Annotated in this window: 101 protein-coding genes and 6 pseudogenes (1 of these 107 running past the window's edge); 59 read left to right on the plus strand and 48 right to left on the minus strand. The window is 69.0% G+C overall.

Going from position 1 to position 115,343, the window contains the following annotated elements:
- Nucleotides 1–69: 69 nt before the first annotated feature.
- The 3 genes and pseudogenes from F1734_RS25220 to F1734_RS26615 form a co-directional block, all read right to left on the minus strand.
- The gene (locus F1734_RS25220) at nt 70–477 is read right to left on the minus strand and encodes an LGFP repeat-containing protein (RefSeq protein WP_420803918.1); all 408 of its coding nucleotides are present in this window, start codon (nt 475–477) and stop codon (nt 70–72) included.
- Nucleotides 423–590 (minus strand): annotated as a pseudogene (locus tag F1734_RS26610) (LGFP repeat-containing protein); the annotation flags it as partial. The pseudogene F1734_RS26610 and the gene F1734_RS25220, both read right to left, overlap by 55 nt.
- Nucleotides 587–799: an LGFP repeat-containing protein gene (locus F1734_RS26615; RefSeq protein WP_203012031.1), complete on the minus strand. Its 213-nt coding sequence runs from the start codon at nt 797–799 to the stop codon at nt 587–589. The pseudogene F1734_RS26610 and the gene F1734_RS26615, both read right to left, overlap by 4 nt.
- On the opposite strand from F1734_RS26615, the gene F1734_RS25230 reads away from it, so the two are divergent.
- Nucleotides 794–1,318 (plus strand): hypothetical protein, encoded by a 525-nt coding sequence (locus F1734_RS25230; RefSeq protein WP_203012044.1) that lies wholly within the window; start codon nt 794–796, stop codon nt 1,316–1,318. The two genes, F1734_RS26615 and F1734_RS25230, sit on opposite strands and share 6 nt — an antisense overlap.
- Before the next feature lie 528 nt (nt 1,319–1,846).
- A complete protein-coding gene (locus F1734_RS25235; RefSeq protein ID WP_238424202.1) occupies nt 1,847–2,485 on the plus strand; it encodes a ScbR family autoregulator-binding transcription factor in 639 nt (212 codons plus the stop codon).
- Between the two features lie 723 nt (nt 2,486–3,208).
- Here the strand turns inward: F1734_RS25235 and F1734_RS25240 are convergent.
- Nucleotides 3,209–3,838: a DUF6338 family protein gene (locus tag F1734_RS25240; protein ID WP_059175190.1), complete on the minus strand. Its 630-nt coding sequence runs from the start codon at nt 3,836–3,838 to the stop codon at nt 3,209–3,211.
- Between the two features lie 543 nt (nt 3,839–4,381).
- Between F1734_RS25240 and F1734_RS25245 the strand changes: the two genes are divergently transcribed.
- Nucleotides 4,382–5,602 (plus strand): hypothetical protein, encoded by a 1,221-nt coding sequence (locus F1734_RS25245; RefSeq protein ID WP_059175191.1) that lies wholly within the window; start codon nt 4,382–4,384, stop codon nt 5,600–5,602.
- Nucleotides 5,603–6,400: 798 nt separating this feature from the next.
- Here F1734_RS25245 and F1734_RS25250 read toward each other — a convergent pair.
- From F1734_RS25250 to F1734_RS25270, 5 genes are all read right to left on the minus strand, one after another.
- Nucleotides 6,401–6,607: a hypothetical protein gene (locus F1734_RS25250; RefSeq protein WP_059175192.1), complete on the minus strand. Its 207-nt coding sequence runs from the start codon at nt 6,605–6,607 to the stop codon at nt 6,401–6,403.
- A gap of 115 nt (nt 6,608–6,722) precedes the next feature.
- Nucleotides 6,723–6,971: a hypothetical protein gene (locus F1734_RS25255; protein ID WP_203012043.1), complete on the minus strand. Its 249-nt coding sequence runs from the start codon at nt 6,969–6,971 to the stop codon at nt 6,723–6,725.
- An 86-nt stretch (nt 6,972–7,057) separates the two neighbouring features.
- Complete coding sequence (locus F1734_RS25260; RefSeq protein ID WP_203012028.1) at nt 7,058–16,129, minus strand: helicase-related protein; 9,072 nt, start codon at nt 16,127–16,129, stop codon at nt 7,058–7,060.
- A gap of 161 nt (nt 16,130–16,290) precedes the next feature.
- Entirely contained in the window at nt 16,291–16,923 is a 633-nt protein-coding gene (locus F1734_RS25265) for a hypothetical protein (protein WP_059175195.1), read from the minus strand.
- Nucleotides 16,924–17,106: 183 nt separating this feature from the next.
- The gene (locus F1734_RS25270) at nt 17,107–17,295 is read right to left on the minus strand and encodes a hypothetical protein (protein WP_037202561.1); all 189 of its coding nucleotides are present in this window, start codon (nt 17,293–17,295) and stop codon (nt 17,107–17,109) included.
- A 194-nt stretch (nt 17,296–17,489) separates the two neighbouring features.
- Between F1734_RS25270 and F1734_RS25275 the strand changes: the two genes are divergently transcribed.
- Both F1734_RS25275 and F1734_RS25280 read left to right on the plus strand, forming a co-directional pair.
- Nucleotides 17,490–17,681, plus strand: a complete 192-nt coding sequence (locus F1734_RS25275) for a hypothetical protein (RefSeq protein ID WP_010596690.1) — start codon at nt 17,490–17,492, stop codon at nt 17,679–17,681.
- 36 nt (nt 17,682–17,717) lie between these two features.
- Nucleotides 17,718–18,341: a Fic family protein gene (locus F1734_RS25280; protein ID WP_059175194.1), complete on the plus strand. Its 624-nt coding sequence runs from the start codon at nt 17,718–17,720 to the stop codon at nt 18,339–18,341.
- Nucleotides 18,342–19,404: 1,063 nt separating this feature from the next.
- On the opposite strand, the gene F1734_RS25285 is transcribed toward F1734_RS25280, so the two are convergent.
- Complete coding sequence (locus tag F1734_RS25285; RefSeq protein WP_029547290.1) at nt 19,405–20,088, minus strand: TetR/AcrR family transcriptional regulator; 684 nt, start codon at nt 20,086–20,088, stop codon at nt 19,405–19,407.
- A 98-nt stretch (nt 20,089–20,186) separates the two neighbouring features.
- Here F1734_RS25285 and F1734_RS25290 point away from each other — a divergent pair, with 98 nt between their 5' ends.
- The 9 genes and pseudogenes from F1734_RS25290 to F1734_RS25330 all read left to right on the plus strand — a co-directional run bounded on the left by F1734_RS25290 (nt 20,187) and on the right by F1734_RS25330 (nt 29,854).
- Complete coding sequence (locus F1734_RS25290; RefSeq protein WP_029547289.1) at nt 20,187–21,014, plus strand: CoA transferase; 828 nt, start codon at nt 20,187–20,189, stop codon at nt 21,012–21,014.
- 32 nt (nt 21,015–21,046) lie between these two features.
- Entirely contained in the window at nt 21,047–22,216 is a 1,170-nt protein-coding gene (locus F1734_RS25295; RefSeq protein ID WP_037202597.1) for a thiolase family protein, read from the plus strand.
- 11 nt (nt 22,217–22,227) lie between these two features.
- Nucleotides 22,228–23,895, plus strand: coding sequence for a long-chain-fatty-acid--CoA ligase (locus F1734_RS25300; RefSeq protein WP_029547287.1), 1,668 nt, complete (start codon nt 22,228–22,230; stop codon nt 23,893–23,895).
- Complete coding sequence (locus tag F1734_RS25305; protein ID WP_029547286.1) at nt 23,892–24,674, plus strand: enoyl-CoA hydratase/isomerase family protein; 783 nt, start codon at nt 23,892–23,894, stop codon at nt 24,672–24,674. Before F1734_RS25300 ends, F1734_RS25305 begins: the two co-directional genes overlap by 4 nt.
- Before the next feature lie 8 nt (nt 24,675–24,682).
- Entirely contained in the window at nt 24,683–25,843 is a 1,161-nt protein-coding gene (locus tag F1734_RS25310) for an acyl-CoA dehydrogenase family protein (RefSeq protein WP_029547285.1), read from the plus strand.
- Between the two features lie 33 nt (nt 25,844–25,876).
- Entirely contained in the window at nt 25,877–27,397 is a 1,521-nt protein-coding gene (locus F1734_RS25315; RefSeq protein WP_203012030.1) for a class I adenylate-forming enzyme family protein, read from the plus strand.
- A complete protein-coding gene (locus F1734_RS25320; protein ID WP_029547283.1) occupies nt 27,394–27,873 on the plus strand; it encodes a MaoC/PaaZ C-terminal domain-containing protein in 480 nt (159 codons plus the stop codon). The genes F1734_RS25315 and F1734_RS25320 overlap by 4 nt, the downstream gene beginning before the upstream one ends.
- 29 nt (nt 27,874–27,902) lie before the next feature.
- Nucleotides 27,903–29,057 (plus strand): acetyl-CoA C-acetyltransferase, encoded by a 1,155-nt coding sequence (locus F1734_RS25325; protein WP_006937359.1) that lies wholly within the window; start codon nt 27,903–27,905, stop codon nt 29,055–29,057.
- Between the two features lie 39 nt (nt 29,058–29,096).
- Nucleotides 29,097–29,854 (plus strand): annotated as a pseudogene (locus F1734_RS25330) (3-hydroxyacyl-CoA dehydrogenase).
- 283 nt (nt 29,855–30,137) lie between these two features.
- Here F1734_RS25330 and F1734_RS25335 read toward each other — a convergent pair.
- From F1734_RS25335 to F1734_RS25345, 3 genes are all read right to left on the minus strand, one after another.
- A complete protein-coding gene (locus tag F1734_RS25335) occupies nt 30,138–33,029 on the minus strand; it encodes an NACHT domain-containing protein (protein ID WP_155621965.1) in 2,892 nt (963 codons plus the stop codon).
- 205 nt (nt 33,030–33,234) lie between these two features.
- Nucleotides 33,235–34,248, minus strand: a complete 1,014-nt coding sequence (locus F1734_RS25340) for a hypothetical protein (RefSeq protein WP_029547281.1) — start codon at nt 34,246–34,248, stop codon at nt 33,235–33,237.
- Between the two features lie 3 nt (nt 34,249–34,251).
- Nucleotides 34,252–35,418 carry a site-specific integrase gene (locus F1734_RS25345; RefSeq protein ID WP_029547280.1) on the minus strand — a complete coding sequence of 389 codons (1,167 nt, stop codon included), beginning with the start codon at nt 35,416–35,418 and terminating at the stop codon, nt 34,252–34,254.
- Between the two features lie 1,051 nt (nt 35,419–36,469).
- On the opposite strand from F1734_RS25345, the gene F1734_RS25350 reads away from it, so the two are divergent.
- The 9 genes from F1734_RS25350 (at nt 36,470) to F1734_RS25390 (ending at nt 44,259) form a co-directional block, all read left to right on the plus strand.
- Entirely contained in the window at nt 36,470–37,045 is a 576-nt protein-coding gene (locus F1734_RS25350) for a TlpA disulfide reductase family protein (protein WP_003939272.1), read from the plus strand.
- Between the two features lie 2 nt (nt 37,046–37,047).
- Entirely contained in the window at nt 37,048–37,860 is an 813-nt protein-coding gene (locus tag F1734_RS25355) for a cytochrome c biogenesis CcdA family protein (RefSeq protein ID WP_029540263.1), read from the plus strand.
- The gene (gene resB / locus F1734_RS25360; protein WP_029547276.1) at nt 37,857–39,482 is read left to right on the plus strand and encodes a cytochrome c biogenesis protein ResB; all 1,626 of its coding nucleotides are present in this window, start codon (nt 37,857–37,859) and stop codon (nt 39,480–39,482) included. The genes F1734_RS25355 and resB overlap by 4 nt, the downstream gene beginning before the upstream one ends.
- Before the next feature lie 4 nt (nt 39,483–39,486).
- The gene (gene ccsB, locus F1734_RS25365; protein ID WP_003939275.1) at nt 39,487–40,446 is read left to right on the plus strand and encodes a c-type cytochrome biogenesis protein CcsB; all 960 of its coding nucleotides are present in this window, start codon (nt 39,487–39,489) and stop codon (nt 40,444–40,446) included.
- A gap of 474 nt (nt 40,447–40,920) precedes the next feature.
- Nucleotides 40,921–41,259: a carbon-nitrogen hydrolase family protein gene (locus F1734_RS25370; RefSeq protein ID WP_010596784.1), complete on the plus strand. Its 339-nt coding sequence runs from the start codon at nt 40,921–40,923 to the stop codon at nt 41,257–41,259.
- 275 nt (nt 41,260–41,534) lie between these two features.
- Complete coding sequence (locus F1734_RS25375) at nt 41,535–42,224, plus strand: M23 family metallopeptidase (protein WP_230304633.1); 690 nt, start codon at nt 41,535–41,537, stop codon at nt 42,222–42,224.
- A 270-nt stretch (nt 42,225–42,494) separates the two neighbouring features.
- The gene (locus F1734_RS25380; protein WP_072636214.1) at nt 42,495–43,199 is read left to right on the plus strand and encodes a DUF3105 domain-containing protein; all 705 of its coding nucleotides are present in this window, start codon (nt 42,495–42,497) and stop codon (nt 43,197–43,199) included.
- Nucleotides 43,199–43,930 (plus strand): DUF305 domain-containing protein, encoded by a 732-nt coding sequence (locus F1734_RS25385; protein WP_010596787.1) that lies wholly within the window; start codon nt 43,199–43,201, stop codon nt 43,928–43,930. Before F1734_RS25380 ends, F1734_RS25385 begins: the two co-directional genes overlap by 1 nt.
- A gap of 80 nt (nt 43,931–44,010) precedes the next feature.
- Entirely contained in the window at nt 44,011–44,259 is a 249-nt protein-coding gene (locus tag F1734_RS25390; RefSeq protein WP_037202587.1) for a DUF4229 domain-containing protein, read from the plus strand.
- Between the two features lie 20 nt (nt 44,260–44,279).
- On the opposite strand, the pseudogene F1734_RS25395 reads toward F1734_RS25390, so the two are convergent.
- The 3 genes and pseudogenes from F1734_RS25395 to F1734_RS25405 form a co-directional block, all read right to left on the minus strand.
- Nucleotides 44,280–45,516, minus strand: a pseudogene (locus tag F1734_RS25395) (Nramp family divalent metal transporter).
- Between the two features lie 92 nt (nt 45,517–45,608).
- Complete coding sequence (locus F1734_RS25400; RefSeq protein WP_010596789.1) at nt 45,609–46,532, minus strand: cytochrome c oxidase assembly protein; 924 nt, start codon at nt 46,530–46,532, stop codon at nt 45,609–45,611.
- A 44-nt stretch (nt 46,533–46,576) separates the two neighbouring features.
- Nucleotides 46,577–47,149, minus strand: coding sequence for a copper resistance CopC family protein (locus F1734_RS25405; RefSeq protein WP_230304632.1), 573 nt, complete (start codon nt 47,147–47,149; stop codon nt 46,577–46,579).
- Between the two features lie 174 nt (nt 47,150–47,323).
- Here F1734_RS25405 and F1734_RS25410 point away from each other — a divergent pair, with 174 nt between their 5' ends.
- Nucleotides 47,324–47,983: a DsbA family protein gene (locus F1734_RS25410; protein WP_010596791.1), complete on the plus strand. Its 660-nt coding sequence runs from the start codon at nt 47,324–47,326 to the stop codon at nt 47,981–47,983.
- A complete protein-coding gene (locus F1734_RS25415; protein WP_029540267.1) occupies nt 47,980–48,618 on the plus strand; it encodes a vitamin K epoxide reductase family protein in 639 nt (212 codons plus the stop codon). The genes F1734_RS25410 and F1734_RS25415 overlap by 4 nt, the downstream gene beginning before the upstream one ends.
- Before the next feature lie 70 nt (nt 48,619–48,688).
- Here F1734_RS25415 and F1734_RS25420 read toward each other — a convergent pair whose 3' ends face one another.
- From F1734_RS25420 to F1734_RS25450, 7 genes are all read right to left on the minus strand, one after another.
- Nucleotides 48,689–49,315: an Rv2732c family membrane protein gene (locus tag F1734_RS25420; protein ID WP_010596793.1), complete on the minus strand. Its 627-nt coding sequence runs from the start codon at nt 49,313–49,315 to the stop codon at nt 48,689–48,691.
- Nucleotides 49,316–49,364: 49 nt separating this feature from the next.
- Complete coding sequence (locus tag F1734_RS25425) at nt 49,365–49,898, minus strand: hypothetical protein (RefSeq protein ID WP_010596794.1); 534 nt, start codon at nt 49,896–49,898, stop codon at nt 49,365–49,367.
- 28 nt (nt 49,899–49,926) lie between these two features.
- On the minus strand, nt 49,927–51,693 hold the full coding sequence (gene ctaD, locus F1734_RS25430; RefSeq protein WP_010596795.1) for an aa3-type cytochrome oxidase subunit I: 1,767 nt from the start codon (nt 51,691–51,693) through the stop codon (nt 49,927–49,929).
- A 110-nt stretch (nt 51,694–51,803) separates the two neighbouring features.
- The gene (locus F1734_RS25435; protein ID WP_010596796.1) at nt 51,804–52,751 is read right to left on the minus strand and encodes a M56 family metallopeptidase; all 948 of its coding nucleotides are present in this window, start codon (nt 52,749–52,751) and stop codon (nt 51,804–51,806) included.
- Nucleotides 52,748–53,101 (minus strand): BlaI/MecI/CopY family transcriptional regulator, encoded by a 354-nt coding sequence (locus F1734_RS25440; RefSeq protein WP_203012033.1) that lies wholly within the window; start codon nt 53,099–53,101, stop codon nt 52,748–52,750. The genes F1734_RS25435 and F1734_RS25440 overlap by 4 nt, the downstream gene beginning before the upstream one ends.
- Before the next feature lie 45 nt (nt 53,102–53,146).
- The gene (locus F1734_RS25445; protein ID WP_010596798.1) at nt 53,147–54,073 is read right to left on the minus strand and encodes a M23 family metallopeptidase; all 927 of its coding nucleotides are present in this window, start codon (nt 54,071–54,073) and stop codon (nt 53,147–53,149) included.
- Between the two features lie 134 nt (nt 54,074–54,207).
- Nucleotides 54,208–56,199: a bifunctional copper resistance protein CopD/cytochrome c oxidase assembly protein gene (locus F1734_RS25450; RefSeq protein ID WP_010596799.1), complete on the minus strand. Its 1,992-nt coding sequence runs from the start codon at nt 56,197–56,199 to the stop codon at nt 54,208–54,210.
- Between the two features lie 209 nt (nt 56,200–56,408).
- Between F1734_RS25450 and F1734_RS25455 the strand changes: the two genes are divergently transcribed.
- Complete coding sequence (locus F1734_RS25455; RefSeq protein ID WP_029547273.1) at nt 56,409–57,338, plus strand: cation diffusion facilitator family transporter; 930 nt, start codon at nt 56,409–56,411, stop codon at nt 57,336–57,338.
- A gap of 493 nt (nt 57,339–57,831) precedes the next feature.
- Here the strand turns inward: F1734_RS25455 and F1734_RS25460 are convergent, their stop codons facing one another.
- The 6 genes and pseudogenes from F1734_RS25460 to F1734_RS25485 all read right to left on the minus strand — a co-directional run bounded on the left by F1734_RS25460 (nt 57,832) and on the right by F1734_RS25485 (nt 62,767).
- On the minus strand, nt 57,832–58,278 hold the full coding sequence (locus F1734_RS25460; protein ID WP_003939293.1) for a Rieske (2Fe-2S) protein: 447 nt from the start codon (nt 58,276–58,278) through the stop codon (nt 57,832–57,834).
- Between the two features lie 46 nt (nt 58,279–58,324).
- Entirely contained in the window at nt 58,325–59,590 is a 1,266-nt protein-coding gene (locus tag F1734_RS25465) for a ZIP family metal transporter (protein ID WP_029547300.1), read from the minus strand.
- Nucleotides 59,587–60,651, minus strand: coding sequence for a multicopper oxidase domain-containing protein (locus tag F1734_RS25470; protein WP_037202585.1), 1,065 nt, complete (start codon nt 60,649–60,651; stop codon nt 59,587–59,589). Before F1734_RS25470 ends, F1734_RS25465 begins: the two co-directional genes overlap by 4 nt.
- Nucleotides 60,652–60,990: 339 nt before the next feature.
- Nucleotides 60,991–62,191, minus strand: a pseudogene (locus tag F1734_RS25475) (multicopper oxidase family protein).
- A gap of 15 nt (nt 62,192–62,206) precedes the next feature.
- Nucleotides 62,207–62,488 carry an SHOCT domain-containing protein gene (locus F1734_RS25480; RefSeq protein ID WP_029547272.1) on the minus strand — a complete coding sequence of 94 codons (282 nt, stop codon included), beginning with the start codon at nt 62,486–62,488 and terminating at the stop codon, nt 62,207–62,209.
- 111 nt (nt 62,489–62,599) lie between these two features.
- Nucleotides 62,600–62,767, minus strand: a complete 168-nt coding sequence (locus tag F1734_RS25485) for a hypothetical protein (RefSeq protein ID WP_203012046.1) — start codon at nt 62,765–62,767, stop codon at nt 62,600–62,602.
- 208 nt (nt 62,768–62,975) lie between these two features.
- Here F1734_RS25485 and F1734_RS25490 point away from each other — a divergent pair, with 208 nt between their 5' ends.
- Nucleotides 62,976–63,305, plus strand: coding sequence for a cupin domain-containing protein (locus tag F1734_RS25490; protein ID WP_010596926.1), 330 nt, complete (start codon nt 62,976–62,978; stop codon nt 63,303–63,305).
- 44 nt (nt 63,306–63,349) lie between these two features.
- Here F1734_RS25490 and F1734_RS26620 read toward each other — a convergent pair.
- Nucleotides 63,350–63,526 (minus strand): annotated as a pseudogene (locus tag F1734_RS26620) (DUF3703 domain-containing protein); the annotation flags it as partial.
- Nucleotides 63,527–63,742: 216 nt separating this feature from the next.
- Between F1734_RS26620 and F1734_RS25500 the strand changes: the two are divergent.
- The 6 genes from F1734_RS25500 (at nt 63,743) to F1734_RS25525 (ending at nt 67,938) form a co-directional block, all read left to right on the plus strand.
- Complete coding sequence (locus F1734_RS25500; protein WP_029540281.1) at nt 63,743–64,126, plus strand: ArsR/SmtB family transcription factor; 384 nt, start codon at nt 63,743–63,745, stop codon at nt 64,124–64,126.
- Nucleotides 64,123–66,075, plus strand: coding sequence for a heavy metal translocating P-type ATPase (locus F1734_RS25505; RefSeq protein ID WP_010596927.1), 1,953 nt, complete (start codon nt 64,123–64,125; stop codon nt 66,073–66,075). The genes F1734_RS25500 and F1734_RS25505 overlap by 4 nt, the downstream gene beginning before the upstream one ends.
- Nucleotides 66,072–66,587 carry a signal peptidase II gene (lspA, locus tag F1734_RS25510; protein WP_010596928.1) on the plus strand — a complete coding sequence of 172 codons (516 nt, stop codon included), beginning with the start codon at nt 66,072–66,074 and terminating at the stop codon, nt 66,585–66,587. The genes F1734_RS25505 and lspA overlap by 4 nt, the downstream gene beginning before the upstream one ends.
- Nucleotides 66,584–66,931, plus strand: a complete 348-nt coding sequence (locus tag F1734_RS25515; protein ID WP_010596929.1) for a DUF3703 domain-containing protein — start codon at nt 66,584–66,586, stop codon at nt 66,929–66,931. Before lspA ends, F1734_RS25515 begins: the two co-directional genes overlap by 4 nt.
- A 46-nt stretch (nt 66,932–66,977) precedes the next feature.
- Nucleotides 66,978–67,145: a hypothetical protein gene (locus F1734_RS25520; protein WP_231386049.1), complete on the plus strand. Its 168-nt coding sequence runs from the start codon at nt 66,978–66,980 to the stop codon at nt 67,143–67,145.
- Nucleotides 67,146–67,407: 262 nt separating this feature from the next.
- On the plus strand, nt 67,408–67,938 hold the full coding sequence (locus tag F1734_RS25525; protein WP_010596932.1) for a DinB family protein: 531 nt from the start codon (nt 67,408–67,410) through the stop codon (nt 67,936–67,938).
- Between the two features lie 9 nt (nt 67,939–67,947).
- Here the strand turns inward: F1734_RS25525 and merB are convergent, their stop codons facing one another.
- The 3 genes from merB to F1734_RS25540 all read right to left on the minus strand — a co-directional run bounded on the left by merB (nt 67,948) and on the right by F1734_RS25540 (nt 69,289).
- A complete protein-coding gene (merB, locus tag F1734_RS25530; RefSeq protein WP_072636219.1) occupies nt 67,948–68,289 on the minus strand; it encodes an organomercurial lyase in 342 nt (113 codons plus the stop codon).
- Entirely contained in the window at nt 68,253–68,462 is a 210-nt protein-coding gene (locus F1734_RS25535; protein ID WP_010596933.1) for a hypothetical protein, read from the minus strand. The genes merB and F1734_RS25535 overlap by 37 nt, the downstream gene beginning before the upstream one ends.
- Nucleotides 68,463–68,953: 491 nt before the next feature.
- The gene (locus F1734_RS25540) at nt 68,954–69,289 is read right to left on the minus strand and encodes a hypothetical protein (RefSeq protein WP_010596934.1); all 336 of its coding nucleotides are present in this window, start codon (nt 69,287–69,289) and stop codon (nt 68,954–68,956) included.
- A 557-nt stretch (nt 69,290–69,846) separates the two neighbouring features.
- Here F1734_RS25540 and F1734_RS25545 point away from each other — a divergent pair.
- The gene (locus F1734_RS25545; RefSeq protein WP_010596935.1) at nt 69,847–70,332 is read left to right on the plus strand and encodes a hypothetical protein; all 486 of its coding nucleotides are present in this window, start codon (nt 69,847–69,849) and stop codon (nt 70,330–70,332) included.
- Nucleotides 70,333–70,678: 346 nt separating this feature from the next.
- Here the strand turns inward: F1734_RS25545 and F1734_RS25550 are convergent, their stop codons facing one another.
- The 3 genes from F1734_RS25550 to F1734_RS25560 form a co-directional block, all read right to left on the minus strand.
- Nucleotides 70,679–71,539 carry a coiled-coil domain-containing protein gene (locus F1734_RS25550; protein ID WP_029547270.1) on the minus strand — a complete coding sequence of 287 codons (861 nt, stop codon included), beginning with the start codon at nt 71,537–71,539 and terminating at the stop codon, nt 70,679–70,681.
- A gap of 443 nt (nt 71,540–71,982) precedes the next feature.
- Complete coding sequence (locus F1734_RS25555) at nt 71,983–72,294, minus strand: hypothetical protein (RefSeq protein WP_029547269.1); 312 nt, start codon at nt 72,292–72,294, stop codon at nt 71,983–71,985.
- 141 nt (nt 72,295–72,435) lie between these two features.
- Nucleotides 72,436–72,957: a hypothetical protein gene (locus tag F1734_RS25560; protein WP_029547268.1), complete on the minus strand. Its 522-nt coding sequence runs from the start codon at nt 72,955–72,957 to the stop codon at nt 72,436–72,438.
- Nucleotides 72,958–73,402: 445 nt separating this feature from the next.
- Here F1734_RS25560 and F1734_RS25565 point away from each other — a divergent pair, with 445 nt between their 5' ends.
- From F1734_RS25565 to F1734_RS25575, 3 genes are all read left to right on the plus strand, one after another.
- Nucleotides 73,403–74,035: an HNH endonuclease gene (locus F1734_RS25565; RefSeq protein WP_010596907.1), complete on the plus strand. Its 633-nt coding sequence runs from the start codon at nt 73,403–73,405 to the stop codon at nt 74,033–74,035.
- Between the two features lie 70 nt (nt 74,036–74,105).
- The gene (locus tag F1734_RS25570) at nt 74,106–74,897 is read left to right on the plus strand and encodes a MerR family transcriptional regulator (RefSeq protein ID WP_010596908.1); all 792 of its coding nucleotides are present in this window, start codon (nt 74,106–74,108) and stop codon (nt 74,895–74,897) included.
- A gap of 357 nt (nt 74,898–75,254) precedes the next feature.
- Complete coding sequence (locus F1734_RS25575) at nt 75,255–76,244, plus strand: arsenic resistance protein (RefSeq protein ID WP_010596909.1); 990 nt, start codon at nt 75,255–75,257, stop codon at nt 76,242–76,244.
- Nucleotides 76,245–77,364: 1,120 nt separating this feature from the next.
- Here F1734_RS25575 and F1734_RS25580 read toward each other — a convergent pair.
- A complete protein-coding gene (locus F1734_RS25580) occupies nt 77,365–77,547 on the minus strand; it encodes a hypothetical protein (protein ID WP_029547267.1) in 183 nt (60 codons plus the stop codon).
- Between the two features lie 480 nt (nt 77,548–78,027).
- Here F1734_RS25580 and F1734_RS25585 point away from each other — a divergent pair, with 480 nt between their 5' ends.
- Entirely contained in the window at nt 78,028–78,387 is a 360-nt protein-coding gene (locus F1734_RS25585) for a hypothetical protein (RefSeq protein WP_029547266.1), read from the plus strand.
- Between the two features lie 898 nt (nt 78,388–79,285).
- On the opposite strand, the gene F1734_RS25590 is transcribed toward F1734_RS25585, so the two are convergent.
- The 5 genes and pseudogenes from F1734_RS25590 to F1734_RS25610 form a co-directional block, all read right to left on the minus strand.
- Nucleotides 79,286–80,356 (minus strand): DUF2637 domain-containing protein, encoded by a 1,071-nt coding sequence (locus tag F1734_RS25590; RefSeq protein ID WP_231386048.1) that lies wholly within the window; start codon nt 80,354–80,356, stop codon nt 79,286–79,288.
- A 436-nt stretch (nt 80,357–80,792) separates the two neighbouring features.
- Nucleotides 80,793–81,575, minus strand: a complete 783-nt coding sequence (locus F1734_RS25595) for a ParA family protein (protein WP_029547263.1) — start codon at nt 81,573–81,575, stop codon at nt 80,793–80,795.
- Nucleotides 81,576–82,506: 931 nt separating this feature from the next.
- Nucleotides 82,507–83,172 (minus strand): annotated as a pseudogene (locus F1734_RS25600) (dihydrofolate reductase family protein).
- Between the two features lie 376 nt (nt 83,173–83,548).
- Nucleotides 83,549–85,348, minus strand: a complete 1,800-nt coding sequence (locus F1734_RS25605; protein ID WP_029547262.1) for a hypothetical protein — start codon at nt 85,346–85,348, stop codon at nt 83,549–83,551.
- 285 nt (nt 85,349–85,633) lie between these two features.
- A complete protein-coding gene (locus F1734_RS25610) occupies nt 85,634–85,837 on the minus strand; it encodes a hypothetical protein (RefSeq protein WP_029547261.1) in 204 nt (67 codons plus the stop codon).
- A gap of 262 nt (nt 85,838–86,099) precedes the next feature.
- Here F1734_RS25610 and F1734_RS25615 point away from each other — a divergent pair, with 262 nt between their 5' ends.
- The 3 genes from F1734_RS25615 to F1734_RS25625 are packed head-to-tail and all read left to right on the plus strand — an operon-like array spanning nt 86,100 to nt 89,096.
- Complete coding sequence (locus F1734_RS25615) at nt 86,100–86,606, plus strand: hypothetical protein (protein WP_029547260.1); 507 nt, start codon at nt 86,100–86,102, stop codon at nt 86,604–86,606.
- Nucleotides 86,603–87,730 carry a DUF6545 domain-containing protein gene (locus tag F1734_RS25620; protein WP_029547259.1) on the plus strand — a complete coding sequence of 376 codons (1,128 nt, stop codon included), beginning with the start codon at nt 86,603–86,605 and terminating at the stop codon, nt 87,728–87,730. Before F1734_RS25615 ends, F1734_RS25620 begins: the two co-directional genes overlap by 4 nt.
- A gap of 19 nt (nt 87,731–87,749) precedes the next feature.
- Nucleotides 87,750–89,096 carry a cytochrome P450 gene (locus F1734_RS25625; protein ID WP_029547258.1) on the plus strand — a complete coding sequence of 449 codons (1,347 nt, stop codon included), beginning with the start codon at nt 87,750–87,752 and terminating at the stop codon, nt 89,094–89,096.
- Here F1734_RS25625 and F1734_RS25630 read toward each other — a convergent pair.
- Both F1734_RS25630 and F1734_RS25635 read right to left on the minus strand, forming a co-directional pair.
- A complete protein-coding gene (locus tag F1734_RS25630; RefSeq protein ID WP_029547257.1) occupies nt 89,083–89,502 on the minus strand; it encodes a hypothetical protein in 420 nt (139 codons plus the stop codon). The genes F1734_RS25625 and F1734_RS25630 overlap by 14 nt on opposite strands.
- Nucleotides 89,499–89,891 carry a hypothetical protein gene (locus F1734_RS25635; RefSeq protein ID WP_051359288.1) on the minus strand — a complete coding sequence of 131 codons (393 nt, stop codon included), beginning with the start codon at nt 89,889–89,891 and terminating at the stop codon, nt 89,499–89,501. The genes F1734_RS25630 and F1734_RS25635 overlap by 4 nt, the downstream gene beginning before the upstream one ends.
- 677 nt (nt 89,892–90,568) lie before the next feature.
- Here F1734_RS25635 and F1734_RS25640 point away from each other — a divergent pair.
- The 17 genes from F1734_RS25640 (at nt 90,569) to F1734_RS25720 (ending at nt 107,951) form a co-directional block, all read left to right on the plus strand.
- On the plus strand, nt 90,569–92,218 hold the full coding sequence (locus F1734_RS25640) for a cutinase family protein (protein ID WP_203011985.1): 1,650 nt from the start codon (nt 90,569–90,571) through the stop codon (nt 92,216–92,218).
- A 39-nt stretch (nt 92,219–92,257) separates the two neighbouring features.
- Nucleotides 92,258–93,382, plus strand: a complete 1,125-nt coding sequence (locus F1734_RS25645; RefSeq protein WP_203011987.1) for an insoluble domain protein — start codon at nt 92,258–92,260, stop codon at nt 93,380–93,382.
- Between the two features lie 103 nt (nt 93,383–93,485).
- Nucleotides 93,486–94,544 (plus strand): DUF8176 domain-containing protein, encoded by a 1,059-nt coding sequence (locus F1734_RS25650; protein WP_203011989.1) that lies wholly within the window; start codon nt 93,486–93,488, stop codon nt 94,542–94,544.
- Nucleotides 94,541–95,314, plus strand: a complete 774-nt coding sequence (locus F1734_RS25655; protein ID WP_203011992.1) for a hypothetical protein — start codon at nt 94,541–94,543, stop codon at nt 95,312–95,314. The genes F1734_RS25650 and F1734_RS25655 overlap by 4 nt, the downstream gene beginning before the upstream one ends.
- Complete coding sequence (locus F1734_RS25660) at nt 95,311–95,883, plus strand: DUF6668 family protein (protein WP_059175096.1); 573 nt, start codon at nt 95,311–95,313, stop codon at nt 95,881–95,883. The genes F1734_RS25655 and F1734_RS25660 overlap by 4 nt, the downstream gene beginning before the upstream one ends.
- 28 nt (nt 95,884–95,911) lie before the next feature.
- Nucleotides 95,912–96,205, plus strand: coding sequence for a hypothetical protein (locus F1734_RS25665; protein WP_059175100.1), 294 nt, complete (start codon nt 95,912–95,914; stop codon nt 96,203–96,205).
- Between the two features lie 14 nt (nt 96,206–96,219).
- Complete coding sequence (locus tag F1734_RS25670) at nt 96,220–96,609, plus strand: hypothetical protein (RefSeq protein WP_203011994.1); 390 nt, start codon at nt 96,220–96,222, stop codon at nt 96,607–96,609.
- Nucleotides 96,606–97,214 (plus strand): DUF8175 domain-containg protein, encoded by a 609-nt coding sequence (locus F1734_RS25675; protein ID WP_476655337.1) that lies wholly within the window; start codon nt 96,606–96,608, stop codon nt 97,212–97,214. Before F1734_RS25670 ends, F1734_RS25675 begins: the two co-directional genes overlap by 4 nt.
- The gene (locus F1734_RS25680; RefSeq protein ID WP_203011996.1) at nt 97,211–98,053 is read left to right on the plus strand and encodes a DUF8175 domain-containg protein; all 843 of its coding nucleotides are present in this window, start codon (nt 97,211–97,213) and stop codon (nt 98,051–98,053) included. Before F1734_RS25675 ends, F1734_RS25680 begins: the two co-directional genes overlap by 4 nt.
- Nucleotides 98,044–99,621, plus strand: coding sequence for a hypothetical protein (locus F1734_RS25685; protein WP_203012037.1), 1,578 nt, complete (start codon nt 98,044–98,046; stop codon nt 99,619–99,621). The genes F1734_RS25680 and F1734_RS25685 overlap by 10 nt, the downstream gene beginning before the upstream one ends.
- Nucleotides 99,618–101,123, plus strand: coding sequence for an SCO6880 family protein (locus F1734_RS25690; RefSeq protein WP_203011998.1), 1,506 nt, complete (start codon nt 99,618–99,620; stop codon nt 101,121–101,123). The genes F1734_RS25685 and F1734_RS25690 overlap by 4 nt, the downstream gene beginning before the upstream one ends.
- A gap of 19 nt (nt 101,124–101,142) precedes the next feature.
- Entirely contained in the window at nt 101,143–102,903 is a 1,761-nt protein-coding gene (locus tag F1734_RS25695; RefSeq protein WP_203011999.1) for an ATP-binding protein, read from the plus strand.
- Nucleotides 102,900–103,214 (plus strand): hypothetical protein, encoded by a 315-nt coding sequence (locus tag F1734_RS25700; RefSeq protein WP_203012009.1) that lies wholly within the window; start codon nt 102,900–102,902, stop codon nt 103,212–103,214. Before F1734_RS25695 ends, F1734_RS25700 begins: the two co-directional genes overlap by 4 nt.
- The gene (locus tag F1734_RS25705; RefSeq protein WP_203012010.1) at nt 103,211–104,842 is read left to right on the plus strand and encodes a VldE C-terminal domain-containing protein; all 1,632 of its coding nucleotides are present in this window, start codon (nt 103,211–103,213) and stop codon (nt 104,840–104,842) included. Before F1734_RS25700 ends, F1734_RS25705 begins: the two co-directional genes overlap by 4 nt.
- A gap of 14 nt (nt 104,843–104,856) precedes the next feature.
- A complete protein-coding gene (locus F1734_RS25710; protein WP_203012012.1) occupies nt 104,857–105,405 on the plus strand; it encodes a hypothetical protein in 549 nt (182 codons plus the stop codon).
- Between the two features lie 12 nt (nt 105,406–105,417).
- Nucleotides 105,418–107,412: a type IV secretory system conjugative DNA transfer family protein gene (locus F1734_RS25715; RefSeq protein ID WP_203012014.1), complete on the plus strand. Its 1,995-nt coding sequence runs from the start codon at nt 105,418–105,420 to the stop codon at nt 107,410–107,412.
- 2 nt (nt 107,413–107,414) lie between these two features.
- Nucleotides 107,415–107,951 (plus strand): DUF4913 domain-containing protein, encoded by a 537-nt coding sequence (locus F1734_RS25720; RefSeq protein ID WP_029547239.1) that lies wholly within the window; start codon nt 107,415–107,417, stop codon nt 107,949–107,951.
- Nucleotides 107,952–108,041: 90 nt separating this feature from the next.
- On the opposite strand, the gene F1734_RS25725 is transcribed toward F1734_RS25720, so the two are convergent.
- The 4 genes from F1734_RS25725 to mobF form a co-directional block, all read right to left on the minus strand.
- Nucleotides 108,042–108,830, minus strand: a complete 789-nt coding sequence (locus F1734_RS25725; RefSeq protein WP_029547238.1) for a DUF6036 family nucleotidyltransferase — start codon at nt 108,828–108,830, stop codon at nt 108,042–108,044.
- Complete coding sequence (locus tag F1734_RS25730; RefSeq protein ID WP_029547237.1) at nt 108,827–109,177, minus strand: hypothetical protein; 351 nt, start codon at nt 109,175–109,177, stop codon at nt 108,827–108,829. Before F1734_RS25730 ends, F1734_RS25725 begins: the two co-directional genes overlap by 4 nt.
- Nucleotides 109,178–109,510: 333 nt before the next feature.
- Complete coding sequence (locus tag F1734_RS25735; RefSeq protein ID WP_203012016.1) at nt 109,511–110,629, minus strand: hypothetical protein; 1,119 nt, start codon at nt 110,627–110,629, stop codon at nt 109,511–109,513.
- A gap of 48 nt (nt 110,630–110,677) precedes the next feature.
- Nucleotides 110,678–114,955 (minus strand): MobF family relaxase, encoded by a 4,278-nt coding sequence (gene mobF, locus F1734_RS25740; RefSeq protein WP_203012021.1) that lies wholly within the window; start codon nt 114,953–114,955, stop codon nt 110,678–110,680.
- Nucleotides 114,956–115,206: 251 nt separating this feature from the next.
- On the opposite strand from mobF, the gene F1734_RS25745 reads away from it, so the two are divergent.
- Nucleotides 115,207–115,343: the start of a hypothetical protein gene (locus tag F1734_RS25745; protein WP_203012023.1), read on the plus strand. It continues 436 nt past the right edge of the window; only the first 137 of its 573 coding nucleotides appear in the window; it begins with the start codon at nt 115,207–115,209; its stop codon lies off the right edge, out of view.

The raw sequence follows: 115,343 nt of genomic DNA on the forward strand, positions 1-115,343 counted from the left end.
TTTCAAATCGTTGCCGTACGAAGTTCCCCTCGGTTGCGCCAATGATGTCAGGACCTGCGATGGGATAACCTAGTTGACCGGCTTCGTAACTGAGAACAGCCCACGCTCCGAGGATTTCCAGCGGTACAAACCACGTCCCAAGGAGGGGTGAGAGTAGATTGATCCCTTGTTCTCAAAAGCCACGTAGTGGCCGATACCGTCAGGTGCTACTTGTTCGTCGGTCTTCGGATATCCCAGTTCACCGTCTTCTCTTCCACGTGCGGCCCATTCATCGCGTACTCCGAGATAAAGGACGCGAGCTCCTGTCTGGCCGGACCAGGTGATGGTGCCGTTGAGGAAGTTGTTGTAGCGGCCGTTGTACTTGTTGACGACGATCTCGTCGCTGCTGGGTAGCCGAGGGGGCCGGTTTCGGCGCCGAGGGCGTGGTATTTGTCGCGGATGGCGCCACCGATGGCGCCGAGGGAGACCGGGCTCCAGTAGATGGAGCCGCCTTGGAAGTCCTGGCGCCGGCCGTTCTGCAGCACGATCTCGTCGGTGATGGGATAGCCGAGGAAGCCGGCTTCCCAGTTGTGCTGGCCCCACTTCATCATGAAGTGGTTGACCACGGGGTGCGCCCGGCGTTGGGGTGCCAGTAGATCGGTCCGTTGGCGAAGGTTTGGCGGCGTCCGACCTGGTCGGGGTTGACCAGTTCGTTGCTGGTGGGCCAGAGCAGGAAGCTGTTCGGTCCGCCGAGGGAGTCGTACTTGACGCGGATCTCCCCGCAGACGACGTACTGCCACGCGGGAAGTAGACCATGCAGTCCGTGGGAGCGGCGGCGGCGACGGCGTTGGTGGTGGTGCTGCTGCGGGCGTTGCGGGACCGGGAGGCCGCGAGGAGTTTCGCCTCGGCGATCTCGGCCTTGTCGGCATCTTCCTTGGTGAAGCCTTCGGGGAGTTCTTGGCGGTCCGAGCGCATCTTGCCGGGCATGATCGTGGAATTGGGGTTCTGTGTCGGTGTCCACTCCACCCAGGGTTCCTTCTTGCCCGGCGCCGTCTCCGGTCTCGCCGGCGCCGGTCTCGCCGGCGCCGGTGTCGTCGGCTCGGCGCTCGGAGGAGCCGGGGTCTCGGTGACCGGCGGCACCGGCAGCCGCGTCGTCATCGGTACCGACGAGGCCGACGGCGCCTCGGTCATCTCAGTGGTGTCCGGTGTCGACTGTTCGGGCGCCGGTGCCTCGGCCGAAGACGTGGTGATGCCGGCGCTCGGTGGTGGCGTCGAGGTGATGATCGGGCGGTGGGCGTGGCCGTGGGCTGGGCCAGCACGGTGGAGCTGCCGTGGGTGATCAACAATGTGGTCGCGGCGGCGAGCACGCAGCGACTCACCCACCGGCGGTGGGACGTGCCCAGGGCACGGCGACGGAGCGATTCCATTCGAGACTTACCGTCTTTCGCAGGAACAAGGACCAGCGGTGGCGCCATCGCTGCCTGAAACCTAACCGCTTTCCCACCAACCACACCCGTATCCGGTAACACTTCCATCACGGAAACCATCCGTCCGGTATCTTCATGGAAGGTCGGTCGATTCCGGCATTTCGGTACTACACCCGAAGGGCTGCCCGTCCCGCGGCGGCGGTCTGGTGGTGCGCAGGGAAGTGCTCTGCTTCCGGAAGAAGTGCGGGATGAGTGTGACGAGGATGTCCGGTGCGGTGCGGCGGCTCGGCGCCGGGGTGGTCGGGCCAGGCCCCCGGGGTCTCGGCGGCGAGGGCGCAAGGTGCGCTGCCTCGGTGCCCGTAGGCTGTCCGGGCGGTCGTTCCCGGGACCGATACCGATTCGGAGGGGACGGCAATGTAAGGCGAGCGGGAAGGAGGGTGGTGGGGACCACGCAGCACCGGGGCCGGGTCACCCGGTTCCACTTCGTCACCGTCGGCCGAGTTGTTCGCCGCCGCCGGGTATCACGGGTCAGCACCGGCGAGATCGTCGCCGCGGCCGGCTCGAACAAGGGCGCGCTGTACTACCACTTCCGCTCCAAGGATGACCTCGTCGCGGCGATCATCGACGAACAGCACCGCCGCTCGATCGCCCTCGTCCAACGCGTCACCGCCACCGACACCGCGGCGCTCGAGCAGATCGTCATGCTCAGCCACGCCCTCGGCGAGCAACTACAGGAGAGCGTGCTGGTGCGGGCCGGGCTGCGCCTGTCCACCGAACTCACCGACCGCACCTCCGCCCACCCGTACCGGGACTGGATCGGTGCCTGCCGGGTGCTGCTCGACCGCGCCGCCGACGACGGCGATCTGCGCGCCGGTCTGGACCTGGATGCGGTGGCCCGGTTCGTGATCGGGGCGTTCACCGGCCTCCAACAGCTGTCCGGGCTGCTCACCGACCGCTCCGACCTGTCCCGGCGGATCGACGAGCTGTGGGCGCTGGTGCTGCCGACCCTGGTCGCCGACCCCGGCCGGCGCGAGGCGGTGCGCCGCGCCCGCTGGACACCCCCGGTCCCCGTCGCCTGACCGGGGTCCACCCCACCGGGACCGCCCCGCCCGTCCCCTCGGGGACGCGCTCCGCCGACCGCCGCGGCCGTAGGTCTCATCGGCGGACACCGCAGGCACCGTCTCGGTGAGCGACACAATCACCCCGGCCCACGACCGGGCGGCCCGGACCGGCGGCCGGTGACCTCGGCAACGTCGAACGCGGGAAGGGGACGAGGGGTGTAGCGGCCACGAGCACGAAGATTGCCGGTGCCGGAACCCTACCGTCTCGGAACGGCCTAAGGGACGGGTCCGGGATCAGTGCTTCTTCGGTGGCTGAACACCGCCGCCGCCCGAGGGTGGGGCCGGTCTCGGGCGCGGCGGGGGCGGGTGGGGCACCCGCCCGGTGGCCGGTCGGATGCCACCCTTCTTCTCGGTGTCCCGCGGATCGAGCGCCCCGTGCTGCGGCCGGGGGCGGGCCCTACCGGTGGGGTCACTCATCGTCGCCCTCGGTCCTGTGGGCCCGGAGGTTGCCGACCCCGCCGCCCCCGCGGGGGTTCCACCGGTGTGCGGGCCGGCTTGACGATCACCCGTTCTCCGGGCACGTACCCCCGGCTCGGGGGGCAGCCAGCCCTCGGCTTCTTGCGTGTCTGTGCAGTGGTCACGACCGGTAGTCCTCCTCACGCCCGTCTTCTTCGAGTATCCCTGCCGCCTGCGCCTCGCGCTCGTGCTGCGCAGGTGAAGCAGAGGCAGGACCCGGCGGGGTCAGTCCGCCAGGAACTGGACGAGCTGGACGTCGTCGCACCGGACCCACACCCCGACCGTGCCGTTGCCGACCACCGGCGCCTCGAACGTCCCGTCGTCCGCCATCTGCCACGCCTCCTGCAGGTACACCTCCCGCGGCTCGGGATAACTGGTCAGAAACGAGTCCGCCCCGGCGTACCCACCCACCCAGGCCCCGTCCTTGGTCAAGATCCGCACGAACCCCGGGCCGGACCGGCTGGAGGCGAAATCCCAGGCCGTCGGGGTCGGGTCGTACACCCGGAACCGCTCGGACCACGACATGCTCGGGTAGGCGCGCCAGGTCGTCCAGGCGTGCACCGCCACCGCCAGCGTCGCCGGCAGCACCACGACCAGGACGAACGCCACCCAGGCTGCGCTGCGGGGGTGCTCGAGCGAGGAGGCGGGCCGAGAGAGCGCGTCGGTGAGCGTCGACCCCAGCACCCCGAGCAAGGCCAACGCCCTCGACCACGCCAGCGCCCGCACCACCCGCACGCCCAGCTCACGATCGTCCGGTGTCGGCCCCCGCAGGCGAGCCCGCAGACCCTGATACAGAAATCCCGGCACCACCGCCAGCAGCACCGTGACGGCCTGCTGCCATCCACTGACCAGCACCAGAACCTCTCCTTCCCCGCACCGGCCGAGCCCGGATCCTCCGGACCGGCCACACCGCACCCCGGGACCGGGTCGGGCCGCTCAGGATCTTCGCAGAACTTACCGGCGCCGGTCGTCGCCCGCACCGGGTCGCACCGGAGAGCGGGTTCGCCGTCGCCGGCCACGCCCGCCGCGAAGCCGACACCGCGCGCCCGCCCGGGGGTGTCGCGGGGGTCCCACCGGGTTCTCGCCGACGAACGGGTGGGCGGCCGTGGCCCCTGTCCGGCGCGTCGAGGGACCCCGCGGCGGACGGACGCCCCGATCCGGTCCGGAGCGAGGGCCGCCGCCGTTCGACGTCGACCCGTGCGGCCACGGAACCCACGACATCGACGCTCCGCCACAGTCGGCCCACGCTCCGCATCCCCGCGGAGGACGGTCACCGCTCGGGACACCGGCGAGGCCACCGCCGCTGTGGCGGAGAAGCTCGGCGTCTGCCTTCGGTCGTGACCTGGGAGACTCACCTTTTCGACCGGACGCGAGGGAGGGAGAACGAGGGTGACCCGGATGGACGAGACCCAACATCGACTGGTGGCATGGACCGAGGGCCAGGAGTCCGAGCGGCTCGCCGCCCAGATCCTGGCCGATCAGGGATTTCAGGACATCGACCCGTCGCACCCCTACGGTGGCCGGGACGGTGGCCGCGACATCGTGTGCAGCCGCGACGGCAACCCCTGGATCGGGGCGGTGTATTTTCCCCGGGGACAGAGGTCGCTCACCGAGATCACGGCCAAACTGACCGACGACCTGGCGGCGGCACGCAAGCACAGCCCGTACGGACTGGCGTTCGTCACCAACCAGGAGTTGAAGCTGGCCGAACGCCGCGAGCTCAGGAAGCTGGCCGACGACATCGAGATCGACATCTTCCACATGGAACGAGTCGCTTTCGTCCTGAATCAACCGCACATGCACCGGGTGCGCAAGCAGTACCTCGACATCGACGCAGGCCCCGTCCCTCTCGACATTCACCTCTCCATCGACGGTGCGGCGCACTACTTCACGGACAGCCATGTACTCCGGGACCACCTCATCGACACGGAGGCTCGAGGCATCCGCGAACGCGCAGCGAACAACCGCAACCTCTCGTCAGCCGAGCGCGCTCAGCTGAACATGCTCGCCCGAACGATGGGTCGCGGAGAAGTCGGCGCCCCGCGGACCGAGGAGCAAACCGAGGCGGAGGTGACCGAACTGCGTCGGCGAGTGGAACACAACTGGCCGCGCAGCGAGCAGTGGCTCGGAGCACGCGGCTGGGACGGTCTTCGGTTCACCGTCACCAACAACGCCGAGTCGTTCCTCACGCGAGTGGAGTTGGTCATTACTTTCCACGGCGTGCAGGGGTTCGAGAAGGACTATCTACCCGACCGAGTCGAGCTCTTCCCATGCCTCCTCGACCCGGACCGGGAGCCCACCGACTGGCATGCAGCGTCGGCGTTCGTTCCTCGGCTCGCCCATCGGCAGGTGCAGTGGGACAATGACGACGGCGATCTGCGGGTGATAATCACGCTCGAGGAGTTGCGGCCGAAACCTGCCGTGTGGCGAAGCGAGCCCGACGAAGTGATCGTGATGGTGCCGCCCACCGAGACCCCCATCGACGTCACCTGGTTCGCCACCGCTCACGGGCACGGCACCGCATTCCTCGGCGATCCGATCGCGCTGCCTGTCGTCGCGGCATCGTTCCGGGACGCACTGAGTCGGACGCTTGACGGCGCAGACGTCGCCGACTCGTGAGAGGGTGCTACTCCGCGACGGGCGGTCGATGCCAACACCCTCACCGACTCGTCCCTCGCCGGCGACGGCGAGGATGTACCAACCCGGCAGAGACCAACGAAGGGAACGAGCGCCAGACGGTATCCTCGAGCTTGTCCGCCCTCGTGGACGAGCGGCTATCGGGGATCCGCGGCCGTGAGGTCTCCAGCGGACTCGCGATCAAAGGCGAGCCGGCGGGGTGGCCGCGACCGTAGAGCACGTCATCGGTAGGGCCTTTCGCGCGGGCACGATCGGGCGGCGGTCCGTCCTGTGGGGCGGTCGCCGAACAGCACGGTCGCTACCATGAGGTATGGAGCGCTACGTTCGATCGGAGCCAATTCCTGATACGGGGATCGTTGAAGGGCCGAGGGCTCGATCGCGAGTTAGATGGCTGATCCGAAAGCTGAGCCTTCGCCACCTCATGGATGATCAAAGGCCCAGTGGATACTCGAGCATCGCGCCACGGCGGCCGGACGGCACGCGTGGACCGATCTTTCCCTTCAACTCGAGCGGTGGCGGTGCCGGCCCGGGTGGCGCCTAGATCGGCGCTTGGGGTTTGTCCGGGTCTGGCTTGGCCGAGATGCGGATCATGTGAGCAAGCGACCGTAGTTCCTCGAGCGATCGGATGCCGTCCGGGGCGCTGCCGTCTCCGGGCGGCCACCCACCGCGATAGCAGGCGTGGAAGCTACGGACGCCGGCTTCATCCATCGCATCACCGAGATCTTGGGCTGCGGCGATCGTAGTGGCCGGCACGTCGGTGGAGCCGTTCGGCAGTGCATATCAGCGGTGGCTGAGGTATTCGAACCAGCCGAGGAGCCAGCCGCGTTCGTACTCGGTGGCCGCGTCGTCGTCGAGCTGTTCACCCGGCGGCATCGCGAACCACACGGCGCCCTGCTCGGCGTCCTCGGCGGTGACGTCACCGGCGTGTTCGCGGCCCAAGGCTGCCCGGTAGCCGGCGGCGTGGCCGCGGTCGTAGGCAGTAGTCACCGTGGGGTCCTTTCCGGTGGCGGACGAATACGGTCGGTCCGGGACGGATGCGGTGCGCTACGGGTGGTTCCGGCGCGGCCTACCGCGCTGCGCGGCCCGCTCCCCCGCCCCGCGGCTACAGCTCGAACAAGCAGAACTGGTCGGCGCGGGCCCGGGCCTCGGTATCGGCTTCGTAGCGGCGGGCCATGGCCCGGGCGACGGTTTCGTCGCAGCCGAGTCTCTTCGAATGTCTTGTGTTCCCCGGATCAGATCGACCAACAATTCCTTGTCGCCGTCGCTCATCTGGCGACCCTTCGATCGCCATGATCAGTTCCATCGCGGCAATATTTGAGCGGGCTTCGGCTTCGGTGATGTGTGGTTCCACGGTCGCCTTCCGGTGGGTGTGCGGCGGAGGGGGCGGGACCGGGATCGGTCCCGCCCCATCTGTGGTGTCGAGTGCGACGGCGGTGGTCAGACGGCGCGTCCGTCGTCGTAGCCGCCCTCGTATCCGGTCTCGTACTGCCGCATCGGGTGGGTGTACTGCGGGTGCTCCGGTGCGGTGCTGCGTGGATCGATGGGGCGCAGCGGGCGTATGTCGCTGGCTGCCGTCAGTCCCTTCTCTAGCGTCTCGTCGAGCACGAAGGTGTCCTCGGTGGCGGTCACCGCGTCGGTCGGTGCCACCACGGCATCGACCGGCTCGATCACCGCCTCGGTCGGCTCGATGACAGCATCGACTTCCTCGGGGACACCCAGGGGCGTCACGTCGTCAACCACGGTTCCCTGTTCGGTAACCGTGGTGGTTTCGGTGCTGGTGACCGCTGTGGCGTCGCGGCGGGTGAGGCTGGCCTGGTGGATCGCCTCGCGGCCGATGTTCTGCTCGGCGGACTTCTCGACGGTCCGTGCGGCGATACCGAATGCCTCGCTGCGGGTGTTCGCGGCGTCGCGTTCGACGCGGCCGTTGCCGTCCCAGGCTTCGAGGTGCCATTGCCGGTCGTCCCAGTACACCCGTGCCCCGGGTCGGCCGGCGTCGGAGTCGAAGCCGTACTGCCAGAGCGCTTCGGTCTCGTCGAGAGCCACCCACGGGTCGGCCTTGCGACCCGCTTCGCGCTGCTCGGCGCCGTCGAGCCATTCCTGCCGGGCGGCGGCCATGCGGGCCGGCACCGAGGCGATGAGGTCGGCCTTGCTCATGCCGCGGTGTTCGGCCCACGCATCGGTGGGGTTCAGATCGAGGGTCCACTGCGGGTACTGCCCGTCCGCGGCCCGGCGCTCGCGGTCTTCGCGGGCTCGACGTAGTGCCTCGGGGGAGTTCTCGCGGGCGTTGACCTCGAGCCGCAGCTCTTCGGCCCGCAGTTTCGCGGCCTCGAGTTCGGCTGTCTCGGTGAACTCGAGTTCCGGTTCGGCCTCGGCGTCGGCGAGCCGGCCCCGGTTGTGCTCGATCCGCGCTTCGATGACCGGCACCTGCCGGGTGGCCTTCTCGGCGAGATTGCGGAGGGTGGTCAGCATCCCCTGCGCCCCACTGGCTTTCTCGACCGCGTTGAGGAACCGATCGCGGTCGTACCAGGCGATCTCCTCGCCGACACAGACGTAGAACTGGCCCAGAACCTGGGTGTAGCCGAGTTTCAGCGGCACGCCGCCTATGGCCCCGAAGACCACCTCGTCGTTGCTGCGGGTCACCTCGTCCTTGAGCCGGATCAACGATCCTCGCAGCGCGTCGGCCAGATCGGCGGTTTCCGAGTCGGGGATCGCTGTGTGGGGGAAGTGCCAGATCTTCGTGGCGCGGTCGTCGATGCTGTTCCAGGCGGCGAGCTTGTCGACCATCGCCCGGACGTCGGGCAGCCGGGTCTCGTCGGTGGAAATGGACTTGCTCAAGGCCCGGATCGCGGCGCTGCGGGCGGCATTGGCGTTGAGGACGGCGTCGCGGCGAGCTTCGAGTTCGGCGACCTTCTGGTCGGCCTCGACCTGCGCGACGAAGACCGGATCGCCGGTGGCGGCGGCCTTGCTCTGCGCCCACGAGACCGTCAGGTCGCCGCCGAGGTCTTCCATCGTGGGCGGCACGTCGGCCTTGCGGATCATGGCGACGAAGTTCGATTTGCGGGCCACGTACTGGTACATCATCGCGTCGAAGGAGCGGCGGGCGACCATGTTGACCACGCGGACGCTCTCGTGGACGTTGCCCTGGCGGATGATGCGGCCGAGGCGTTGTTCCATGTCGGCGGCGGTCCACGCCGGGTCGAGGTTGATCATCTGTTTGAGCGCCCGCTGGACGTTCAGGCCGGTGCCGCCCTTCTTGGTGGAGGTGAGCAGCACCCGGATTCGTCCGTCGGTGCACGCTTCGACCAGCCTCGCTTTGGCTTTGGGGCCCTCGTAGTCGTGCATGAACGCGATTTCGTCGGGTTTCATGCCCCGAGCGGCCAGGGCGTCGCGCAGCTCGGTGTAGAGATTGCGGGCCCGGGGGCCGGCGCCGGCCTTGGGGGTGCCGCGGTCGCAGAACACCAGCTGGAACACCCCGGTCATCTCGGGGCCGTACTTGTCGGCGGGGATGTGCAGGTCGGCGTGGTCGGTGTGGACCTGCCAGATCAGCTCGGCGGCGTGTTCGATGCGGCTGTGCTCCGGCTCGGGAGGGGCGAGGTTCGCCAGCGAGGGGTGCATGGTGAGGTTGCGCCCGTCGGTGGCGATCTTGAGGCTGTTGTCCAGGTCCATCCGATCGCCCTGGATCATGCCCATGCGCACATCCAGGTCGGCCATCGCGTCGACGGCGTCGGGGCCCATGTCGAACTCGACGATCTGCGGGGTGCCGCCGTCGAGGGTGGGCAGGCGCACCGGGATCTGATCGGCGGTCACCACGTCGCGGAACTGGTCGAACATCGCCACCAGCTGGGGGACGTTGGCGTATTCGGCCATGCGGGTGCGCATCTGGATGCGGGTGGCGGTGGCGTTCATCTCCGCCACCGACACCGGCTTGGCGAAGGTGCCCGCCCAGTTGTCGATGCGCCCGAGACCGGCCTCGTGCAGCAGGTCCGGGCGCAGGTACTTGGTCATCACCCAGATCTCCGACAGCGAGTTGGTGATCGGGGTGCCGGTGGCGAACGCGATCGCCTTGGCCGGGGCGTGCGGCATGCCCTGCTCGACGCCCCGGGCGCGGGCCTGCTCGCGCAGGTACTTGGCTTTCATCTCCAGGTCGGTGGCGCGCTGGGAGCCGGTCGGCACCGACAGGTCGGCGCTGTTGGACGGGCGGGTGAGGTTCTTGTAGTCGTGGGCCTCGTCGATGAACAAAAAGTCGGCCCCGGACTGTTCGAAGGTCAGCCCGTCGTCGGTGGCCTTGGCGTCGATGATCTTCTCGATGCGTCCTTCGGCGGCCTTGATCGCGTTCTCGATCTGCTTGACCGTGAACTCCGCTCCTTGGGTGTTGGCGGCGTCGAGGGCCTGCCGTAGTTCGGCGAGTTCGCTTTCGAGGTAGTCGATCTGCGCTTCGCGGCGCATGGCGATCTTGCCGAACACCGACTGCGGCACGATCACCAGATCCCAGTCGCCGACGGCGCTCTGCCCGACGAAGCGTTGCCGGTCATCGCGCCCGTCGAGTTCGGCGGCGACGAGGATGTTGGCGTTCGGGTAGGCGTCGCGGGCCTCGACCGCCCACTGCCCGAGCAGGTGATTGGGCACCACGATCCAGGGCTGGCGGACCTGTCCGAGGCGTTTGGCTTCTATGCACGAGGCGGTGATCGTCAGGGTCTTGCCGGCTCCGACCACGTGGTCGAGCAGGATCGTCTCGTCGTGCAGGAACCGCTGCACCGCTGCGGCCTGGTAGTCGTAGGGCGTGTATTTCGGGTTCAGGCCGGGGAAGGTCTTGCTGCGTCCGTCGTGGACCGGTTTGACGAACGAGTTGTAGCGCTCGTTGAAGATGCGGGCCAGGCGCAGATAGCGGTCGCCGTCCTCCCACAGCCACTTCTCGAACCGCTCCTGCAAGGCCGCGGCCGAGGCTTGCGCCTGCTCGGTGAGCTTGACGTGGAACCGCGGCTTGGGGGAGCGGTCGAGCTCGTCGGCGGTCTTGGTGACCTGGATCGGTTTGTTGTTGGCGAGCAGCTCGAACATCTTCACCCCGGGCAGCCGGCCGGTGCCGTACTTGTCGGGATAGCCGCTGGAGAACTCGTGGCGGCTTTTCTGGTCGGTGGAGATCTCCCAGCTGCCGCTGATCGCGTCGTGCTCGACGGTGAGCCGGTCCGGGCGCAGCCCGAACTCCTGGATCAGGAACGCGCGGTAGTCCTCGATCGGCACCCAGGTCGCGCCGATGCGCACCCCGATGTCGGCGGGGTCCACATCCGCCGGCACCACCGATTCGAGGGCCTGCACCAGCGGGGCGTAGCGGGGATCGGTGGCCGCTTTGACCCGGGCGAGGGTGAGTTTGTCGCGGACCTGCCCGGACAGCGCGACGGTGGCGAGTTCCCACTGGTCGTCGGCGTGCAGGGACGGAAAGATCCGACCCTGGGCCTGGTCGAGGGTGTCCTCGACGGACAGGTTCAGCAGCTCGGCGACCCGGTGCGGGGCGATGTGTCCGAGTTCGTCGAAGCAGATCGTCAACGCCTCGTCGAGGTCGGCGGCGCCGGTGGCCTTGTCCTTGAACGGGGTGGTGTCCTCGGTGAAGATCGCCGTCTTGGTCGCCACCGCCTCGGTGCCGTCGAAGCGCGACTGGAAGTTCTCGATCGCCAGCACCATGCCCAGGCGCGGATCGCGAGCGATCGCGCCCTGCAGATGCGCGGAATGCCGCCGCGGCTGCGGCTGCTCGGCCGCCTTCTCGCGCAGCTCCTCGAGTACCTCGTCGGGAATCGACCCGGTGTACGGTCCGGCCTGCGTCGGGTCGAGACCGTCGGCAATAGCCTCGTCGCGGCCGGTCTTGAGCCGCCACTCGGTGATCGCCTTGTCCAGGCGAGCGGCGATCTTCTCGTCCGACAGCGGGGTCGGGTCGGTGAGCTTGAACCGGTTCAGCGGCCCCCACCTGCGCACGTAACCGTCGTAGAGCGAGTTCAGCCGGCCCCGGATCACGTCACGGTCGGCGACGGTATGCGTGCGGGAGCGGCTGGCCTCGGACAGCTCCATCACCGTCTCACCGAGAGCGATGAGCACCTTCCACTGCCGCGCCAGGTCCTTGCCGCGGCAGCCGGCCTCGGCCCAGCCGCGGCCGAGGGTGAACTGCTCGAAGCGATTCTCGGTCTCGTGGAATCGCATCGCACCGGGCAGCACCTCGTTCGAGTCGAGACCTGTTCCGGTGCGCAGCCCCGGCGTGGTGAACGCTTCGACCCCCGCCGGATCGGGGGCCGGGGCGGTGAACCCGAGACCGCGGGCGACGGCCCGGTCGATGAGCGGATCGAGCTGGGTGCGCAGCTGCTCGGACAGGGCGGCGCCGGTGTGCGCGGTGACCCGCAGCGAGCCCCCGGCATACATGCCGCCCCCGACGGTGAGGGTGCCCAGCACCCGCTCCGGGTACTTCGCGAAGTAGGGGTTGATCCAGGTCCGCGTGGTCTCGCCGGTCTTGGCGTCGATCGCGGCGACCTGCACGGCGGGCTGTGCCCATTCGAGGGTGTCCTCGGTGGGGGTGGCTCCGTCTTCGCGGCGGCGGAAGATGAGCACGTCGGTGACCACGTCGGTGCCGGCCTGCCGGTCGAACGCGCCGGTGGGCAGACGCACCGCACCGATCAGATCACCTGTCGCGGTGATCGCGGCGCGTTGTTCGGGGCGTTTGGCGTCCGAGGTGAACATGCTGGTCACCACGGCGACGTAGCCCCCGGGGGCGGTCAGGGCGAGGGATTTGGCGATGAAGTGGTTGTGGATCGCCAACCCGCCCGGGTTGTGGATCGGATCGACGGGCGCGAACTTGCCGAACGGGACGTTGCCGATCGCCCCGGTGAAGGTGCCGGCGGGGGCGAAGTTGCGTTCGAAGCCGTGGTTGCGGATCTGCTGGGAGGGATACAGGTAGTGCGCGATCTTCGCGCTGATCGGCTCGATCTCGACGCCGACCATGCGCACCGTCTCCGGGGCGGTGCCGACGAAATGACCGGCCCCGCAGCCGGGTTCGAGCAGCAGCGCCCCGTCTGGCAGTCCGGCGCGCTGCACGGCCCGCCACAGTTCGGCGACGATCGCCGGGTCGGTGTAGTGCGCATTCAGGGTGGTCGCACGGGCCTGCGCGAAGCCCTTGTCCCCGAGCAGATCGAGCAGTTCGGTGTGCTCGTCGCCCCACTGCGCGAGGATCTTCGGGCGGTTGTCGAAGACTTCCGGGATCGCTCCCCAGCCGGACCACTGCGCCAGCACCGCCTGCTCGTCGGCGGTGGCCGGTCGCTGCTGCTCGTCGAGCCGGCGCACCAGACGCAGCGCGGCGATGTTCGCCCGTGCCCGGGCCTTCGCCCCGGACGGGACCAGCACCTCGGTACCGAGAGTGAAGTCCCGCGCCTCGACGGTCGGCGGGGCAGGACGCACCACCGGGGCCGCGGTGTCGGTGTCCGGGTGCGCCTGAACACCACCGGTCTGCGGGGCGGGTTCGCCGGTCTCGGCGACAGCCCCCGGCCGCTCGACCGCCGCCGCGGCGGTGGTCTCGCGGTGCGGCTGCTCAACCGTGGTCTGCGACTCGGCGGAAGCATCGGCGGCGGCGTACTGGGCGGCGGTGGCCGGGGAGAGGTAGACGTATCCGCCGGATTCCTTCCGGGCCTTGACCAGACCACCGCCCCGCCACAGAGGGCTGGTCAACGGCTCGCCGTACTCGGTGTTAGGAACGACCAACTCGTCCGCGGCCGCAACCGGTTCGGTCTGCGCCGGCACTGAGGCCGGCTCGGCGGCAGCCTCCGGCTCCGGTGCCGTCTCAGGTTCCGGTTCGGGCGCGGGCGTCGGTGTGGCGGTCGGCCCGATGTGGCCGACCATCAGACGATCGGTGAGCACCCACGAGGGCGCGGCACCGTCGATGCCGGCCGGGGGAGGGGCCGACGGCTCGGCGAGAGCCGATTCGACCTCGTCGAAGATCACCGCGCCTGTGTCATCGACCGCAGGCGCTAAGACTCGGGGGGACGGCGGCGGGGCCTCCTCACTGACCTGCGGTTGCTCGGTCTCCGTGGTCGGTTCGTCGTGGGTGTCCACCTCGGCTTCAGCCTCGGTGTCGGTGGCGAGTTCGGCCTCGGCCTCGGTGGTGCGCTCGGGGTCGAGCTGTTCGGCCTGGGGGGCGGCGGCGAGGACGGCGCGGGCATCGGCGATCGCGTCCCGCATCGTCAGCTCGGGACGGGGCTGACGATCGACGTAGGTGATGTGCTCGCTGCTGTTCGGTGCCCACCCGGATCGGATCGTGACGTGCCGGCCGTCGGGATCCCCGACGACCACATCTCCCGCCCCGGCGAAGGTCAGGTCGGTGGGGGTGAGGCTGTAGAGGTCCTCGCCTGCTGCCCGAATCTCGCGCAGAACCTTCGGGTCCACGTCGTGACCGAGGGTCCACTCCAGGTCGACCTCGAGGGATTCGAGCAGGTCGACCTCGGCCGGGACATCGCTGCGCAGCTGCTCGATGATCCCGCGGCGCACGTCCTCGAGGAGCGAGTGGGCGGCAACGAAGGTGCCGGACTCGTTGTACTTCCATAGCAGATCCGACCGGGCCGCAGCGTGGTAGAACTCGTTGTTCCGGGTGTAGGCGATCGCCCCGGTCAGCACGGTGGCGCGGGCCTGGGCGTAGGGCCGGTAGATGCGTTCGATCCACTCCGGGATCGGCTTGGTGCGTGCGTCGAGCAGCGCACCGATCGCCACCCGCGGATTGTGGCCGGCGGTGGTGGACGTGCTGTCGCCGTCGAGGGTGTATGCCCAGCCGTGAATCGAGTAGTGCTGCACCCTGGATTCCACGTAGTCCCGCAAGCGGAGCTGCCGGAATTCGCCGGTCGCGACGAACCCGGCGGACACATCCGATGCCTCGGGTTGCGGCAGGTTCGGGATGACGTTTCCGCGCAGCTCGGCAGCCAGACGCCCGGTGGGAATGCCGACGGTGGCGGCAATCAGATCGGGGCGTTCCTCGGCCATGACCGCGAACGCGGTCTCGATGCCGAACTCGATCAGATCGGTGCGGGTCCACATCGGCAGTCCGGCCCACGACCCGACCAGCGGGTCACGGCGCAGCTGCATGGTCATCCACGCCGTCCACTCCCCGGCGGTGTCCCGGTCCCAGGTCAGTTCGGGTCCGTGGATGCGGTCCCATTCGGCGTAGGCCCGCTCGTACAGCTCGGCTGGCAGGGGGTGGTGCTCGAGCAGCACCTTCGCTGCGGCCTGCCGCAGCGGTGAGCCGGCGCGGGCGGCTTCGGCGATCAGGGACTTGGCCTCGTCACGGGCGACGGCCGGCAGGTAGTCCGGGCGCCGGCCCTCAACCTTGGCGATGAGCCGGGGATCGACGGCGACCTCGGCGATCAGAGCGTGGCGTTCTGCGGCGGTGGCCTCGCGGCGTCCCTGCTCGACACCGGCGAACCACTGGGCGCGGATCTCGTCGCGGGCCTTGCGGCCGCGCACCGCCTCGAGCGCGGCGGCGACCTGCGGATCGGTGTCCGGCTGCGGCAGGGTCAGCGGGTCTTCCCGGTCGTAGGCGGCGCGACCCCGCGCCCACCACTGCTCGACCTCGACCGTGGCGGCCCGGTCGATGCCGTCCTGCACCGCCTCGACGTGCTCGCTGCGCTGCTCGGCGGTAGCGAGCTCGGCCCGCTCCTGCGCGTCGAGGACGTGCTGGGTGGTGTCGAGGAAGTCCTCGGCGGCCGCGCGGTCCTCGCGGGCACGGGCGTCGACGATCGCGTCGGTGACCTCGGCGGTGACCGGATGCTGCACCGGCTCGCCGGTGCGGGCCTGCCAGTACGCCTCGGCGGCGCGGTGACCGAGTTCGCCCCAGCGTTTCGGATCGGCCAGGATCGCCCGGCACACCACGAACATCTCGTCCGTGAGTGACTGGCGATCGGTCATCAGGTCGGCCAGCGCGACCTGAGTTTTGACCTTGAAATGCCCGTCGGCCCAGGAGAAGAACTGCGCCGCAGTGTTGACCTCGGGGTTCGCGGCGGCATCGGCCTCGGCGTCCGGCTCGGCGAGGGTCTCGAGCAAACGACGTTCGACCTCGGCCACCGGATCGATCACCCGCTGCGGTGTCTCGGCCTGGTGCAGCTCGGGTGCCGGGGCAGTGTCCGGTGCGGCCGGCTCGGTCGGTGTCGCGGCCGGGAGGAGCATCGGTCCTGCGGGCCGGTCGGTGAACTGTGCCTGCGGGAGGTTGCCGGCCAGCAGTGAGGCGATCAGGTCGTGGGCCCGACCCTTGGTGATGCCCTCGTCGACGACGAACGGCACGTCCGTCTCGCGGGCAATGCGTTCGAGGGCCCGCAGCTGGCGCCGGGTGGCGGGGTGTTCACGCCAGGCCGGTTGCGCGGAAGCGACTTCACGCACCACCTTCCTGGGGACGCCCTCCGGGTCGATCCCCAGAGCGTGCAGCTCACTGCGTAGCTGGTTCTCCCGGCCACGCAGCTCCCGCCATTGCCCACGGAGACGTTCGAGGTGCTCGGTCAACGCAGCGACTCGCTGACCGTTGATGTCGATGCCACGGCCCAGTCCGCGTTCCTGCGCGGTCGCCAGAGCCTTTCTGGCCTCGGCCAGACGATCAACGAGCTTCTCGCCCTGTTTACGCAGGCCAAACAGTTCGTCGCGGACCTGCGACCACTGTGCCTGGATCAGAACGGCAGATCCGGGTCCTGCGGCGGGTTGCGCCGCATCTCGTCCTCGATCAGCTCCGCCAGCTCGTCCGCCAGCGGATCGCGGGAGATCATCGGCACCGGCTGGTTGTCCTCGATCCGCTGTGCGATGAGCGCCTCCGCCAGCGACAGGAACCATCCCGGCTTCGACACCCACACCCGTTCCACGACTCGACCCGCGGTCGGGTTCGGCCGAACGTTCCGCGTCCGCCACCGATTGGGATCCTGCGCTGTCCGGGCTGCCTCCCTGCGTTCCTCGATCCGCTGATCGAGCCCCCCTTCGAACTCCTCCTGCGCTGCCCGAATCTCCGGCGTCACCTGCGGATACAGCTCGCCCTCCAGCACCATCTCCCGCGCTGCCCGCCACGCTGTTTTCTTGGCGCGGATCGCGTCCTGGTACGTCGCGTCCGGGGCCGGCGGGGTCGCCTGCTCGAACTGCTCGGCCGCGTCCTCGGTCATCTGTTGCAGGCGCAGCGCCTCCCGGTCGATCTGCTCCTGCTCGGTCGCCGGGTCGATCCCCAGCCACTCGACCAGAATCCGCCTGGTCTCGGCCGCGATCGTCAGGTCGATTCCCTCGACCTGCGCCCTGAATTCCTCGCTCTGCGGTGCCACTGTGTCCTCCCTGATCCTCGGTTCCGAACGTGTCCTGGTTGGCGTTCTCGTCCGCCACGCGACCTCCTCGACTGCGCCCGACCCTGGGCGGAGTTCCCCCCGATTCCGGGAACGTTTCAAGATCGACTCTAGCCGATCACTGTGCTCGAAATGCGTCCTGAACTGCGATTACCCGCCGTTCCACTACCCGGTCCGCGATGCCCGGGGAGCGGCCGCAGCGACCGCCACCACGACGATCAGCGGAAGAATCAGAAGCCCTCCGACGCCGGCCACCACCGCCCGAACCGGGCGGCCGTAACGGCGATACGACCGGTGCGCGCAGAAGAGCGCGGCCAGGATTCCGAGCACATTGAAGATGAGCAGCACAACCATTCGATCCCCCTACCCCAGTGGGCGTGACAGGCACACCCGCCGTCTCGTCCAGCTGTGCCTACACCACGGCGCCGACAGCGCCGCGGTCCGCATACGTCCGCAGGCCGGCAGAGCCCGTCTCGATTGCTCGCTGTCGCCATCGGCTGCCATCATGGGGAGGCAAGGGACCGGATCGAGACGGAAGGGAGCACGCCGTGACCACACACGACGTTCGGGCCCTGGTCGCACGCTGGCGTGCGCTGCCCACCGAGGAGAAGGTCTATCGGCGGCGCGCCGCCGTGGTCGATCACGTGATCCACAGCATGGCAATGGAAGGCGAGCCCGTCTCCGACCGATGGATCGAGCAGGCACGGCACCGCCAGCGCGCCATGCTGGGCTCGCACTGATCGTGCACGCACGGACCCGCGCAGCAGCAGCGACCGGTGGGTGAGCCGCCGGAGCCGGTCGATACCGGCAGCACCCGCCAATTCGAGACGCTGTTCGGTACGAAGACCTACCACGAGGTCGCCGATCTGATCGCCGAGCCGCTACGCCGGCTGCTCGACGAGGTGGCCTCCGGTCACTTCGCCGACGAGGCAATGGACGTGAATCTGCTCCGCGAGTTCCATCGCCGGATCCTGATCGACGTGATGCCCGACATCGCCGGCAGGTGGCGCAGGAAGCCGGTCCGGGTAGGAGGCCACTATCCGCCGGAACACATCCATGTAGACCGGGAGATGCGGGAGCTGTTCCACAGCTTCGCCGGCCGACTCGACTACTGCGCCGGCGACGTCGAGCTTCAACTCGAAGCCCTCGCCTACCTGGAGGCTCAGGCACTGCACGTGCATCCGTTCGAGGATTTCAACGGTAGAGCGGTGAGGGTGATGGTCGCCGAAGCCATGCGGCGGCTGGACTTTCCCGTCCTCGAACTCAGCGTCGAACGCGACACCGCCCAACATGCCCGGTATGTGACGGCACTGCGGGAATGGGATCAGCACAGGTCGTTGGCCCTGCTGTGCGAATTCTGGCGGGACGTTCGTTTCGCATCGCTGGACGATCAGGACTGAGGCCCCTGCCTGCGACGCAGCGTCGAGCCGGGGGAGTAGCGAGTACGAACGCGGCTGTGCTGCGGGTTGGGCCGAGGACCTCGACCACAAGCAGAACAAGCGCCTACCGAGTGCGCAGACCCGACGCGGTGGTGCCGAACTAAAGGCTCGGCCCATCGCGACGCAAGGTTGCATGCGTAGCGTGCATGCAATGCACGCATGTTTCCGGCAGCGTGCGTCGATCCATTCCGTCGGGGACACCGCCACCCTCCCGGTGCGTGGATGATCCGGTTCCATCAGCGGAAGCGCCGACGGGACTCCGGGCACGGAGGACGACAAGAGCCGGCCCGCACTGCGCAACCCCCTGCACGGCGCAGTCCGAACCGGCCGCCCTGCAGTGTCGCACGCTCGGTCGAGATCGGCGAGATCGAACTGAGAAACCCCGCCGGAGAGAGTTTGGGGGGCAACTCAGGCGGGGTTTCGGTCACCGTGCAGGGGGATGACGGTGACACGAAAACTCTACCGAAAGGACACCGACGCCGTGAGGTTTCCTGCCCGTACCCGCCCACGGCTGGGTAGCACCGGGAGTCGAACCATCACGCCCGCGCGACGCTGCAAGCGCGTGCCGCCGGCCCTCGAGTCCGTGCCCGGGGCCGCGATCAAGGGGGGGCCATTTCCGCCCCGCCGATTCGGCGCCGGGTACTGACGTGCGCGGCGGTGTCGATCAGGGCGCTGCGAGGAGAAGTACCGCCGACGAGCTCCGGCCGACCATGATGGATAAGCACGATTATCCATGATTCATGTTGCGGTGCACCAGGACTGGACTGAACGGCAGGCTGCGAGATGCCCTGGCGCCGACGACGCCCGTCGCGCGGGAACACGAGTTCAGACTCATCCAGGACCGAGACCGTCCCAGTCGGTCGATCCAGCCGCGTCGGCGGCAGCGAACAGCGCCCGGGACGCGCCGACGCCGTGGACTTGACCGCGCCGGTGCGCCCGCCCCGCGCCTCGTTCCCGCGAGACAACGCCGATATCTACGAAAACTACTGTGGCACAAGCTGTCACGAAAAGCCGATAATTGTGATTATGTCAACTCCTTATTGTGCAGCTGACCGGCGCGATCGTCGGATACCGCCATCGCGGCGCGCGTGTCAAGGTTCGAGGTTACCTTCCGCACGGTGACTGCGAGGGACGGCTTGCCCTGGTCCGATGTGCGCAGCGGGGTCAGGTGCTCCCACATGGCGTCGACCATCGGCTGCAGGAACAGCCGACCTACCTGGCGGATCATCGTTTCGACGATCTGGGTGGCTTCGTGGCGGTCGGTCGAGGCGAGGCCGGCCTCGCGCAACGCCACCACCTCGCGCCGGGTGAGATCGGTGAGTTTTTCCAGGAGCGTGTTGCGGGTGTCGCCGGGTTCGAGCAGGGCGCGGCGCATGTAGTTGACGACCTCGGGATGCGCGTCGAGCATGCGCGCCACCGCGACGTCGCGGGCGGTGGCGATCTGTTGGGGTGTGCCCTGGTTCGGGGCGTGCGCGATGGCGTGGGCGAAGTGGTCGACGACGTGGTCTTCGACGGCGGCACGGATGCCGTCCTTGGTGCCGAAGTGGTGCACGAGCAGACCGACGGTCACCCCCGCAGCGGACGCGATCGCACGCATCGAGGTGCCGTCCTCGCCCTTGGTGCCGAACAAATCGAGGGCGGCGTTGCGGATGCGGGCCTTGGCGGTCAGATCGTTCGTACTCATCCGCGGGTCGTGTCCTGGCTCCATCCGATTCCTCATTTCTCAGCAGCATAGCGACGTAGCTCTTCCTATACAGTCATCCCGTCTGCTATACATTCGTATAGTACCTGATGGGAAGGTTCCCCATGACCCGCATTCTCGACGGCATCGATGTCGTCACCCTCGCCCCCAACCTGCCCGGCCCGCTCGCAGCCCATCGCCTCCACCGACTCGGCGCCCGCGTGACCAAGGTCGAGTCGCCGGCCGGTGACCCACTCGCCGGCGTCGCCCCCCACTGGTATGCAGAACTGGTTGCCGGCCAAGACATCGTGGTGCTGGATCTGAAGGATTCCGACTCCCGCGTCCGCCTGGACGGCATGCTCGACTCCGCGGACCTGCTCGTCACCGCGATGCGTCCCTCCGCTGCGCAGCGCCTCGGTCTGGGTCAGGTGACCGCGACTTTTCCTCGCCTCGGCCATGTCGAAATCGTCGGCTACGACGGCGAATTGGAGGAAATCGCCGGACACGACCTGAACTACCAGGCCGCGTACGGTACCCTCACTCCCCCGTCGATGCCCACCGTTCCGGTCGCCGACCTGCTCGGCGCCGAACGCGCCGTGTCTGCTGCCGTGCTCCTTCTTCTCGAACGCACCGCTACCGGACGCGGCGGGCGCCGTCGGGTCGTCCTCGACCACGCGGCGTCCGATGCGGGTGCCGCGGTCCGGCACGGACTCATGGGCACCGGTGCCCCGCTCGGCGGCGCCCTGCCGTCCTACCGGATCTACCGGGCAGCCGACGGCTATGTGGCGCTGGGTGCACTCGAGCCCCATTTCGCCACCCGCCTCGCCGAAGTCCTCGGCGACGAGTTGACCCACGAGGGTCTCGAACGGTTCTTCGGCACGCACACCGTCGACGACTGCGAACGGCTCGCAGTCAAAGCCGACATTCCCCTCACGCGCATCGCCGCCGCGTGACCAACCCCCACCTGCAGGAGGAAACCACTACCATGCGCGAAGCAGTGATCGTCGGCGCGGTGCGCACCCCCGTCGGCAAACGAGGCGGAGTCCTCAGTGCGTGGCACCCGGCCGACCTGCTCGGCCACACGCTGCGGCATCTGGTCGAGCGCACCGGCATCGACCCGATGCTGATCGACGACGTCATCGCCGGCTGCGTGCTCCAGCACGACCAGCAGTCCTCCAACATCGCCCGCCACGCCGTGCTGTCGGCCGGGCTGCCCGAATCGGTGCCCGCGGTCACCGTCGACCGCCAGTGCGGCTCGGGTCAGCAGGCGGTGAGTTTCGCCGCCCAGGGCATCATGGCCGGCACCTACGATCTGGCCGTCGCGTGCGGTGTCGAATCGATGTCGCAGGTGTCCATGCCGTCCGCGTTCCGGCCGGGAGCCCCGCTCGGCCCGCAGTACGGCCCCCTCGAACTCGCCCGCTACGACGGCGGTCTGATGGCGCAGGGCCCGTCGTCGGAGCTGATGAACGCACGGTTCGAGCTCACCCGCGCCGCACTCGACGAGTACAGCATCCGCAGCCACGAACGCGCCCTCGCCGCCACCCGCGCCGGCCGATTCCGCGAGCAGCTGGTGCCGATCACCGCCGATCCGCACAACCCTGCGGGCGAGGCGATCACGGCGGACGAGGGGATCCGCGACCATCTCGACCCGGTGAAGATCGCGTCGCTGAAGACGGTGTTCGCCGCCGACGGGCGCACCACGGCGGCGAACTCGTCCCAGCTCAGCGACGGCGCCGCGGCGCTGCTGATCGCCGACCGCACATTCGCCGAAGCCCACGGCCTGATTCCCCGCGCCCGCTTCCGCGCACTGACCGTGGCCGCCGCCGACCCGATCATCCAGTTCACCGCCGTCCTCGACGCCACGCACAAGGCACTGAAGCGTTCCGGGCTCAGTGCCGAGGCCATCGACCGGTTCGAGGTCAACGAGGCCTTCGCCGGCGTGCCGCTGATGTTCGCACAGGAGTTCGGGGTGCCCGAGGACAAACTCAACGTCAACGGCGGCTCGGTCGCGATCGGCCACCCGCTCGGCTCCACCGGCGCCCGGATGCTCACCGACCTGCTGTGCGAACTCGAACGCTCCGAGAGCCGGGTGGGTCTGCAGACCATCTGCGAAGCGCATGGCACCGCCAACACCACCATCATCGAACGCATCTGAGAGGCACCGTCATGGCACAGGAGATCGTGAAGGGTCTGCCGTCCACCCACGGCGATCACTACCAGCTCAACACCACCACCGTGATCCGGCACTCCGCCCGCACGTACCCGGAACAGGAGATCGTCTACCGTACCGCCGACGGTGGCTGGGACCGTTACACCTACGCCGACGCCTACACCCGGATCATCCGCAGCGCCAACGCGCTGCGCTCGCTCGGGGTCGGTCCGGCCGACGTGGTCGGCATCTTGGACTGGAACAGCAAGCGGCATTTCGAGCTGTATTGGGCCATCCCCGGCCTCGCCGCGGTGATGCTGCAGATGAATCTGCGTCTGGCCCCGGAGGATCTCGGCTACGTCACCGGTCACAGCGAGGCGTCGGTGGTGCTGGTCGACGAGTCGCTGCTGCCGGTCGCCGAGGCCCTCGCCCCGTATACCCCGGGTGTGGAGACGTGGGTGGTGATGACCGACAAGCCGATGTCGGAGATCGACACCTCCCTGCCCGGGGTCGTCCATTGGGAAGATCTCCTCGAGGCCGCCGCCCCGGAGATCGACTGGCCCGTGATCGACGAGACCTCCACCTACAGCGCGTGTTACACCACCGGCACCACCGGACGCCCGAAGGGCATCTACTACTCGCACCGCGGCATCTGTCTGCACACCCTGTCCCAGGCCGCGAACCTCGGGATGCGCAGCGACGACGCGGTCATGCTCATCACCCCGATGTTCCACGGACAGAGCTGGGGTCTGCCGCAGTCCGCCGCCTACAGCGCCGCGAAGATCGTGCTGCCCGGCCGCTACGTCGCCGAGGACACCTCCGTGCTGGTCGATGCGATGATCGCCGAACAGGTCACCGTCGCCAACGGTGCACCGGCGATCTTCCAGCCCATGCTCGACTACATCACCACCCTCGATCACGCGCCCGACTTCCGGCGCACCCGCCTGCTCTCCGGGGCGACCGAACCGGCACTGTCGTTGATGCGCGGTTTCTACGAGCGCACCGGCGCCGACGTCATCCACGCCTACGGCGCCACCGAGACCACCCCATTGGTGACGGTCAACGGCGCGCTCAAGCCGTCGCTGCGCGGCAAGATCTCCGACGAGCAGAAGTGGGACCTCAAACGCTCCCAGGGCCTGCCGATCAACGGCATCGACATCCGCATCGTCGATGGCGAGGGCCACGATCTGCCACACGACGGCACGAGCCAGGGCGAGGTGCTGCTGCGGGGTCCGTGGATCATCGAGCGCTACCACAAGCTCGACGACGACGCCGACAGATTCCTCGACGGCTACTGGCGCAGCGGCGACGTCGGCCGCATCGACGCCCACGGCTATCTCAAGCTCACCGACCGACTCAAAGACGTCGTCAAGAGCGGCGGCGAATGGATCTCCTCGATCGACATGGAAAACGCCCTCGTCGGCCACCCGAAGATCAAGGAAGCCGCCGTCATCGGGGTCGCCCACCCGAAATGGCAGGAACGCCCCGTCGCCCTGGTGGTGACGGTCGACGGCGACGAACTCGACCTCACCGACATCCACAGCGTGCTCGACGGCACATTCGCCAAATGGCAACTCCCCGACACCGTGCTCTACGTCGACGCCCTGCCGCGTACCAGCGTCGGCAAGCTCGACAAGAAAAGCCTGCGCGCCCAGCACGCCGACCTCTACACGGAGACCCGATGACCACGACAGTCCTGCAGACCACTCGGCAAGGTGCGGTGGCGGTCCTCGCCCTGCACCGCCCCGCCGCAAAGAACAGCCTCGACGCCGAACTGCTCGCCGCGCTGACCACCGAACTCGCCGACATGAAGAACGACGACACCGTGCGGGCGGTGGTGCTCACCGGCGCCGACGGCGTGTTCTGCGCCGGCGCCGACATCACCGCCTTCGACGCGCTGCGTGAGCAATCGTTGCTCGGTGAGCGCACCGCATCGGGCGGCGACATCTGGGCCGACCTCGGCACCTACCGCAAGCCCGTCCTCGCCGCCGTGGAGGGCGTCGCGCTCGGCGGCGGCTGCGAACTGGCGCTGGCCTGCGACATCGTCATCGCCGGCACGTCCGCGAAATTCGGGGTACCCGAGGTCAAACTCGGCGTCATCCCCGGCGGCGGCGGCACCCAACGACTGATCCACGCCGTCGGCAAGTCCAAAGCCATGGCGATGCTGCTGACCGGCGACGCCATCTCCGCACAGACGGCATACGACGCCGGCATCGTCGCCGAGCTCGTCCCCGACGGCGAGGCCCTCCCCCAGGCGCTGACGATCGCCGAACGCATCGCGAAGAACTCACCCCTGGCGGTGGCCCTGGCCAAGGACGCGGCCGTGCGCGTGTACGAGACGACGCTGTCGCAGGGACTCGAGCACGAAAAACGCAACTTCGACCTCGCGCTGCGCTCCGCGGACAGCCGTGAAGGCCAAGCCGCCTTCCTCGCCAAGCGCGCCCCCGCATTCACCGGAAAGTAGAGACGATCATGAGCGAGTTGTTCCCCGACTACCGCTCCCCCTGGGAGAGCGACGATCAGGCGCTGCTGCGCAAGCACGCCGCCGCATTCTTCCGCAAGGAAGCCACCCCGCACCAGGAACGCTGGGCCCAGCAGCATCACGTGGACCGCGAATTCTGGACCAAGGCGGGCGATGCCGGACTACTGTGCCTGGGCCTGCCCGAGGAGTACGGCGGTGGCGGCGGCAACTTCGGCCACGAAGCTGTCGTCCAGCAGGAACTCGCGCTCGCGCACGACACCGCGTTCGGCTTCAACGTGCACTCGACGATCGTCGCGCACTACATCGCCGCCTACGCCACCGACGAGCAGAAAAAGCGCTGGATCCCCAAGATGGCCAGCGGCGAGATGGTCATCGGGGTCGCCATGACCGAACCCGGCACCGGCTCGGACCTGCAGGCCGTGCGCACCACCGCGATCCGCGACGGCGACCACTACGTTGTCAACGGCTCGAAAACATTCATCTCCAACGCCACCCACTGCGACCTGCTGGTCATCGTCGCCAAGACCGACCCGTCGGCCGGCGCCACCGGCATCTCCCTGTTCGTCGCCGAAACCCGAGGACTCGACGGGTTCGAGCGTGGCCGGGTGCTGCACAAGATCGGCCAGCACGGGCAGGACACCCGCGAGTTGTCGTTCACCGACATGCGGGTGCCGGTAGAGAACCTGCTCGGCGGAGTCGAAGGCCGCGGCTTCTACCAGCTCATGGAGCAGCTCCCCCGCGAACGCCTGATCCTGGGGATCGCCGGGGTGGCGATGGCCGAAGCCGCGGTGATCGAGACCGTCAAGTACGCCAAGGAGCGCCGGGCGTTCGGCAAGCCGATCCTGGACTTCCAGAACACCCAGTTCGTGCTCGCCGAATGCAAGACCGAGGTGCTGGCGGGCAAGGCATTGATGGACCACTGCATCGCGCGATATCTCGACGGCACCCTCGACGCCGCGACCGCGTCGATGGCGAAACTGTGGGGCACCGACAAGCAGGTCGAGATCATCGACCGCTGCCTGCAGATCTTCGGGGGTTACGGCTACATGATGGAATACCCCATCGCCCAGATGTATGCGGCGGCGCGCGTGCAGAAGATCTACGGCGGCACCAACGAGATCATGAAAGTGCTCATCAGCCGCTCCCTGTAATCCCCGCCCCACTTGCTTCGAGGAAAACACACCATGGCAACACTTGCCGGGCAGCTCGCACTCAACGCCCGACGGCATCCCGACCGCATCGCGCTCGTCTTCGGCGACCGAGAACGCACCTACCGGGAACTCGACGCCGACATCGACCGGTACGCCCACGCACTGCTGTCGTTGCAGATCGCCAAGGGCGATCGCGTCGCCGTGCTCTCACCGAACTCCGATCGGTTCCTCCTGGCGCTGTATGCCGCCTACCGGGTGGGCGCGATCGCGGTGCCCCTCAATCCCCGCGTCACAACCCGCGAACTGCACTACCTGCTCACCGACTCCGGCGCCTCGGTGCTGCTGTTCGGCGGCGACACCGCCGGGGCGGTACGCGGGCTGGCCCAGATGGACGATCCGTCGAGCACCCGGATCCTCTCGCTCGACGGAACATCGGGCTTCGAGAACTTCGACCGGATCGCAGCGACCATGCCGGCCGACCCGCCCACGGTCGAGGTGGCCGAGGACGACGACTGCATGATCATCTACACCTCCGGCACCACCGGTGCGCCGAAAGGTGCGCTGTTCGACCACCACCGGATGCTGTGGGTGGGCCACTCCATGAGCGCCCTGGGGATGAATTCGTTCGACCGCAACCTCCACGTCGCACCGATGTACCACTGCGCCGAACTCGTCCTGTTCGTCCTCGCCGGGTTCTCGATGGGCACCACCCACGTCGTCCTGCCGGCCTTCGACCCCGCCGCCGTCGCCGACACGCTGGAGAAACATCGCATCACCGTGTTCCTCGGGGTGCCGACGATGTACCAGATGATGCTCACCCTGCCCGATCTCACCACCCGCGACCTGTCGGCGTGGCGCCTCGGATTCTTCGGTGCCGCACCGATGCCGCCCAGCGCCGCCGCGAAGCTGGTCACGACACTGCCGCACGTCGGCTTCTTCCAACTGTGCGGACAAACCGAAGGCGGCCCTACCGGCATCTACTCCACCCCCGAGGAGGTCAAAGCCCGTCCGGATGCGACCGGCCGCTGGGCAATCACCAACGCCGAAGTGCGACTGGTCGACTCGGACGGCAACGACGTCGGCATCGGCGAGACCGGGGAGATGATCGTGCGCGGCGAGACGCTCATGAAGGGCTACTGGAACAACCCCGAAGCCACCGCCGCAACCCTCCGGGACGGCTGGCTGCACAGCGGCGACCTGGCGGTGCGCGACGCAGACGGCTACATCACCATCGTCGACCGGCTCAAAGACATGATCATCACCGGTGGCCGCAACGTGTACTCCGTCGAAGTGGAAAACGCGCTCGCCGCCCATCCCGACGTACGCGACGTCGCGATCGTCAGTCGCCCCGACGAGACGTTCGGCGAGACGATCGTTGCCGTGGTCACCCCTGCGGAAGGACGCACGGTGACGCTCGACGACCTCCGCACGTTCGCCGCCGAGTACGTCTCCGACTACAAGCTCCCCCGCGACCTCGTCCTCCGGGAAATTCCGCGGAATCCGTCGGGCAAGATCCTCAAACACATCCTGCGCGAGCAAGTGCGCGCATCGTGAAGCCCGACATCGCTGCTCGCGCATCGGCCCTCGTGTACGGGGAAGATCTCGAGGTGGGCCGGACGTATCGGCTGGGGGCACACACGATCACCGAAGACGAGCTGATCGACTTCGCCTCCACCTGGGATCCCCAACGCTTCCATGTCGACAAGGACGCCGCCGAAGCCGGTGCCTACGGCGGGCTGATCGCCAGTGGCCTGCACACCCTGTCCGTGTACCAGAAACTCGTCGTCGACACCGTCTTCTCCGACTGGCACGTCATCGCCGGCCGCTCCCTGCGCGAAGTCCGGTTCCTGCGCCCGGTGCGACCCGGGGACACCCTCACCGGCACCGTGCACATCCGCAACGTCGTCCTCGACGAGGTCCGGAACCGCGCTCTCACCACCCTCGAGGCCGAACTGACCGGCCACCACGGTCGGCCGGTGCTGACGGCGACCGTCGACGCCTACATCCACACCCGGTCGCACACCCGCTGACCCACCACTCTTTCGCGAGGAGAAATTCGATGCTCGAGGCGTACATCGTCGACGCCGTGCGAACCCCGGTCGGAAAGCGGGGCGGCGGTTTCGCCGCCACCCACCCGGTCGACCTCGCTGCCCACGTCATCTCCACCCTCGTTCGGCGCCACGACCTCGACCCCGCCGGAATCGACGACGTCATCTTCGGCTGTCTCGACAACATCGGTGCACAGGCCGGCGACATCGCCCGCACCGCCGCCCTCGCGGCGGGCCTGCCCGAGACCGTGCCCGGGGTGACACTCGATCGACAATGCGGCTCGTCCCAACAGGCAGTGCACTTCGCCGCCCAAGCCGTGATGAGCGGCACCGCCGATCTGATCGTCGCCGGCGGGGTGCAAAAAATGAGCCAGTTCCCACTCCTGTCCGCCGTCGACGCCGGCAAGGCCTACGGGTCCCCCGACCTGTACTCCGGCGCGACAACCTGGCACGCCCGATACGGCGACGCGGAGATCTCCCAGTTCCGCGGCGCCGAGCTGATCGCCGAACAGTGGCACATCGCCCGCGACGCCATGGAGGAATTCGCCCTCCAAAGCCACCGGCGGGCGCTGCATGCCATCGCTGCAGGCCGATTCGATGCCGAAATCACCCCGTTCGCCGGAGTGACGATCGACGAGGGACCACGCCCCGACACCACCGTAGAGAAGATGGCGACGCTGCGCCCCCTCACTCCCGGGGGCAGGCTCACCGCCGCTGTGGCGAGCCAGATCTCCGACGCAGCATCGGCAATGCTCATCGCCTCCTCCGATGCCGTCCGCCGATACGGCCTCACCCCACGCGCACGCATCCACCACATGACCGTCCTCGGCGCAGACCCGGTCCTGATGCTCACCGCTCCGATTCCCGCCACACAGCGGGCCCTGAAAAGGACCGGGATGCGCATCGACGACCTCGACGTCATCGAAGTCAACGAGGCCTTCGCTCCGGTGGTCCTGGCCTGGATGCGTGATCTCGACGCCGATCCGGCGCGGGTGAACCCCAACGGCGGTGCAATCGCCCTCGGACATCCGATCGGCGCCACCGGCACCCGGCTGATGACCACCCTCCTGCACGAACTCGAACGCACCGGCGGCCGCTACGGACTGCAGACCATGTGCGAAGGCGGCGGCCAGGCCAACGTCACGATCATCGAACGAATCTCCTGACCCCACCGACACCGCATCGACCCAGAGAACAGGACCGACATGAACATTGCAGGAACCACCGCGCTCGTCACCGGCGGTGCCTCCGGACTCGGACTGGCCACCACCACGGCCCTGGCCCAGGCCGGCGCGCGCGTCGTCGCCCTCGACCTTCCCACCGCGCACACCGACGCGCTCACCGCCCTCGGCGACGCCGTCCACTTCGCACCCGCCGACGTCACCGACGAGACCGCCGTCACCGCGGCCGTTGACCTTGCCAACGCCGAGAACAACCTGCGCATCACCGTCAACTGCGCCGACATCGGCAACGCCGTCAAAACGGTCGGCAAGGACGGACCCTTCCACTCACGGCCTTCAAAAAGATCATCGACGTCAACCTGATCGGTACCTTCAACGTCATCCGCCTCGCCGCTCACGCCATGGCGACGAACGAGCCGATCCACGGCGAACGCGGCGTCATCGTCAACACCGCCTCCGTCGCCGCGTTCGAAGGTCAAATCGGACAAGCCGCCTACTCCGCGTCCAAAGGCGGCGTCGTCGGCGCCACCCTGCCCATCGCCCGGGACCTGGCATCCCTGCAGATCCGGGTGAACACCATCGCCCCCGGACTGTTTCTGACACCCGTGCTCGGCACCCTGCCCGAGCACGTGCGCACCACCCTCGGAGCACAAGTCCCACACCCGCGCCGCCTCGGCAATCCCGCCGAATACGCGCAACTCGTCGAAGCCATCATCACCAATCCGATGCTCAACGGCGAAACCATCCGGCTCGACGGTGCCATCCGCATGGCCCCACGCTGACACTCACCGCCAGCCGTACCACCGTCGACCCGAGCCCCCGCACCGGATCAACGGCGGTATCGACCGTACGCATGCGCTGCACCAGGGCGAGCCCTGCGGTGGAGTTGGCGTAGGCATTCCAGGGCCGACCACCACACCCGTTCGCGCACGCGTCGGCGTCTCAAGGCGACGCCGACGCGTGCTGCACCCTCCACGAAGCACCGCAGCGCGGATACCGAAGAATCCGGCACGCCGGTAACCAGGCCTTACGTCAACGTTTCATGGCCAGGGACGAATATGCAGATCACCCACCTACCCAATCAAACGTCGCAAGCATATTTTTTGCGACGGGGCGACGAGAGAGGAAACGACCTGCGTAGTTCGCGAGGTAGGCGCGAACACCGCAGTATTCAGTGGAAAGCCCCATTGCCATCTGAGCGAGTTCCTCAGCAACCTCGTCAATTTCGTACGCGCCGCGTGGGTAACGAATGGTTCGGGCGAGAGGGTCGGCGGCTAGCAGAATTATGTCTTGATGGTCGACATTGACGAGGCCAATGTCTCCAAGTGCCTCGCAGATTCTCTGTCGCAGCTCGCCACTGTCGGGGAGGATCGACTGAAGCGTCTCGCCGAGGCTGCCTACATTGGTAGTACGCAGAAGCATGGAGTCGGCAATGGGATATCCATGGCTCACCCACGAATGCAGGATAGCGTTCTCGATTTCCTCACGCTGTGCCTTGGACCATAGCTGGTTGAGCGACGACTGCAAGGCATTCGATTTGTCCTTTCGGATGGCGTGTACAGTCCCCCACGCTGTCGCCACTGCCGCCAAGCGATAATCGAGTCGTTGCTTCAGTACTTCAACGATCCGCTGACGGTATTTGAGATCTTCGCTGGCCATCTCGCCGAAGATTCTCGTGTTCTGCTCGTATCGTAGCGAGTCGGGATTATAGTCGAAGACCATCAGAGCATGCTCCAAGAGTTGCGTACGGTACTTCGGCGAGTTCAGCGAATTTCCGTCATGTAGCAATTCGATCGCAAGCTGTTGGCCTGTCGACACGAGTACCTGCTCTGCTGTTGAGGGCATCTCGCGAACAAGCTCGATAACGGCAGGTCGGAGTTCGTCCCGGGTAGCGAAGATGCGGCCCACGGACAACAGCCAGACGTTGCGCCAGTGAGCAGAGAACCGTGCCACACGGAGGCGCTCAATCATCACGGTGGAGTCACCCGAAGCTACTGCACGAGCGCACATATACTCCTGAAGGCTACGCACTTCGAAGCCGATATTTGCGACCTCTCTCGGTACCAAGAGCACTAACCGTTCAGTTGCTGCATTGATGATCGATTCCGCGATCCTCTCGGCAACAACTCTGGTGTTGCCTTCCATCTCAAGACGGCAGATAGCGATCTCTCGTACTGCGGTACGCGACATCGTTGCCTCTGCTCCAGGAGTAATTTCCTCTTGGCACTGCAACTGCACAGCAATTCGCTCATGAATGGCGTCGATGTCTTCGCGACGCCGACTCAGGAGCTCTGCTGTACCTCCTAACTTGTTTGCCTCACGCTTGTAGATGGTGTCGTAATAGGCGTCGAACAGTCCGTAGCGGGTTTGCGGGGCACGACGATCGATCTCCGACAGCAGGGTCATTATGGTGACTTGCAGCGGTGTTCTCATTAGTCTGGCGGTCAGGGGCTGTTCGGCCGATCGAACGACTCGTTGGTAAATATCTTCCTGGTGGTCTGGATCGCTGGCGTGGCGGAGTTCGATTAGTCGCTTCGCATACTCAAGGGCGGTTTTGGTGGGTAGTTCCTCAAGGGAGACATCATCGAATTCAGAGTTTCCGAATTCGTTCGAATATCCTTGGGGTCTGGTTGTTATTACCACAAAAAGGTCGGCGTCTGCTTCTGCAGCGTCTTTAAGGAGCACCCGAACGGAGTTGGTTACCGTCTCGCGAGCTATGTGTGAGGCAACTTCGTCGAATCCGTCCAGTACAATCAACCATGGCCAGCCGTTCAACCATTCGAAAAGATCTGCAGCGGTGGTAGTTTTGTAGGAATTCTTAGATACTTCATTCGCTACCCACCTGAGAAGATTGACGTCGCTGTCCTTTCCTGCGACGTCTCGTGCAAATTTTGCTAGATCAATACGCAAAGGCCACCTCCGGTTGCTCGGTGTCGGCAACCCAATGCTTTGAAGATGGTTGTTTGTCTCAGCAAGGCCGGGGACCCTTGCCTTGTTGGACAGTTCCGATCGATCGTCAACGAAAGCGGAACGGTACGCCGTTACGATTAGTTGGCTGAGAGTTGTTTTCCCTTGTCCAGGGCCCCCGACGATTACCACGTGCGGCGGATGGTGTAGATCTTTCTCGAGAATGCTCGGTCGCAATACCCTATTTCCCCGATCAATTATCGTCGCCGCAGCACCGCTGTACATTGGATTTTCCGACGTGCCACTATCGTGGGCCTGCAGCTGGCTGCGACTTGCTGGTACAACCACCGGGAGGTCGATGGCGACCTGGTTGATTCGCAGCCGAGTTTGCTGAGGGTCTCCAGACTCGCTTAGTTGAATGAATTGGTCGGATAGAATGCTGTTTTCAGCGTGCTTGATCAGCTCGGTTCCTACGTCTACGGAATTTCCTTCGAGGATGATCCTTAGGTTTTCAAGGATGTCGCCGGGGGTTATAAAACCGGCGAAGGCGCGCCGAACGTCCTTCTGCCCATCTAGAAGCCGACAGAGTTTGTCGAAGTGCCAGCACTCAGCCCCCGTCATTCCAGCATCGGAAATTTCCTTCCTTAGCTGGGTTCGGACGGTGTCGATGCCGCCACCTTTGCCCGGTCCGAGGGTAGCGTTCGTGATGAATAGTATGTTGTCAGGAAGGCCAATCGCTCGCCTGCGAGCAGACTCGGGGTTCTTCCAGATGGCCATCTCTTTCGTGATCTCGTTTTTGAACCACGCGGTGTCCTTGACGGTGCCATGAGGTTCTTGCAGGAATTTTGCCTGAATGACAGTCCCCCCCATCCAATCAAGGGAACTGTCGTGGCCACTCCAGATGATACGACCGACGTACATCGCCTCGCGCCCGTTGTCGGAGCCATCCCCGAAGATCTCGACGGAAACGCCGAACTCCTTTATGCAAAGAGCTTGCGCCAGGTGTTCGAATTCACGAGTGTTCAATTTGTGCAAGTCGTAGTCGGCCACAGGTGAATCATGCTCTATGTGAGAAACGACGGCGGAACTACCTCCGGAGTGGGGGATCACGGCCCTGCAGGCGGGGTACACGAGACACTTGAGCGGGAGTGGTTGTGCTGCCAAATTCTATGGGCCATAGAGCAGGTCGAGGCGGCGCATGGCGTGGTGTCCAACCTGAGGCGGTGTCGGGTACGGAGTTCGGCCGCTGTACCGTTTACAGCCCCTCCAACACACTCACCAGGTCCTCAAGGAGCGCGTCGGCGCGGACTTCGATCTCGTCGAAGATATCGGCGAGGTCTTCGAGAGCCTCGTGGTCGCGGCGACGCGCAGCGAGGCCGCGCTCGTAGTAAGTCGAGTCCAGGTGAACCTTTGGCTCGTCCCGTGTATCGAGGTTTTCCTGCGGTGGCGTCGACAAGACCTTGCGGACGGGTGCCCGACCCAACAGGTGCGCCCGCACCAGCGTCGATACCGACTGTGGGGTCATTGGTTGCCCGTGCGGGAGGTGTCCCCAGCGGTCGATCGGACACAGCAACGGTTCCCTGGCCTGCTCCGCATCGAGCGGATCCGCGAAGACCTCGATCGGGTCGGTGAGGTGATGGCGCAGGAGATGGGTGCCGGGATACTGGTCGAGAAACGCCTGAATCTCTGCCCACCGCCGGTAGATCCCAACCACGGGATTGTCCCCGGCCTCGGGATCCGGTGCGAGCAGGAAGCGTTCACCAGCGCGGGTCGTGACCACCAGGGTATTCCCGTCGAGGCGGATGTCGCGGCGGCGCAGGCGGGTGGTGTCGGTGAAGGTCATCCCGGTAGCGGCGAGAACCAGCAGGAGGGCGTCGCGACGGCCGAACAGTCCGCTCGGCCAGCCCTCGGTGGGTAGCTCACGCGCTCGCTGCATCAGAAGGCATCCGAGCCGATCGAGGCGTTGAGCACGAGCGGTGTCGAGGTGCCGGCGCACCGTCTCGATGCGCCCCGGGGCGGGATAGCCGTGCCGGGTGTGGACGGCATTGATCGCCGAGAGTCGGCGTCGCTGGGTCGCCGCCACGGCGGGGTGTTCGTGCAGGAACAGCGCGAGCGTGTCAGGACTGGCCGGAATCGGCGACCGGTCGGCGGCAGCGCACCAGTCCGTAAACAGGGCCCAGTCGTGGCGGTACCGCGCCGGGACCCGCAGCCCACGCTCCGTGTCGTGGATGTCGTCGGGTCGCCGCGGGGAGGTGCGGGTGCTGGTCATCGCTCACAAGCCCAGATTGGTGACAGCGTTCCCGAGGAGGGGTGCGTGTTCGCGGGCGTAGACCTCGAGCATGGCGGGGGTGCTGTGCCCGGTCTGGCGCATGATGGCGTGCGCGGAGGCGCCGTTACGGAAGGCCTGGGTGACGAACCCGGCCCGCAGCGAATGCCCACCCAACTGCGTCACGATCTCGGGGTCGTAGCCGGCGTGGGCGGCGCGGCGGCGGATCGCCGCATGGACCGCCGCCCCCGAGAGTGCCGTCTCGGAGAGGTTGCCGTTTTTGCGAATCGCGCGCAACAACGGAGAGGTAGGGACAGTGCGGGGGCGGGTGCCGCGGCACACGTGCGCCGCGAACGGCTCGGCGCTGCGGAGCAGCCGGATGACGGCGGGGCGGCCGCCGGTGTCGAACGCGGCGACGATCTGGGCCCACCGCAGCCACGCGCACGGCGGGCAGCTGGTGTGCGAGGCGGTGAACGGCAGGGCGCGGACGGTGCCGCGGCCCTCCTGGTCGGTCTTGGTCTTGCGCAGCCGGATGTGCAGGCCGTCGAGCCGATGCAGCGCGACGTCGCTGCAGGTGAGGGCGACGAGTTCGCTGCGGCGGAAGGCCCCGGCGAAGCCGAGCAGCAGGATCGCGGTGTCGCGGCGTTCGACCACCTCATCGGCCCAGCCCCGGCAGTCGGCGCGGGCCTTGTCGACGATCGCGAGGATGTCGGCGGTGAGCAGCGGCGCCCGCGGGCTGCGGGGCCGCTCGCCGGCGGTGGCGTAGCCGCGGCGGATCCCGGACATCGCCTGGCGGACCAGGTCGTCGCCGGTCGGACTCGGGTGCCCGGTCTGGCGGTGGTGGTGGGCGATCGCGGCGAGGCGGTGCGCCAGGGTGGCCGGGGCGTAGGCCCGCTCCCCCGCCTCGGTGACGGTGTCGGCGCACGCGATGAGGTAGGCGGCGACGGTGACCGGGTGCGCCGGCACCGCGGTGTGTCCTTCCCGCTGGCACCAGGTGGTGAAGGCCCGCCACGCCGAGGCGTAGGTGCGGCGGGTGCCGGCCGCCCGCGCCGACGCCACCGACTCCGCGATCCGCGCCGCCGTACCGGGCGCAAGGTCCGGCAGCGCCGGCCCCGACACCGCCTCGGGCACCACGATCTGGCCGTCGTCGGCCGGTTCCGTCTCCATATCCACGGGTGGGAACGGTACCGGAGGGCTCCGACACCGTCCCGGCGACCGAAAGTGTGCTCACCTCGGGGTTCGCGGGGATTGCTGCGTAAATGGGAATTTACGTTGCCGACACCGCACAAACCGGGAGTGACAAACCCCCAGGTGCCCGTTTTGCCGTATTTATCCGGATCTTCTGGTTCTCTGTCCTGTGCCATCAGACCTGAGGCAGTGCCACCGCACCTGAGGCAAAGGCAGGGTTTCTGCCACCAAGTTGAGGCGCTCTACCTGCCACGTTCTCGTCGACAACCCCGCATGCTCGACGTCCCTTTGCCTCAACAATGTGGGCAGAAACGCCGCGGCGCCGCTGTGCCACATTGTTGAGGCACCGCTGGTCAGCGACCCATTCGTACCTCGGATCGAATGGCAAAGGACACTTGTCCTGTGCCATCGGACCTGAGGCTTTGTCCAGCATCCGAGGCAAGTGAGACTCTGCACGAGAATTTCAGTGGTTGCGACCTGGGGATTCGTCAGTGCATGTCAGGGGCTCTCGTCACGAGAATGTCAGTGGCCGCGGAGAGAGTCCCGCCGGGATGTCAGTGCGGTGAGCTGGGGTTTCCATCGGTGGCAGGAGCCAGCACCCTTCGCCCGCTGCGCGGACATCGACGCTGGAGGCCCGGGACGTACGCCGTGATGGATGTGCCGCCGACCCATTGCTCGACATAAATACTATGTGAAGTAGTATTTGGGCCGGACGACAACACCGAAGGTCCACACGTCCCCGGATCGCAGGGTCGATTGCGTTCCGCGACCCTGCGTGTGCAGGGCGATGTGGGCCGTGACAGGAAGACGACGCCGTGATCACGACGCACCTCGAGCCGCCGACACGACAGCGCAGTGCCCCCTCGGGATCGACCGGCGGACGGGACCGTCGGTGAGAACGGGGCAGCACACGGAGTCGGCTGCCGGCCTCGTGTGCGCAGCCACGTCCGCGGACCGGCCAGCCGATGCGTTGCGCGGCGGCCGGGTTCGGGTGAGGCCGCCGGTACAGCGAGCGCCTCGTCGACGATCGTGGCAGGTGCTGGTGCTGGCTCTTGTGGCGGTACTGGGGGTCGGCGCCTGCGGCACCGGCACCGACGCCGTCGCCCAGGGCGGCACCTTCGACTTCGTCGCTCCCGGCGGCCAGACCGACATCTTCTACGATCCGCCGGCCGAGCGCGGACAACTGGGGGCGCTGGCCGGCCCGGATCTGATGACCGACGGGGCCACGGTCGACCTGGCCGACTACGCCGGACAGGTGGTCGTGCTCAACCTGTGGGGTCAGTGGTGCGCCCCGTGCCGCAGCGAGGCCGACGACCTCGAACGCGCCTACGAGGCCACTCGGGCGCTGGGGGTGCAGTTTCTCGGCATCAACGTCCGCGACCCCCAGCGCGACAAGGCCCAAGACTTCGTCATCGACAACAATGTCTCCTACCCGTCGATCTACGACCCCCCGATGCGCACCCTGACCGCCCTCGGTGGCGCCTTTCCCACCAGCGTCATCCCGTCCACACTCGTCCTCGACCGGCGGCACCGCGTCGCGGCGGTGTTTCTGCGGGCTCTGCTGACCGAGGATTTGCAACCGGTCGTCGAACGAGTGGCGGCCGAACAGTGACGGTGACCGTGCTCGCGCAAGGAGTCGGCTCGAGTTTCCAGACGGCAGCCGCGACCGGGCCGCTGCTCTTGGCGGTGGGCGCCTGTTTACTGGCCGGACTGATCTCCTTCGCCTCCCCGTGTGTGGTGCCCTTGGTGCCGGGCTACCTGTCATATCTGGCCGGCGTCTCCGGTGCCGACGCTCCACCGCTCACCGCCGAGGTACGCACCGCCGGGGTACACGCTCCAGGACGGTGGCGGGTCACCGGAGCCGCGGCATTGTTCGTCGCAGGATTCACCGTGGTGTTCGTGCTGGCCACGGTCTCGGTGTTCGGGGTGATCGGGGCGTTGCGGCTCAATCAGGAGCTGCTCCAACGCCTCGGCGGAGTGGTCACCATCGTCATGGCCCTGGCGTTTCTCGGGCTGATCCCGGTCTTGCAGAAGGACACCCGCTTCGCGCCCCGGCGCATCTCCTCCCTCGCCGGCGCCCCGCTGTTGGGCGGGGTGTTCGCGCTGGGATGGACCCCGTGCCTGGGACCGACGCTGGCCGGGGTGCTGTCCGTGGCCGCGGGTACCGAAGGCACCACCGCCGCCCGCGGGGTGGTGCTGATCGTCGCCTATTGCCTCGGGTTGGGCCTGCCGTTCGTGGCCCTGGCCTTCGGATCCACCTCGGCCCTGCGCGGAGTCGGGTGGCTGCGCCGACACTCCCGTCACATCCAGATCGTCGGCGGCGTGCTGCTCCTGGCAGTGGGAACCGCGCTGGTGACCGGAGTCTGGGAGGTCTTCATCGCGTGGATCCGCGACGAGTTCGTCACCGGGACGGTGCTGCCGATATGACCGTCACCGACCGCGCTCCGGCCTCGAAGCCATCACCGCCGCCGGAACCATCACCGCTGCGCCGAGCTGTCGCCACTGCACGCAACCTGTGGCGTCAGCTCACTTCGATGCGCACCGCCCTGGTGCTACTGTTCCTGCTCGCCCTGGCTGCGGTCCCCGGGGCGCTGCTGCCGCAACGCAGCCTCAACGCCGGCAAGGTCGACGAGTACATCGCCGCCCGGCCGATTCTCGGCCCGATCTTCGATCGGCTCGAGTTGTTCGACGTGTTCGCCAGCTTCTGGTTCACCGCCGTCTATGTGCTGTTGATGGTCTCGCTCGTGGGCTGTCTGATTCCCCGGCTGCGTGAGCATCTGCGCGCTGTGCGCAGCGCCCCGGTGCCGGTCCCGCGCAATCTCTCGCGCCTGCCGCACCATCATCAGGGGTTGCTTCCCGAGCCCACCGACCAGGCCCTCGACCGAGTCCTCGACCTGCTGCGAGGCTGGCGTCTGACCACCCGGACCGAGCCCGGCCCGGTACAGGCGGTGTCCGCGGAAAAGGGGTATCTGCGCGAAGCCGGCAACCTGGTCTTCCACTTCTCACTGGTCGGGCTGCTGGTGGCGGTGGCCACCGGTCGGCTGTTCGGCTACGAGGGGTCGGTGATCGTCATCGCCGACGGCGGGCCGGGATTGTGCAACACCTCCCCGGCGGTGTACGACTCGTTCCGCGCCGGAGCCGCCACCGACGGCACCGGACTCGAGCCGTTCTGCCTCAAGGTCGAGGATTTTTCTGCCGACTACCTCGACAACGGGCAAGCCGAAATGTTTACCTCCACGCTGTCCTACCAGACCGGCACGGACATCGGCACCGACCGCTGGCAGCGGTACCAAGTGCGGGTCAACGAGCCGCTGCGTCTGGGCGACGAACGGGTGTATCTCACCGGTCACGGTTACGCCCCCCGGTTCACCGTGACCTTCCCCGACGGGCAACAACGCACCGAGACACTGCAGTTCGCCCCCGAGGATGCCACCACGTTCCTCAGCAGCGGGGCCATGCGGTTCGATCCGCCCGGCGGCACCTATCCGGATCCGGACGAGCGTCGCCGCAACCAGATCGCAATCGAAGGATTGTTCGCTCCCACGGCAGCCTTCAACGGCACCTTGCTCACTTCGGTGTTCCCTGACCTGCGCGATCCGGCGGTGGCCGTCGACATCTACAAAGGCGATACCGGGCTCGACACCGGCATTCCCCAGTCGATCTTTTCGCTCAATGCCGAGATGATCAACCAAGGCCGACTGGTCAAACAGGCCCGGGTCAACCTGCGACCCGGAGAACACACCACCCTCGCCGACGGCACCGCCGTCCGGTTCGACGGCGCCGAGGAATTCGCCTATCTGCAGGTCTCCCACGACCCTGCCCAAAACTGGGTGCTGGTGTTCGCGATCACCATGATGGGCGGGTTGGTGGCCTCACTGGTGATCAAACGCCGCCGGATCTGGGTGCGGCTGCGCCCTGCCGGGGGCGGTACCGCCGTCGAACTCGGCGGTCTGGCCCGCACCGACCACGCCGGCTGGGGGCCGGAGTTCACCGACATCTGCCGACGCCTGGACCCCGGGGCATCGCCTGCTGCGAAAGAGGACCGCTAGAGCCATGCCGATCGACGACACCTTCGCTCGCTACTCCGACCTGAGCTTCGAGGCCGCCTTCGCCGTCTACCTGTTGGCCCTGGTGCTGTTCGTCGCCGAATTCGCCGCGGTCCGCACCCGCCGTGCCGACCCCGCCCTCGCCCCCATCGCAGCTGTCCCCCCGGCAGCCACCGGGCCCGGCCGGGTGAGCGCGCCGACCGGGCGTGAGCTAGCGGACCGGCTCGGCCGGATGGGCATCAGCGTGCTCGTGGTCGCCTGGGTCCTGCACGTGGGGTCGATGGTGCTGCGCGGGCTGGCCACCGCCCGCTTCCCCTGGGGCAACATGTACGAGTTCGTCACCGTCACCTGCGCGATCGGGGTGCTGGCCGGTCTGATCGTGCTGCGCCGCCCGGCGCTGCGGGTGGTGTGGATGTTCGCGCTGCTCCCGGTGCTGGTGCTGCTGTTCGTCGCCGGCACCGTGCTCTACGCCGACGCCGCCCCGGTGGTGCCGGCGTTGCAGTCGTTCTGGCTCCCGATCCATGTGTCGGTGGTCTCCGTCTCGAGCGGGGTGTTTCTCGTCGCCGGGGTGGCCAGCGCCTTGTTCCTGGTGGCGGTGCGGGCCGAGCAGCACCCGACACCCCGGCTCACCCGGGTGATGCGGCGCCTGCCCGACGCCCGCGCCCTCGATCGCCTCGCGTACCGCACGACGATCTTCGCCTTCCCGTTGTTCGGCGCTGGCGTCGTTCTGGGGGCGATCTGGGCCGAAGCCGCCTGGGGCCGGTTCTGGGGCTGGGACCCGAAAGAGACCGTCTCGTTCATCGCCTGGGTGATCTACGCCGCGTACCTGCACGCCCGCGCCACCGCCGGCTGGCGCGAGACCCGCGCCGCGTGGATCAACATCGCCGGTTTCGTGGCGATGCTGTTCAACCTGTTCATCATCAACATGGTGGTCTCGGGACTGCACTCCTACGCCGGCCTGAACTGATCCGCAGGACCCCGCGGGCCGGGCACGCTGTGCCGACCCTGCGGGCCTGTCGGAGAACAGCTGTCGAGGAGCGCCGGATGGACGTGGATGCGCCGTCCGTCCCTGCGCGGTGGCGCCGCGGGCCCGGGCCTGGCGGCGCTGGGGGCGCGCCGCGTCCAGTGGGGTGGGCGTTGTGTGCCGGCTTTCCACCAGACACCGGTGGTGGCTGGCGCCGGGCGCGATCGCGCTGCTCACCGCTGCGGTGACGGTGGGTCGGCTTCGGCTACGGCTATCGCGTCGGCCTGGGTTTTTCCTGCCGTTGCTGCCCGTCGGTCACTGTCTACGTCGAGGCGGTTGCCGTCGGTGTCTTCGGGACGCTCGCCGCGATGCTCAGCCGCCGCTGGCGGGCCCGGATGCCGTTCGGCGCCTTCCCGTAGGCCGACTCGACTCGGGCCGGTGGACGGTCCACACGAGCCAGAGTCGACGACACCGGCGGTGACCGTGGCCGCGGTGCCGGGCAACGTGCCCACCCACAACGCCGCCTTCGGGCGCATCGAGATGACCGGCAGTTGCCGTGGCCCCGGGTTCGTGCCCTCGAACACGGGCCGCGCCGCGGTGGTTGCGGCCGGCAGCGGCGTCAGTGCTGTGAGCGCCGCCGACGGCACCGTCACCGACCGCAGTGCGATGTTCCCTGTCCCCACCCTCGTCGCGGACCTGCCGCTGAATACGGAACCGACTTGGACGACCCGGCTCGGCGCCGGTCCCGAGGCGCTCGCCGCCGCGGCCACGGTGGCACCGTTTCGGCCACCACGGCATGGTCACGGCGACCTCTAAATACTAAGCAGGGTAGTTTTTATTCGCCCGTTCGTATATCGTTTCGTTATCTCCACTGATCCGGGTGGCCCGGGTCAACCGCGAAACAGCATGTCAGGAGCAAGGACGTGGCACGACACCGCAGCGCATCTTCCCGAAGGGATCGGCAGGACCGTGATGCCGGCGTGATCTTTCGGGTGGCACCGACGGGCCGCGGCGGCGCTCGGCATCGGGCGGAGCCGACAGGGACCGGCCGTCCCGCGATGTGGGCGTCGGCGGTAGCCACCGGCGCCCTGATGACCGCCGGAGCGCAGATCGCGGCCCCCGGGGTGGCGGCGGCCCAGCCTGCCGTCGCTCCCGTGCCCGTAGCCCTGCCACCGGAGATCGCCGCGCTGGCGGACCTGCCCGAGGTCGGCGCGGCGCTCGACCAGCTCGCTGCGGTACCGGGTCTGCCCGAGGGGCTGCCCTCCGCTCTTGCCGCCCCGCCGGCGGCTCCGCCGACCGTCGGCGTACCGACCGAAACTGCTATCTCGGCCGTACCGGCGACGCCGGCCGTTCCCGCCTCGGTCGCGACGTCGTCCCCGCTGGCGGTCGCCCCGGTCTCGGGCACCTTGACCTCGTCCTTCGGTCCCCGTTGGGGCGCCACCCACGCCGGCCTGGACATCGCCAACAGCATCGGCACCCCGGTCTATGCCGCCTCGACCGGCACGGTGATCGATTCCGGCCCGGCCTCCGGGTTCGGCCTGTGGGTGCAGATCCGGCACGACGACGGGTCCACCAGCACCTACGGGCACATCAACGAAACGCTGGTCACCGTCGGGCAGCGGGTCCAGGCCGGTGAGCAGATCGCCACCGTCGGCAACCGGGGCCAATCCACCGGCCCCCACCTGCACTTCGAAACCACGAACCCCTCCGGAGCTAAGGTGGACCCGAGCGAGTGGCTCGCCCAGCGCGGCGTCCCGCAGACCGCCCTCGCGAAGGCCTGATCGGAACCGGACGCACCCCCGCCGCCATCCCCACCCGCGTCCTTCACGGGCGAGGTGGGAGCACGTTCTCATCAAAAACTAAGATTCGTAGTATTTACTGGGGCGGGAAGTGACCGCGGCGCATCGCGGCGACAGCGTCACAGAAGACAGCGTCACAGAACCGGTGTCGGTGAGGAAGGCGGGTCCGTGGTGGGCGGTACAGGTAGGGCACCCCGAAGCAAGCAGTCGCGGGGAAAGCCCCGACCGGTCACCCTGTCCGGTGCGCGGCACATGCCGTGGCCGATGATCGGCGCCGGCGTGGTGGTCGTGGCCTTGATCGGGTTGATCGCCTACAACCTGGCACCGAGAATCGCCGAACGGGCCGAGACACAGAAGTACGTCCCGAACGCGGACAACCCCGACCCGTCCACCGCGATCGCTGGGATGGAGAAGGCCGACTACCCGGCCGGCACGCACGTGCAGGCCCCGCAGCGGGTGGCCTACGACCGGACTCCGCCGATGGGAGGCCCGCACGACCAGTACTGGGCCACCTGCACCGGCACGGTCTATCCCGCGCCGATCCGCACCGAAAACGCGGTGCACTCGCTCGAACACGGCGCGGTGTGGATCACCTACGATCCCGACAGGGTGGCCGGAGACGAGGTGGCCACGCTGACCGCGCGGGTCGACGGCCAGCCCTACATGCTGCTCTCGCCGTATCCGGGTCTGTCCTCGCCGCTCTCGGTGCAGTCGTGGGGCCACCGGCTTGCCCTCGACGACGTCGAGGACGACCGGCTCGGTCAGTTCGTCGCCGCGCTGCGCCGCAATCCCAACACCCATCCGGAAGCGGGGGCGACGTGTTCGACCGTGCCGGGCGGGTTCGATCCGAGCGCCCCGCCGCCGTTCGACCCCTCGCCGCCGGGGCCGGATGCGGTGCCGATGACCGCCGATCCGCAGTCCGCGCCCGCCGCGCCGATGCCCACCGCACCCCGGTGATGGTTGAGCGCGATCTCGGTGCCGAGCCGGCCGTCGAGCCGGCTTCCGACGGACGCCGCCCCCGGCGGGTCCCGACGGTGGTGGCGGTGCTGGCACTGCTCGGGGGGCTGGTGCTGGGCATCGGCGGCACCCTGCTGGTCGCGGGCCCACCGGCCCCGCCCGGCGAGGGCTCGATCGACGTGGGCTTCGCCCAGGACATGTCGATCCATCACAGCCAGGCCGTGGAGATGTCGGCGATGGCGTTGACCAACTCCACCGATCCGGCGGTGCGCACCCTGGCCTACGACGTGATCACCACCCAGCAGAGTCAGCTCGGCACCATGCAGGGTTGGCTGACACTGTGGAACCGGTCGCAGCTGCCCACCGGGGAGCCGATGCGCTGGATGCGCGGCGCCACCGGCGCACCCGAGTCGATGCCGGGGATGGACGGGCACGCCACGATGTCCGTGGCACCGACGCCGACCGGGTCCCGGATGCCCGGCATGGCCACCACCGCCGAACTCGGCACCCTGCGCCGCACCACCGGTCCGACCTTCGACACGCTGTACCTGCAGTTGCTGCTGCGCCATCACCAGGGCGGTCTGCCGATGGCCCGTTACGCCGGGGCCGCCGCCGCCGAGGCGGCGGTGGCCGCGCTGGCGCAGCAGATCACCGAGACCCAGGAAGCCGAGGCGGCAACCATGACGCAACTGCTGACCGCCCGGGGCGCTGCGCCCCTGCCGATGAACTGACCCTGCCCCTGCGGTGCGAGCGGTGACGCACCGACGGTACCGGACGAGGCGGGCCCGTGAGCTGGACGGAGCCGTCGATGATGCAACTGACCCGACTGGTCGTGGTCTATACCCTCGCCCGCCTGGCCGTCGTCGCCGCGTGTGCCGGCGCCGCCGTTCTGGGTGTGCGCCTGTTCGGCCTCACGGTCTCACAGACCGGGGCGTGGATCGTGGGTCTGCTCGCCGGAATGGCGGTGGCGATGGTGGCGCTGCGCGGGCTGCGTCGCCGGGTCCACGACGAGATCGTCGCGGTCGACACCCGGCGCGGGCATCGGCCCCACCGACGGTGACGCGGGTGGGCGTCCGTGCGTCAGGCCCGCACCGTCAGATAGATCAGCACCAAGTTCAGGGCGGTGATGGTTGCGGCGATCGCCCAGGCCAGCGCGGTGGTGACGCGATGGTTGGCGTCGGCGCCCATCAGCGCCCGATCGCTGGTCAGCCGCACCAGCGGGATCAACGCGAACGGAATCCCGAACGAGAGCACCACCTGCGAGAGCACCAGCGCCCGGCTCGGATCGGTGCCGAGCGCGACCACCGCCAGCGCCGGCACCAGGGTGATCAGCCGCCGCGCCAGCAGCGGGATCCGGCGCCGCAACAGACCGTCCATGATCAGCGCCCCGGCGTAGGCGCCGACCGAGGTGGAGGCGAACCCGGAGGCCAACAACCCCCAGCGCGAACAGCAACGCCACCGTCGGGCCCAGTTCCTGGCCCACTGCCGTATGCGCCCCGTCGATCGAATCGACTCCGTCCCGACCCTGCAGGGTGGTCGCCGCCATGAGCAACATGGCCAGATTCACCGTACCCGCCACCACCATGGCCAGCCCGACATCCCAGCGGGTGACCTTGAGCAACAGCGTGCGCCGGGGGCCGGGTTGAGGATGGCCGTGCCGATCCCGGGCCAATCCCGAGTGCAGATACACCGCATGCGGCATCACCATCGCGCCGAGCATCGCCGCGGCCAGCAGGATCGACTCGGCCCCGTCGAAACGCGGCACCAGCCCGTCGGCCACCGCCTGGCCCGGTGGGGGGGCGACGACGACGCTGGTGACGAAACCGAACGCGATCACCAGCAGCAGGCCGGTGATCACTCGCTCGAAACTGCGCTGGCCGCGGGTGTCCTGCACCAGCAGCAGGACCAGCGACACCGCACCGGTGAGCACCGCCCCGGTCAGCAGCGGCAGACCGAACAACAGGTTGAGCGCGATTGCGCCGCCGATCACCTCGGCCAGGTCGGTGGCCATCGCCACCAGCTCCGCCTGTCCCCAGTACGCCAACCGCCCCGCGCGGGGCATCCGCTCGCGCAGGGCCTCGGGCAGCGACATGCCGGTGACCAGCCCGAGCTTGGCCGACAGGTACTGCACCAGGGCAGCCATGGCGTTGGCCGCGACGACCACCCACACCAGCAGATACCCGAACTGGGCGCCGGCACTGACGTTGGAGGCCACGTTGCCCGGATCGACGTAGGCGATCGAGGCGACGAACGCCGGTCCCAACAGCGTCCAGCGGCGCCACCGGGCCGTGCGCTCCCCCGCGTACTGGATCAGCACCCTCGGCCTCCTCGATCGGATGTCCTGAATTAAAATTCAGGTGAGCCGAAAACTCAAGTGGCGTGCCTCCGGCCGGGTCGACCGGAGCGGGCTCAGCGCGGCAGGGAACGCAGATAGGTGTTGTAGTCGGCCAGGTCCTGCTCCGCCTGCACCGCGCCGTGGCGCTCGCGCACCGCCGCGGTGCGCCGCTCGTGCCGGTACCAGCGGCTCGCGAAGAGCACCACCACCGCCAGCGCGATCGGCTCGCCGTAGGACCAAGCCAGCGCCCCGGCCCACTGCTGATCGGCGAGCGGATCGATCCCCCAGCCCGGCGGCGGGGCGGCGAAGGTGGCCACCATCGGCACCGAGGCCATCATCAAGATCACTCCGAAGAACACGTGCAGCGGCATCTCGACGAACAGGTCGAAGAACCGCCCGAGGTAGCCGGGCCGGCCCGGCAGCGGACCGACCGAGAGGATCGGCACGATGAACAGCAGCCCGGTGAGTAGAAAGAACACCTCGAGGCCGGTGTGGCCGAGCCAGGTGCCGGCGACGGCGTCGAACACCGGGGACAGATAGATCCCGTAGTAGCTCGCCAGGAACAGCGGGATCGTCACCGCCGGACTGAGCAACCACCGGGCGCCGCGGCTGCGCAGTGCCGCCAACGCCGCGGCCGAGATCATCCGGGCGGGTCCGTGGTGGGAGGTGGTGCGCAGCAGCAGCAGGCCCGGGGCGCCGAGCACCAACAACGGCGGCACCGCCATCGACAGGGTCAGATGCTGGAACATCCACACGCTGAACAGTACGAACCCGTACCGTTCCAGCCCCAGGCCGGTGGTGGCGCCCAGAAGGGCACACCCGGTCAGGAACGCGACCGTGCGCACCGCCGGCCAGCTGCGCCCGCACCGGTGCAGCCGCCACCGCGCCCAGCAGTACCAGGCGGCCAGCACCGCCGCGGTGAGCGGCAGCACCGGCAGCGGTGGCGGATCCCACGCCAACAGCGCCCCCAGCGACGGCGGCGCCGTCGGCAGCGGCATCCAGTCACCCATCACCGACCGCCCGGTACGCGGCGCGCGCCCGCTCAGCCCTTGCGGAAGGCACGCAGCGCCACCCAGGTCAGGCCCGCGACGGCCAGCACACCCAGCACGCCGCCGAGCAGGGGCCACAGGATCGACGAGCCTGGCTGCGCGTCGCCGACCGCGGCCGCCGGCGTCTCGCCGGCTGCGGCCTCGGACGGTGTCGGCGACGTCGCCACCGACGGGGCCGAGGCGGCCGCCGCCCCCGCCGCGGCGGTGACGGTGAACGTGTACGAGCCGGTGATGGGATGGCCGTCGGCGGAGACGACCCGGTAGCCCACGGTGTACTCACCGGGGGGCAGTGGTTCCGGGACCGCCAGCTGCACCCGGTCCCCGGCGACGTCGACCTGGGAGCCGCCGCGCTGCGTGCCGTCCCCGTCGGTGACGGTCACCGTGGCGAACGAGGCGTTGATCGGCTGATTGAACTGCAACTCGATCCGGTCCGGGGGGGCCGCGAGGGCCGCCTCGGCCGCCGGGGTCGAACCGATCAGGGCGCTGTGGGCCTGGGCGGGGCCGGCCCCGAACAACAGCACCGACACGACGGCGGCCACGACCGCGACGAGATTCTTCACAAGCACATTCCTCCTCGGCGCCCTGCCTGGCCGGCTGCGGGGTGGGGGTGTGGGTTGTCGGCGGGCGCGCCGGTGGGCGCTGCCCGGCGCCCACCCTACCCCATCTACTATGTGACGTAGTTTTACGGTTGGTCGGTGCTGGTGCCGGCCCGCCCAGGATGACTCGGGACGGACGAAGGCATGAAACTGACAACCAATGTGAAGGTCGGCGTCGCCTTGGTAGCGCTGTTCGTGGTGCTGCTGACGGTGCTGCTCTACACCAACCGCAGCCCCGCCGCCGAACAGGGCGGCGCCGGGGCCTCCGCGACGCCGGTGTGGACCGAGGAGATCCGTACCTTGACCACCGCCGCCGACGACAAGGTCCAACTGGTCGAATTCCTGGACTTCGAATGCGAGTCCTGCCGGGCGCTGTACCCGGTGATCGAACGCGTCCGCGCCGAGTACGCCGGGCGGATCGACCTCGGCCTGCGCTACTTCCCCATTCCCAGCCACACCAACAGCCATCTCGCCGCCCGCGTGGTCGAGGCCGCGGCCCGCCAAGGCCGGCTCGAACCGATGTACCGGCGCATGTACGACACCCAGGCCCAGTGGGGCGAATCGAGCCGGTCCCAGGAAGCGGTGTTCCGGCAGTTCGCCCAGGAGCTGGAGCTGGACATGGCTCGGTTCGATCGCGATGTCAACGATCCGGCCGTGGCCGCCCGCGTCGACCGGGATTTCGACGCCGGTCTGGCCCTGGGTGTGCAGGGCACCCCGACGCTGTTCCTCAACGGCGTCGAGCTGCCGGCGATGCCCAGCTACGAGGAGCTGCGCGCCCGTATCGACGCAGCACTCGCGCAGTGAGCCCGACGCCCGCACCGAGCCCGTCGTGGCACGGGGTCGACCCGGCGCCGGACGGCCCGGCGGCAGGGCGCAATCGCCTCGCCTGGCTTCTGACCGTCTGCGGTGGGCTCGGGTTGGCGGCGTCGCTGGTGCTGACGGTGGAAAAGGTGGCCCTGCTCGCCGACCCGTCCTACCGGCCCTCGTGCAGCATCAACCCGGTCATCAGCTGCGGGTCGATCATGGCGTCCTGGCAGGCGGAGCTGTTCGGCTTCCCCAATCCGCTGCTCGGGATCGCCGGGTTCTCGGTGGTAGTGACCACCGGCGTGGTGCTGCTGGCCGGGGCCGTGCCGACGGGATGGTACTGGAGCGCACTGTTCACCGGACTGACCGCCGCGGTGACGTTCGTGCACTGGCTGATCTTCCAGAGCCTGTACCGGATCGGGGCGCTGTGCCCCTACTGCATGCTGGTGTGGCTGGTGACCGTGCTCGCCTGGTGGTACTGCCTGCTGCAGCGGGAAACGGCGGATCCGACCCGACCGGGACGATGGCGGCCGCTGCTGCGCCGTCACCACGCGGTGGTTCCCACCGTGTGGGTGCTCACCGTGCTTGCCTTGATCACCGAGGCGTTCTGGCCCTACTGGCGGACCCTGCCCTGACCCTGGGGGCCGCTGGGGCCGGCTCGTGTCCGCGCCCCTCGTCCGCGCGCACGAGCCGGCCGAGTGCCGCCTAGCGGTCTGCGGGCGGATCTGGTTCCTGCGCGTCGCGGCGAGGCGGGTCGAGCCGGTAGTGGAACTGCTCGGGCAAATGTGTCTCGGCGTCGCGGCGGGCGGCCTCGGCCTCGAGCATCGTCGACGTGCGGGCCCAGACCACCTTGAGCCAGTGGAAGGCGAGCATCAGGACCGCCGCCCAGCCCAGGAACAGTCCGGCGCCCGGCCCGGCGCCCCCGGCGGCCGGATCGAGGGTCTGCCGTGACCACACCGCCAGCACCGCGAACACCACCGCCAGGGTGCATCCCGCGGACGCCGCCAACGCCAGCACCCACCGTCGGGTCACCAGCGCCAGCATCGACACCCCGATTCCGAACACCGCGGCCAGGGTCAGGAAGATCCGCGAGGGCAGGGTGATCGTCTCGGCCACCGCCTGCTCGGAGCCGGCCAGCATCTGCCAGCCGTTGGCGCCGCCGCTGTGCGGCAGGGCGAACGAGACGGTCAGCACCACCACGGCTGCGGCGACCACCACCGCCCGCATCCCCGGATCGATCTCGGCGGCCGCCTGCCGTTCGGCGGCCGCCAGCTCCTGCCGCCGCTCGGCCGGGTCGGGCTCGGCGGTGGGCTCGTGCGGTGACTCGGTCATCGCGCCTCCTTCATCCGGTTCGGGGCCCGACAGCCCCGGGCAGGGGGCGTCATCGGGGGTCGACGAGCAGCCGGGCCTGCGGTTCGTCCTGCCACACCTGCGAGACGACGGTGCAGTACGACCACGCCGTGGTCGACCAGCTGTCGAATGCCTCGGCCGTGCCCGCTCCGGCCGCGATCACCCCGGCCGCGGTGAGCACCGTGCGGTTGGCCAGAGCCGCGGCCGGGCTGCCGAGCTCGGCAACAGCCCCGGCGAGCAGCCCGGTCACCTCGAGCACCTCACCCGGTACGGCCGGCGCCGAGCTGGTCGTCAGGGGCGTCGGTGGCCGGCGGTGCAGACCCGCCCGCAGATGCACCTCGATCTGCACGAGGACCTGCTCGAGCGCGCGTACGTGGCGGCGGAGTTTGCCCGGACGGGCGATGTGCGCGCCGGTGACCGGCGCCAGCCGAGACAGCCGCTGCGGATCCGGCAGCCCGGCATGGGTGAGCACGAGCGGGGTCAGATCCCGGATCAGCCAGTCGGTCAGCAGCGCGGTGGCGCGGGGTGTGGCCGGCACGGCGACCGCCGGGGTGTGGGGGTGCATCCTCGTCTTCCTTCGACCGTGGTGACGATCACCGAGTGGACGGATCGGTGCGGGGATCGGGCCCGGACGCGTGCTGCGGCGACGCAGGCAGTTCCTCGACCCGGTGCTGGCCCGGCCCGACATGGGCCTCGGCGCGCAGCCGCGCCACCATGTGCGGGTAGTGCAGCTCGAACGCCGGGCGCTCGGACCGGATCTTCGGTAGCTCGGTGAAGTTGTGCCGCGGCGGCGGGCAGGTCGTCGCCCACTCGAGGGAGTTGCCGTAGCCCCACGGATCGTCCACGGTGACGACCTGCCCGTACCGGTAGCTCTTGAAGATATTCCACACGAACGGCAACACCGAGGCGCCGAGCACGAACGACCCGAGCGTGGAGACGATGTTGAGCGTGGTGAATCCGTCGTCGGGCAGGTAGTCGGCGTAGCGCCGCGGCATGCCCTCGTTACCGAGCCAGTGCTGCACCAGGAACGTGGCGTGGAAGCCGACGAACGTCAGCCAGAAGTGCCACTTGCCGAGACGTTCGTCGAGCATGCGCCCGGTCATCTTCGGGAACCAGAAGTAGATGCCCGCGTAGGTGGCGAACACCACGGTGCCGAAGACCACATAGTGGAAGTGCGCGACCACGAAGTACGAGTCGGTGAGCTGGAAGTCCAGCGGCGGGGACGCCAGGATGACACCGGACAGCCCGCCGAACAGGAAGGTGACCAGAAAGCCGATGGAGAACAGCATCGGCGATTCGAACGTCAGCTGCCCCTTCCACAGGGTGCCGATCCAGTTGAAGATCTTCACGCCGGTGGGCACCGCGATCAGGAACGTCATGAACGAGAAGAACGGCAGCAGCACCGCGCCGGTGGCGTACATGTGGTGCGCCCACACCGCGATCGACAGCGCCGCGATCCCGAGCGTGGCGTAGACCAGTCCGGTGTAGCCGAAGATCGGCTTGCGGGCGAACACCGGCAGGATCTCGGAGATGATGCCGAAGAACGGCAGCGCGATGATGTACACCTCGGGATGGCCGAAGAACCAGAACATGTGCTGCCAGAGCATGGCCCCGCCGCTGCCGGGATCGAAGATGTAGCCGCCGAGCAACCGGTCGTAGAGCAGCCCCAGTAGCGCCGCGGTCAGCAGCGGGAAGGCCAGCAGGACCAGGATCGAGGTGATCAGGATGTTCCAGGTGAAGATCGACATCCGGAACATGGTCATGCCGGGGGCGCGCAGGCACACGATGGTGGTCACGAAGTTGACCGCGCCCAAGATGGTGCCCAGGCCGGAGACGGCCAGGCCCACGATCCACAGGTTCGCGCCCATGCCGGGCGAGTGCAGCTCCGAGTTCAGCGGCGCGTAGGCGGTCCAGCCGAAGTCCGCGGCGCCGCCGGGGGTGAGGAAGCCGCTGACGGCGATGAGCGAGCCGAACAGGTACAGCCAGTAGCTGAAGGCGTTGAGCCGGGGGAAGGCCACGTCCGGGGCGCCGATCTGCAGCGGCAGGATGTAGTTGGCGAAGCCGAAGACCACCGGGGTGGCGTACATCAGCAGCATGATCGTGCCGTGCATGGTGAACAGCTGGTTGTACTGCTCGTTGGACAGGAACTGCATTCCCGGCACCGCGAGCTCGCTGCGCATGATCAGCGCCATCACCCCACCGATCGCGAAGAACGCGAACGAGGTCACCAGGTACAGCAGCCCCAGGACCTTCGGGTCGGTGGTGGTGACCATCTTGTAGACGAAGGCACCCTTGCGGCCCCGCCGCGGTGGCATCGGGCGGGTGGCGACGGGGACGGGTGGGGGAGCGAGAGCGGTCATGTGCTGTCCGATCCGGGTTTCTGCGCGAGCGCACAACGATGAGGCACTCGACAGCCTACCCAAATACTATGAAGAATAGTATTTGGGGGCGGTGCGGGGCCCGCCGCCCCTCAGAGCACGGCCAGGACCAGGCACAACCCGGCCGAGGCGGTGGCGAGGCCGGCCAGCGCGGCCGCCGCGGGCACGGCCATCGACAACGCCGCCGCCGCCGCGTACGACAGTCGCGGACACCGCATCCGCCAGCTGGTGCGCAGCTTGACCAGCCGCAGCGACGTCTCGTTGCTCAGCCCCAACGTCCCGGCCGGTTGCGGCAGCGGGGAGGCCGAGACGGCCACCAGCGCCGCGCACACCGTGGCGGCGCTGGTGGCGCGGGCGGCATGCTGGTCGGCGGTGAGCTCGACCAGGGTCTTGACCGCCGAGGGGGCCGCGGCGAACAGCGGCACGGCCGGGAACACCGCCGCGAGAATGTCGCAGGCGCTGACGAGGCGGTGATGGCTGCCGCGCAGGTGGGCCCGCTCGTGGGCGAGCACGGCATCGCGCTCACCGCTGCTCAGGCACTGCGACAGCCCGTCGGTGGCGACCACGAAGCCGGGCCGGCCGGCGACACTGTAGGCCATCGGCATCGGGTGCGCGAGCCACATCACATCGTCCCCCCGGGAGTGGGCGACGATGGAGATCACCTCGCGGTGGTAGTCGAGCAGGCGGGCCTGCGCCCGGGCGTGTCGCCGGCCCAGGATCACCGCCCGGGCCACCAGGGCGCTCAACGCCAACGCCCCGGCCCCGGCGAGGACTTCGGTGATCCACGGTTGGATGGCGTGCGAGACCGCGGACAGGCACCGCACCAGGGCCTCGACCGCGGACTCGGCCGGGGCATGATCGGGCCAGATCAAGATGATCACCGCCGAGACCCCGAAGAACAGCGCCCCGGCCAGGCTGCCCAGCCACGCCGCCAGCACCATCCCCGGCGGCAGCGAGGTCGCAGCCACGCGGCGCAGCATCGGCGGCGCGGCCACCGCGATCAGGGCGGCGCCGAGGAGCAGGACCAGAGCCAAGGTCATTGCTCGGGGGCCCGGCTGGTCCAGCCCCGGCGCAGGGCGTCGTACTCGCGGTCGGTCACCGTCTTGGCGAAGTGCAGCAGCACGGCACTGGGATCGGCACTGCTGTCCAGCAGCGCCCGCAGGGCCTGGGAGGTGGCTTCCTCCCGGCTGCGCGAGGGCGAATAGAAGTAGGCGCGGCTGCGCTTCTCCCGCTGCACCCAGCCCTTCTCGTACAGGTGGGTGACCACGGTCAAGATGGTGGTGTAGGCGAATTCCTTGCGAGCACGCAACCGCTCGACCAGATCGTGCACCGACTGCGGCTCGTCGGTCGACCACAGTTCGGTCATCACCTCGGCCTCGAGACCCCCAATCCGTACATGACTCCCCTCGCGGACACTCGCCGATCATCGATGAACCTACGCACGCGCATCCGGGACGACCGGAACTCCGCGTGCGTTCAACCATGCCATGGGATCGGCCTTGCGACCGTCCGACGCCCACACCTCGTAGTGCAGATGCGGCCCGGTCGACTGGCCCCGATTGCCGACGGTGGCGATCTGCTCCCCGGCGCGCACCCGCTGACCCGCCGACACCAGCGCCTGGTCGATATGGCCGAACACCCCGATGGTGCCGTCGTCCTGCAGGATACGCACCCACAAGCCGAACCCCGAGGCCGGACCGGCCTCGAGTACCGTGCCGTCGGTGACCGAGACGATGGGGGTGCCGATCGTGTTGGCGATGTCGAGACCGTAGTGGGTCGTGCCCCACCGCGGCCCGAAGTTCGACGTCAACGTGCCGCTGACGGGCATCAGCGTCTTCGGGCGCCGTGCCTCGGCCTCGCGCGCCGCCCGGCGCTCCTCCCGCACCCGGGCCCGTTCGAGCTGGTCGGCGAAATCCGCCAGCGTCGGCACCTGCGAAACCTGCAACACCTGCGGGGCCTGCGACGGCGCGGCCGCCGTCGACTCGTCGGGATCGGCCTGTCGCCGGTCGAGGGTGTGCTCGTCGGTGGCGGCGTGAGCGCTCGAGGTCGCCGCGGTCAACAACGCTCCGGCCGCCACCGACACCGCCAGCACTCGTCCGCCGGCCCCGCCCCCGGGCCGGCGGTGGGCCCCCCGCACCGGTCGCCGGGTCGCTGCGAGCGGCCCCCGCGGTGGCGTCTGGCCGACCTGCGCCGTGTGTGCGGGACGGTCGGTCAGCGGCGCCGGCACCGCCGCGGCCTCGTGGTCCGCATCCGGGCCCCGGCCCGGCGCGTCGACGGGAAGCGGCCCCGAGGAGGCCTGATCCACGGCACGCGGTACGGCCGGGAAGGCGAGGTCGGGCTCGGGTCTGCGGTGTCGGGCCAAGATCGCATCCTTGTGAAGGAACCCGCTCGCTGATAACGAAACGGTGACGGACACCGACACATTACTACTATTCCGCATAGTTTCAACAACGAGGCAGTGGAGCCCCGCGGCGGCGTGGTCGGGGCGCCGTGCGGTCAGCGGCGCCGGTCGGGTCCGTCCGCCTCGCCCCGAACTCCGTCCAGTCCGCGCAGCATCGCGTTGTAGGCGGCCAGGTCCTCGTCACCGTCGCGGTCGATCTGCTCGTCGCGGCGCCGGGCGCGGCGTTCGTCGGCCGAGGCCCAGCGCACCGTCGCCAGCACCGCCGCCAGCAGCAGCGGCAGCTCCCCCACCGCCCATGCCAGGTTGCCGCCGAGGCGCTGGTCGGCGGCCAGGTCGTCGAAGAACCCCCGCCGCAACGAGGTGTAGTACTCGGCGGCGACGACGGTCTGGGCGTTGATCACCGACACCAGGAAGAAGGCGTACGCCGCCAGCGCCACCGCCGCCGCGCCCACCCGGGCCGTGGGCGCCGGGGGGCGCGGCAGCGGGTCCAGGCCCACGGTCACCCAGAAGAACAGCGATCCCACCGCCAGCAGCCACACGTTGGTCAGTACGTGGGCGACGTGCGATCCGGCGAGCGCGTCGTACAGTCCGGCGAGGTAGAGCAGATAGAAGGTGCCCACGAACGCCGCCACGGCCACCGCGGGGTGGGTCAGCGCCCGGACGGGCGTGCTCGCATACATCGCGCGCAGCCAGTCGCGCGCCCCGGGGGCGGCCCCGTCCGGCCGAGGGCGGACCGTGCGGGCCGCCAGGGTGAGCGGGGCGCCGAGCACCAGACACAACGGGGCCACGACAGCGATCGCGGCGGTGGCCGCAAGATGCACGCTGAACACCGCCGGGGCGTAGCGCCCCACCCCCGAGGACGTGGCGAGCAGCAGCACCAGACATCCGAGCAGCCACCCGACGGTGCGCCGGAGCGGCCACCGCCCCCCGGCCGCCCGGACCCGGCGCACCCCGAGCAGGTAGAGCGCCGCGAGCACCACCGCAGCGGTGCCCAGCAACAGATCGAAGCGCCACTCGGTCAGCATGCGCACCGGTGTCGGTGCCCCGTCCAAGCCGTAGCCCAGCACCTCCTCGACCAGGCTCGGGTCCCGCTGCTCCCCCACCGGCGGCGGGGTGCGTCCCAACGCCACCCCGAGCCCGACGGTCACCGCGAGCACCGCCGACTCCACCACCGCCAACCGGGTGAACGCCCGCCGGTCCGCCGGGTCGGCGGCCAGCGCGGTCACCGCGACGGTGCGTTGGCGCCACCCCAGCCAGCCCACCACCACCAGCGCCATCCCCTTGGCCAGCACCACGAACCCGTAGGCGCCGTCGAAGACCTGTCCCAGCGGCACCCGCACCGCGGCATTGACCACCCCGGACGCGGCCATCACCACGAACGCCGCCGCCGCGAGCGCGGAGAACCGGCGCGTGGCCAGATCCAGATGCCCCCCGCCGCGGACGGTGTGCAGCACCAGTGCCGCCAACCCGCCGGCCCACAGGCCGACCGCCACCAGGTGCAGCACCAGACTATTGGTGGCCAGATCATGCGAGCCCCCTGCCGACGAATGCCCCGTCACCGCCCGCGGCATCAGGCTTGCCACCGCCAACACCAGCAGCAGCGGCGTCCACCGGTGTCGCAGAACGAGCCGGCATCCCAGACCCACCACCGCTGCCAGCCCCGCCGTCCACAACCACGCGGTGGCCACCTCGATCTCCCCGACCGCCCGCAGAAACGGCAGCGGATCGGCGAAGACCACCCCCACGGGCTGGCCGGAGGTGTCCGACAACGACAGCGGCACCAGCGCCAGGGCACACCCGGCCCACACCGCCGCCGCCGCCCCGGCCGTGCGCACCGCCCGGTACCCGTCGACATCGAGCACCCCCGAGCGCTGCGGCGGCACCAGCACCGCCGCGAGCAGCAACGACCCCACCATGACCGCTGCGGACACCTCTCCCACCGCGGTGGCCGCCGGTAGGCCGTACCTCGTCAGCGCCCCCGGATCCGGCAGCCCCAGCAACCGCAACACCTCGGTGCTCGACACCGCCGCCAGCATCGTGGCCACGACAGCCGCGCCCGCCGTCCAGCCGAGCATCGCCCCGACCACCGCTCTACCGTCCCCGGCGCTCGCCACGGCACAACCTCACCCTCGTTTGTCGTTCGCCCGTTCCCGCCGGCCGAACCCGCAGACCTGCACCTCGCCGCCGAAATACTAAGAAGAATAGTTGTCCGGCGCGGTCCGCCTCCGCCACCCCACGATTGCACATATGCATATATGACAATATGATCGCTTGTGCGTCGACGAAAGGAAGACCGATGAGCCACGGACACGGACACGGACACGGCGTCTCCCCCGCCCAGGCCGCCAGCGCCTCCGGCCGGTACGTCCGCCGGCTCTGGATCGCCGTCGCCCTCGGCCTGACCACCTTCGTGACCCAGCTCGTCGTCGGCCTGTCCACCTCCTCGCTGGCCCTGATCTCCGACTCCGCACACGTGTTCACCGACGTGTTCGGCATCTTGATGGCGGTCACCGCCATCACCGTCGCCCAACGTGCCCGCACCCGGCCGGACCGCACCTTCGGCCTGTACCGCACCGAAGTCTTTGCCGCACTGGTGAACGCCGCACTGCTGTTCGGCGTCGCCGGCTGGGTGCTCTACGAAGCCGTCCAGCGTCTGTCCGACCCCCCGGAGGTTCCCGGCCTACCCGTCACCCTCGTCGCCGTGGTCGGCCTGGTCATGAACGTCATCGCCTTCCTGCTGCTGCGCAAGGGTGCGCAAGAGAGCATCAACGTCCGCGGCGCTTACCTCGAAGTCCTCGCCGACATGCTCGGCTCGGTCGGCGTGCTGGTCAGCGGCCTGGTGACCCTGGTCTTCGGGTGGCGCTACGCGGACCCGCTCATCGGTGTCGCCATCGGCGTGTTCGTCCTGCCGCGGGCCTACAATCTCGGCCGCCACGCACTCGGCATCCTGCTCCAGCAGGCACCGGCCCGCATCGACGTCACCGAGGTCAACGCCGCACTCGACGCTGTGCCCGGGGTGCGAGAAACCCATGACCTGCACATCTGGACGCTGACCTCCGGCATGGAGGTCGCGTCCGCCCACCTGACCACCGAACCCGACGCTGATCCCACCACCGTGCTCGCAGCAGCGCAAACCCTGCTGGCCGAACGGTTCCACCTCGAACACGCCACCGTGCAGGTCGAGCCCCCTGAGAGTGAAGGTCGCTGCCGCGAACTGCAATGGTGACCGACCGCAAGGATCGGGGGGCCGGCCTCGGGCATACCGGCAACGGTGCATCGCACAACCCGGCGAAGGTTCGCTGTCGTGGGGCGCAGGCCAAGGCCGGCCACGTCGCCCGCGCCGCAAGCGTCCGCGCCCTCGAGCGCAGCATCGCCGCCGCCGAAGAACAACTCCCGCACCCTGCGCCGGGCCGCAGGGCCGGCTCGCCGCGGGGAACACCCTCGGGGACCGCACCCACACACGGTGGGGCTTCGCCGGCGGCCCGGTGGCCGACAACGACACCGCAGCCCTGGTCGCGGCGATCCGTGAGGTCTGGTCGATCTGATCGCCGACCGCGCTGGCACGACCGGCAATGGAACCGGCAAGGCTGGGACGGGCACGGCACCGTCGACAGCGGCGCAGTCGACCGGTGACATGTGCGCCACCAAGGAGGCCTGCGTCGAGTCTGAGTGGGGGGCACACTACCGGCGCGTCCGCGACCGAGGTGGTTCACGCGGCTTCATTCTCCCGAGCGGACGAAAACCCGCCGATCGCGGTCAGTGATTTGTTCGGATCGGTTGACGGTGAGAACACCTCCGGTGCGGGTGACGGTGCGAGCGGGTAGCGGCTCGGGGGCGGGGCTGCGGATGACCGAACCGTCCACGATCGAGAAGCGGCTGCCGTGACACCGGCAGCCGATGAACCCGTCGGTTACCTCCGAGACCGTGCAGCCCTGGTGGGTGCACACCGCGGAGAAGGCCCGGAACACACCGGCTTCGGGTTGGGTGATGACGAGTTGGGTATCGGCAAGGACGATTCCGCCGCCGACGGGCACCTCGGATGCTGTGATCTCGGCGGGTGCACTCTCGTCCTGGCGCGGTTGCGTCGACGAGCATCCGGCGGCGGTGAGACAGCCGGCGGTGCAGGCCGCGGCGAGAACGGTGCGCCGGGGCAGGGGCGTGGACACCAACGTTCCTCCAGGTGTGCGGGCGGAGCGGGTCCTCGGGACGCGGTCAGGCGGGGACGGCCAGACCGGTCAGGTACATCAGGGTCAGACCTGCTCCGATGCCGGCGAGCACGACCGGCGCTGCGGCGGGGCGCCCGGCCCGCAGTGTCGGTGCGATCTGCACGATGACCTGGATGATCGCCCCGGCCCCGACCCCGAGGAGCAGCGCGGAGACGTCGGTGTTGACGACGGTGGCGCCGAGCACCGCCCCGAGTACCGCGGGGGCACCGGCGAGAAGCCCGAGCCCGAGCAGGGCCGGCACCGAGGTGCGCTCGCGGGTCAATGGTGCGACGATCGCCAGTCCCTCGGTGGTGTTGTGCAGGGTGAAGCCGATGACCAGGAAGGCGCCCAGGGCGAGCTCGCCGACCGCGTAGGCGGATCCGATCGCCAGGCCCTCCCCCAGGTTGTGCAGGCCGATGCCGAGCGCGATCATCGCGGCCAGGCGGAGCGCGGAGGCATCGGCGGTGCCGGCGCGCTTGCGTCGGGCGCGCAGGTAGCGGTCCACCCCGGTGAGGGTCAGGAACGACAGCGTCGCCCCCACCCCGACCAGTGCGGGACCGCCGAACGCGCCGCCGGTGGCGGTGGACAGTTCGATGCCCTCGGCGGTGGCGTCGAAGGCGAGGAACGCGAGCAGGCCGACGGTCACGGCGAGGGCGAACTGGACGAGCGCGGGGCGGGCGCGGCGCAGCACGGGCAGCAGCAGCATGCCGAGCAGCACCGGGATGATGCCGACATAGGTGCCCAGCAGCGCCATGAGGCCGAAGAACCGTGGCCCGGGTGTCGGCGTCGGTGCCGCCGCGGGGATTTCGTGCTCGATCGCCAGGCCGGTGGAGGTCAACAGCGACACCAGGTAGGGCTGCCCGGCGATCCACGGGTAGTCGAGGACGATCCGCTCGGAGTCGAAGCGGCCGAGGGCGTCGTCGGCCCCGGTGGCGGCGACGAAGACGTCGTTGACGACCACCTGCGCGACGGTCACCGGGTCGGGTCCGACGTTGCGCAGTGTCAGGATGATGCGTCCCGGCTCGAGGACGGTGCGTTCGACGGCGATGTTCTCGAGGGGTGGGCCGCTGCGTTCGGGCAGGGTCTGCCCGGCGACGAGCGCGAGCAGGGTCAGGGCGGCCAGGATGATCGCGACGACACCGGCGCCGGGAATCCAGCGGCCCCGCCCGCCGGCGGGTGCGGCCGGTTCCGGGGCGGTGCCGGTGTCCCCCGAGTCGGGGCTCTCGATGCGGTCGCCGGTGGCGGCCGGTGCGGGGTGGGGGTTCGGGGTCATTCGGACACCTCGAAGAATCCCATCCAGCCGAGGTCGGCGAACTCGGTCTTGTGTGCGTGGAACATGTATCTGCCCGGGTACGGGAATCGGAGTTCGCAGATGCCGCGCTGGCCCTGGGCCTGGACCACGGTGTCGGTGAATTCGGACGGTTCGAGCCGGGTGCCGGTGGGGTAGTAGTCGAAGAAGTTGCCGTGCAGATGAAAGCTGTTGACCGGGTCGTATTCGAGGACGTTGACCAGATAGATCCGGACCAGCTCGTTGCGCCGGACCTGGACCGGTTCGTGCATGTAGTGGAACGGGATGCCGTTGACGGCGTAGAGCTGGTTGCCTTCGCCGTCGAAGGTGGTGTTGTACCCGTGCATCACCATCACCATCTCGTCCGCCGGCGGCCGGTCCTGGGGTGGGTCGACGATGAAGGTGCCGTACATGCCGCGGGCGATGTGCTCGGCGAGCGGGCTCACATGGCAGTGATACAGGTGCACCCCGAACGGGATCGCGTCGAATTCGTAGGTGAACGACTCGCCCGGTTCGATCACACCGCGCCCCACCCCGGGCACCCCGTCCATGTCGGCGGGGTGGATCCCGTGGAAATGCATGGTGTGCGGATGCTCGGATCCGTTGGTGAACCGTACCCGCAGCAGGTCCCCTTCGCGGCAGCGCAGCGACGGCCCGGGGATGCGCGAGTTGAACGTCCACGCCGGGAACGTGATTCCCGGCGCGATCTCGATGTCCTCGTCGCTCGAGAAGATCTCCCATTCCCGCAGGGTGCGACCGTCCGGCAGGACCGAGACGGTGCCGTAATCGAAGTCGCGCAGGATGGCGTTGGGGTGGAACCCGTTGGCGGAGTGGTCCACCTGCCGACCGAGCCGGAAGGTGGGCCCGTTGACTCCGCCGCCGTGTGCGGCCGGGTTCGAGCTGTGCCCGCCGTGTCCGGCCGCGGGGCCGCCTTCCTGGGCTACCCGGTCCGCGGATCGGGCGATCCCCCCGGCACCGAGCACCAGGCCCGCGGACCCCGCCAATGCTCCCCCGAAGAGCACCTGACGGCGGGTCGGGGCGTTCACGCGATTGCCGTCGGCGACATTGTCCGGGCACACGAAACCATGCGAGTAAGACGAAGCACATCAAAAAGTTTGGCACACCGAAATCAATACTTCAATAATGCAAAACCCAGGGGTGGGACAGGGGTGAGCGGGATGTCTGAGGCGTTCCCGCGCCGCGGGTCACCGGGCCCGCTGGTGCGTTCCTGCCGGGTGCGGATCGCCACGGCGGCCAGCAGCGCGATCCGGCCTGGCGGCGACGGCAGCGCCGAGGTGCTGGTCGCACCTCGGGAAGATCGCCGTCGCGTGGATTGGAATCCTCGAGGTCGAATGCTAGGCGGTGACCGAGGGGGACTCGCGGGGTCAGCGGGCTTCGATGACGCCCATCATGCCGTTGTCCTCGTGGTCGAGGATGTGGCAGTGGTAGACGGTGCGGCCGGGAAAGTCGTCGAATGCGACGCGCACGGTGAGGCGACTGCGAGCCGGGATGTCGATCACGTCCTGCTGGTGGGGCTCTGCGATCGTGGCGCCGGAGGTGAGCTGCATCGGCCACACGTGCAGGTGCATGGAGTGATCCATGGGCGAGTCGTTGACCAGGGTCCACTCCTCGATCGTGCCGAGTCGCACGGTGTGGTCGGTGCGGTCGGGGTCGTACGTGCGGCCGTCGATCGTGAAGCTCATTGGTGTCGATCAGCACGTCGGCACGGTTGCCGGCGGCGAGGTCGATCTGCTGCACGGGCCGGGGTTCGCGGAAACGACCCGAGTCCAGGCCGATCAGCCGCAGGGATTGCCCGTCGAGTCGGAGTCGCAGATGCCGGCTGACACAGGCGTTGACGATGCGCCACCGTTCCCGGGCGCCGGGGCGGGTGGTCACGGTGGGCCGCACTTGTCCGTTGGCCAGGATCAGGGCCCCTTCTCGCCCCAGCATGCGGTCCATCATGGTCGGCGCCGGGATGGTCCCGGCGCCGTCGATGCTCAGATCGGAGAGCACCAGGACCCGCTCGACGGTGGTCGGGATCGGGTCGGGGTCCTCCACGATCAGTGCCCCGTACAGGCCCGCGAAGATCTGATCGGCGACCAGGTGATGGTGGTGCGGGTGATACCAGTACACCCCGGGGGGATGGTGGTCCGGCAACCGGTAGTCGTAGTCGAAGTCGGTGCCCGGCTCGACCCGCAGGAACGGGTTGTCGGAGTTGCCGGAGGGGGAGACGAGCACACCGTGCAGGTGCAGATTGGTCGGTTGCGGCAGCCGGTTGCGCAGCCGGACCTGCAGCCGATCCCCGGGACTCACCCGCAGGGTCGGGCCGGGCACGCCGTGGTTGAACCCGAATCCGGCAACCTGGGTTCCGGCGAGTGGGAAACGTCCCGGTGCCGCCTCCAGGTCGAGGGACAGCGCGCCGCCGTTGCCGGCCAGCACCGGTGCCTCAACCCATGCGGCGGCGGAGACGGTCTCCGGTCGGGGCGTTCGGGTGGACTGCCACGCCAGTCCGAGCCCGCCGGCGGCGGTGGCGGTGACACCCAACGCGCCCAACTGCAGGGCCCGCCGTCTGCTGATCGGTTCCATGAGCGCGCCTTCGAGCTAGTCGTGGCCGTCGAGCACGCGCCGTCGCTCACGGTATTCCTCGGAGTCGATCTCGCCTCTGGCGTACCGCTCTTCGAGGATCTGCCGGGCCCGGCCCTCACCCGGCGGAGGGGGGTAGGTGCTGCTGGGGGCGGCGAAGTGGCCGCCGGAACCGGACAGTCGGGAGAGCAACCGGATCGCCAGCACCACCAGGACCGCCAGGCCGAGCAGCAGCAGCGCGGCGAACAGCCACATCCCCCAGCCGCCGTTCATTCCCCAGCCGCAGTTTCCGTAGGGCATCACCGCAGATTCCTTTCCGGAGAGGCCATATCGACCGGCCACCGTGTGCCCGGCCTGCCCTCACGATACGCCCGGGGCGTACCGCTCTTCGAGGATCTGCCGGGCCCGGCCCTAGGTGCTGCTGGGGGCGGCGAAGTGGCCGCCGGAACCGGACAGTCGGAGAAGCAACCGGATCGCCAGCACCACCAGGACCGCCAGGCCGAGCAGCAGCAGCGCGGCGAACAGCCACATCCCCCAGCCGCCGTTCATTCCCCAGCCGCAGTTTCCGTAGGGCATCACCGCAGATTCCTTTCCGGGAGGGCCATATCGACCGGCCACCGTGTGCCCGGCCTGCCCTCACGATACGCCCGGGGGCATACGGGCAGTGAGAATGCGCGGTCCGGTGCTGCCGGATGTGGCGCCGAGTGCGGTGTGCCGGCCACCCGAGGGTTCTACCGTGAGGGGCGGGGTGCGGCGGCGCCCGGTCGGCGGCACGGAGAGGAGTGCGATGAGGAAGCAGTCGCTGATCGCGGTGGCACGCCATCTCATGGCCCATGCCGCCACCGCCGCCAGCGGTCGGAGCGCTGAGACCGTCTACGGCGGCCACGAGCAGACGTTGCGGCAGACGGTCATTGCGCTGATGGGTGGGCAGTCGATGGGCGAGCACGGCAGCCCGGGCGAGGCGACCGTCTACGTCCTGCGGGGTCGGCTCCGCGTGAGCAGCGGCGACGCCTCGTGGGACGCGATGACCGGTGACCTTCTCGTCCTTCCCCGGACCCGGCACCGGCTCGACGCGCTGGAGGACTGCGCGATGTTGCTCACCGTGGCCAAGACCTGACCGGGGCCGAGCCGGGGCCGCGGGCGCGCCGCGGCGGCGAGGTCCTCGGGAATCGGCATCGGGGCGGTCGGCCCGGCGCCGGCGCGGCCGGGTGTTGCCCTCGGGATAGCGGCCCGCCGCGGAGCCGGGGCGGCGACGATGATCCGCACCACCTGCCCGAGGGCCTCGCGGGCGTCGCGGCGGCGCAGCGCCGGAACGAACATCGCGACGTGGTTGCCGGTGTGGGGCCAGGGCTACGGTCGGGACAGGACGGGGGCCCGCTCGAGGCGCCGCCCTCGAACCTCGTGTTCGTCGACCCGGACGGGCGGCAGCCATCTGCACCTCGTGCAGCCTCACGCACAACAATCCCGGGTCCGAGAGGTGAGCGCGTCACCGACTCGTCCCCTCTGCCACGACGCCCCCAGAAATCATCGATACAGACCGGCTATCATCGTTGCATGACGATCAATAGTGGGCTTGGGTGCAGGTTGTCCACCAGCGCCGGGGCGGGCCTCGATGCCGCGGTGGCGTTGTTCCACAGTCTCTCGGACGGAACCCGGTTGGCGATCGTGCGTCGTCTCGCCGGTGGAGAGGCGCGGGTGGCGGATCTGGTCGGTGAGCTCGGGTTGGCGCAGTCGACGGTGTCGGCGCACGTGGCCTGCCTGCGGGACTGCGGGCTGGTGCAGGGCCGCCCGCAGGGCCGGCAGGTGTTCTACTCGCTGACCCGGCCGGAGTTGCTGGATCTGCTGTCCTCGGCGGAAACCCTGCTGGCGGCCACCGGGAACGCGGTCGCGTTGTGCCCGAACTACGGCACCGACAGCGCACCGGGGGTGACGGAGTGAGCGAGGCGTGCGGCTGCGGCCACGACGAACCCCGCCCCGAGGGCGAGCAGGAGCACGAGCCGGAGAAGCTGTGGCAGGTCACCGAGATCCGGGCCGCGGCCGCCGCCGGGGTGCTGCTGGGGGCCGGGCTGGTTGTCGGCTGGAGTGGCGGACCCGACGTGGCGGAGCTGGCACTGTATGCGCTGGCGTTGCTGATCGCCGGCTACACCTTCGTCCCCGCCACCGTGAAACGGTTGGCGCACGGGAAGATCGGGGTGGGCACCCTGATGACGATCGCCGCGGTCGGTGCGGTGCTGCTCGGCGAGGTCGAGGAAGCCGCGATGCTGGCGTTCCTGTTCGCGATCAGCGAGGGCCTCGAAGAGTACTCGGTGGCCCGCACCCGCCGCGGCCTGCGCGCGCTGCTGTCCCTGGTCCCGGACACCGCCACCGTGGTCCGCGACGGCCGCGAACAGACGGTGCCGCCGGTGGAGCTGCGACTGGGCGAGATCATGGTCGTCAAACCCGGGGAGCGGATCGCCACCGACGGCACCATCATCGCCGGCCGCACCGCACTGGACGTCTCCGCGATCACCGGTGAATCGGTCCCGGTCGAGGCCGGCCCCGGCGACGCGGTGTTCGCCGGCGCCATCAACGGCACCGGCGTCCTCGAGGTCACCGTCACCGCCGACGCCGAGGACAACTCGCTGGCCAAGATCGTGAAGATCGTCGAGGCCGAACAGTCCCGCAAGGGCGCCGCCCAACGGTTGGCGGACACCGTTGCCCGGCCCCTGGTCCCGGCGATCCTGGTGGTCGCCGCGGTCATCGCCGCCGTCGGCAGCCTGCTCGGGGATCCCCGGGTGTGGATCGAACGCGCCCTGGTCGTGCTGGTCGCGGCCTCGCCGTGCGCGCTGGCGATCGCGGTCCCGGTGACCGTGTTCGCCGCGGTCGGGGCCGCCAGCAAACTCGGTGTCCTGGTCAAGGGCGGCGCCGCCCTCGAGACCCTCGGCCGCATCCGCGGGATCGCCCTCGACAAGACCGGCACCCTGACCCGCAACCGGCCCACCGTCGTCGACGTCGCCACCACGAACGGCGCCACCCGCGGCGAGGTGCTCGCGGTGGCCGCGGCGCTCGAGGCCCGCAGCGAACACCCCCTCGCCGCGGCGATCCTCGCCGCCGCCGATTCCGTGACTCCCGCCGAGCAGGTCGACGCCGTCACCGGCGCCGGGCTGAGCGGGCGGATCGGCGGAGCCTGCGTGCGGCTGGGGCGGCCCGGGTGGATCGAGGCGCGCGAGCTGGCCGCCGACATCGAACGCATGCAGCACGCCGGCACGACCGCGGTGCTGATCGAACGCGACGACCACCTGCTCGGGGCGATCGCGGTCCGCGACGAACTGCGCCCGGAGGCGGCCGAGGTGGTCGCCGGTCTGCGCCGGGGCGGCTACCGGGTCGCGATGCTCACCGGCGACAACGAACGCACCGCCCGCGCCCTGGCCGTCGACGCCGGGATCGACGAGGTGCACGCGGACCTGCGCCCGGAGGACAAGGCCCGCATCGTCTCCGACCTGCGCACCCGGCGGCCGACCGCGATGGTCGGCGACGGCGTCAACGACGCCCCGGCCCTGGCCACCGCCGATCTCGGCATCGCGATGGGCGCGATGGGCACCGACGTGGCCATCGAAACCGCCGACGTCGCCCTGATGGGCGAGGACCTGCGGCACCTGCCGCAGGCCCTGGCGCACGCCCGCCGGTCCCGGACGATCATGCTGCAGAACGTCGGCCTGTCCCTGGCCCTCATCACCGTCCTGATACCGCTGGCCCTGTCCGGGATCCTCGGCCTGGCCGCCGTGGTGCTCGTGCACGAGGTCGCCGAGATCGTGGTCATCGCCAACGGTGTCCGTGCCGGCCGCGTCCGCGCCCTCACCACCGCGGCACCGGCCACCCCGGCACCGGCGGACAGGGCCCACGCGTGAGTGGCGATCCGGTCACCACACCGGTCCCCGGGCGGCGGCGGGCTCGGACGGTGTTCGTGGCCGCCGCCGCCGTGCTGGCGGCGGCCGCCCTGATCGTCGAGCCGCTCATCCGGGCCGTGTTGGCCGGGGGCCGGGTGATCAACCTCGGGATGCTGCAGCTGCGCCTGACCTACAACACCGGGGTCGCGTTCAGCCTGGGAAACCAGCTGCCCACCCCGGTGCTGGTCGCGGTGACCGTGACCGTCACCGCCGGCATCGCGGTCTACGCCTGGCGTACCGCACCGACCAGTTCCGCGGCGGCGGTGATCGGGTTCGCGGCGATCTTCGCCGGGGCCGCCGCCAACGTGATCGACCGCCTCGTCGACGGCAAGGTCACCGACTACCTCCACACCGGCTGGTGGCCGACGTTCAACCTCGCCGACACCTTCATCACCTGCGGTGTCGCTCTGCTCCTCGTCTCACTGTTCGTCGACAGCAGATCCGCTGGCACCCGGGAGGAGGCCACCTCATGAGTTCGATGCCCGTGCACATCCAGGCCGCGTACACCGACGAGATGACCGCAGCCCGCACCGCCGCGGACGACACGACCCGGTGGGCACACCTCGAACGCGCCCACATCCTGTCCCAGCCCTACCCGTGGCCGCACACCCGCAACCATCTCGCCATGCTCGTCCTCGCGCTGCGCCGACGCGACCGCCGCGAGACCCTCGGGCAGGTGGTGCGGATCATCGTCGCCGCCCCCGGCTCCGCGTCGGGCCGCTACCCCGAGGGCAACACCGGCCGCTCCGGTGCCGGGCTGATGACCCCGATGCCGATGCCGGACGATCTGGCCCGCATCCTCGCCGGAACGCCCTGAACCGCATGGGATCGGGCGCACGCGCGTGCGGGCGCAGGTGGTGCCGGTGATCGGCACCCTCGCCGCCGCGGCCGGCGTGCTCGCCGGCACCGACATCGACGACATCGACGACATCGCGCTGACCGTGTCGTTCGTCGCCTCGGCGAGCGGGGCCGGCCGCGGCCTTGACAGATCGTCGCCGGCTGGTACCTCTGCTTCCTCGCCCTCGTGGTGATCAGCGTGGTCGCCGCCCTCGGCCTGGTCATCGTGCCCGACGACTGGGTCGGGCTCCCCGGCCTGCTGCCTGGCGCTCGGGGGCCGGGGATTGATCACCCCCGCGCTGCCGCCCGGGATCCGGTCCGGCACCCGTCCGTGTCCGGGTCTTGACATCGAATCCGCCGGAACCGAACCCACGGGCGGGGCTCGCCGACGGTCCGGGCCGGGCGGACAATGAGCCGTACCCGGTTCGCGATGACACAGACCCGCGGGGGGCAGCCATGACGGACCAGCAGCCGGTCGACCGCGCGGCGATCGCCGCCGACCTCGAACGCGCCCGGCGGACGCTGCACGAACTCCTCGACACCGCTTGCGCGACAGATCTCGATCGGCGCTCGCACGGCACCCGCTGGACCAACGAACAGCTGCTGTTCCACATGGTGTTCGGCTACATGGTGGTGCGGCGACTGCGGGTGCTGGTTCGGGTGTTCTCCCGGCTACCCGACCGTGTCGGACAGCTGCTCGCACGGGTCCTGGACGCGGCGGCCCCGGTGTTTCACGAGATCAACTACCGCGGGTCGTGCCTGGCGGCCACCGTGTTCGACCGTCACCGGATGGGCCGGCACTGCGACCGTGTCATCGCCGCACTGCAGCGCTCCCTCGCGAAGGAAACGGACGCGAATCTGCGGCGCAGCATGGCCTTCCCGGGGCGCTGGGACCCGTTCTTCACCAACGTGATGACCCTCGAACAGGTGTACCGGTACCCGGGCAAGCACTTCGACTTCCACCGCGAGCAACTCACCCTCGAATGACGCGCACCATCACCCGAGATCAACGGGTGAGCGCCCGCCGAAGATCGTCACCCCGAGACGGGTGGCGTCGGCCAGGTCGACGACGATGCCACCGACCTGCGGATGACCGTCGGCCCACCCTCGGGCGGTGGCGCGGTCGGCGAAGAAGTTCCGGTGCGTGCAGCAGCTGGGCGCGGAGGGCCGTGGCCGGCCGCGGCGCCGACGAACACCACCGCGGTGGCCGGGGACGCGGCGGCGGCCTCGCCGTGCACGGTCACGGTGGTGGACTCGGTGACAGGGATCGGTGGCGCTCGCCGGCTCGGCCCTCGGAGTCTCTATGTCCGCACGTACGCCTCGGTATCGTCCGCCCATTCCCACACGTGACCGTCGTAGGACACGGGTCCGAATTCGTCGTCCGGATCGACCGGCTCGGCTTCACCGGAATCGATCAGCTCGACCATGCTCGCCGCGTCGATGATCGAGGGCTTACCTGATCCGGCACCGGCGACAGCCGCCGCGATGTGCGCCGCGATCCACTCGCGCACCCCGTCGAACAGCCTCGGCTCGCCGTTCGGCGATCCGCAGCGCCCGTCAACATTCGGCTTTTTCTACATTTCCGTCTGGTTCGTATTCAGTGAGGTACATCCACTTCCCTGCCGTGAGTCAACGGCGGTTGCGCAAGTACTCGACCCAGCCGGTGAGAAAACCGCGTTCGTATTCGGCGGCGGCGGCGTCGAGGTGCTCCCCGGCAGGGGTAGTGAACCAGGTCGCACTCTGGCCGCGACAAATAGAGAAGCATCGGCAGCGGTGTCCCACCTCCGGGGCGCACCGCCACCCTGCACCGTCATTCCCGGCGTAGCCCGTGACATGCCCGGGATGCGATGATCCCTGCACGCAGGCCGAAAGAACTGCTCGGATCTCGGCCGGAGCCGACCGCCGGAATCGCCCGATCTCCCCGGCCACCGCCGAGAGAAGACATCTCTCCCCGGGCCGTGCACGAAGCAGCAGAACCTGCCCACCGTGGGCGCCACACCGGTCAACCGGCGAACAAAATTTGGGTGATCTCCGCGTCGCGGCCGTAGAGGCGGGCGGCCTGTGCCGTGGCCGCCGCCCGCACCTGGGTCTCGGACACCCGGGCCGCGGTGGTCACCGTCACCCAGCCCAACGTCGTGACCGGATCCCGGAGCGAGCACACCCGCACCGACCAGTCCACCGTGCCCGCCTCACGCCGGCGCGCCGACCCGGTCGACGCCGCCTCGCGTTCGGTGCCCGGCACGGCCGGAGCCCAGCGCCCCGCGAGTGCCTGGACCAGGTTTTCCAGTGCGACGGTGATCCACCGATTCGCGTGTGTCCGACGCTGTCGCGCGGTCATGACCCGGCCCGTCCTTCCCGGCCGGGTCATGACCGCGCGAGAATGTGCCCAGCGCGACGAGAACATAGTCTTTCCCGCCGCCGCGGACCGTCGCGCCCGACTTGCCGGCATCTGCAGCACCTTCACTCTATGCCCCGAGGTCATGACTTTCGCCCGTCCGCGTCCCGGTCCGGGCGTCTTCGCGCCGGTACGGACCCGCCCGGGTGGGCGCCGCCCTCGGCGCCACCGCGCACCGCGACCAGATCCTCCATCGCACGGACGGACCGACACCGCTGCCGGAATAGACGGTGTCACCGAGGTGTCGACGCGGGTGGATCGGGGCGTCACCGTGTCCCCCGGGCTCACCCTCACGCCTCGCAGAATCCCGCTCGGCTGGAGCTGCGGTGCGCCGTTCACCGTGAGGCGACCGGAACGTCCCGATCCCCTCGCAGCCCGAAACGGTCGAGGGCTTTCCTCGTCGCCGCACGCGGCCACACCGCAGACGCCCCGCCGCCCTCCCCGATCGGGGAGCGGTCCACCGCAGGTGTGAGACCGGCGACAGCCGGGCACTCTCGGATATGGAGCACGACCCAGGAGATGTCTGCCACGAAGCCGGCCTCGGCGGCCGACTGCTCACCTTCGCCGGCGAGGGCGAGTTGTCGATGCTGTCCGACGCGGTGGTTTCCCTGGTGTGCGCTCCCGACACCGACCACCCCCACTACGGTGACGTGCTCGAATGGATCGTCACCACCACCGCCGAGGTGATAGCCCTCAAGCTGGGTCCCCTCGTCCGGGGTGGTATCGCCGCCTACGCCATCAAGATCAGAACCTCCGACGGGCAGATCCTCGAGATCGGCGAGCTACCCGCACCCGAATGCCACCTGTGGACAGCGATCGTCGACGCCCTGACCGGAGACATCCGCCAAGCGCACCACCACCTGGCCCCCATCATCCATGCCGCCGACCGGGAGGAGCGGATCCGGGCACTGATCGAGGCGGTCGCCTGGCTCGATCGAGTGCTCGACATACCGGCATTTCCCGAACCCGATACCGCAACCGGATAGACCGGACGAGCGGCGCCACATCGTCGCGGCCGACCAGGGCTGCGGCGGACACCGGATCGGTCGGCGCGAGGGATCACTCCAAGCAGCATGAGGTGGTCCGGTTCCTGGACGTGCACAAGTCCGCGAGTACGTGTGATTATTCGGAATTTCCGAATGCTCCCTGGGCGGCGGTATTTGTCCAGGTGGCGGTGGCGTGCCGTGCCGTACGCCCGTTCCTTCCACGCCGGTCGCCCGGCGGTCGAGGTGGGGTTCGGTACCAGCGCAGACGGTACGGCGGCCGGTGCGACGTGGCCTCCGCTCTCTCGACTGCCGGACGGCAGACACAGGGATCATCCCGGATGGGGGGCTATCGCGGCTCGATCGGGTCCGATGCCGTAGCGAAAGCACGCAGTTCCCGCAGCTCGGTGCGTAATTCGTCGGCGCGTTCGCGGGCGGCGTCGACCTGGGCGCGGGCCGCGGCGGTCTCGGCGCGGGCGGCCGCGAGGTCGGCGCGCACGGCCTCGGTGCGCTCCCGCTCGGCGGCGCCCTCGGCGCGGGCGGCCGCGAGGTCGGATTCGAGCCGGCCCACGGTGGCGGTGGCCTGATCGGCGGCGGCGCGGAGCCGGGCGAGCTGGTCGCGCTGCTGTTCGACGAGGGCCTCGAGGTCGGCGGTTCGCCGACGGTGCGCCGCCTCCGAGTCCTCGACCCGGGTCGTCCACGCGTCCAGGGCCGCGGTGTGGTCGGCGCGGAGGCGGTCGAGTTCACTCTGGTGTTCGCGGCGGGCCGCGGCGAGCGCGGTGGTGGCATCGTCGGCCTGCGCGAGCGCTGCGGCCGCGGCCGCGTCCGCGTCGGCGCGCTCGTCCAACGCGGCATCGAGTTGCTCACGCAGACCGGCGATCTCGGCGCCGGCATCGGCACGGACCTTGTCGGCGTCGGCCTGCACCCGGCGCAGGTGCGCCTCGAGCGCCGCCGGATCGGCCAGCAGCGCGGTGGCCGCGCTGATCGACGCGGCCACCTCGCTCAGGCGCTCGAGGGCGGCCTGGGCTTCCTGCCGCAGCAACGGGACCGCCTCGGCCAGGGTGGACACGGCCGCCGCCGGATCGGTGGGGGTGGCCGCCTCGAGCCGCTCGGCGCGGGCCGCCTCCTTCTGCCGTTGCCGCCAGGCCCGGACCCGGTCCGCGTCCGAGGCGTACTCGCGGCGCCGCCCTCCCCTACTGCCCTCGGTCATCGCCCCGCCCTCCCGATCGCGTCCTGAGTCCCGATCGATGCTACCTCGTACGTACCGTTTCGTACGTAACATGATACGTACGAAACGATTGGGGTCGAGCAGCTCGATACGTGGGCGGGTGGGTGATGTCGGTTCTCAGTGCATCTGGCGGGTTTCTCGTGTACGTGGCACGGCGTTGGCGCCGGCTTCTCATCCGATCTGGCGGAAGCGGCGGAACCGCAGGTCGGTACATCGTGGACGAAGCAGATCGGCGCGGTGCCCGCCAAGAATCCGCCAGATCGGATGAGAAGGAGTTGATGGCGGCATGACTGACGCAAGTGGCGCACCGCAGGTCAAGCCAGGTCTGCACCGCCAGATACCTGGCGAACTGACAGGTGACACCTGTCCTTTCCCCTCGCGGGCCCGCGGCGGTGGTCGCCGCCCCTCGGCCTCGCGGGGACAAGTCAGCACGCCGGGTCGAGGCCGCCCAGGCCGGGCACGCAGTCGTCGACCGCGGCCGCGATGGTGGCCTGGTGTTCGTAGTCGTCGATCCACTCGAGGACTCCGTCCGGGCTGTCGGGCCCGGCGCTCAGGCCGATCCGGAAGCGGGTGTCGATGCGCAGACGCAGGTAGGGCGACGGGTGGCCGGTCCGGTGGGTGGCGGCCGTGATGCGGCGCAACGCGGCGGCGCCGGCGATGACGGCGTCGACTTCGGTGGCGGCGGTGCCGGATTCCTGCGCGACGGCCGGATCGCAGGTGACGGTCCAGGTGTGCACGAGCGGGCCCTTTCTTCGGGTCGGTGCGACCTTTCGGTGGATGCCAGTGTGTCCGGCTACCTCGGCCCCGACCGGGGCGGAGACGGGCAGCGGGCCCGGTCCTGTGGAGAACCGGGCCCGCTGTGGACAACTCCCCTCGAGTCACCGGCGCCCGTCGAGAGCGAGGGCCTTGTCGTCGGCCGGGAGCAGCACCGACCGGGCCACAGCCGCGGTGCGGGCGAGCTCGGCGGTGAAGGCGCGGTGACCGGCCCGGTCGAAGAACCGGAAGACCAGCGGTCCGGTCTCGACGTCGACCCAGTGGATGTGTCGGCGACGCTGCGGATCGAACGCCCCGCCGGGGGTGATCTTCGACGGCGGCACCGTCGACCAGTGCACCGTCACCACATGCTCGTCGGTGGCGAAGCGGTCCGGGCGCAGCAGGAACTGTTCGGGCAGCACCGTCGTCGCCCCGTCGGTGACCGGGCGCCGCAGCACCGCCACCAGGCCGCGGACGACGGCCGGGTCGGTGAAGACCATCCGCACCGCGCCGATGGTGGCGAACACCGCCGCGCTCGCGGTCAGCGCGCTGGTCACATCCAGCCGCACCTGCTGCGACGCTCCGGCGATCATGATCGTGGTGCGGGTGGTCGAGCTCGGAAAGCTCGGGGTCTGCGGCGCGGTCATGGCGACCTTCCTGCTGGAGGTGAGAACCGGCGCGGGTCCGCCCGTTCTTTTGCCCTTCTGGCAGGGAGAATGTGGACCGGCATGAGGGCCGCGGAGTGCAACCTCTGGGACGGAAAAATCTCGCCGGAGCGCAGCGGAGGAGAGAATTTTCCGGGCCGTCAGGCCGCGCAGCGCCCAGGGGTTGCGCGCAGCGGACCGCCGGTCACCATCGGAGGCCAGAAGGGCAAAATCAGGCTCGTCGACAGGGCGGAGCGCAGCGGAGCTCGATTCGGTGTCTCGAGATTCGTGGCCAAATCTCCTCTGGGATGGCCACTCGATGGCCAATTGGGTGAGATTGTCTCGGCGTGGCCGTGTGGTGGGGCCGCGTAGCGCGGTGGATGATCTTCCGAGGCTGGGGAGATGCTGCGTTGCGCCTCGTGTCGAGGCAGTAGTCGATACTTCCCGTATGGATGTCGATGCCGAGCCGACGAGTTGGCCGGACGATCCCGTTGATCAATTCGCCGCAGTCGTCGAGTTGCTGGTCCGCGGCGAGAACGACCGTGCGCGGGCGGCGGTTCCAGCGTTGGATCTCGAGGAGATCGAAGCGGTCCGCAGGAAGCGATCAGCCGAGGTCGCGGCATGTCGGGTAGTGGTGCCGACGCGCACGGCGCCGGCGATCAAGCGGCGGACAATGGAACGGGAAAAGCTCGCGGTGTTTGCGCGTGATCGGTGGACGTGTCGGTTTTGCGGATCCCGCACCCTCGATCTCCGGGTGCTGAAGCTTGTTTCGCGCGCCTTCCCAGCGGAATTTCCGTATCACTCGAAGTGGAAGTTCGATCATTCGCACCTGATCTACTGGACCCACTCCAGCAGCCTCGAGCACGTCGTCCCGATCGCCCGCGGTGGCGCCGACGAGTCCAGCAACTTCGTTACCACGTGCTACGCGTGCAACGATGCCCGCAGCCATTACCTCCTCGATGAACTCGGCTGGGCACTTCGCGAGCCCGCATCCTCCACCTGGCGTGGACTCACCGAGTACCTACCCGCCCTGAAGGCCGCAGTGACTGCGAAGCCCTCCCTCCCCTCTGACGATCGGTGACCGGACAGCAGCGGATTCCTTGCCGTTCGCGCTTGACCTTCGAGTCGACTCGAAGGTTTACCGTCGTCTCGTGAGCACTTATCGGATCTCGCAGCTGGCGGAAATCTCCGAGGTTCCGGCCACGACGTTGCGGTTCTACGAGACCGCCGGCCTGTTGTCCGCCGAGCGGACCGCATCGGGTTACCGGGTCTACGGCGACGAGGCGGTGGAACGGTTGGCGTTCATCTCCTCGGCCAAGCACCTCGGCCTGCCGCTGGAGGAGATCCGGGATCTGCTCGAGGTCTGGGAGCAGGGAGTCTGTGCCTCGGTGCGTCAGCGGATGCTTCCGCTGGTCACCGATCGGATCACCGACGCCGACAACAGAATTGCGGAACTGACGGCATTCTCGGCGTACCTGGCCGGTGTCCGCGCCGACCTGTCGGAGCCGGCACCGGACGGGGCCTGCGGGCCGGACTGCGGCTGCCTCACCGCCGCATCCGCATCCACCACCGCGGCGCCGGTATCGGCGCCGGTATCACCGACACTCGAACGCCGGCCCGAGCCGACACCGGATCGCTCCTGGCGGGACGCCCCGGTGGCCTGCACCCTCAGCGGCGACGAATACGACGAGCGGGCCCGGCAATGGCGGCATGTGCTGGCCTCGGCCACCGGCCGCGAGGAGATCGACGGCGGGATGCGTGTGCGGTTCCCGTCCGGCCCCGACCTGGTCGCCGAGGTGGCGCGCCTGGCCGCCGCCGAACAGGGCTGCTGCGCCTTCTTCGACTTCACCCTGCACCTGACTCCCGACGCGCTCGCACTGACTGTGCGCGCCCCCGAGACCGCCCACGCCCTACTGACCGAACTGTTCGGAGCGAACGCATGACCTCACCCCAGCGTCCAGGATCTGCCCGGTGGCAGGCGATGGGGATGGGCGCCGCGGTCGGCGCCTGCGCGGGGTGCTGCGCAGGACCGGTACTCACCGTCCTCGGGGGCCTCGCTGTTCTGGGCGTGGTGGGTGCGGTGTGGATCCCCGTACTGATCGTCGCCGCGCTCGTCGCCGCGCCGCCACCTCCTGCGCGGGGACGACGACGGTGGACCTTCGGAGGCCCTCGGTGGGCGGCGGCGCAGGTGCGCGCACCATTTCCGAACCACGATGACCCGCCGGGCACCCGGTGGGCGAGAATTCAGTGCGCCCACGCAGACCGGTCGGCGCGGGGCACACGATCGGGGAGTCGGATAAGTGGCGCAGCCGCAGGGCGTTGTCGAACGCATGGAACACCACCAGGTGGCGATCTACCTCGCGGCGATGGTCGCGGGCGCGGGGCTCGGCTGGGCCGTCCCGGCAGCAGGCCCGGGCCTCGAGCACGCGATCAACCCGGTACTCGGTGCCCTTCTGTACGTGACATTCCTGCAGGTCCCCGCCGCCGAACTGGTGCGGTCGCTGCGCGATGCCCGGTTCCTGTCGGCCACGATGGTCGTGAATTTCGTGGTGGTGCCACTCGTGGTGGCGGCCATGTTCACGTTCCTGCCCGCCGATCAGGCCGTGCGGGTCGGGGTGTTGCTGGTGTTGCTGTGCCCGTGTGTGGACTACGTGATCGTCTTCAGCGGCCTCGCCGGCGGCAGCAGCCGACGGCTCCTGGCCGCGACCCCCCTGTTGCTGATCACCCAGATGATCTTGTTGCCGCTGTTCCTGGTCCTCTTCATGGGTTCGGACTTGTCCGACATCGTCGAGACCGGCCCATTCGTGGAAGCGTTCGTGGTGCTGATCGTCATCCCCCTGACGCTGGCGTGGGCGACACAGTTCTGGTCCGGTCGGGCAGCGGTAGGCCGGAAGGTGTCCGCCGCGGCGACGTCGCTCATGGTGCCGTTGATGGCGGCCACCCTCCTGGTCGTGGTCGCCTCCCAGATACCGAAGCTGGACGGCAACTTCGCCGACGTGGTCGCGGTGGTGCCGTTCTACGCGGCGTTCCTCGTGGTGATGGCGTTCGCCGGATGGGCGATCGCCCGGCTGTTCCGCCTGGATGTCCCGTCGGGGCGGGCCGTGGTGTTCACCGGTGCCACCCGCAACTCCCTGGTCGTGCTGCCGCTGGCCTTGGCCCTGCCCGACCCGCTCGCGGTTGCTGCGGTCGTAGTGGTCACCCAAACGCTCGTCGAAGTCGTCGGGATGGTCATCTACGTGCGCATGGTCCCGCGCCTCGTCCGGGACGACCGCACCGCCGTGTCCGCCTGACTCGCTGTCAATTGTCCCTGGCACTCGGCCGCAACAGATCCCGGTGAGGCAACCATGACCGGCACGTTCCGAAAGCCGGTCCGTGACCGGAACTCGCTGAGCTGGCCCTTCCCGTTTGCCCGTCCAGGTGATGATTCTGCTTTCGGGGCCTCAATCGAGGCACTCCGAACGCTCGGGAGCGCGCTGCCTGCAAACTCCGCACAAACGCCCCGGAACCATAGGACACGGCCAGCTGGCGGGAGCGAAACTGTCCTCTGAAGAAATGCCACCACGTTGAGACAGGTCGCGGTGGCCATACCGTGAGACCCAAGATGAACGCGCAGATCGCAGCGTCTCGAAATCTCATCGGCAGCGAGACCCTACATCGATTCGGCGTGCGCCGCAGGCGCACCACCGGCCGCGCCCGAGGTCGACGACACCCCTGTCGGCGGAGCGTGCCGGTGCGCGCAGCGGGATCGCGGTCGCAGCTGCCCCGTGCGCACCCGCCCGGCCGCCCCCGTAGTCCCTCCGGCGTGGGGGCGGGCAGTGGTCGTGCCGGCGGCGCAGCCGGCCGACCCTCTCCCCTGCGCTGTGCCGGTGCCGCTGGGGTGTGCCGACCGGTGACGGCCCGGCGGCAGGTCTCGTTCACCCGGGCGGGGCGGCCTCAGCCGACGGAGGCCGGACTGCACGACCGGGCACCCTCTGAGGACATGTGCAGCGGGGCTGGGGATCCCGGGATCCGGTGGGGGCGCGCACGACCGGGAGGCCTCCGCCCTCCCGCGTTATAGCGCTACAACGCCCGAATCGGTGCCGAGGCGGCAGCGGTCCGCCGGCCGCTACCTCGAAAGGACAGGCCGGAGCCACGTTCCGGCGCACCGCCGACTGGGCAGCGTGCGGCGGCGGCCCGACCCGGCCCGGAGATCTTTGTCCAACGACCGGGGCGTGGTGCACGTGCGGGCTGCGCCGTGCAGCGAGTGGCAGTACTCGCGGCGTTCTCCGAGCGGCGCGGACCCGGTCCCTTCGGTGGGGCGGCACACGCCCGGTTCCGCTGCGGACGGCGGTGCGCGTACCGACGTCGTCTACGGCCCCGCTGGGCGTCGGCGGAGGGCCGCCCCAAGGGGGGCCCCGATCCGGCCGGGGGTTACAGGTCGAACAGGGAGAACTGAGCGGCCTGGGCCTGGGTTTCGGTGTCGCGGCGGTGTCGGTCGGCCATGGCGCGGGCGAGGTCTTCGGTGCAGCCGAGTTCGGTGGCGACCTCGCTCCAGTCGCGGCCGTCGTGGCGCAGCTGCCACGCCCACTGGTGCAGCTGTTCGTCCATCTCCATGCCGGGCGCCCCCTCGATGACCCGGGGGCGCTCTCGCCCCTCAACTCGCGAGCTGCCGCGACCGTAACCGGGGCGGCACAGGTTCTCGGGTAGGCGCGCCGAGAAGGCTCCGGGCCAGGTGGGAGGAGCCGTGCGTGGCCGTGCCGACAGAACCACCAGGGCGCAGCGGGCCTCGGCGGAAGCCGGTCCGGACCGGGTAGGTCGCCGACCACCGGCGGATACGGGGGCAGGAGGGGCCGCGGTGATCGGCGACGGGATCGGCGACAATGCCGTGGGCCGGATACCGGAGGAAGAAGGTGTGATGCCAACCGTGGAGATCTTCGTCGACGAGGCGAAGACGAAGGACTATCTGATCTGCGCGGTGGTGGTGCCTTCCGAGGATTTGGCTGCGGCGCGCAAGACGATGCGGGCGCTCGAGGCCGCACAACCGCCGGCCGGCTGCACCGCCGCGACGAGCGCCCGGAGAACCGGCGGCGGATCGTGGCCGCCTTCGCCCGCACACCCCCGATCCGGCAGGCTCACCTGTTCACCGCGCCGATCGCCGGCCGCCCGCACCGTCAGGTCCCAGGCCGGCCGCTGGCCGCGTTGGCGGTGCACAGCGCCGAGCTCGGGGCGCGCCGCATCCTGGTCGAATCGTGTGCCCAGGACAGGCAGGATCTCGTGGCGCTCACCGGTGCCCTCGCCCACATCGGGGCGCCCCCGACGGTGCGGGCGATGGTGGACCGTCCGCACGCGCACGAGTTGCTGTGGGCCGCGGACCTGATCGCCTACGCCTACACCGCCGGCGGGCAGCTGCGGCGCGCGATCGACTCGCTGGTCACCGCGGCTCGGGTGCCGTAGACAAGCGCAAAGGCCGGGCGACCACGCACAACGTGCGGGCTCCCGGCCTCACTTTCCTGACTCTTCGCCAGGACACCCTCAACGATAGCGGGCTACTCCCCTCGCCGTCGAGCACCATGCCTTCGGCACGAACCCCAAGAACCAGACCAGACCGGACCGGACCGTCACCGTGACACCGGCCGCCACCGCCACATGACGCGGACCCCGCGGGATACTCGACCGGCCGGGCACCACCGTCCCGCCCACCGCCTTCACCGGGGTCACCACCTCCCCGGGGAGGCCGGTGCCCCGGCGGCGGGGGGTGAAGCGCCGGGGCACGCGGGCCCGCACGTTGGAGGGGACCGTGCGCGACCTGGCGACAATACACAGAACCCACGCCCCACGGAACCAACGCCGCCTCACACGCCGGGGCGGGATGTCGGACCGGCGTCGTACGCTGCCCGGTGAGCGCCCCGGCACCCAACGCCCCGGGGCGTTCGCTTGTGTCAGGACCACCGCACTCCCGGCCGCGGCGGGCCGACATGGGGCGGTGAGCCGATGGTGACCTCGCAGGTGCGGCACGTCCAGGTGCGGTGACCGCCGGCGCCGGGGGTGCAGTCGCACGGAATCCATCCCACCAGAACGGTGTTCCGTGTGAGCCGGTGCCCCGCCGGGCATCTCGCCGGTGCGCGCTCATGCAGGGCCACATCCATGATGGTCGCACCACTTTGCCGCCAATGGGAACAAGTGTTCGAACAGCTCTGCTAGAGTGGGACTCGACGCCAGGACGGCGGGGGAAGCGCCGTCCTGGCGTCACTGTTTTCTCCGCCCTCCACTCCGCGCGCCTCGCCGGGCCACGGTTCGTTCGATGCTCCGGGCACCCACCCGCACGGCCTGGTGTGAAGCCCCGGGCGCCTGGTCACACCGACACCAGTTGCTCCTCGCGTGCGGTGACCGCGTCGAGCGGAAGCGGCACCACCGGCGGAATCTCGAAGCCTTCGGCGTACGCGGCGTTCTTGAAGCGCTGCCAGCGCCGGCACACCGTGGACGGGGACGGGGTGTCCTCCAGCTCGACGGCCACCTGCGCATAGGTCAGCTGCGGGCGGTCCAGCAGGATCGCCGCGACCTCCTTCTCCTCACTGCGCAGCGTGCACCCGGCCAGGAACTCGCGCAGGCCGTCGACCGTCTGCGGATAGCCGCCGGACGTCGGCGCGAGAGTCTGCTCGGGCGGTGCCTCGACAGGAGCCGGGGCCTGCACGACGGCCTCCCCCGGTGCCTCCTCGCCGTGGCGCCCGGTGCCTTGCGGCTCCCCAGTTGCAGGCTCGGCGGCAACAATGGAGGCCTCGGGGCGCACGCGTGCACCGGGGTACTGCACGTCGGGCCCGACGGGTGCATCCCCAGGGTGGTCGTGCACCTCGGATGCATGGTGTGCGCTCGCGTCTTGATCCTGGTGGGTCGTCAGGCGCGCGTGGTGCACCGCCTCGTGGTAGCGGCCGCGTTCGACGGCCAGCGCCCGCACGATCGTGGTGAACAGATGCAACAGCGCCAGGAACAGCAGCGGCACGATCATCGCAATGCAGGCGGCGATGGCAGCCGGTTGCGGCTGGTACCCGACATCGACACCGGCCGCGGCCTGCGCGTGCCGCTGCCCGGCCAGCCGGAAGGCGTGGTAGCCGTTGCCGGCCACGCTGAGCAGGACCGTGCCCGTGGCCAGGGCCTTGCAGTACCGGCGGGCACCGCGGAACTCGTCGTCGGTCCCCAGTGCAACGAGAGCCAGGGCGGCGGCGGCCTGTGCAACATCGAGTGCCACCGGCGCCATCCAGGCCAGTTCCGGGCGCACACCGATTTCCAGGGTGAGCTGACGCAACGCATCGAACGACAGGGTGAACGCCAGCGCTGCAAGCACGAGCGTCATCGCTGCAACAGCACCGAGGGCCGTGGTCTTCGAGTGCAATCGTCGGCGTGCACTCTGCACGAGATCGTCCTTCATGGCGAAGTTGTTCTTCCTTTAAGAGTGCCGTTGCGGTTGGGTCTTGTGGGCAGCGCAAACCAGCTTGACCACAGTGCACTTAAGCATGCGAGCAACGCAGTGCATGCAAGGCATGCTTTGCGTGCATGCAGTGGTCACAGTCCGTGCTTGTCTAGGTATTCCTCAAGGGCCTTGTCGGTAAGCGACGCCTCACTGATCGTCCGATCCCCGGTTTCGTAGCGGAGCTTGTCCACTCCCCTGCGAAGCCGCGCTTTGAGGCTGGGCCGGATCCGCGTGTTGTGAGTCATGGTGAGACCTTCTGGCCCCTGCTCCCCCACGGTGACGGTCGACGCCGGCACCGCGGGAGATGGAATGGGTGCAATCTCCGACCGGAGCGGCCGCTCCGGGAGGTCTTCGGCGGGGTGAGTCTTGCGGATCGCTGGTTGCCGTTGAGCCGTCACTGTGTGCCTCCGGAAAGAATCGCGAGTTCGGTAAGGAGATCGCTGTATGCGGTCTGGAGGGAAAGAGCGCGTCCGCCACGGAACTGATGGATGGGCTGACGGAGGCTGTGGGCGTCCTGGCGGGCCGCCAACTCCGGGATGATCGTGCGAGCGACGAGATCGCCGTAGCTGTCCCGAAGTTCCTGCTCGCGAAAGATATGTTCCCCAGTGTTGCGGCGCCGACTGAGGACTACCTTGTCGAAAGCCAGCTTCGGGTTTGCGCGTTTGCGGACGGTGCGAATGGTTTCGTCGAGTTTCTCAACGCCTTGCACGCTGTCGATTGTCGGCTCGGTGACGGCCACTACCCCGTCCGCGGCGATGAGGACCGCGAACAGCACTTTGCCGAGACTGGGTGCGCAGTCGAACAGAACGATGTCGTAGGGGCTTAGGTCCAGACCCTCGAAGGCGATGTCCAGGCGGAACACGAGATCGTTCGATCCGTCCGATTCGATCTTGCCCAGTTCTTCGTCTGCCGGGATGAGGTCGACGCCTTCCCACTCTGTGGCAACAACGGCGTCCGCGGCACTTCCTTCGGCCGTGCGGTTCATCAGGTGATAAGTGGTAAGCATGCCTGCATCGACGGTGACGCCAAGGCCGTTGGTTGCGTTGCCCTGCGAGTCGGCGTCGATGACCAAGACTTTGCCACCTTTGGCGGACACCGCACTTGCGAGCCCGAGGGCCGTTGCGGTCTTCCCTACGCCGCCTTTCTGGTTGGCGACAGCGATTTTGCGCGGTTGCATTGCAAGCCTTTCGGTCAGTGCAAGAAGTGCGTGTCATGCACGTCGTGCGGTGCAGACGTGCCTTGCACAGTTTGCACGTGCAACACGGCATGCGCCTCGTGCACACGCCGCACGTTATGCAAACTTCGCGTCACACGCAATGCGTGCACTGCATGCACGCCTTGCTCTGCGTGCTACGCGAGCACAGCACGCATCGCACGACCGCAGTGCTCGGCCTGCACTGCCTGGAGGCGTTCCTCGCATAGAACTGCAACCGTCGCATGCAACGCATCGTTTGCCTGCAAGGCGCGGCTTGCAGGCATCACTTGCAACGGGTGCACCCTATGCGGGGCATGCGTTGCGTGCATGCCCCGCATGCTTTCAGCTCTGTGCACGCGACCCTATGCACGCAAGTCCACGAAGGGAGCGCGATCCGGCGGGGCCACCGAAGGGGCAGGCAGTGGCGTGTCATGCACGTCGTGCGGTGCAGACGTGCCTTGCACAGTTTGCACGTGCAACACGGCATGCGCCTCGTGCACACGCCGCACGTTATGCAAACTTCGCGTCACACGCAATGCGTGCACTGCATGCACGCCTTGCTCTGCGTGCTACGCGAGCACAGCACGCATCGCACGACCGCAGTGCTCGGCCTGCACTGCCTGGAGGCGTTCCTCGCATAGAACTGCAACCGTCGCATGCAACGCATCGTTTGCCTGCAAGGCGCGGCTTGCAGGCATCACTTGCAACGGGTGCACCCTATGCGGGGCATGCGTTGCGTGCATGCCCCGCATGCTTTCAGCTCTGTGCACGCGACCCTATGCACGCAAGTCCACGAAGGGAGCGCGATCCGGCGGGGCCACCGAAGGGGCAGAGCCACCTTGCAGCCGTCACGCCGCGGTGTAGCCGGGAGATAGGCCAGGAATGCATGAACGCCGCCCCTGGCGGGGCGGTCTCAGCCGTCGCCTCCAGCACCGCGGTCGGGTGCGCTCATGTCCCCGTGCCGGGTATGCCGTCGGCGAGCGCGTAGCGCAGGTACACGGTGCCCGTCGGGCCGGCTACCGGCGGTGCGAGGAGAGTGAGATTGGTGGGCACCGCGCCGGCGTCGAACACCTTCTTCCCGACGCCGAGCACGATCGGGTGCACCCACAGATCGAGCCGGTCGAAGAGTTTCTCGCGCAGCAGGGTCTGGACCAGGTCCAGGCTCCCGACGACCTTGATGTGCTCGTGCCGGTCCCGGATCTCGCGCACCGCACCGGCCAGATCGGGGCCGAGCTGTGTGGATCCGGACCAGGAGAGGTCGGGCCGTCCGCGGGAGGCCACGTACTTCGGGACGCTGTTGAAGAGCGTGGCGATGTCGTGGTCCGCGCCGCCGTGCTGGTGCGGCCAGTAGACGGCGAAGATGTCGTAGGTCCGGCGGCCGAGCAGCAGGGCGTCGGTGCCGTCGTAGACGGCCCCGATCTGCGCGCCAGTGACCTCGTCGAGTAGGGGTGCCTGCCAGCCGCCGAACGGGAAGTCCACTGCGTCTTCGTCGGGGGCCGCCGGGCGCTTGCCCGACGAGGTCGAGGGGTGGCGAGCAGTTTGATCTGGATTCGATGTGGAGCAGGCTTACGGCTCGGATCCCCACGAAGTGGGTTGCTTCGGTTGCAGAGATAGATCTGCGGGCGGGGGCAGACTCATCGCTGCAACGACCTCTTGCTTCGTGGACCTCTTGCTTCGTGCGTGTCACCGCCTTGCGCGGTGCATCATTTACCCCTCCCACGGTCGGGTCCTTGCGCTGTTCACGCCCCAGGCCGGGACGGCGCATCGGCACGTAGTCGTAATTGCCCGGCGACCACTGTCACCGCAAGTCACCGGCGCGATCTGCGGCTTGGCAATCCGTGACTGGGCCTGCGATCGTTCTAGTCCTGGAATCGGGAGTCTCCGCTGCGCTCATCCTCGCTCAGATCGCCGAAGTGGACGCATACCGATATCACGAAGTAGATGACTGAGGGTGTTCAAGCCGCCTCATTGCATTGACCTGACTCCGTCGGGGGAGTCCCGACCAGGGAGAATAAGCGAGTGACCACGGCTCGCGCCGCGCGATAGTCGGCGCGGCCGGTGTCGGTCACCGGGAATCGGCCGTATCGCAGCCGAGCGGGAGCGTCGATCGGCAGGGCGATGGTCAGTGAGACCGTGCGGGGTACGCCGGTCTTCTTGCCGCGGCGGCAGCGCCATTCCTGCTCTTCGAGCCACCACCGGTGCAGCTCCCGATCGAAAAGATGACGTCGGACCCGCTGCGCTCCGACACCGGCGGCCCCGACACGATCAGCCGCGTCATCGAGTTTCTCTCGGAGAGCGGGGATATCGGCTCGCACATCGGTAGGCACACCCAATCGGGCGAGGGTGGACAGGGTCCGCATCACGGTGGCGAGGCTGTAGCCGGTCAGGGCAGCCACCTCGACGGGATTTCTGCCCGCTCCGGAAATAAGGGGTTTCCCCGAAATCGCGGCCCAGTGGATACGAGCGGCTGCCCCACCCAGCCCGGACCGATGCGCCCAGAGATCGTGCGTGTGGTGCGCCAGCAGGGCAAAGGAATGCCCCGGAGCGGGGGCGGGTTCCCCTTGTGTTGCAGCAGGTAGCGCGGCGGCCGGGGCGGGGAGTTCGAGTTGCCAGGTGGCGGCGCGGGTTCCGCTGCCGGTGCGGACACACCGCACCCAGGATTCGTGGGCCAGCACCCGCAACCGCCGGGAGACGGTGGAGGCGTCGACGGCGGCGGCCTGGGCGAGTCGGCGGCAGTCGATGTCGACGGTGCGGGTGCGGGCGGTGCGGGCGAGCGCGAGGAGGGCGTAGAGGATGCGTTCGTCGCTGGCGCCGCCGGGGCGGGCCCAGTGCGCCGGGTCGGCTCCGATGGCGGCCTCGATGCGGTCGAGTTCGTCGTCGATCGGTGCCCGCGTGGTCGGGGGAGCGGGGGCGAAGCCGGCGGCGGTGTCCAGGGCGCGGCGCCATTGCCGGTCGGTGTCGTCGCGGCCGCGGGCGCGGTCCTCGCGCAGCCGGACCAGTCCCGGTGCGGTGGCCGCGGCCGCCCGGGCGTCGGCGAGGGTGTGGCCGGCGCGGGCCATGCCCAGGAAGATGCTGTGCACGATCGCCGAACGGTCCGCTCCGGGTGCCGGAACCGCGGCCAGCAGGGCCCGGGTGGTGTCGGTGAGCGGACGGCGCGGCCGGTCCAGGCGGGGATTGGACGTCGGATCGACGATGCACACCGCCGCGGGGGCGCGGCGGGGGGCCGGGGCGGGGGAGTGGGGGTGCCGGGCGAGCAACCAGTCTACCACCTCCGGGGCGGTTTCGGTGTCGAGACGGACGAGGGCGGAATCGAGGGCGGCGCCGTGCAGGTGGGGCCGGGACTGCCCGCCGCGGCGGTGCGGGGCCCCGGGGGGGCGGACGGCGCCGGTGGCGGGGTTCGTCAACGGGGCGGTGTCGAGGCTGGGGTAGTGCTGGCGCAGGGCGTGGGCGAGGCGACGCACCTCGTCGGCGCCGGCGCCCGGCGCGGCGAGGCGCAGCCAGAGGTGCTGCCCGCCGGTGGGCCCGGACCGGGCGCGCAGGTGCGGAACCCCCAGCTCCGCCAGCTGCGCGGCCAACCGGTCGGCATCGGCGCGGGCGACCTCGGGGCCGTGGCGTCCGCTGTCGAGGTCGAACGCCAGCAGGCGGTAGCGATGGTCCGCGCCGGCCAGGTAGATCGCCCACGGAAATCCGGGCGCCTGGCCGGGCACGGCCATCGTGGTGGCGTACGTGTGGGTGCGATCCGGGTCGATCCGCACCCGGGCACGCGGCGACCAGCGGCGTGTGCACACGTCGAAAAGGTGACGATTCGGTGCGGTGTCACCGGTGAAAGTGGCGACACGCGCAGCGATCGTTGGCTCTGATTCAGGGCGCGATGTACCCTGAGACCTGTCCGGCAAGACAGTCCCTTCGGGGAAGCAGTACGAGAGCTGAGTTTGGCCGCTTAGCTCTCACCAACTTTGAGGACCCTCAGCCCCGCACGGCTGGGGGTTTTCTCATGTGGTCTGCGTGTTGCTTATGAAGTTGCTGAAGCCACTTGTGAACTACGCAGACATACGAACCTCCTCCTCGCGGTGGCGCTGAAGCTCGCGGACGAGTAGATGGTGGCCGGTGGTCACTGCAAGCAGGTCCGCGACGTACTGGCTGATCGATTCGACTCCAGCAGCTCGGCGGCCCTCCTCGAGGGCTTCGTAGACTTCGTCCGGGACGCGGGTGACCACGCGGGTACGGGCACCCTTGCTAGCCATTCCCACTGCAGTTCTCCCTCCACCGTTCAACCTGTGCCAACATGGCCGGTCGGCCCGAGCCGAGGCGATGCCCTGACCATCTTGTGACAGGTGAGGCGTAAAGCATGTCCGACACGCCCACGCCTCGACCGCCAACTCGGATTCTTTCATACTATTCGCCTCTTCTTTGCCTTTGTTTAGTGATACCTGGCGAGAGTATGGCCTGGGTTATGCTCCGGAGGTTCCGCCATCTGGCAGGGGAGGCCTGAAGGGGAGGTAGCGAGTGCTGAGACGTGGGGGCGATCGACGCGAACGGATCGCGCAGATCCTCGATCGGGTGCCGCTTGAGCCGCCGTGGACGGTCGCGGAGTTCCTCAGCTGGCTGGAAGAGGACACCGGGAAGGCGGTGGAGTTGGAGCCGTGGCCAGGGCTGTCGACGGATCTGCAGACCCGATGCGGGCTGCTCTTCGGTGGCCCGACACGTTACGTCATCCGGTATGACCCGGCTCGCTCGGTTCGTCATCAGCGTCAGCAGATCTTTCACGAGGTCGGCCATGTGCTCGGTCAGCACCCGGGAGAGCCGTTCCGCCCGACGGAAAGTGCCCTGACCGAAGGGCTGAGCTTGGAGGGAATCGAGTACATGATGCGGCGTTCGACCTTCGACTCTCCGACCGAGGCGGAAGCCGAATTGCTCGGCACGCACCTGGCGGTGCTCAGTCGCGGCCCGATCGACCTGGACAGTCACGGTGATCTGCATCGGATCGCCGGCGTCTTCGCCCCGCTGCGATGAGCGCTCTGCTGCATCAGGAGGCGACCTCCGCGCTGCCGGAGTGGGCAAGCATCCCCATGATGGGCTTCCTCGCCCTGGTCATCGTGGCCCGGGCTCTGTTCGTCTCCGAACGTCAGCTCGACCAGCAGATCACCTGGTTGCTGGTGTGGTGGCTGGGTGCCTCGCTGCTCCGAGACGGTGCGGTGCAGACCATCCTGCTGGGGGTCACACCCCTGACCTTGTCGGATATTCGCCTACTCACCCACGGTTTCGCCATGCTCGGGGCGGCCGCGATCTTCCTCATCGTCCTGGCCTACCGCAAGGTGCGGAAGATTCCGCGGCGCACGATCGTCGGGTGCTACGCGCTGATCGTGGGGTGGATGCTGGTGATGGCCTGGCTCAGTGCGCCGGCGCGCTCGACGGGTGTGGCCATCGAGGAGCTGCGCTCGGTGCGGACCGTGACGTACATGGCGATCTACGCGGCCCAGATGCCGCTTGCGGTGGCGGCGGTGGCGTACGCGTGCCTACGCATCCTCCGCGACGGTGAGCAGAACCGGTCCACTCGGCTGTGGGCAGGACTGATCCTGTGCACCGGCGGCGTGTCGGCCTTCGATCATCTGACGCGATTCGCCAACGCCGTGTTGATGTCCGCGGAGGTGACCAACGGGTTCACCGACTGGCGCAGCCACTCCAACGATGTGCTCTTCTTGCCGACCGCGTGCGTGCTGGCGGCCGTCGTCGCCGCTCCGGTGTGCGCGGCGGTACGGGCGAAACTGCGCAACGATCCGTCGTCGGTGGCCGTGCTGACGTTGACGCCCATGTGGCAGGACCTGTCGACCGCGTTACCGGCCATGTCGATCGAATCGACGGGGCTGCTGCCGAACAGTGTCGATCGCGAGCACCGGATGCGGATCGAGTGCGAGGACGCGGTGTTCACCCTTCTGCCGTACATGACCGAGCAGGAGCGGCGGGACGAGGCCACCCCGACACAGCGGTGCGCCGCGATCGTCAACGCGCTCGAGCGGCGCAGAGCCGGGGCAGCGGAATCCCGCGTGGCCACGCCACGGTGGCTTGCCGACGAAGACGAGCTGCTGCGCATCGCGCAAGCATGGACCAAGCGCCCGGCCGAAGCCGTGAGCGTGTGACAAGGGGAAGGAACGGCTAGTGCCGAACACGACGATTCCGCATCCGCCGCGGCGGGTGCCGTTCATCGGCGATGTCCTGGGAATGTCCAAGGAGAAACCGAACCAGACCACGTTGCAGCGGTTCGAGGAGCTCGGGCCCATCTACCGGCGCTCCATTCTCGGGACAGACCTGACCTTCGTCGGCTCCGCGGAGCTCGCCGCGCAGGTCTTCGACGACACCGTGTGGGAGAAGTACGTCGGCCGGCCTCTCGAACGGCTGCGACCGCTGGTGGCGGACGGGCTCTTCACCGCCTACAACTGGGAATCGAGCTGGGCCCGAGCACACGAGGTCCTCATGCCCGGCTTCACCAAGGAGGCGATGGTCTCCTACCACGACGTGATGGTCGAGGTCGTCGACGAGCTGGGCAAGGACCTCGCCGGCACGGACGCACACGTGCCGGTCGTGGACGAGATGGGCAAGCTCACCCTCGAGGTGATCGGTCGCTGCGGCTTCGGCTACTCGTTCGATTCGTTCGGCGGCAGCGAGCATCCCTTCGTGGCCGCGATGAGCCGAGCACTGACCTTCGCGCAGAACAGTGCGATCCCGGTGCCCTTCGTCGGTACGTTCCTGCACCGCAAGGCCGAGAAACAGAACGAGCTCGACCATGCCTTGCTGGTCGAGACCGTGGACGAGGTGATTGCGGCCCGGCAGCGGTCGGGCGAGCGCCGGCGTGATCTGCTGGACCGGATGCTGCATCCGGACGACGGTGCCGCGCTCGATCCGGAGAACATCCGCAACCAGGTACTGACCTTCCTCGTGGCCGGCCACGAGACCTCCGTCAACGCACTGAGCTTCGCGCTGCACTTCATCGCCCAAGATCCGGCGGTGGCCTCCCGGATGCGTGAGGAGGCTCGCGGGGTCCTCGGCGACGGCTCCGTCCGGTACGGGGACGTGCCGCGGTTGCGCTACACGCGCCAGGTGATCAACGAAGCACTGCGGCTGTGGCCCACGGCTCCGGGGTTCTTCCGCTCCGCCAAAAAGGACACCCAGGTGGGCGGCTACGAGTTCGCGGCCGGGGAATGGGTGTTCGTGCTGCTGCTGGCGGTCCAACGCGATCCGGCCTGGGGTTCCGACGCCGACCGGTTCAACCCGGATCGCTTCGCACCCGAGCACAACCGTGGTCGGGCACCGGAGCTGTTCAAGCCGTTCGGCACCGGCATCCGCTCGTGCATCGGCCGGCAGTTCGCCTTACACGAGATGACCCTCGCCCTGGCGACCCTAGTGCTGCGGTTCGACATCACCCCCGAACCCGGCTATTCGCTCGAGGTGGAAGAGACCCTGACGTTGCGCCCGAAGGGCCTTCGTCTGCGCTTCACGCCTGTCTGAGTCCGCCCGTCTGCGGCGTCATCCGCTCGATTTCCGCGATGAGCCGCTCGAGGTCCTCGCGCGTCAGGCTGGTGGCCCGCGCGGCGAAGTGGTGCAGCCCGCGGTCCCGGATGGTGATCCACAGCCGCAACCGTTGATCGATGTCGATGTCCCGGCCACCGCTCAGGCGCAGGTAGTCGCGGTCGACCTTGAATGCGTCGCACAGCGCGTCGGTGATGGTGACCGGCAACGAGGTCCGCTCTCCGGTGCGGACCTCGTCGAGCAGTTCCACCGGGACCGGCTCGCCGACGCGCTGTCCGACGATGGTGGCCACCGCCTGCAACGTCAGCTCGGGTTCGTTGCGGTGGTGGTAGAACGCGAGAAGCCGCTCGAGCTTCTGCCCGAGGGACGGGGCCAGGTAGTTCACGGACGGTCCTCCTTCTGAGCTTTGCTCCACTGGGTGACGAACGCGTGCTCCGTCGCTTCGTCGATGTCCCCGGCCCGACCCGTCAGCCACCGCAGGTACAGCAGCTCGTGAGCGTCTTCGACAGACGGGGGCTCGGGAGTGCGATTGAGGTAGTCCCCGATCAGCATCTCCACCACCGGATCACCTCGCACCGGGGAGTCCGGTGCCGACTTGCGTTCGAGCTGGGCGATCAACCATGCCCGCAGGATGCGATCGACCAGCACGTCGAAGTCGGTGTTGATCCGCCCCAGTTCGGCGACCAGTTCCCGGTCCTCGATCGTCCCCGCCAACCGCTCGTACCGCTTCGCGATGTCGGACAACTCGTTGACCACGGTCAGGGAGAGGGTCACCGAGTCCGCAGCGGCGTTGACCGTACCGGGAGTCGAGCGCCGTACGGACGGGACCTCCTCCAAGGCAGTGGGTTCCCCGCCGGCGAAGGCCCTCGCCGCCGATCCCTCGGTCCACTGCAGACCGGTGTCGAGACGTCGCAGCGTACGGGCACTCGGGGAAGCGATGGCGCCTTTTTCTATCTTGCCCGTAGTCACGTCGGACGGCCCGCCGGCTTGTTGCAGCTGGTCGAGAGTCAAGCCAAGCAGGCGCCTCCGCTCGGCAACTATTCGCGCAAAACGCGCCCGCTCGTTTGTCATCGCATCGACCTTACCGGCCAATGTCCGAATCAGACGCCTTCGGTACCTCGAAGGAGCTGGGGCTTTGCGACGCTCCACGTCAACCTGCACCGCCATCACCTTCGCTAAAGTTGGATCATTATTTGCTTTTCTTTCGAACTCCTCAAGTATATGCTTTGCTTCTGTTTTGCGAAGGGGGATTTTGTGCCGGTCCCGAACCAGGGCGGCCGTCTCGGAGGACCGGGGCCTAGGAAGGGCTGTGCGACTCACAGCAGTGCAGCGCCCTGTGGCGTACCGGTTCTGGGGTGCAGGGCTTCCGCACAAGCTCTGCACCCGAGAGCCGGAACGGCGGGGTGATCACTGCGGGTCTCGAGGATCGACTGCTCGAGGGATGGAGAGAGATGAAGGGTTGGGGGACGCGGACTGTGGCCACCGTCGTCACCACGGCTGCGGTTCTGGCTGGTGTGGGTGGTCTGGTCCCGGTGCACGCGCAGACGAATTGGCTCGACGGGCTGATCGACGGGTGCCCGGATCTGTACGTCCTGGGGATGCAGGGCACGACGGAGTCCTCACCGGATGCGCCGGTGAAGGTCGATACCGGGATGCTGTCGAACATCATGGGACCGATGCTCGATCAGGCCCGTGAGCTGGGCGCGAGCGTCGATCGAGCCTATGTGCCGTATCCGGGTTCGTTCGGTGGCCTGACCCCCGGGGGCTCTGACTCGTACATCGAGTCCGTCACCGCGGGGGAGGAGAACCTGTCCCTGGCTGCGGAAAAGGTGCTCGAGCAGTGTCCGTCGACCAAGCTCGCCGTGGTCGGCTACTCCCAGGGCGCTCACGCGGCCTCGAACTTCCTGCGGTCGGTCGGCAAGGGCACCGGAGCGGTGTCGGCCGGCTCGGTCGCGGCCGGTGCGCTGTTCGGCGCGCCGACCCGCAGCGCCGGATCGGGGTTGTTCCCCGGCACCTCGCAGAGCTCCCCGTCGCCGGTTCCCGGCACCACGGGCGAGACGGTGAAGGCGCTGTCGTCGGTGGCGTTCACCGCCCCGGAAGGCGGCGGCATCGGCCCCGTCGCCGATCTGACCAGCAGTTACGGCAGCTTGTCGGGTCGGGTGTCGTCCTGGTGCCAGACCGGTGATCTGGCGTGCGACGCCCCGGCGAACGCGCCGATCGTGCGGGCGGTGGTCAACGTCGCCGGGCAGGTCGAGGTCGGCGGTGATCCGTTCGTCGCCGTCGCCACGGTCGGCCGGGCACTGGCCTCGACGGCGTTCACCACCGCCGTCGATGTGGTCAACGAGGACATTGCGGCTCCGAAGAACGCCCTCGAGGCGGTGTCGATCCAGCCGAAGAAGACCATCTCGCAGCGGCTGGCCGAAGCCTCCGATCCACGGGCCACACCCCCGACCGGGCAGGAGGTGACCGCGGCGTTGCTGAAGGTCGGTCTGATCGGCCTCAACGCCGCAGTCACGGTCGCCAAGAAGGTGCTCACCCCGGAGACGATCGCCGCGGTCGCGGCGGTCGGGCTGGCCAACCCCGCCGCAGCGTTCGGGGTGCTCGCCGCCAAGACGGTCGGTGTGCTGCCCGAGCTGGTTCCGCCGGCGACCTCGCAGCGGCTCGTGCGCCAGGCGTTCCAGGTCGTGGCTAACGAGATCGAGGCCAACCGGGACGCGTTCGATCTGGTGGCGATGACGACGGTGCGCAACGTCGCCGCCGAGCACGGCTCCTACGGGTCGGTTCCGGCCACCGCCAGTGGGCAGGCCCCGACCCGATTCGTCGCGTCCTGGCTCGCTGCGGTCGCAGCCGACCTCGACGCCGCCACCTCCTCGGCCTCCACGTCGGCGGCTCCCACCTCCTCGGCCTCCACGTCGGCGGCTCCCACCACCTCGGCCACCACTACGGCGCGGCCGACGACCACCTCCGAGACCGTCTCGACCACGCCGTCGCAGACGGTCGCCTCCACCACCTCGGCACCGACCGCGACCACGACGCAGGTGGTCGATCGGGAACCGACGGTGCTCGAGCAGGGCGGCGTCTCGGCCGCCGCACTCAACTGATTTCGCGCCCCGACATACGAGAGAGAGAGAGAAGCGATCATGAGCACACATCGCAGGGCTTCGCGGATCGCCAAGGCGAGCGTCGTGCCCGCCACGGCCGCAGCGATCGTGGCAGCAGGGTCGGGGCTGGCCTCGGCCGCGCCGGTCGAGCTGCCCTCGCAGGGCGGGGTGACCACCCCGGCCCCGTCCACCCAGGGCGGCACCACCAGCGCCCCGAAGCCGGCCCCGGCTCCTCCGGCCAAGCAGATCTACTGGACCCCGCCTCCCGCGCAGCAGCGTCAGTACGCGCCGCTGCCGGACTACAACTACGACACGAACCGCTACGAGCGGCAAAGCGCCCCGCCGCCGATCGACCCGATGACGCTGCGGGCGCCGCAGCCGGTCACCCCGGCCCCGATCTACCTCGCTCCGCCCGAGAAGATCATGATCGGCGATATCCACGTCACCCAGCCGAACTGGGTCACCGACGACGACCGCGAACGCACCAACAACACCGCCGGTCTGATCCGCTCCGAGGTCGCCACGTTCTACAAGTCGGTCGGTGTCGATGCCAGCCGCGCCGATCGGGTCGCTGCTGCGCAGATCGGTGCGACGGTGGCCGGTGCCGCGGCCGGCGCTGCGGCCGGGGCGGTTCCCGGCGCGCTGATCGGCGGCACCCTCGGCGGTCTCGCCGGGGCGGCGGCCGGGGGTGTCGTGCCGCTGCCGATCCCGGTGCTGCCCGCGGTGACCACCGGTGTGGCCGGGACCGCGGCAGGCGCAGCCATCGGCGCTGCGGTCGGCGCGGTCCCCGGCGCGGTGCTCGGTGGCGCGGCCGGCCTGGCGGCCGGAACCGCCTTCGGTGCCGGGGACGACGAAGGCCAGCCCATCGAGGTGCAGCTGCCGGATGTGCACCAGGACGCGCTCACCGAGCAGGCCGACGCCACGGTCGAGCAGTGGCAGTCCTCCGGCCCGGTCGGGCAGGCCGCGGCCGACGCCGTGCGCAGCGTCGTGACCACCGCCCCGCAGGTCGATTCGCAGGCCCGCGAGTGGGTCAAGGTCCAGCCCGGTGGCGACGGCATCGTCGCGGGAGCGGACACCGTGCTGACCACGTTCTTCGACGGTTCGCTCGGCACTGCCGCCGAGATGATCTCGACCGCGGCCGCGGACGGCATCAACCCGGCCTGACCTGCCCGACCATCTCGCCGGTGGGGGCGGGTAGCCCCGCCCCCACCACCCGACGACGGAGGACACATTGTCGACCGGCAATCGAGGACAACTCTTCCCGGACGTGACCGAGCGGTACGGGCCGGAGCCGACTGCGAGCGACGAACGAGAGACCGGATCGGTGCACTTCCCGATCCCGGACGAAACCCTCGACGCCGCGGGGGTGCCGGCATCGGACCTCCACCCGGTCGATGCGGCCTCCGTCCCCGAACAGCCTGCTACCGACGACGAGTCGGTCATCCAGACCGACCTCGAACCGATCGTCGCTGCCGAACCCGCAGCCGAGACCACCGTCGATACCGACCCGGCCCCGGTCCATCCTGCCGATCACCCAGCCCACGGCCCTGCCGGACACGGCGATGCGGCGACCGAGGTCGATCCCTATGCAGGCGCCCCGGAGTGGGTCCGCGCCCACATCCCCCGTGGCCCGCTGATGATCCCCGAACGCACCCGTGGGGGATTGAAGTCCGCGATCAGCCGTGCCCGCCCGACCCCTGCCGCAGCTCCGGCTGCGACTGCGGTGGAGGTCGTCGAGGAGAGGACCGCCCAGCCGGTCACCGACAGCGCCTCTGCGGCCGCGACGGCCCGCCCCGATCGATCCCGCACCTGGATGCTCGTCGGCGGCGGTGTCGCGGTGCTGGCGGTGGTCTCCGCGGCGGTGGTCACCGCGACGGTCGGCACCACCGACGAACCGCAGGTGCCGCCGCTGCCCTCGCCGACGGCGGTGTCCTCGTCCACCACCTCGACGTCGACGGTCGCGGCCCCGGCGTGGTGCGCCCCGGTCACCGAGCCCGGCCGGGTCGTCGGCAACGGTCCCGGTGGCCGCGATTCCGGCCCTGCGGTGATCCAGGCGTTCGAGTACGCCTACTACGTCGAGCGGGACGGTCAGGCGGTCGCGGACCTGATGGTCCTGCCGGGCACCGACATTCAGTCGTTCATCGACGCCGTTCCGGTCGGGACCGAGCACTGCGTGAGCGTGCTGCCGACCGAGGACCCGAACCGCTGGTCGGTCGATGTGCTGCTGAAGTTCCCGCCCGTGGGAGACGAAGGCATCCACAGACAGTGGATCACCATCCTGCCCGCCGACGGCGGGTTGAAGATCGCGAACGTGGAGAACCGATGAACAACGTTGTCGCTTTTCGTCGCAGCCCGACAATCGAGCAGCCCGAACACCTCTCGGCCATCGTGGTGGCCGGCGCCGGCGCAGCGGCGGCGACCACCACCTGCTTCGGCCTGGCCACCGCCCTGCGCCTGGGCCTGGGCGCCGACGTCGCCGCGATCGACGGCACCTTCGGCGGCGGCAACCTGCTCGACCGGGTCGGCGTCGAACCGATCGACCCGGCCCGAGCTATCCGCCAGCTCGGCTCGCGCATGGCCGTCAGCAGCGCCGGGGCCGTCGTCGTCGGCCACGGCGACGCCACGGACACGGCGCTGGTGGACAGCCTGCTCGCCGACCGGCATCTCGCCCGCATCCACGACGTCGGAACAGCGCTGCACTCACGGCGTCTGGCCCCGTTGCTCGAGGCCGGGGCCGCGATCGTGATCGTCGCCCCGGCCCGCTCGGAACCGCTGGCCCGGATGCGTGCCGGCCTCGAATGGCTCATCGGCACCTACGGGCGCGGCGTGCTGGTGCGCACGGTGGTGTCGATCTCGCACCAGATGCCGCACCGCCTGGTGGATCTGGCCCCGATCCGGGAGCACCTGGCCCCGGTGGTCGCCGGCTTCGTCGAAGTGCCCTTCGATGCGAGCTTGGCGCGGCCGGGCACCGTCGATCACCGCCGCCTGTCGGTCGCCTCGATCGACGCCTGGACCGACGTGCTCGACGCGTTGGGCCGTATCGAGGCCAGCCACCACGACACCGATCACCAGGCCGGGGCGGGGGAGCTGGCATGAGCACCCGCGAACGCACCAGCGTCGAGGTGCGGGTCGATCCGTACCCGGTGACCGGGCCGGGGCCGGCGGTGTGGCTGCTCGGCGCCCACGGCGGGGCCGGGGTCTCCACCCTCGCCCGGTACTGGGACTTCGCCGGCGACGCGAATCACCGGTGGCCGTGCGGTGACGCCCGGGAGACCGAATCGCCGTATGTGGTGGTGGTCTGCCGGGACACCATCCAGGGCCTGTCCAGCGCCCACGATCTGATCCTCGAGCACCGCAACCGCGGGTTGGTGTGCGAGCTGCTCGGCCTGGTCACCGTGGCGAACGCGCCCGGTCAGCCCCCGAAGGAGGTGCGTCAGCTGCGCTCGATCGTCACCGGCGCGGTGGCCGCGCACTGGGCGATCGGCTGGCACCGCTTCCTGGCCTCGGCGGCCCGGTCGAGCCTGCCCATCTGGCGCGCCCTCGACGGCGTGCCGATTCGGACCAAGGGAACCGTGATCGCCGTTCCCGAGGACGTGATCGCCGCCGGCGTCGGCATCGTCACGGCACTCCAATCCCACCTGCCGACCTTGTGGTCGGAGCAGTAGCCAGCACCTTCGAGCAAAGGACATGTGCATGTTCCAGACCGTCGTGGACACCGCGATACTCGCGCAAGGCGCCGTGAATTTCGACATCAACCCGGAGGTGCCGCCGGGCGCGAACGGCCTGCTCAAGCTGCTGAACTGGCTGCTGTGGGGCGTCACGCTCGCGTGCGTGGCGGCCCTGATCTTCTCGGGCGGGAAGTTCGCGTGGGAGAAGTGGCAGCACGGCTCCGGGGACTCACCGAAGATGCTCGTCGGTGCCCTCATCGGCGCGATCGTCGCCATCTCCGCCAACCAGATCCTCAGCGCCGTCACCAGCGCGGCATAGAGACGGGGTCAGCGATGCAGGTGTCCGCACAGGGCGTGGTCAGCCCGCCCCCCGACGTCCTCGACGGGTTCCAGACCCTCTTGGGGTACGCGGCCGGGATCGTCTTTCTCCTGTGTGTGGCCAAGGTGATCTTCGTCGGCGCACGCCTGGCCTGGGACCACAAGCACGGCGCCGGCCTCGAATCCCCCACCGCCGCGGAGTTCCTGGCGGCGAACATCGGCGCGATCCTCGCCGGCGGCGTGGCCGCCACCCTCGCCACGATCCTGCTGGCCACCGCCCAGGGGCCCCAAGCCCACCAGCTCGGAGGCGGCCATTCCCCGACCGTCATCGAGCAGCTCGAACAGATGCGGCAGCAACAACAGCAGCAACAGCAGCAGCAATCCGATAGCGAGGAGAACGAATGAGGATGCGCCGGTGGGCGCGGGCCGTGGTGGTCGCGGTGGCGCTGGTGGCTGTGAGCTGCGGGGGATCGGACACAGGCGAGAGCCCGGTGTCGCTCACCGAGCCGCCGCAGATCGCTCGGTGGGTCACCGTCGGTGGCATCGAGGTGCCGATCGGTACCACCGACGGACCGCGAGGAGGTGAGTGGGAGCCGTTCGCCGGGTTCAGCCACACTCCGCAGGGTGCGGCCCTGGCGGCGATCACCCAGTCGGTGCAGCTCGCCACCGCATCCGATCGCACCTGGTCGCGGATTCTCTCCGGTGTGGCCGCACCCGGCGAGGGCCGGGACCTGTACGCCGCCCACCGGGCGCTGGTGGAGATGTCGGGCACCGATCCCGAGATGGTGCCGACCATCGTCGGCTACACCCTCGCCGACTACAGCGACACCGCCGCCACCGTCGACGTCATCCAGCGGTTCTCCGACAACTCGCTCGCCTCCGCGACCACCCAGGTGGTGTGGATCGACGACGACTGGCGACTGAACCTGCCCAGCAACGACACCGCCACCATCACCGCCCTCGACGCGCTGCCGTCGGAGCTGGTCGACCTCGAGGAGACCCGCAAGTGACCGAACCCCACACCACCGGCCAGACCGGGGACACGAACACTTCCTCACTCGAGGGCGCCGAGAACGAGCACGCCTCGGCAGCAACGAAACTCACCATCGGGTTGGCGGCAGTGGCCGTGATCGTCGTCGTCGGTCTCGTGCTGAGCATCGTGATGCTCTTCCGCGGCGACGACGCCGAACCGCTGGTCTCCCTCGATCCGGCCACCGGAGGCGGTGCCACCGCTCAGGTCGAAGACGGGCTGTTCGAGCCGGACCCGGTCTTCGGCAAGTTCGACCGTGTCGTCTACGTGCCGCTCGACCCTCATGGGGTGATCCTCTCCGAGACAGTGGTGACCTTGAGCCGGCCGGTCGAGCAGGCACCGAGTGGGGTGATGCTCCAGCGCATCCACGGCAACATGGACCTGCCGTTCTCGACCTCCGACGGCCCCACCGGATTCACCGACAACGGCGTGGCCACCGGGTTCTCGCGCACGGCGCAGGGGGCGGCACTGGCCGCAGCCCACTACCTCGCGTACCTCATTGGTGGAGAGAACCGCGCCGGGATGGTCGCGGAAGCGGGTCACTCGTCGGACCCGACCGAGCTGCTGTCGGGATTGAAATTGCCGGACGACACGGCGGTTACGGCGATGCCGATGGTCAACGTGTCCTTCCATCCCGATCTGACCCTGGTCAAGTTCGGAGCCACCGTCGAGCGGCCGAACGGGGCTACCGAGGTCGAGGTACTGAAGATCCCGGTGGTGTGGCGCGAGGGCACCGGATGGGTTGTCCAGCTGGACTCGACGGCCTTGAGCGGCGGGTTCGAGCCGGTGTCGTCCGAAGGGTGGCAGCAGTGGTGGTGAACCGCACCCTGCTCACCGGCATTCTTCGGCTGGTCGCCGTGATCTGCGCTGTCATGGTCGTCGGCATCGGCACCGCGAGTGCGGCCTTCGCGCAGGACACCGAGCCCTCGGGGGACTTGTCCGGCGGCGCCATCGACAGTGCCGAAGTCGACGAGCAGGGCGAGGGGGACTCGGGGTTCGACTGGCTGGAAACGGGTGCCGGTGCCTTGAGCTGCGCCAACCCTCTTGCGGCTGCCTTCAGTGGGGCCGTCAGTCTGACCACCGATGTAGACGTTCCCGGCTGCTCGGATGCAGCCGGCAACGTCGTCGATGCCGGTACGGGCGCGATCGAGGACGGCATCAATGACGCCGCTGCGGGCGCGGTCGAGAAGACCGCGCTGTGGATCGGTAATGCCGGTGTGGCGGTGCTGAAGTTCGCGCTGGGATGGTGGATCACCGGCACCGAGATGGACGGGGACACCTTCCAGAAGACCGTGGCCACGGTCAACGACTACACCTTCTACCTCCAGGTCGCGGCCCTGTCGTTGTCGCTGATCCTGCTCGGGGGCCGGTTGGCGCTGGCCCGGTCGGGGGCGATCCGCGACACCTCGGAAGAGGGCCTGAAACAACTGGCCCGCGCTGTGGTGCTGGCCGGGGGAGCAACGACGATGATCGTGCTCGGCACCCGTCTGGCCGATCAGGTGTCGGCGTGGTTCATCGACAGTGCGGTCGGTTCCGATCCGTCCCGTCTGGCCGAAGCGATGGTGACGATCCAGCTCTATGCGGGTCCGGCGGGTGTCGGTTTGCTGTTCTTGATCGGCCTCATCGGGATGCTCGGCGGTTTGATGATGGCGTTTTTGATGCTGCTGCGCACCGGCATCCTGGTGCTCATGGCGGCGGCACTGCCCATCGCGGGTGCGGCCGGGGGCACGAAGGTCGGCAGCCAGGCATTCGAGAAGATGCTGGCCTGGACGATCGCATTCTTGCTGGTCAAGCCGGTCGGGGCGTTCGTGATCGGGGTCTCGGCGATCCTGTTCCTCGAGGCCACCCCCACGATCACCGATCCGGAGAACGGGGACGGGTTCATGGCCCTGTCCGGGGTCATCACCTTGTGCGCCGCGGCCCTGGTGCTCCCGGCGCTGATGCGGCTGATCGTGCCGAACGTCGGCGCCCTCGGTGGCGGCGGCAGCGGCATGGCGGCCGCGGCCGGTGCGGCGGCGGTCGGCGCGAAGGTCGGCGGGATGATCGCCACCGGCGGTGCCAGTGGCGCAGCGTCCGGGGCGGCGACCACGTCGTCGACGAGCATGGGCAACCCGCCCAGCGGCGCACAGACCGGCGGCGCACCGTCCGGTTTCGGTGCGGCAGGCGGGGGACCGGCCGGCAACCAGCAGGGCACCCCCTCCGGTGGCGGTGCCGGTGCGGCTCCGCAGGGCAACTCCTCGGGCACCCCCGGTGGCGGCGGGAATGGTCAGCCCGGCGGCACCACCTCCGGCACTCCCGGCGGCGGATCCTCCGGTGATGCGGCGGCCGCGGCCGCGGTGGCGTCCGGTGCCGGTCGGCAGTTCCACCGAGGGGGCTTCGAGCAGTGAGCGAGGAGAAGACCTACAACACCTACGGCAACTGGCGCCGGCCTCGGGAGACCGGCATTCTCGGTGCCACTTTCGGCACCTCGATCGCCGCGATCGCGGCTGCGGCCCTGGTCATCATCACGGGCCTGTTCTTCGGCCTGAAGGTCACCGTGCTGCTGGCGGTCCCGGTGATCGTGTGCTTTATCCCCCTGGTCATCTCCCGTGACGGTCGGTCCGGTTACGAAAGGGCACTGATGCGATTGCAGTTCTGGCGGGCACGCCGTCGCGGTGAGCACACCTACGCCTCGGGCACGTTCTCCCGCGTTCCGGGGCGGGCGTACCGGCTGCCCGGGGTGCTCGCCGACACCGAGTTGTACGAGGGCATCGATTCGGACGGGCGCACCTTCGGGATGATCCACATGCCCAGCCGGGGTGCCTACACGGTCGTGTTCGACGCCTACCCGCAGGGTGCGGAGGCCGTCGATCAGGACGTGATCGACCACTACGTCGGCAACTGGGCGCAGTTCCTGTCCGCGGCGGGGGAGACCTCGGACATCCTCGCGGTGGTCACCACCGTCGAAACCCTGCCCGAGACCGGCATCGAGCTGTACGAGACGGTGCATCAGAACACCCGCGCCGATGCCCCGCAGCTGGCCCGCGACGCGGCCTACCAGCTCGCCACCGGGCTGACCACGGGCGGTATCCGTCTGGCTGCGCGGATCGCGATCACCTTCGAGGCCCAGACCACCGAGCGCAGGCAGGACCCCTCCGAGCAGGCCGTCGAGCTCGGCCGCCGGCTTCCCGGCTTGACCGCGGCCGCGGCACGGTCCGGTGTGCCGTGCTCACCGATGGACGCGGACGAGGTCATGGCGTTCGTGCGCCGATCCTACGACCCGGCCTCGCTCGTCGACGTGGAGACCGGCCTGCACTCCGGCGACGGCACCGGATTGACCTGGGAGGACTGCGGTCCCCGCACCGCCCACGAAAGCCCGGACGGCGGCAAGTACGTCCACGACGGCGCGGTGTCGGTGACCTGGGAGATGCGCGAGGCCCCCAAGGGCGCGGTGACCGAACGGGTGCTGGCGCGTCTGCTGGCGCCGAACGAGGCGGTGCCGCTCAAGCGGGTGTCGGTGCTCTACCGGCCGCATTCGGCCGGCGATGCCACCGACATCGCCGACCGCGACTACCGCAACGCGATGGCCGAGGCCCACGGCGGCTCGCTCAAGAACGGCTCGATCGCCTCGGCGAAGTCGCAGATCGAGGTCGCCGCGACCGCGCAAGCCCGGATGGAGCAGGCCCGCGGTGCGGGCATGGTGCGCTTCGGGGTGCTCATCACCGTCACCGAACCGGCCGGCGGCGCCGATGTGCCGAAGATCGACGCCCTGGTCGAGGACCTCTCGCGGCAGAGCCGGCTGACGATCCGCCGCTCCTGGTGCTGGCAGGCCGCCGCGTTCGCGGCCTGCCTCGGTGTCGGGGTCATCGCGCCCGACCACACCACCATTCCCAGCTTCCTCGGCAACTGACACGCAAAGGGCTATAGGCATGAGTGCACGCAACGCCACGAGATCGTCGCGGCTGCTCACAGCGGAGAAGATCGCCAAGACTCTGCTGTCGGACGACGAGCTCTCCCGCCTCGAAGAGCAGGCCGCCACCGCAACCGGACTCACGAAGGCATGGAAGAAAAGCCTGGTCACCCGCCAGTACAGTCGCCGGGCGACGGTGGAGCGGTTGACCCGAATCAACACCGACGGCTTCGACCGCCAGGTCGCCGATCTCGACGCCCGCGGGTTCGACGGGGCCGGCGGGGGACGGATGTCCACGGTGATGCCCCCGGTCGAATACCGCGGCACGAGTGTGCAGGTCGCCGGGATCTACCCGTGGATCGTCGGCGCGAAGGCCCCGCTGCTGGGCACCCCGCTCGGCCGGCACCTGACCACCGGCGCCGCCGTCGGGTTCGATCCGCTCTACGCCTGGAAGATGAAGGCGATCACCGCCCCGTCCTGTTTCATCTGCGCCCTCAACGGCTTCGGCAAATCCACCCTGCTGCGCCGGATCGCTTTGGGGGACATCGCCCGCGGCACGCTCGTGCTCGTGCCCGGTGACGTCAAGCCGGACCTGCGGGTACTCGCCGAGCAGGTCGGCGGGCAGGTCAGCGAGGTCGGTTACGGCACCGGCGCGATCAACCCGCTGGGCCGCGGCCCGATCGGCGACGCGATCGAACAGCTCCCCGACGGCTCCCTCGAACGGGACAAGGCCGAGTTCGCGCTGCACGCCCGCCAGCTCAACATGCTCTGCGCGCTGCTCGAGATCGTCCGCCGCGGCCCGCTGAAGGACTTCGAGGAAACCCTGCTCGCCTCGGCGATCCGGCTGCTCTACGCACCGGGCTCGCAGTTCGACAACGACCACGCTGCTCGGATCGAGGACCTGCTGACGCTGATCTCGACCGGCCCCGAGGAGCTGAGGGACGACGCGGTGGCCGACACCGCCGAGGAATACCGCGGTCAGATCAAGCCGCTGTTGCGCTCGCTGCGCGCGTTGGTCAAGGGCCGGTTCGGGGAGACCTTCAACCGGCACAGCACGGTTCGGATCGATATCACCAAGCCGATGGTCGATTTGGACATGTCCTCGGTGCCGCCGGGGGACGAGTTGATGCGGGCGGCGGTGCTGCTCGCCGGGTGGAACGAGGCGTTCGCGGCGGTGGAGGCGGCGCACATCCTGGCCGACAACCAGGTGCCCGGCGCGAAGTCGATCGCGGCGCACATCATCTTGGACGAGGTGTGGCAGGTGATCGCGACCGGCAGCTCGGCGGTGGCGCGTCTGGATGCGGTGCAGCGGTTGCAGCGGTCGATGGGTGTGGCGATGACGCTGGTCACGCACTCGCTCGCGGACTTCGAGAAGGTCGGGGCGCTGGGCATGATCGAACGCTCCCGCGCCCGGATCGTCGGCCCGGTTCCCGAGGCCGAACTCGACCGCCTCGGTAAGTTCATGAAGTTCTCGCAGGCAGAACGGGCGATGGTCACCGGCTGGGCCAACGACAGCACCTCCTCGGTGGACGAGAAGAAGACACTGCGCCAAGCCCGCCGCAAGGCGCTGGCCTCGGCTGACGGTGCTCCCGGCGTGGCGGACAGCACGCGCACCGCCGCCGGTGTCGGGCATTTCCTGCTCAAGCTCGGCGAAGGCGCAACACCGGGCACCCCGTTCAAGGTGTGGGTGCCCCAGGCGGAGAAGGACTCCGGGATTCACGACACCGATGCCCGTCTGCGGGCCGCCGACGAAGACCGGGGCACGGAGTTCGCAGCATGAGCCGGCGTGGCCGTCCCGGCACTCGCCGGTACACCCTGGTCGATGACCTCACCCGTGAGGCTGCGATCGAGACGGTCCTGGGGCGCATGAAGGCCGGGGACAGCTTCACCGCCGCCACGCGAGCAGCCGCTGCCCAGCTCGACGTCGCGGAGACGACGGTGCGGGGCTGGGTCACCCGCTCCGGCCGACGCCCCCGCCGCACCGAACGCGACGTCGCCGCCCTGGAGGCGGAGCTGGCGATGGCGCAGGAGCTGAACCGGGCGTTGGTGCGCAAGCACGCAGCCCTCGCCGAGGATCTGAGTCTGCGGTGACCGACAAGGGGGGCACCGGGCTGATCGCGCTGATCCTGGCGCTTACGCTCATTCCGTTCTTCCTGCTCCTCGTGCTGGTGACGGGGATCCAGGACGAACAAGACCGCGAGAACGGCACGACCTGCCTCGGCCCCGGTTCGGGTGTGGGGTCGGGGGACCGGCTCGCACCGAGGGGCTCGTTCCTCAAACCGGTCGATCCCTCCGCCGTCACCCTCACCTCCGGGTTCGGTGAGCGGTGGGGGACCCAGCATCAGGGCATCGACCTGGCCGGCGCCGTCGGCACCCCCATCTATGCCTCGGCCGACGCGGTGGTGCGCCATGCCGGTCCCGCCTCCGGGTTCGGGCAGTGGGTGGTCCTCGACCATGTGCAGGGTGGGCAGCTGGTGTCCACCGTGTACGGGCACATCGACACCTACACCGTCGAAGTCGGTGAGCAGGTCCGCGCCGGTCAGCAGATCGCCACCCTCGGCAACCGGGGCCAGTCGACCGGCCCGCACCTGCACTGGGAACTCTGGCCCGGCGGCTGGGGCACCGAAGCGGTGGATCCGCTGCCGTACTACGAAGCCGCCCCCGCCCCGGGACAGTCCTCGGCCGGGCCGACCACCCCGGTGCCGCCGGCCCCGTCCCAGGGGAATCTGGCGCAGCCGTTGCCGCCGTCGGCCGGCTCCGAGCAGGGCCTACAGGTCGATGCAAAAAAGGTCGCTCGCGCAGCCCACCTGACGTTCGGCGACCGGATCGGGGGTATCGGCGGGTGGCGCGCCGACGGCGGCTACGCCACCGACCACACCGAAGGCCGGGCCATCGATGTGATGATCCCGCACCACCGCTCCGGCGACGGGGTGGCCCTCGGGGACGAGATCACCGACTACATCCTGGCCAATGCGGAGTTCTTCAACGTCGAATACGTGATCTGGCGGCAGACCTACTACCCCGCCGGCGGTGCCCCGAGCCAGATGGAGGACCGCGGCAGCGAAACCCAGAACCACTACGACCACGTGCACATCAGCGTCCGGGGTCAGGGCACCGACGAGAGGTTGGTGTCGTGGGGATCGCTGCCCGGCGGCCGCGGCAACGCCACCGCCGCGGCCGCCGACTGCCTCATCTCCGGCGAAGGCATCGGCGACCGGCTCGCCGACGGCACCGTGCCGGACGAGTTCGCGCCGTGGCTCGAGCGGGCCGGATCGCTCTGCCCGCAGATCACGCCGTCGCTGCTCGCCGCCCAGCTCGCCGCCGAGAACGGCTTCCGCCACGGCACCGACGCTCCGGTGTCGGTGACCGGGGCGAGGGGACCGGCGCAGTTCATGCCCGGCACGTGGGCGTCCTACGGCCAGGACTACGACGGCGACGGGAAGGTCGATGTGAACAGCATCGGCGATGCGGTCATGGCCCAGGGCCACTACATGTGCACCATCGCCGCCACCATTGACGACGCGATCGCAGACGGGGTGGTCTCTGCACCGAACGGGCGCACCGAGCTGTACCTGGCCGGCTACAACGCCGGCGAAGGCGCGGTCCTGGCCTCCGGGGGCTTCCCGACCGGGCACACCGACTACGTGGTCCAGACCCGCCCCTACGCCGACACGATCATCGCCGCCGAGCCGCAGTACCGGGCGATGGGCAACCAGTGAAAAGAGGTAAGCCGGTGAGGATCACACGCATCACCGTCGCGGCGGTGTGCACCGCGGCCGCCGCCGCGTTGGCGGGCTGCGCCAGCGACGCCGACGACCAGCAGCACAACCGCGTCGGCAGCGACGACCACCAGGTGATCGAGCCGCTCTCGCCGCAGCAGATCGATGCCGAGCAGACCGCGATCACGGCCATGCAGATGATCCTGTCCTGGCAGCCCGCAATCGACGAGAGCAAGGCCGACGCGCTGCTCCGGGCGACGGCGTATCTCGGCGGGGACCTGCTCGCCGTCGCCGAATCCGGCACCCGCGCCGAGGTACGCCCGGATGCGGACTGGCAGCAGTGGGCGGCGTCGAAGGACGCGGTGGCCGCGACCTGTGTGCGGGCCGACTCGACCCCGGCCGCCCCCGACGGGATGCGCACCCTCGTCATCGACCTCACCTGCACCCAGACGGTGCTGCACGCCAGCGAGCGCAGCACCCGCCTGACACCCCAGCTCTGGCGCACCACCACCGTCCGCACCGACGACGGGTGGCGCCTGACCGACTACCGATTCCAGCAGTAGAGGCGGACGAACATGGCACAAGCGCGACGCGATCGGCCCCGCTCCTCCTCGGGCGCCGACGAGGTGTTCCTCACCGCGTTTCCTTTCGTCGCTGTGGCGGCGTATCTGCCGACGATCGCCTACAACACCGGCGGGGGAGAAGACCCGACCTGGAATCCGATCGGCCTGCTGTTCGCCCTGGCGTTCGGGGCGACGAGCTGGCCGGCCGGGGCGACGACCGTCCTGATTCTCGAAGTGGTGCTGGTCGCGGCGGTCGCCGGGGCCGGGTGGTGGGCGCTGCGCCGGTTCGGGGTGCTCGAGACGCTCGAGGGCAAGCAGTTCGAGAAGCGCATCGATCGCCTCGCTCGCACGATGGTCGATCCGCGGGAGGTCGACGAGGCCGACCCGACGTACCTCGCCGCCTCCACCGACCGGCTCGCCCCGGCGATCCCGGCGACCCATCCCGGCTATCTCGGTATCCCGCTCGGGCACACCGTGGTCGGGGGTCGCACCCTGCGGATGACCTGGGAATTCGTGGCCATCGCGTTCGCCGGCGCCCGGATGGGCAAGTCCGCATCGTTCGCTATCCCGGCGATCTGTCACGCCCCCGGGGCGGCGCTGGTGGCGTCGAACCGCGGCGACGTGTACTCGCACACCGTCGGTCTCCGCCGCGGGTCCGGGCGGGTGTGGGTGTTCGACCTCCAGGGCGTGAGCACCGGTAACCGGCAGCAGCGCGCGAGCTTCTGGTTCAACCCGCTGCGCACCGTCACCGACCTGCCTTCTGCTGCGGCGGTGTGCGGCTACTTCATCTCCGCCGCCACCGACGCCGGTGCCCGGGTCGATGCCTACTTCGACGGCAACGCCCGCGACCTGTTCGCCTCCTACCTGCTCGCCGCCGCGCTGGCCGGCGGGGACATCCGGCACGTGGTCGAGTGGCTGACCCACACCCAGTCGCAGATCCCCCCGGCGGTGCTCGAGCAGCACGGCTACCCAGAGTTGGCCCGCACGATGCGCGGCAAGCAGGCCGTCAACGCCAAGCAACGCGACGGCTTCTACGACATGGCCCGGCGCTTTTTGTCCCCGTTGGACGAGCCTCGCTACGCCGACGCGGTCCTGCCGAACCGCCGGGTCGTCATCGGCACCGACACGAACGGCCGGGTCACCATCACCGACGGCGAGCACGTGCACGACCTGCCGGAGTTCCTCGCGGAAGAGTTCGCCCGCCGCACCGACACGATGTATGCGCTGTCGAAGGACGGGCCCGGCTCGTCCTCCGCGATCTCGAGTGCCCTGGTCGGGCAGATCCTCACCGGCGCCGAGGAGTACTCCGAGCAGCAGGACTCCGAACGGATGCCGCTCCCGCTGACGGCGGTGCTCGACGAGGCCGCGAACATCTGCAAGCTCGAGGACCTGCCGCGCTGGTACTCGCACTTCGGCGGCCGCGGGATCATCCTCATCACCTTCTTCCAGTCCCCCTCCCAGGGCGAGAAGGTCTGGGGCCGCGAAGCGTTCAAAGCCATGGTCGATGCGTGCAGCGTCATCTGGTACGGCGGCAACGTCGACGACGACGGGTTCCTGTCCGGCCTGGTCGATGCCGTCGGCACCCACTACGTCGACACCGAATCCCGCAGCCGCCCCGCCGGCTTCTTCTCCAGCAGTCAGGCCAGCGTGTCGAGCAGCTGGCAGAAGGAAACCATCTTCGAGAAGCGGGACCTGCGGGCACTGCCGAAAACCCGTGCCCTGGTCACGATCGGTGGCTCGACTCCGATCCTGGTCCGCAAAGCCTTCTGGGGTGACTCCCCGTTCGCGGAGGCGATCCGCCAGTCCACGAAGGACAGCAAGAATCGCGGGCTCAGCGAGCAGAAGTCGCTGCCCGTCGGCTCCTCCGACCGGCCGGTGGCCGACCGTCCCTCACCGACAACAGGCGACGACACCTGGCCGGATCACGCACCGGTTGCCGGCGAACCCGCCGTGGAGTCCTCCCGCACCGCTGCCCTGTTTACGTCCGAATTCATGTCGAAGGAATGAGCATGGTGAATCTGCCCCGAACGACCGACGATCGCTGGGACACCGGCAACGACGCCGGGGACGGAACCCACGACGAGACGACCCCGCCCCCGGCGGCACCGGCCTTCACGCCGCAGCCTCGGACACCGGCCGCCTCCGAGCCCTCGCCCGAACCCGAGCAGGAGAAGAAGGAGCCAAAGTACGCGAACGTCGTCGAGTTCGTCAACGGCTTCTTCCTGCCGGTGATCCGACGCCGGATCAGCGACAACGACGGCGGCCTGTCCTGGGACCCACGGTGGTGGGCCTACCCCGAGGTCGTCGCCCGCCTGACCGCGCTGCACCAGGCATGGGAAGAAGCACGAACCTCGGACTCGATGTCCGCCATGTCCTCGTGGTGGATCCAGCACCTCGAACCGCACCTGCGAGTCATCCTCGACGGCGACACCGGACCGATGGCCAACGCCAAAGCCGACCGCAGCTTCATGGGCTGGCCGGCCATGCCCTCCGATGCCGTACCGGCAGCGGTCCTCGACGCAATCTCGAGGCAGAACGAAAGATGAGAGCAGGATCGAGCGTAGGTAGTTCCTTCGTGCTGCCTCTCACGTATCCGGTTGATGCCGAACACAGCGGCCTCGCCGTCGGCGAAGCCGTCAACGCGACAGGTCGGGCCCTACCTCCCGTGCGGGGCCGTCATCGGCAGGCTCAGGTCCCGCACTGTTCGGCTCTCGGGTCCTCCGACTCAACATCTGCTTGATCGGGCGCGGATGCCCGAGGAATGCAGCCGCGATGTCGGGTCCAGCCGTCGGCGGTGACGTGGGTGTGGCGGCGCTTCCGTCGGACTGCACCACAGGCGACCTCGACAGATACTCCAGCCAGCTCTGAGCCCTGGCGAGGGACCGTTCCTTGTCTTCGGTGTAGGTCGTCGGCCAGTCGATGCCGCCAGCGATCCGGGCCTGGATGTCGGCAGCCGTCACCAACTGTTTCGCTACGAGTGCCGCGACGAACTCGTAGTCCTTTTCTCTGCCGGCGATCGTCTTGGCCACGCACAGATCCACCGGGTCCAAGCACAACCCGGTCCGCCCGTACAGGCTGGATGCGTCGTCGTCGACAACGAAGTGGACGAGCCGATTGTCCCAGTTCGTCGGCAGGACCACGACGTCCTTGTGGATACCTTCGACGTAGAAACCGAAGGCAGTGTGGAAAGGGGAGTCCTCGCCGAGCCGGGCATCGAGCAACAGAAGTTTGTCCTCGACCGAGGGCGGGTCCGTGATCCCACTCAACGGCAGGATATCGACTTCACGGGACAGGAAGGTCGCAGGGGGCAGCTCATCGGTGTCGAAGCTACCGAGGATTGATTGAGAGCCGAGGACGATCACACGCGGCTCGTCGAGATTGGCGCACGCAGCTTTGATCGCGCGACCGAGTTCTTCCCGATTCACCGTGTCGTGCCGGCTTTGAACCGGGTTCCGAACTCGGTGAGCACGCGTCGGCGTTCGTCCTCGCTGAGCAGCACCGACAGCGGGGACAGATTCCGCATCTCCCGGCTGGTGTCATCGTCCGACTCAACGATCTTGCGGATACCGTCGATATCGTTGTCGCGGACGATCCTGTCCCAGCGATCGATGTAGCGGTCCATCAGCGGACTGCGGTTGACCTGTCGGCGGATCGTCTGGAGGCTGCGGCGCACGGGTTCGGTGTCGATCGAGATGCCGCTGGTCACGATCTTGTCCAGGACCGCGGACTGCACGAGCTGTTGACGCAGGGTCTTCGGCGTGACGACGCTCATCTGTCCCACCCCTACTCTGACTTCCCACACTCGGCCCTGGCCCTTCCCATGATAGGGGGACTGTACAGCCGTTTCATGTCCACCTCGGTGTGCCGAAGCAGGTCTGAGCTCCCCGCCGCCACAGGACACCGGAGCGTCCTTTCTCCGAATAGGAGCGCACATGGACTCCAACGCGCGCGAAGGCGAAGCCGTGGCCATTCTGGAGAGCGAGATGCTCAGACTCGTAGCGGCCACTTCCTCTACAGATTGATGGCACTCGCTGAGCGATCCAATCAGGCTCGCGCAGTCCTGCCCTCGGTTCCGGATCTGCCCGGCACGGCATAGCCATCACGATCAGCAACTGAGTGTTGCTTCCTGGCTGTGTTCGATACCCATCGCGGGAACAAACGCGGCCTCGTTGGTGTGGTCGGGTCGGCGTTCGATGTTGAGCATCTCGGCCACCGACCGGGGGTGACTGCTCATCGCAGCACCGATCGCATCGAGCAGTTCCTGACTGAGCTGGTTCAGGTTGACCGGCGACAGGGGAGGGGCGACTTCGTCGTCACCGTTGATCGGGCCGACCGCGGTGGCCAGACCCCGGCCGGCGGACTCGAGCACCGCCCCGATCCTGCCCAGATCCCCACGGTCCGTGGGTGCGGGCTCGTCGACCCGTTCGAGCTGGTCGGACACATCCGCTTCGTGGCCTTCGACCACCGGTTCGGTGCGTGTATCGGGGCCGCCGGGCGCGAGCGAACCGTCCGCGGCCTTGTCGAAGTTCATCTCTACGGTGTCGGCGTCGGCAGCGCGGGCGAAGGATTCGACAACTGAGGCCGGCACGTCCGCGGTGGGTTCGACCACCGCGAGGTGCTGGGCGGACAGGTCGGCGAGCTTGTCGAACGACGGCACACTCTTGGCCGCAGCGTAGCTCAACGCGACCGCCGCAGCGGCGTCGAAGACACGCTTGTCGCTGTTCCGGTCGGCAGCCTGTCGCTCGGCAATGAGCCGGTCGATCTCGTCCGGGCGCATCTGCACCTGCACGTACCGCTGCTGTTCTTGCCGGTACTGCTGTGCTCGCAGCGCTTCGAGTCGCGCAGCATTCTCCTGCGCCAACCGCTCCCACCTGCGGGTGTTCTGCGCCTGCGCGCCCAGGTGTCGAGTGGTCGCTGCCGCTGCCAGAACCTGGATGGAGGTCTGCTGCGCGGGCTGTCCACGGAACGCACCGAGAACGTCGCGCATCGACTTCGGTGTGGGTGCCGGCCGGCCCTGAGCGCGTCGATTCTCCGCTGCACGGAGAAAACCCACGAGGTCGACAACGTCCTGGGTGGCCTGCGCCCTGGCCGGCCTGCGCTGCGGCACCGCCGGCACACCGGCCGGAGCCACGGTCTCCGAGAACGGCGGAATCGAGGCGTCGGTGGGGTGGGCCGACCGTCCGCGGTTGCGCAGAAACCGTCGCTTCTGGTCGTTGTCCGCCATCGTCCTTCTCCTTGTGCCATTCGGGGTCGGGGGTCGTAGCCGGCGGGCTTACAGTTCCCGTTCTGGACCGTTGTCGTGTTCGAGCGGGTCGCGGTCGATAGGGGCGTTCGCTGCCGAGGCCGCCTGTGTCCGTCGCGGCTCGTGGCCGCCGGTGAAGTCGGTTCCGCCGGCGTTGCGGCGGGCGAGTTCGGCGTCGATCTGGCCGATGATGGTGCGTTCGGTGGCGATCGACTCGTCGAGTCGGGTGATGCGGTCGGTGATCCGGCCGAGGGCCCGCTCGTCGGTGGCGCGGGCGCGGGCCTTGGCAGCTTCGGCAGCCCGGTAGTGCTGGGCGCCGCGTTCGATCACGGCCCAGCGACGCTCGAGTGGTGCCACCTGTTCGGCTGCGGCCACGGCGGCGCGGGCAGCATCGATCTGCTGTTCGGTGGCCTGCGGGGAACGAGTCAGGGCGTCGAGGCAGGCGCGGGCAGCACGCACCGCCGCGATGTTGCGTTCGTCGATCTCGACCTGCGCCAGGGACCGTTCGACGGCTCCGAGCGCGGACGCCTCGCCTCGTGCCCGGTCGAGCTCGTCCTTGGCCAGCGACAGCAGCATCGCGTCTTCGGTGAGCCGGCCCCGGCTGAGCGCCCGTGCCGAATGCAGTTCGGCGTCGGTGTAGCGGGCGTACGGGCCGACCACCTCGTCGATGGCCTGTTCGGGCCGATGCAACCGTGCGATATTCGCGGTGAGGGCTGTCTTCCGGGCTTCGCGGATGTGCGCCATCGGATCGTTCTCGTCGTCGGGTGCGTCGGCCAGCACCCGCGAGATCGCGATCTCCCGCACCGTGGACTCCCACAGTCGCACCCGACGGGGGTCCGTTCCCCGCTGGCCGACGGCGACGATCCACGGTGCGCTGCGTTCGAGTGCGGCGGTGGTGTAGGAGTCGATGAACGCGTGCATCTGCTGCTCGCACGAGCGGGCGTAGGCGGCGAGGATCGGATCGGTGCCGGCGGCAGCGTCGGTCAACGCCGGTATCCGGTAGGCGGCCACCGCGTCGATGCGGCGGCGCGGCAGCCGCGCTCCGTCCTCGGCATCAATGCGCTCTTTCAGGGCGCGGGCGATGACCCGGCCGGGGGAGTTGCGGTCGGTGTCGATCCGGCCGGCCTTGCCTTCGGCGCTCATCACCGAGGCTGCCTGGCGCAGCAGGGCCTCGGTGTCCCAGCCGAACGTTTCCGACTGGGCGACGGAGGTGACGATCTGATCCCACCCGCCGAGGCTGTGCACCCAGCCGAACTGCTCGTCGGTGAGAATCCGGCTGAGCAGTTGCTCGGTGTAGTCCTCGTACAGCTCCCCGACGGCCAACATATAGCTGTTGGTGATCGTCGACCAGGACGCGGCCTTGCGCTGTTCGTCCTCGATCATCTGATGCACGGTGCGCTGCGAACCGTCGCGGGCGATGATCTTCGCCAGCAGACCCATCGCACCGGGATGCTCGTCGGGGTGATGTTCGAAATCCCAGTCGGGCAGCTCGTCGTGGGCGGCGTAGACGATATTGGTGTGCTTGCCGCGGCTCAGCGCCACATACAGCGACTGCCGGTCCATGTTCGCCCCGGCGAGCACGTGGCAGCTTCCCACCGTCATGCCCTGCGAGCGGTGCACCGTGGTCACGTAACCGAGTTGCACGTTGTCGGTGAGGTAGTCGGCGGCGACGGTGACCTGGCCGCCGCTGATGTTGTTGCGCAGCCGCAAAGAGCCGTCGGTGCCGAGCTCGGCCACGGTCCACAGGTCGCCGTTCTTCACCCGGCCCGAGGTGTTGCCGGCGGAGCCGGTCACGACGTACTTCGAGTTGTTCTTGCGGGTGACCACTACGTCCCCGACGGCGGCTTCGAGACCGTCGGCCAGGACGATGCCGGGGCCGGTGACGGTGCCATTGGCGCGGTAGTAGGCGGCGGCCTTCTCGTTGAGTTGGCGCACCAGGTCGTTGGTCGGGGCGACCATCAGGGCGACCTGGCCGGCCTCGACGTCGGCGACGTAGGCGTCGAAGACCAGATCGGCCAGCTCGTGCGCCATGCCCTGCCGGATGCGGTTGTTCTCGTCGTACCACTCGAGCACCGTCACATCGCCGGTGCGCAACCGCAGGCTCGCCTCGGCCTCGCCGTCGGTGGCGAACCGGTGGACTTTGCGCAGGAACGGGGCGTTGGTGCGATCGGCCAGATCCCGCAACACGCCACCGGCTTCGACGGAGGCGAGCTGTTGCGGATCGCCCAGTAAACGCACCACCGCCCCGGCGTCGGTGGCGATGCGCGTCAGGTCGGCCAGGTCGCGGGCCGAGGCCATGCCGGCCTCGTCCACCAGCAGAAGATCACCCCTGCCGATGCCGGTCGGGATGCCGACGCGGTGGCGGGTGAGCACGTCGGCGATGGTGCGTCCCTCCACCGAGATTTCCTCACCGAGCACTTCGGCGGCCCGGGCCGACGGCCCCAGGGCGAGGACGTTTCCGTGGACGGCCTCCCAGGCGCGGGCGATCACGGTGGCCGCGGTGGTCTTGCCGGCGCCGGCCGCCCCGACCGCCACGGCGACACGCGTGCGGGCGGTGAGGAAGTGGGTGATCATCGCGAGCTGATCGGCACCGAGCTCGTGCCCGTTCGCCTGCTCGACCTGGCGCAACGTGCGGCGGATGATCCGCTCGGCCACGGTGTGCACGTCGCCGGTGTCGGCCTGCCGGCGCATGAAGTCCTCGGCGTCGAGAACCGATTGCGCGGTGTAGCGCATCTGCGCGCGATCGACCAGCAGACTGCGCCGCCGCCCCCGCTCGACGCGGTCGCTGATCCGCTCGGGCAGGTGGTATTCCTCGATGTCGAGGGGCAGGCAGTAGTCGCGCAGTGCGAGTTCGAGTGCGTCATCGTGGATGGCGCGCAGCTGCTCGTCGTCGGCGAAACTGAACTCTCGCAGTCGCCTCTCGATCTCGGCGGTCACCGAGAACACCGTCCACGAACCGACCTTGTGCGAGAGCGTGTCGACGACCTCGTTCACCAGAGTGGGCACCTGCTCGGGTGCCAGTTCCGGTCGGCGGTCACGCGCACTGCGGACGGAGTCGACCAGCTCGCCGGGACTGTTCCCGGCGAGAATCGCCTCGGCGCGCTCGCGCCATTCGGCCCGCAGTTCGGCCAACGAGCGGGGTGGGTTCTTGGCGTTGCGGGTGTCGAGGGTGGCCTGTTGCGCGTGGGCGTACTGCACCTTCTTCGGCGGATTCTTGCTGTAGCGAGTCTTGTAGTCGCGGGCCAGCTCTTCCTGGCGTGCCTCGATGGCGGCGCGGCGGGAGAACTCCTCGATGAGTGACAACGGGATGCCCTCGACCTCGTAGACCGGTTGCTTGCCGACCGGCGTATCCGCTCTCGGGGCGAAGGTGACACCGAGCTTGCGGGCCACCAGATCGGCCACGCGGGTGTTGTACTTCTCCGATGCCGCGACGTTCGCCTTGTAGAGAATCGAGCCGTCGATGGTGGTCCAGCGGCCCTCGGCATAGACCCGGTTGAGCACCGCGCTGTGGGTGTGCAGGTTCGGGTCCGCAGCGCGATTGTCGAAGTGGTCGAACCGGGCGATCAGCAGCCCCTCGGCCTTGACCTTGCGCTCGCCGCCCTTACCGCGGCGGGTGTAGATCACCTCGTTTTCGATCCAGGCCAATGCTTCGTCCACGGCCTGCCTGTGCGCTTCTTCGACCGCGGCCTTGACCTCGTCGTCCCCGAGACCCCACAGCAACGAGATCGACTTCATCGGGGTGAACACCAGGTCGTAGCCGGCCACCGGCTGACGGGCCTTGTTGTACTGCTCGGCGACGAACGTCCAGATCTCGTCGTCGCCGAGCAGGTCGGCGCGCTCACCGTTCGAGCGCTGCAGGTGCTTGCGGGCGGTGGCGAACTGGATCGCCTTCTTGGTCTCTGCATCCGGGTACTCGCCGTGCCGACCCTTGTACGCGCTGCACAGGTCCTCGACGTCGTTGACGTACTCCTGGCTGTTCTCGAACCACGAAAACGCCCGCCCGAGAGCGGTGCTTGCGGACCAGTCGAGGCGTTCTTGCAGGAGCGACCCCTTCCCCGGGCGGGTCGCGAAAGCATTTGGGGTACGGGCGGCGCCGAACACCGAACGCATCGCACCCTCGGTGACTTCGGTGCCGACCTCGACACCGACCTTCTCGGCCAACTTCCCGCACCACACCCCCGGTGGGGTGCCCTTGGCGACGTAATAGTCGACCGCATCCGCCTTGCGGGTCTCGGTCGCATCCCCAGCCGCGACATGCTTGGTCAGATAGACATAGCCGTCCCCCGCTTGGAGCTTGTGGACGGTCATCACGGGAGATGATCATGCCATGTCGCAGCTTTAGTGCATGAGGTGTGTGGAGTTTCTCCGGTCGAAGGGAGTTCGACCGGAACTCTGTCGGAACCTCGACGGTTCCGGTAGAGCAGCGGAGCTGTGGGTGTTAGGCAGTGGGGGATGTGTTTTCGTCGGGGAGGTGACCGAAGCGGGTCACATGCCGAGGTGACGACGAACCGGGGCGCGGAGCTCCCCGCGAGCGCGGCGAGCCGATAGACTCCGGGCCTATGGCCACCTCGTCGACGTCGGCAGCGCGCCGATCACTGCGTCCCCACACTGCCCCGAATGTTCGGGAGAACCTGCGGCGCGAACGCGAGCGCGTCCTGGCGCGGCAGGCCGAACTGGAGTCGTTCGCGGCTCCGAT

Source organism: Rhodococcus ruber (assembly GCF_016804345.1).
In the GTDB taxonomy this organism is placed as follows: domain Bacteria; phylum Actinomycetota; class Actinomycetes; order Mycobacteriales; family Mycobacteriaceae; genus Rhodococcus; species Rhodococcus ruber.

Excerpts from the sequence above, each read along its gene's own strand:
- F1734_RS25675 (WP_476655337.1), top strand. The coding sequence starts at position 96,606 with ATGAGGATGCGCCGGTGGGCGCGGGCCGTGGTGGTCGCGGTGGCGCTG.
- F1734_RS25300 (WP_029547287.1), top strand. The coding sequence starts at position 22,228 with ATGGCACAGGAGATCGTGAAGGGTCTGCCGTCCACCCACGGCGATCAC.
- F1734_RS25390 (WP_037202587.1), top strand. The coding sequence starts at position 44,011 with ATGCAACTGACCCGACTGGTCGTGGTCTATACCCTCGCCCGCCTGGCC.
- F1734_RS25735 (WP_203012016.1), bottom strand. The coding sequence starts at position 110,629 with ATGGCGGACAACGACCAGAAGCGACGGTTTCTGCGCAACCGCGGACGG.
- F1734_RS25560 (WP_029547268.1), bottom strand. The coding sequence starts at position 72,957 with ATGACCGCGCCGCAGACCCCGAGCTTTCCGAGCTCGACCACCCGCACC.
- F1734_RS25340 (WP_029547281.1), bottom strand. The coding sequence starts at position 34,248 with ATGACCAGCACCCGCACCTCCCCGCGGCGACCCGACGACATCCACGAC.
- F1734_RS25410 (WP_010596791.1), top strand. The coding sequence starts at position 47,324 with ATGAAACTGACAACCAATGTGAAGGTCGGCGTCGCCTTGGTAGCGCTG.
- F1734_RS25270 (WP_037202561.1), bottom strand. The coding sequence starts at position 17,295 with ATGGTTGTGCTGCTCATCTTCAATGTGCTCGGAATCCTGGCCGCGCTC.
- F1734_RS25660 (WP_059175096.1), top strand. The coding sequence starts at position 95,311 with ATGAGCACCCGCGAACGCACCAGCGTCGAGGTGCGGGTCGATCCGTAC.
- F1734_RS25310 (WP_029547285.1), top strand. The coding sequence starts at position 24,683 with ATGAGCGAGTTGTTCCCCGACTACCGCTCCCCCTGGGAGAGCGACGAT.
- F1734_RS25720 (WP_029547239.1), top strand. The coding sequence starts at position 107,415 with ATGGTGAATCTGCCCCGAACGACCGACGATCGCTGGGACACCGGCAAC.
- F1734_RS25550 (WP_029547270.1), bottom strand. The coding sequence starts at position 71,539 with ATGACCGAGGGCAGTAGGGGAGGGCGGCGCCGCGAGTACGCCTCGGAC.
- F1734_RS25490 (WP_010596926.1), top strand. The coding sequence starts at position 62,976 with ATGAGGAAGCAGTCGCTGATCGCGGTGGCACGCCATCTCATGGCCCAT.
- mobF (WP_203012021.1), bottom strand. The coding sequence starts at position 114,955 with ATGACCGTCCACAAGCTCCAAGCGGGGGACGGCTATGTCTATCTGACC.
- F1734_RS25400 (WP_010596789.1), bottom strand. The coding sequence starts at position 46,532 with ATGCCGCTGCCGACGGCGCCGCCGTCGCTGGGGGCGCTGTTGGCGTGG.
- F1734_RS25665 (WP_059175100.1), top strand. The coding sequence starts at position 95,912 with ATGTTCCAGACCGTCGTGGACACCGCGATACTCGCGCAAGGCGCCGTG.
- F1734_RS25730 (WP_029547237.1), bottom strand. The coding sequence starts at position 109,177 with ATGAGCGTCGTCACGCCGAAGACCCTGCGTCAACAGCTCGTGCAGTCC.
- F1734_RS25545 (WP_010596935.1), top strand. The coding sequence starts at position 69,847 with ATGGAGCACGACCCAGGAGATGTCTGCCACGAAGCCGGCCTCGGCGGC.
- F1734_RS25425 (WP_010596794.1), bottom strand. The coding sequence starts at position 49,898 with ATGCACCCCCACACCCCGGCGGTCGCCGTGCCGGCCACACCCCGCGCC.
- F1734_RS25525 (WP_010596932.1), top strand. The coding sequence starts at position 67,408 with ATGACGGACCAGCAGCCGGTCGACCGCGCGGCGATCGCCGCCGACCTC.
- F1734_RS25655 (WP_203011992.1), top strand. The coding sequence starts at position 94,541 with ATGAACAACGTTGTCGCTTTTCGTCGCAGCCCGACAATCGAGCAGCCC.
- F1734_RS25500 (WP_029540281.1), top strand. The coding sequence starts at position 63,743 with ATGACGATCAATAGTGGGCTTGGGTGCAGGTTGTCCACCAGCGCCGGG.
- F1734_RS25595 (WP_029547263.1), bottom strand. The coding sequence starts at position 81,575 with ATGCAACCGCGCAAAATCGCTGTCGCCAACCAGAAAGGCGGCGTAGGG.
- F1734_RS25565 (WP_010596907.1), top strand. The coding sequence starts at position 73,403 with ATGGATGTCGATGCCGAGCCGACGAGTTGGCCGGACGATCCCGTTGAT.
- F1734_RS25670 (WP_203011994.1), top strand. The coding sequence starts at position 96,220 with ATGCAGGTGTCCGCACAGGGCGTGGTCAGCCCGCCCCCCGACGTCCTC.
- F1734_RS25385 (WP_010596787.1), top strand. The coding sequence starts at position 43,199 with ATGGTTGAGCGCGATCTCGGTGCCGAGCCGGCCGTCGAGCCGGCTTCC.
- F1734_RS25610 (WP_029547261.1), bottom strand. The coding sequence starts at position 85,837 with ATGGCTAGCAAGGGTGCCCGTACCCGCGTGGTCACCCGCGTCCCGGAC.
- F1734_RS25580 (WP_029547267.1), bottom strand. The coding sequence starts at position 77,547 with ATGGAGATGGACGAACAGCTGCACCAGTGGGCGTGGCAGCTGCGCCAC.
- merB (WP_072636219.1), bottom strand. The coding sequence starts at position 68,289 with ATGGGCGGACGATACCGAGGCGTACGTGCGGACATAGAGACTCCGAGG.
- F1734_RS25230 (WP_203012044.1), top strand. The coding sequence starts at position 794 with ATGCAGTCCGTGGGAGCGGCGGCGGCGACGGCGTTGGTGGTGGTGCTG.
- F1734_RS25285 (WP_029547290.1), bottom strand. The coding sequence starts at position 20,088 with ATGGAGCCAGGACACGACCCGCGGATGAGTACGAACGATCTGACCGCC.
- F1734_RS25435 (WP_010596796.1), bottom strand. The coding sequence starts at position 52,751 with ATGACCTTGGCTCTGGTCCTGCTCCTCGGCGCCGCCCTGATCGCGGTG.
- ctaD (WP_010596795.1), bottom strand. The coding sequence starts at position 51,693 with ATGACCGCTCTCGCTCCCCCACCCGTCCCCGTCGCCACCCGCCCGATG.
- F1734_RS25640 (WP_203011985.1), top strand. The coding sequence starts at position 90,569 with ATGAAGGGTTGGGGGACGCGGACTGTGGCCACCGTCGTCACCACGGCT.
- F1734_RS25295 (WP_037202597.1), top strand. The coding sequence starts at position 21,047 with ATGCGCGAAGCAGTGATCGTCGGCGCGGTGCGCACCCCCGTCGGCAAA.
- F1734_RS25375 (WP_230304633.1), top strand. The coding sequence starts at position 41,535 with ATGACCGCCGGAGCGCAGATCGCGGCCCCCGGGGTGGCGGCGGCCCAG.
- F1734_RS25645 (WP_203011987.1), top strand. The coding sequence starts at position 92,258 with ATGAGCACACATCGCAGGGCTTCGCGGATCGCCAAGGCGAGCGTCGTG.
- ccsB (WP_003939275.1), top strand. The coding sequence starts at position 39,487 with ATGCCGATCGACGACACCTTCGCTCGCTACTCCGACCTGAGCTTCGAG.
- F1734_RS25480 (WP_029547272.1), bottom strand. The coding sequence starts at position 62,488 with ATGCCCTACGGAAACTGCGGCTGGGGAATGAACGGCGGCTGGGGGATG.
- F1734_RS25590 (WP_231386048.1), bottom strand. The coding sequence starts at position 80,356 with ATGAAGGACGATCTCGTGCAGAGTGCACGCCGACGATTGCACTCGAAG.
- F1734_RS25695 (WP_203011999.1), top strand. The coding sequence starts at position 101,143 with ATGAGTGCACGCAACGCCACGAGATCGTCGCGGCTGCTCACAGCGGAG.
- F1734_RS25245 (WP_059175191.1), top strand. The coding sequence starts at position 4,382 with ATGGACGAGACCCAACATCGACTGGTGGCATGGACCGAGGGCCAGGAG.
- F1734_RS25700 (WP_203012009.1), top strand. The coding sequence starts at position 102,900 with ATGAGCCGGCGTGGCCGTCCCGGCACTCGCCGGTACACCCTGGTCGAT.
- F1734_RS25455 (WP_029547273.1), top strand. The coding sequence starts at position 56,409 with ATGAGCCACGGACACGGACACGGACACGGCGTCTCCCCCGCCCAGGCC.
- F1734_RS25515 (WP_010596929.1), top strand. The coding sequence starts at position 66,584 with ATGAGTTCGATGCCCGTGCACATCCAGGCCGCGTACACCGACGAGATG.
- F1734_RS25325 (WP_006937359.1), top strand. The coding sequence starts at position 27,903 with ATGCTCGAGGCGTACATCGTCGACGCCGTGCGAACCCCGGTCGGAAAG.
- F1734_RS25540 (WP_010596934.1), bottom strand. The coding sequence starts at position 69,289 with ATGACCGCGCGACAGCGTCGGACACACGCGAATCGGTGGATCACCGTC.
- F1734_RS25420 (WP_010596793.1), bottom strand. The coding sequence starts at position 49,315 with ATGACCGAGTCACCGCACGAGCCCACCGCCGAGCCCGACCCGGCCGAG.
- F1734_RS25305 (WP_029547286.1), top strand. The coding sequence starts at position 23,892 with ATGACCACGACAGTCCTGCAGACCACTCGGCAAGGTGCGGTGGCGGTC.
- F1734_RS25620 (WP_029547259.1), top strand. The coding sequence starts at position 86,603 with ATGAGCGCTCTGCTGCATCAGGAGGCGACCTCCGCGCTGCCGGAGTGG.
- F1734_RS25465 (WP_029547300.1), bottom strand. The coding sequence starts at position 59,590 with ATGACCCCGAACCCCCACCCCGCACCGGCCGCCACCGGCGACCGCATC.
- F1734_RS25715 (WP_203012014.1), top strand. The coding sequence starts at position 105,418 with ATGGCACAAGCGCGACGCGATCGGCCCCGCTCCTCCTCGGGCGCCGAC.
- F1734_RS25380 (WP_072636214.1), top strand. The coding sequence starts at position 42,495 with ATGCCGTGGCCGATGATCGGCGCCGGCGTGGTGGTCGTGGCCTTGATC.
- F1734_RS25290 (WP_029547289.1), top strand. The coding sequence starts at position 20,187 with ATGACCCGCATTCTCGACGGCATCGATGTCGTCACCCTCGCCCCCAAC.
- resB (WP_029547276.1), top strand. The coding sequence starts at position 37,857 with ATGACCGTCACCGACCGCGCTCCGGCCTCGAAGCCATCACCGCCGCCG.
- F1734_RS25315 (WP_203012030.1), top strand. The coding sequence starts at position 25,877 with ATGGCAACACTTGCCGGGCAGCTCGCACTCAACGCCCGACGGCATCCC.